General features: G+C 66.7%; 109 protein-coding genes, 2 tRNA genes and 1 pseudogene (2 of these 112 cut by a window edge). 52 read left to right on the top strand and 60 right to left on the bottom strand.

Annotation, left to right across the window (positions count from 1 at the left end):
- Positions 1–574, bottom strand: partial view of a TetR/AcrR family transcriptional regulator gene (locus RZE77_RS09095; RefSeq protein ID WP_319441552.1) — the 5' portion only. The gene continues 128 nt to the left of window position 1, outside the view; 574 of the gene's 702 nt are visible here — the first part of the coding sequence; it begins with the start codon at positions 572–574; the stop codon falls past the left edge of the window.
- 139 nt (positions 575–713) lie between these two features.
- On the opposite strand from RZE77_RS09095, the gene RZE77_RS09090 reads away from it, so the two are divergent.
- From RZE77_RS09090 to RZE77_RS09065, 6 genes are all read left to right on the top strand, one after another.
- On the top strand, positions 714–1,574 hold the full coding sequence (locus RZE77_RS09090; RefSeq protein WP_319441551.1) for an ABC transporter ATP-binding protein: 861 nt from the start codon (positions 714–716) through the stop codon (positions 1,572–1,574).
- On the top strand, positions 1,574–2,452 hold the full coding sequence (locus RZE77_RS09085; protein WP_021006554.1) for a branched-chain amino acid ABC transporter permease: 879 nt from the start codon (positions 1,574–1,576) through the stop codon (positions 2,450–2,452). The genes RZE77_RS09090 and RZE77_RS09085 overlap by 1 nt, the downstream gene beginning before the upstream one ends.
- Before the next feature lie 336 nt (positions 2,453–2,788).
- Positions 2,789–3,826, top strand: coding sequence for a branched-chain amino acid ABC transporter permease (locus RZE77_RS09080; protein ID WP_319441550.1), 1,038 nt, complete (start codon positions 2,789–2,791; stop codon positions 3,824–3,826).
- A gap of 16 nt (positions 3,827–3,842) precedes the next feature.
- Positions 3,843–5,033 carry an ABC transporter substrate-binding protein gene (locus RZE77_RS09075; RefSeq protein WP_319441549.1) on the top strand — a complete coding sequence of 397 codons (1,191 nt, stop codon included), beginning with the start codon at positions 3,843–3,845 and terminating at the stop codon, positions 5,031–5,033.
- The gene (locus RZE77_RS09070) at positions 5,033–5,860 is read left to right on the top strand and encodes an ABC transporter ATP-binding protein (RefSeq protein ID WP_145745896.1); all 828 of its coding nucleotides are present in this window, start codon (positions 5,033–5,035) and stop codon (positions 5,858–5,860) included. The genes RZE77_RS09075 and RZE77_RS09070 overlap by 1 nt, the downstream gene beginning before the upstream one ends.
- Complete coding sequence (locus RZE77_RS09065) at positions 5,857–7,677, top strand: AMP-dependent synthetase/ligase (RefSeq protein ID WP_319441548.1); 1,821 nt, start codon at positions 5,857–5,859, stop codon at positions 7,675–7,677. Before RZE77_RS09070 ends, RZE77_RS09065 begins: the two co-directional genes overlap by 4 nt.
- Before the next feature lie 15 nt (positions 7,678–7,692).
- On the opposite strand, the gene RZE77_RS09060 is transcribed toward RZE77_RS09065, so the two are convergent.
- A complete protein-coding gene (locus tag RZE77_RS09060) occupies positions 7,693–8,031 on the bottom strand; it encodes a hypothetical protein (protein ID WP_319441547.1) in 339 nt (112 codons plus the stop codon).
- Positions 8,032–8,040: 9 nt separating this feature from the next.
- The gene (clpB, locus tag RZE77_RS09055; protein ID WP_319441546.1) at positions 8,041–10,662 is read right to left on the bottom strand and encodes an ATP-dependent chaperone ClpB; all 2,622 of its coding nucleotides are present in this window, start codon (positions 10,660–10,662) and stop codon (positions 8,041–8,043) included.
- 110 nt (positions 10,663–10,772) lie between these two features.
- Between clpB and RZE77_RS09050 the strand changes: the two genes are divergently transcribed.
- Positions 10,773–11,765, top strand: coding sequence for a Bug family tripartite tricarboxylate transporter substrate binding protein (locus tag RZE77_RS09050; protein WP_319441545.1), 993 nt, complete (start codon positions 10,773–10,775; stop codon positions 11,763–11,765).
- On the opposite strand, the gene moaE is transcribed toward RZE77_RS09050, so the two are convergent.
- A complete protein-coding gene (moaE, locus tag RZE77_RS09045) occupies positions 11,762–12,238 on the bottom strand; it encodes a molybdopterin synthase catalytic subunit MoaE (RefSeq protein WP_319431458.1) in 477 nt (158 codons plus the stop codon). The two genes, RZE77_RS09050 and moaE, sit on opposite strands and share 4 nt — an antisense overlap.
- A 153-nt stretch (positions 12,239–12,391) precedes the next feature.
- Here moaE and dapA point away from each other — a divergent pair, with 153 nt between their 5' ends.
- Entirely contained in the window at positions 12,392–13,387 is a 996-nt protein-coding gene (dapA, locus tag RZE77_RS09040) for a 4-hydroxy-tetrahydrodipicolinate synthase (RefSeq protein WP_319431456.1), read from the top strand.
- Here dapA and moaD read toward each other — a convergent pair.
- The 6 genes from moaD to RZE77_RS09010 all read right to left on the bottom strand — a co-directional run bounded on the left by moaD (position 13,374) and on the right by RZE77_RS09010 (position 19,599).
- Positions 13,374–13,625 (bottom strand): molybdopterin converting factor subunit 1, encoded by a 252-nt coding sequence (moaD, locus tag RZE77_RS09035; protein WP_124959293.1) that lies wholly within the window; start codon positions 13,623–13,625, stop codon positions 13,374–13,376. The genes dapA and moaD overlap by 14 nt on opposite strands.
- A 12-nt stretch (positions 13,626–13,637) precedes the next feature.
- Complete coding sequence (locus RZE77_RS09030; protein ID WP_319441544.1) at positions 13,638–14,915, bottom strand: molybdopterin molybdotransferase MoeA; 1,278 nt, start codon at positions 14,913–14,915, stop codon at positions 13,638–13,640.
- Complete coding sequence (gene mobB, locus RZE77_RS09025) at positions 14,908–15,453, bottom strand: molybdopterin-guanine dinucleotide biosynthesis protein B (protein ID WP_124959291.1); 546 nt, start codon at positions 15,451–15,453, stop codon at positions 14,908–14,910. The genes RZE77_RS09030 and mobB overlap by 8 nt, the downstream gene beginning before the upstream one ends.
- Positions 15,454–15,536: 83 nt before the next feature.
- Positions 15,537–16,952, bottom strand: coding sequence for a threonine synthase (gene thrC, locus RZE77_RS09020; RefSeq protein ID WP_319441543.1), 1,416 nt, complete (start codon positions 16,950–16,952; stop codon positions 15,537–15,539).
- 21 nt (positions 16,953–16,973) lie between these two features.
- On the bottom strand, positions 16,974–18,296 hold the full coding sequence (locus tag RZE77_RS09015) for a homoserine dehydrogenase (protein ID WP_012746968.1): 1,323 nt from the start codon (positions 18,294–18,296) through the stop codon (positions 16,974–16,976).
- A gap of 73 nt (positions 18,297–18,369) precedes the next feature.
- Positions 18,370–19,599, bottom strand: coding sequence for a pyridoxal phosphate-dependent aminotransferase (locus RZE77_RS09010; protein ID WP_319441542.1), 1,230 nt, complete (start codon positions 19,597–19,599; stop codon positions 18,370–18,372).
- A gap of 102 nt (positions 19,600–19,701) precedes the next feature.
- Between RZE77_RS09010 and RZE77_RS09005 the strand changes: the two genes are divergently transcribed.
- The 7 genes from RZE77_RS09005 to RZE77_RS08975 all read left to right on the top strand — a co-directional run bounded on the left by RZE77_RS09005 (position 19,702) and on the right by RZE77_RS08975 (position 24,987).
- Positions 19,702–20,082, top strand: a complete 381-nt coding sequence (locus RZE77_RS09005; protein WP_319441541.1) for an Mth938-like domain-containing protein — start codon at positions 19,702–19,704, stop codon at positions 20,080–20,082.
- 133 nt (positions 20,083–20,215) lie between these two features.
- On the top strand, positions 20,216–20,692 hold the full coding sequence (locus RZE77_RS09000; protein WP_007830801.1) for a peroxiredoxin: 477 nt from the start codon (positions 20,216–20,218) through the stop codon (positions 20,690–20,692).
- Positions 20,693–20,903: 211 nt separating this feature from the next.
- Positions 20,904–22,688 (top strand): PhoH family protein, encoded by a 1,785-nt coding sequence (locus RZE77_RS08995; protein ID WP_319441540.1) that lies wholly within the window; start codon positions 20,904–20,906, stop codon positions 22,686–22,688.
- 150 nt (positions 22,689–22,838) lie between these two features.
- Positions 22,839–23,210: a VOC family protein gene (locus tag RZE77_RS08990; protein WP_319431437.1), complete on the top strand. Its 372-nt coding sequence runs from the start codon at positions 22,839–22,841 to the stop codon at positions 23,208–23,210.
- 132 nt (positions 23,211–23,342) lie between these two features.
- A complete protein-coding gene (locus RZE77_RS08985) occupies positions 23,343–23,810 on the top strand; it encodes a GyrI-like domain-containing protein (RefSeq protein ID WP_319441539.1) in 468 nt (155 codons plus the stop codon).
- Entirely contained in the window at positions 23,807–24,274 is a 468-nt protein-coding gene (locus RZE77_RS08980) for an MGMT family protein (RefSeq protein ID WP_319441538.1), read from the top strand. The genes RZE77_RS08985 and RZE77_RS08980 overlap by 4 nt, the downstream gene beginning before the upstream one ends.
- Positions 24,274–24,987: a helix-turn-helix transcriptional regulator gene (locus RZE77_RS08975; protein WP_319431428.1), complete on the top strand. Its 714-nt coding sequence runs from the start codon at positions 24,274–24,276 to the stop codon at positions 24,985–24,987. The genes RZE77_RS08980 and RZE77_RS08975 overlap by 1 nt, the downstream gene beginning before the upstream one ends.
- 13 nt (positions 24,988–25,000) lie before the next feature.
- Here RZE77_RS08975 and dnaB read toward each other — a convergent pair whose 3' ends face one another.
- The 7 genes from dnaB to ppsA form a co-directional block, all read right to left on the bottom strand.
- On the bottom strand, positions 25,001–26,410 hold the full coding sequence (gene dnaB / locus RZE77_RS08970; RefSeq protein WP_018903000.1) for a replicative DNA helicase: 1,410 nt from the start codon (positions 26,408–26,410) through the stop codon (positions 25,001–25,003).
- A 170-nt stretch (positions 26,411–26,580) separates the two neighbouring features.
- Positions 26,581–27,033: a 50S ribosomal protein L9 gene (gene rplI / locus RZE77_RS08965; protein WP_007830783.1), complete on the bottom strand. Its 453-nt coding sequence runs from the start codon at positions 27,031–27,033 to the stop codon at positions 26,581–26,583.
- A gap of 15 nt (positions 27,034–27,048) precedes the next feature.
- Positions 27,049–27,330 carry a 30S ribosomal protein S18 gene (gene rpsR / locus RZE77_RS08960; RefSeq protein ID WP_007830781.1) on the bottom strand — a complete coding sequence of 94 codons (282 nt, stop codon included), beginning with the start codon at positions 27,328–27,330 and terminating at the stop codon, positions 27,049–27,051.
- A 21-nt stretch (positions 27,331–27,351) separates the two neighbouring features.
- A complete protein-coding gene (gene priB, locus RZE77_RS08955) occupies positions 27,352–27,669 on the bottom strand; it encodes a primosomal replication protein N (protein ID WP_319441537.1) in 318 nt (105 codons plus the stop codon).
- Between the two features lie 4 nt (positions 27,670–27,673).
- The gene (gene rpsF, locus RZE77_RS08950) at positions 27,674–28,048 is read right to left on the bottom strand and encodes a 30S ribosomal protein S6 (protein ID WP_012746958.1); all 375 of its coding nucleotides are present in this window, start codon (positions 28,046–28,048) and stop codon (positions 27,674–27,676) included.
- 114 nt (positions 28,049–28,162) lie between these two features.
- Complete coding sequence (locus tag RZE77_RS08945) at positions 28,163–28,678, bottom strand: hypothetical protein (RefSeq protein ID WP_319441536.1); 516 nt, start codon at positions 28,676–28,678, stop codon at positions 28,163–28,165.
- A gap of 215 nt (positions 28,679–28,893) precedes the next feature.
- Positions 28,894–31,287 carry a phosphoenolpyruvate synthase gene (gene ppsA / locus RZE77_RS08940; protein WP_319441535.1) on the bottom strand — a complete coding sequence of 798 codons (2,394 nt, stop codon included), beginning with the start codon at positions 31,285–31,287 and terminating at the stop codon, positions 28,894–28,896.
- Positions 31,288–31,478: 191 nt separating this feature from the next.
- Between ppsA and ppsR the strand changes: the two genes are divergently transcribed.
- Entirely contained in the window at positions 31,479–32,300 is an 822-nt protein-coding gene (gene ppsR / locus RZE77_RS08935) for a posphoenolpyruvate synthetase regulatory kinase/phosphorylase PpsR (protein ID WP_124959280.1), read from the top strand.
- Positions 32,301–32,334: 34 nt separating this feature from the next.
- On the opposite strand, the gene ahpF is transcribed toward ppsR, so the two are convergent.
- Together ahpF and ahpC are read right to left on the bottom strand one after the other, a co-directional pair.
- Positions 32,335–33,906, bottom strand: coding sequence for an alkyl hydroperoxide reductase subunit F (ahpF, locus tag RZE77_RS08930; RefSeq protein ID WP_124959279.1), 1,572 nt, complete (start codon positions 33,904–33,906; stop codon positions 32,335–32,337).
- Positions 33,907–33,997: 91 nt separating this feature from the next.
- Positions 33,998–34,561 carry an alkyl hydroperoxide reductase subunit C gene (ahpC, locus tag RZE77_RS08925; RefSeq protein ID WP_007830764.1) on the bottom strand — a complete coding sequence of 188 codons (564 nt, stop codon included), beginning with the start codon at positions 34,559–34,561 and terminating at the stop codon, positions 33,998–34,000.
- Between the two features lie 262 nt (positions 34,562–34,823).
- Here ahpC and bfr point away from each other — a divergent pair, with 262 nt between their 5' ends.
- The 6 genes from bfr to hemP all read left to right on the top strand — a co-directional run bounded on the left by bfr (position 34,824) and on the right by hemP (position 38,214).
- On the top strand, positions 34,824–35,300 hold the full coding sequence (gene bfr, locus RZE77_RS08920; RefSeq protein ID WP_025569326.1) for a bacterioferritin: 477 nt from the start codon (positions 34,824–34,826) through the stop codon (positions 35,298–35,300).
- Between the two features lie 365 nt (positions 35,301–35,665).
- Positions 35,666–35,938, top strand: a complete 273-nt coding sequence (locus RZE77_RS08915; RefSeq protein ID WP_018903007.1) for a (2Fe-2S)-binding protein — start codon at positions 35,666–35,668, stop codon at positions 35,936–35,938.
- Positions 35,939–36,043: 105 nt separating this feature from the next.
- On the top strand, positions 36,044–36,748 hold the full coding sequence (locus tag RZE77_RS08910; protein ID WP_455685327.1) for an energy transducer TonB: 705 nt from the start codon (positions 36,044–36,046) through the stop codon (positions 36,746–36,748).
- A 22-nt stretch (positions 36,749–36,770) separates the two neighbouring features.
- Positions 36,771–37,487 (top strand): MotA/TolQ/ExbB proton channel family protein, encoded by a 717-nt coding sequence (locus RZE77_RS08905; protein WP_319431397.1) that lies wholly within the window; start codon positions 36,771–36,773, stop codon positions 37,485–37,487.
- A 5-nt stretch (positions 37,488–37,492) separates the two neighbouring features.
- Positions 37,493–37,906 carry an ExbD/TolR family protein gene (locus RZE77_RS08900; RefSeq protein ID WP_319441533.1) on the top strand — a complete coding sequence of 138 codons (414 nt, stop codon included), beginning with the start codon at positions 37,493–37,495 and terminating at the stop codon, positions 37,904–37,906.
- 95 nt (positions 37,907–38,001) lie between these two features.
- A complete protein-coding gene (gene hemP, locus RZE77_RS08895; RefSeq protein ID WP_018903010.1) occupies positions 38,002–38,214 on the top strand; it encodes a hemin uptake protein HemP in 213 nt (70 codons plus the stop codon).
- A 175-nt stretch (positions 38,215–38,389) separates the two neighbouring features.
- Here hemP and RZE77_RS08890 read toward each other — a convergent pair whose 3' ends face one another.
- The gene (locus RZE77_RS08890; RefSeq protein ID WP_012746944.1) at positions 38,390–38,797 is read right to left on the bottom strand and encodes a GlcG/HbpS family heme-binding protein; all 408 of its coding nucleotides are present in this window, start codon (positions 38,795–38,797) and stop codon (positions 38,390–38,392) included.
- Positions 38,798–38,962: 165 nt separating this feature from the next.
- Between RZE77_RS08890 and RZE77_RS08885 the strand changes: the two genes are divergently transcribed.
- Positions 38,963–39,664: a Bax inhibitor-1/YccA family protein gene (locus RZE77_RS08885; RefSeq protein WP_319441532.1), complete on the top strand. Its 702-nt coding sequence runs from the start codon at positions 38,963–38,965 to the stop codon at positions 39,662–39,664.
- A 60-nt stretch (positions 39,665–39,724) separates the two neighbouring features.
- Here RZE77_RS08885 and rlmD read toward each other — a convergent pair whose 3' ends face one another.
- From rlmD to surE, 5 genes are read right to left on the bottom strand one after another with little or no spacing between them, the layout of a single operon-like run.
- Complete coding sequence (gene rlmD, locus RZE77_RS08880; protein ID WP_319441531.1) at positions 39,725–41,173, bottom strand: 23S rRNA (uracil(1939)-C(5))-methyltransferase RlmD; 1,449 nt, start codon at positions 41,171–41,173, stop codon at positions 39,725–39,727.
- 53 nt (positions 41,174–41,226) lie between these two features.
- Entirely contained in the window at positions 41,227–42,231 is a 1,005-nt protein-coding gene (locus RZE77_RS08875) for a sigma-70 family RNA polymerase sigma factor (protein WP_319441530.1), read from the bottom strand.
- A gap of 4 nt (positions 42,232–42,235) precedes the next feature.
- A complete protein-coding gene (locus tag RZE77_RS08870; RefSeq protein ID WP_319441529.1) occupies positions 42,236–43,129 on the bottom strand; it encodes a peptidoglycan DD-metalloendopeptidase family protein in 894 nt (297 codons plus the stop codon).
- Positions 43,130–43,140: 11 nt separating this feature from the next.
- Positions 43,141–43,914, bottom strand: a complete 774-nt coding sequence (locus RZE77_RS08865) for a protein-L-isoaspartate(D-aspartate) O-methyltransferase (RefSeq protein ID WP_028256149.1) — start codon at positions 43,912–43,914, stop codon at positions 43,141–43,143.
- Positions 43,915–43,916: 2 nt separating this feature from the next.
- Positions 43,917–44,675, bottom strand: coding sequence for a 5'/3'-nucleotidase SurE (gene surE, locus RZE77_RS08860; RefSeq protein ID WP_319441528.1), 759 nt, complete (start codon positions 44,673–44,675; stop codon positions 43,917–43,919).
- A 127-nt stretch (positions 44,676–44,802) separates the two neighbouring features.
- Between surE and RZE77_RS08855 the strand changes: the two genes are divergently transcribed.
- Entirely contained in the window at positions 44,803–45,789 is a 987-nt protein-coding gene (locus RZE77_RS08855; RefSeq protein WP_319441527.1) for an NADPH:quinone oxidoreductase family protein, read from the top strand.
- A gap of 85 nt (positions 45,790–45,874) precedes the next feature.
- Here RZE77_RS08855 and RZE77_RS08850 read toward each other — a convergent pair whose 3' ends face one another.
- From RZE77_RS08850 to RZE77_RS08840, 3 genes are all read right to left on the bottom strand, one after another.
- Entirely contained in the window at positions 45,875–46,219 is a 345-nt protein-coding gene (locus RZE77_RS08850) for an H-NS histone family protein (protein WP_012746936.1), read from the bottom strand.
- Positions 46,220–46,483: 264 nt separating this feature from the next.
- Positions 46,484–46,559: transfer RNA gene (locus RZE77_RS08845), tRNA-His, on the bottom strand.
- A gap of 75 nt (positions 46,560–46,634) precedes the next feature.
- On the bottom strand, positions 46,635–47,267 hold the full coding sequence (locus RZE77_RS08840) for a YbhB/YbcL family Raf kinase inhibitor-like protein (protein ID WP_319441526.1): 633 nt from the start codon (positions 47,265–47,267) through the stop codon (positions 46,635–46,637).
- Positions 47,268–47,325: 58 nt separating this feature from the next.
- On the opposite strand from RZE77_RS08840, the gene RZE77_RS08835 reads away from it, so the two are divergent.
- Genes RZE77_RS08835 through RZE77_RS08825 form a run of 3 tightly spaced genes read left to right on the top strand, consistent with a single transcriptional unit; the run spans position 47,326 to position 48,086 of the window.
- Positions 47,326–47,487 (top strand): hypothetical protein, encoded by a 162-nt coding sequence (locus RZE77_RS08835; RefSeq protein ID WP_319441525.1) that lies wholly within the window; start codon positions 47,326–47,328, stop codon positions 47,485–47,487.
- Positions 47,484–47,732, top strand: coding sequence for a GlsB/YeaQ/YmgE family stress response membrane protein (locus RZE77_RS08830; protein WP_012746934.1), 249 nt, complete (start codon positions 47,484–47,486; stop codon positions 47,730–47,732). The genes RZE77_RS08835 and RZE77_RS08830 overlap by 4 nt, the downstream gene beginning before the upstream one ends.
- A 21-nt stretch (positions 47,733–47,753) precedes the next feature.
- Positions 47,754–48,086, top strand: a complete 333-nt coding sequence (locus RZE77_RS08825) for a hypothetical protein (protein ID WP_319441524.1) — start codon at positions 47,754–47,756, stop codon at positions 48,084–48,086.
- Positions 48,087–48,113: 27 nt separating this feature from the next.
- Here the strand turns inward: RZE77_RS08825 and RZE77_RS08820 are convergent, their stop codons facing one another.
- The 6 genes from RZE77_RS08820 to RZE77_RS08795 all read right to left on the bottom strand — a co-directional run bounded on the left by RZE77_RS08820 (position 48,114) and on the right by RZE77_RS08795 (position 53,492).
- The gene (locus tag RZE77_RS08820; protein ID WP_319441523.1) at positions 48,114–48,788 is read right to left on the bottom strand and encodes a histidine phosphatase family protein; all 675 of its coding nucleotides are present in this window, start codon (positions 48,786–48,788) and stop codon (positions 48,114–48,116) included.
- A 126-nt stretch (positions 48,789–48,914) separates the two neighbouring features.
- On the bottom strand, positions 48,915–50,825 hold the full coding sequence (locus RZE77_RS08815) for a SurA N-terminal domain-containing protein (RefSeq protein ID WP_319441522.1): 1,911 nt from the start codon (positions 50,823–50,825) through the stop codon (positions 48,915–48,917).
- Between the two features lie 77 nt (positions 50,826–50,902).
- Positions 50,903–50,978, bottom strand: a tRNA-Val gene (locus tag RZE77_RS08810).
- 29 nt (positions 50,979–51,007) lie between these two features.
- A complete protein-coding gene (locus RZE77_RS08805) occupies positions 51,008–51,280 on the bottom strand; it encodes an HU family DNA-binding protein (protein ID WP_007830705.1) in 273 nt (90 codons plus the stop codon).
- 215 nt (positions 51,281–51,495) lie between these two features.
- Positions 51,496–52,581, bottom strand: a complete 1,086-nt coding sequence (locus tag RZE77_RS08800) for a tartrate dehydrogenase (RefSeq protein WP_319441521.1) — start codon at positions 52,579–52,581, stop codon at positions 51,496–51,498.
- The gene (locus RZE77_RS08795; protein ID WP_319441520.1) at positions 52,578–53,492 is read right to left on the bottom strand and encodes an alpha/beta fold hydrolase; all 915 of its coding nucleotides are present in this window, start codon (positions 53,490–53,492) and stop codon (positions 52,578–52,580) included. Before RZE77_RS08795 ends, RZE77_RS08800 begins: the two co-directional genes overlap by 4 nt.
- A gap of 85 nt (positions 53,493–53,577) precedes the next feature.
- Between RZE77_RS08795 and RZE77_RS08790 the strand changes: the two genes are divergently transcribed.
- Positions 53,578–54,525 carry a LysR substrate-binding domain-containing protein gene (locus RZE77_RS08790; RefSeq protein ID WP_319441519.1) on the top strand — a complete coding sequence of 316 codons (948 nt, stop codon included), beginning with the start codon at positions 53,578–53,580 and terminating at the stop codon, positions 54,523–54,525.
- A gap of 18 nt (positions 54,526–54,543) precedes the next feature.
- On the opposite strand, the gene RZE77_RS08785 is transcribed toward RZE77_RS08790, so the two are convergent.
- Genes RZE77_RS08785 through uvrC form a run of 3 tightly spaced genes read right to left on the bottom strand, consistent with a single transcriptional unit; the run spans position 54,544 to position 58,010 of the window.
- Positions 54,544–55,431: a DMT family transporter gene (locus tag RZE77_RS08785; RefSeq protein ID WP_319441518.1), complete on the bottom strand. Its 888-nt coding sequence runs from the start codon at positions 55,429–55,431 to the stop codon at positions 54,544–54,546.
- Positions 55,428–55,994, bottom strand: coding sequence for a CDP-diacylglycerol--glycerol-3-phosphate 3-phosphatidyltransferase (gene pgsA / locus RZE77_RS08780; RefSeq protein ID WP_319431192.1), 567 nt, complete (start codon positions 55,992–55,994; stop codon positions 55,428–55,430). Before pgsA ends, RZE77_RS08785 begins: the two co-directional genes overlap by 4 nt.
- A gap of 54 nt (positions 55,995–56,048) precedes the next feature.
- Positions 56,049–58,010, bottom strand: coding sequence for an excinuclease ABC subunit UvrC (uvrC, locus tag RZE77_RS08775; RefSeq protein WP_319441517.1), 1,962 nt, complete (start codon positions 58,008–58,010; stop codon positions 56,049–56,051).
- Positions 58,011–58,153: 143 nt separating this feature from the next.
- Between uvrC and earP the strand changes: the two genes are divergently transcribed.
- The 4 genes from earP (at position 58,154) to RZE77_RS08755 (ending at position 61,789) form a co-directional block, all read left to right on the top strand.
- Positions 58,154–59,251, top strand: coding sequence for an elongation factor P maturation arginine rhamnosyltransferase EarP (gene earP, locus RZE77_RS08770; RefSeq protein WP_319441516.1), 1,098 nt, complete (start codon positions 58,154–58,156; stop codon positions 59,249–59,251).
- A 189-nt stretch (positions 59,252–59,440) separates the two neighbouring features.
- Positions 59,441–59,995: an elongation factor P gene (gene efp / locus RZE77_RS08765; protein WP_012746921.1), complete on the top strand. Its 555-nt coding sequence runs from the start codon at positions 59,441–59,443 to the stop codon at positions 59,993–59,995.
- An 87-nt stretch (positions 59,996–60,082) separates the two neighbouring features.
- Positions 60,083–60,862 carry a crotonase/enoyl-CoA hydratase family protein gene (locus tag RZE77_RS08760; RefSeq protein ID WP_319441515.1) on the top strand — a complete coding sequence of 260 codons (780 nt, stop codon included), beginning with the start codon at positions 60,083–60,085 and terminating at the stop codon, positions 60,860–60,862.
- A 63-nt stretch (positions 60,863–60,925) separates the two neighbouring features.
- Positions 60,926–61,789 carry an LOG family protein gene (locus tag RZE77_RS08755; protein ID WP_319431182.1) on the top strand — a complete coding sequence of 288 codons (864 nt, stop codon included), beginning with the start codon at positions 60,926–60,928 and terminating at the stop codon, positions 61,787–61,789.
- 3 nt (positions 61,790–61,792) lie between these two features.
- Here RZE77_RS08755 and RZE77_RS08750 read toward each other — a convergent pair whose 3' ends face one another.
- From RZE77_RS08750 to pncB, 6 genes are read right to left on the bottom strand one after another with little or no spacing between them, the layout of a single operon-like run.
- Entirely contained in the window at positions 61,793–62,797 is a 1,005-nt protein-coding gene (locus tag RZE77_RS08750; protein ID WP_319441514.1) for a hypothetical protein, read from the bottom strand.
- Complete coding sequence (locus RZE77_RS08745) at positions 62,794–63,963, bottom strand: MFS transporter (RefSeq protein WP_319441513.1); 1,170 nt, start codon at positions 63,961–63,963, stop codon at positions 62,794–62,796. Before RZE77_RS08745 ends, RZE77_RS08750 begins: the two co-directional genes overlap by 4 nt.
- Positions 63,960–65,327: a DNA recombination protein RmuC gene (locus tag RZE77_RS08740; protein ID WP_319441512.1), complete on the bottom strand. Its 1,368-nt coding sequence runs from the start codon at positions 65,325–65,327 to the stop codon at positions 63,960–63,962. Before RZE77_RS08740 ends, RZE77_RS08745 begins: the two co-directional genes overlap by 4 nt.
- 33 nt (positions 65,328–65,360) lie before the next feature.
- Positions 65,361–66,347: a 2-hydroxyacid dehydrogenase gene (locus RZE77_RS08735; RefSeq protein ID WP_319441511.1), complete on the bottom strand. Its 987-nt coding sequence runs from the start codon at positions 66,345–66,347 to the stop codon at positions 65,361–65,363.
- 11 nt (positions 66,348–66,358) lie between these two features.
- Entirely contained in the window at positions 66,359–67,771 is a 1,413-nt protein-coding gene (locus RZE77_RS08730) for a sodium:proton antiporter (RefSeq protein WP_319441510.1), read from the bottom strand.
- A 25-nt stretch (positions 67,772–67,796) separates the two neighbouring features.
- The gene (gene pncB, locus RZE77_RS08725) at positions 67,797–69,017 is read right to left on the bottom strand and encodes a nicotinate phosphoribosyltransferase (RefSeq protein WP_319441509.1); all 1,221 of its coding nucleotides are present in this window, start codon (positions 69,015–69,017) and stop codon (positions 67,797–67,799) included.
- Positions 69,018–69,193: 176 nt separating this feature from the next.
- Between pncB and RZE77_RS08720 the strand changes: the two genes are divergently transcribed.
- Positions 69,194–69,427, top strand: a complete 234-nt coding sequence (locus RZE77_RS08720) for a CsbD family protein (RefSeq protein WP_307654477.1) — start codon at positions 69,194–69,196, stop codon at positions 69,425–69,427.
- Positions 69,428–69,489: 62 nt separating this feature from the next.
- Here RZE77_RS08720 and RZE77_RS08715 read toward each other — a convergent pair whose 3' ends face one another.
- Positions 69,490–69,930: an acyl-CoA thioesterase gene (locus tag RZE77_RS08715; RefSeq protein WP_319441508.1), complete on the bottom strand. Its 441-nt coding sequence runs from the start codon at positions 69,928–69,930 to the stop codon at positions 69,490–69,492.
- Complete coding sequence (locus RZE77_RS08710) at positions 69,927–70,853, bottom strand: histone deacetylase family protein (RefSeq protein ID WP_319441507.1); 927 nt, start codon at positions 70,851–70,853, stop codon at positions 69,927–69,929. Before RZE77_RS08710 ends, RZE77_RS08715 begins: the two co-directional genes overlap by 4 nt.
- 189 nt (positions 70,854–71,042) lie before the next feature.
- On the opposite strand from RZE77_RS08710, the gene RZE77_RS08705 reads away from it, so the two are divergent.
- Positions 71,043–71,594: a phasin family protein gene (locus RZE77_RS08705; RefSeq protein ID WP_021006486.1), complete on the top strand. Its 552-nt coding sequence runs from the start codon at positions 71,043–71,045 to the stop codon at positions 71,592–71,594.
- Positions 71,595–71,724: 130 nt separating this feature from the next.
- On the top strand, positions 71,725–72,483 hold the full coding sequence (locus RZE77_RS08700) for a 3-hydroxyacyl-CoA dehydrogenase (protein WP_319441506.1): 759 nt from the start codon (positions 71,725–71,727) through the stop codon (positions 72,481–72,483).
- Here RZE77_RS08700 and RZE77_RS08695 read toward each other — a convergent pair.
- The gene (locus RZE77_RS08695; RefSeq protein ID WP_319441505.1) at positions 72,431–73,372 is read right to left on the bottom strand and encodes a YihY/virulence factor BrkB family protein; all 942 of its coding nucleotides are present in this window, start codon (positions 73,370–73,372) and stop codon (positions 72,431–72,433) included. The two genes, RZE77_RS08700 and RZE77_RS08695, sit on opposite strands and share 53 nt — an antisense overlap.
- A gap of 82 nt (positions 73,373–73,454) precedes the next feature.
- On the opposite strand from RZE77_RS08695, the gene dnaG reads away from it, so the two are divergent.
- From dnaG to sugE, 5 genes are all read left to right on the top strand, one after another.
- Positions 73,455–75,437, top strand: coding sequence for a DNA primase (gene dnaG, locus RZE77_RS08690; RefSeq protein WP_319441504.1), 1,983 nt, complete (start codon positions 73,455–73,457; stop codon positions 75,435–75,437).
- Between the two features lie 296 nt (positions 75,438–75,733).
- The gene (rpoD, locus tag RZE77_RS08685; RefSeq protein ID WP_319441503.1) at positions 75,734–78,085 is read left to right on the top strand and encodes an RNA polymerase sigma factor RpoD; all 2,352 of its coding nucleotides are present in this window, start codon (positions 75,734–75,736) and stop codon (positions 78,083–78,085) included.
- Positions 78,086–78,185: 100 nt separating this feature from the next.
- On the top strand, positions 78,186–79,421 hold the full coding sequence (locus RZE77_RS08680; RefSeq protein ID WP_319441502.1) for a multidrug effflux MFS transporter: 1,236 nt from the start codon (positions 78,186–78,188) through the stop codon (positions 79,419–79,421).
- Positions 79,422–79,425: 4 nt separating this feature from the next.
- Positions 79,426–80,559 (top strand): HPP family protein, encoded by a 1,134-nt coding sequence (locus RZE77_RS08675; protein WP_319441501.1) that lies wholly within the window; start codon positions 79,426–79,428, stop codon positions 80,557–80,559.
- Between the two features lie 19 nt (positions 80,560–80,578).
- On the top strand, positions 80,579–80,899 hold the full coding sequence (gene sugE, locus RZE77_RS08670; RefSeq protein ID WP_319441500.1) for a quaternary ammonium compound efflux SMR transporter SugE: 321 nt from the start codon (positions 80,579–80,581) through the stop codon (positions 80,897–80,899).
- A gap of 10 nt (positions 80,900–80,909) precedes the next feature.
- Here sugE and RZE77_RS08665 read toward each other — a convergent pair whose 3' ends face one another.
- The 3 genes from RZE77_RS08665 to RZE77_RS08655 are packed head-to-tail and all read right to left on the bottom strand — an operon-like array spanning position 80,910 to position 84,083.
- Positions 80,910–81,896, bottom strand: coding sequence for a tripartite tricarboxylate transporter substrate binding protein (locus tag RZE77_RS08665; protein WP_319441499.1), 987 nt, complete (start codon positions 81,894–81,896; stop codon positions 80,910–80,912).
- Positions 81,897–81,933: 37 nt separating this feature from the next.
- Positions 81,934–83,139 (bottom strand): CaiB/BaiF CoA transferase family protein, encoded by a 1,206-nt coding sequence (locus RZE77_RS08660; RefSeq protein ID WP_319441498.1) that lies wholly within the window; start codon positions 83,137–83,139, stop codon positions 81,934–81,936.
- Entirely contained in the window at positions 83,136–84,083 is a 948-nt protein-coding gene (locus RZE77_RS08655) for a hydroxymethylglutaryl-CoA lyase (RefSeq protein ID WP_319441497.1), read from the bottom strand. The genes RZE77_RS08660 and RZE77_RS08655 overlap by 4 nt, the downstream gene beginning before the upstream one ends.
- Before the next feature lie 98 nt (positions 84,084–84,181).
- Between RZE77_RS08655 and RZE77_RS08650 the strand changes: the two genes are divergently transcribed.
- The 3 genes and pseudogenes from RZE77_RS08650 to RZE77_RS08640 all read left to right on the top strand — a co-directional run bounded on the left by RZE77_RS08650 (position 84,182) and on the right by RZE77_RS08640 (position 86,844).
- Positions 84,182–85,099 (top strand): LysR family transcriptional regulator, encoded by a 918-nt coding sequence (locus RZE77_RS08650; protein WP_319441496.1) that lies wholly within the window; start codon positions 84,182–84,184, stop codon positions 85,097–85,099.
- Between the two features lie 120 nt (positions 85,100–85,219).
- Positions 85,220–86,110: pseudogene (locus RZE77_RS08645) on the top strand (MBL fold metallo-hydrolase); the annotation flags it as partial.
- Complete coding sequence (locus RZE77_RS08640) at positions 86,104–86,844, top strand: DsbA family protein (protein WP_319441495.1); 741 nt, start codon at positions 86,104–86,106, stop codon at positions 86,842–86,844. The pseudogene RZE77_RS08645 and the gene RZE77_RS08640, both read left to right, overlap by 7 nt.
- 22 nt (positions 86,845–86,866) lie before the next feature.
- Here the strand turns inward: RZE77_RS08640 and RZE77_RS08635 are convergent, their stop codons facing one another.
- From RZE77_RS08635 to RZE77_RS08605, 7 genes are all read right to left on the bottom strand, one after another.
- The gene (locus RZE77_RS08635; RefSeq protein WP_319441494.1) at positions 86,867–88,567 is read right to left on the bottom strand and encodes a tannase/feruloyl esterase family alpha/beta hydrolase; all 1,701 of its coding nucleotides are present in this window, start codon (positions 88,565–88,567) and stop codon (positions 86,867–86,869) included.
- Positions 88,568–88,597: 30 nt separating this feature from the next.
- Positions 88,598–89,302 (bottom strand): ABC transporter ATP-binding protein, encoded by a 705-nt coding sequence (locus RZE77_RS08630; RefSeq protein ID WP_319441493.1) that lies wholly within the window; start codon positions 89,300–89,302, stop codon positions 88,598–88,600.
- Positions 89,295–90,056 (bottom strand): ABC transporter ATP-binding protein, encoded by a 762-nt coding sequence (locus RZE77_RS08625; RefSeq protein WP_319441492.1) that lies wholly within the window; start codon positions 90,054–90,056, stop codon positions 89,295–89,297. Before RZE77_RS08625 ends, RZE77_RS08630 begins: the two co-directional genes overlap by 8 nt.
- Positions 90,053–91,039, bottom strand: a complete 987-nt coding sequence (locus tag RZE77_RS08620) for a branched-chain amino acid ABC transporter permease (RefSeq protein ID WP_319441491.1) — start codon at positions 91,037–91,039, stop codon at positions 90,053–90,055. Before RZE77_RS08620 ends, RZE77_RS08625 begins: the two co-directional genes overlap by 4 nt.
- Positions 91,040–91,912 carry a branched-chain amino acid ABC transporter permease gene (locus RZE77_RS08615; RefSeq protein WP_319431128.1) on the bottom strand — a complete coding sequence of 291 codons (873 nt, stop codon included), beginning with the start codon at positions 91,910–91,912 and terminating at the stop codon, positions 91,040–91,042.
- A 360-nt stretch (positions 91,913–92,272) separates the two neighbouring features.
- A complete protein-coding gene (locus tag RZE77_RS08610) occupies positions 92,273–93,448 on the bottom strand; it encodes an ABC transporter substrate-binding protein (RefSeq protein WP_319441490.1) in 1,176 nt (391 codons plus the stop codon).
- 176 nt (positions 93,449–93,624) lie between these two features.
- Entirely contained in the window at positions 93,625–94,398 is a 774-nt protein-coding gene (locus tag RZE77_RS08605) for a GntR family transcriptional regulator (RefSeq protein ID WP_319441489.1), read from the bottom strand.
- A 164-nt stretch (positions 94,399–94,562) separates the two neighbouring features.
- On the opposite strand from RZE77_RS08605, the gene RZE77_RS08600 reads away from it, so the two are divergent.
- From RZE77_RS08600 to RZE77_RS08590, 3 genes are read left to right on the top strand one after another with little or no spacing between them, the layout of a single operon-like run.
- On the top strand, positions 94,563–95,684 hold the full coding sequence (locus RZE77_RS08600; RefSeq protein ID WP_319431123.1) for a 5-methyltetrahydropteroyltriglutamate--homocysteine S-methyltransferase: 1,122 nt from the start codon (positions 94,563–94,565) through the stop codon (positions 95,682–95,684).
- A gap of 27 nt (positions 95,685–95,711) precedes the next feature.
- On the top strand, positions 95,712–96,377 hold the full coding sequence (locus RZE77_RS08595; protein WP_319441488.1) for a glutathione S-transferase family protein: 666 nt from the start codon (positions 95,712–95,714) through the stop codon (positions 96,375–96,377).
- A gap of 34 nt (positions 96,378–96,411) precedes the next feature.
- Complete coding sequence (locus RZE77_RS08590) at positions 96,412–97,791, top strand: phospholipase D-like domain-containing protein (protein ID WP_319441487.1); 1,380 nt, start codon at positions 96,412–96,414, stop codon at positions 97,789–97,791.
- Here RZE77_RS08590 and RZE77_RS08585 read toward each other — a convergent pair.
- A complete protein-coding gene (locus RZE77_RS08585) occupies positions 97,769–98,488 on the bottom strand; it encodes a TetR/AcrR family transcriptional regulator (RefSeq protein ID WP_319441486.1) in 720 nt (239 codons plus the stop codon). The genes RZE77_RS08590 and RZE77_RS08585 overlap by 23 nt on opposite strands.
- Before the next feature lie 99 nt (positions 98,489–98,587).
- On the opposite strand from RZE77_RS08585, the gene RZE77_RS08580 reads away from it, so the two are divergent.
- From RZE77_RS08580 to RZE77_RS08560, 5 genes are read left to right on the top strand one after another with little or no spacing between them, the layout of a single operon-like run.
- Entirely contained in the window at positions 98,588–99,607 is a 1,020-nt protein-coding gene (locus RZE77_RS08580) for an HlyD family secretion protein (RefSeq protein WP_319441485.1), read from the top strand.
- Positions 99,607–101,388, top strand: coding sequence for an ATP-binding cassette domain-containing protein (locus RZE77_RS08575; protein WP_319441484.1), 1,782 nt, complete (start codon positions 99,607–99,609; stop codon positions 101,386–101,388). The genes RZE77_RS08580 and RZE77_RS08575 overlap by 1 nt, the downstream gene beginning before the upstream one ends.
- The gene (locus tag RZE77_RS08570; RefSeq protein WP_319441483.1) at positions 101,385–102,518 is read left to right on the top strand and encodes an ABC transporter permease; all 1,134 of its coding nucleotides are present in this window, start codon (positions 101,385–101,387) and stop codon (positions 102,516–102,518) included. Before RZE77_RS08575 ends, RZE77_RS08570 begins: the two co-directional genes overlap by 4 nt.
- Positions 102,519–102,531: 13 nt before the next feature.
- A complete protein-coding gene (locus RZE77_RS08565; protein ID WP_319441482.1) occupies positions 102,532–103,650 on the top strand; it encodes an ABC transporter permease in 1,119 nt (372 codons plus the stop codon).
- Between the two features lie 10 nt (positions 103,651–103,660).
- Entirely contained in the window at positions 103,661–105,190 is a 1,530-nt protein-coding gene (locus RZE77_RS08560; RefSeq protein ID WP_319441481.1) for an efflux transporter outer membrane subunit, read from the top strand.
- On the opposite strand, the gene RZE77_RS08555 is transcribed toward RZE77_RS08560, so the two are convergent.
- Entirely contained in the window at positions 105,187–106,239 is a 1,053-nt protein-coding gene (locus RZE77_RS08555; protein WP_319441480.1) for an ROK family protein, read from the bottom strand. The two genes, RZE77_RS08560 and RZE77_RS08555, sit on opposite strands and share 4 nt — an antisense overlap.
- Before the next feature lie 132 nt (positions 106,240–106,371).
- Here RZE77_RS08555 and RZE77_RS08550 point away from each other — a divergent pair, with 132 nt between their 5' ends.
- Positions 106,372–107,904, top strand: coding sequence for an ABC transporter permease/substrate-binding protein (locus RZE77_RS08550; RefSeq protein ID WP_319442325.1), 1,533 nt, complete (start codon positions 106,372–106,374; stop codon positions 107,902–107,904).
- A 3-nt stretch (positions 107,905–107,907) separates the two neighbouring features.
- On the opposite strand, the gene RZE77_RS08545 is transcribed toward RZE77_RS08550, so the two are convergent.
- Positions 107,908–109,344, bottom strand: coding sequence for an aldehyde dehydrogenase family protein (locus RZE77_RS08545; RefSeq protein WP_319441479.1), 1,437 nt, complete (start codon positions 109,342–109,344; stop codon positions 107,908–107,910).
- Between the two features lie 139 nt (positions 109,345–109,483).
- A protein-coding gene (gene gudD, locus RZE77_RS08540; protein ID WP_319441478.1) for a glucarate dehydratase crosses the window boundary here: on the bottom strand, positions 109,484–109,638 show its final stretch. Its footprint extends 1,201 nt past the window's final position; only the last 155 of its 1,356 coding nucleotides appear in the window; the start codon falls outside the window, past its right edge — the gene reads right to left on this strand; it ends in the stop codon at positions 109,484–109,486.

Genomic DNA, 109,638 nt, shown 5'->3' with positions numbered 1-109,638 from the left:
ACCAGCGCCCGATCCAGCTCAGCGCGCCGGCCAGCATGAAGGCGGCCATCTTGGGATCGCAGGGCGCGATCGAGCCTTCGGCCACGCCATCCTCGATGAGCCGGCGGAACTGCCCGTCGATGCCGGCCTTGAGGCGGCGCAGTTCCTTCCTGAGCGGAGCGGGCAGCGGGTCTTCGCCGATGCGGATCACGCACATGCCGAAGTCCTGCGTGACCACGCCCGAATAGATGCGCATGCAGGCCTTGAGCTGGTCGATGGCGCTGCCGCCCGCGGCACGCACCTCGCCGATGCCGGCCTGCATCAGGTCGAGCGCGGCCTTCACGCACTCGAGCAGGATCTGGTCCTTGCTCTCGACGTAGTAGTAGAGCGTGGGCTTGCTGACATTGAGCCGCTCGGCGATGTCGTCGAGCGAGGTCGCATGGAAGCCGCGCTCGTTGAACAGCTGCGCCGCCGTCTGCAGCACGGCGTTGCGCTTGACCTCGCGCTGCTGCGCGCGCTTGCCGGCGGGTACCCAGGGTGAAAGCGCTGCAGGGGACGCGGAGGGAGAGGATGCGATGGGGGCGGGACGGGCCATGGGGTTTGTGCGGGCGGGGAAAGTCCTGATGCCGCGGCCTGCGGCAAACCCTGATATTACCCGTCAGTAGGAATTTTACGGGCCAGTAGCTTTTCTGGCCCTGGACACAAACCCTGACGCCAGCACCTCCCTCCTAGCCATGCCTGACGATCCTCCACGGGACGACCTCTCCGCCCCTGCCGCATCCGTGCTGCAGGTGGATGCGCTGACGCTCGCGTTCGGCGGCGTCAAGGCGCTGACGAACGTGGGTTTCGGCGTGGCGCCCGGCTCGATCACCGCGGTGATCGGCCCCAACGGCGCGGGCAAGACATCGCTGTTCAACACGATCTCGGGCTTCTACAAGCCCGCGCAGGGCCGCGTGCTGTTCGAGGGCGAGGACATCACGCGCCTGCCCGCGCCGAAGCGCGCCGCGCTGGGCCTGGCGCGCAGCTTCCAGAACATCGCGCTGTTCCGCGGCATGACGGTGCTCGACAACATCAAGCTCGGCCGCCACACGCACCTGAAGACCAACGTGTTCGACGCGCTGTTCTACCTGGGCCGTGCGCGCCGCGAAGAAGCCGAACTGCGGCGCGACGTGGAGGAACGCATCATCGATTTCCTCGAGATCGACCACATCCGCCACGCCTCGGTGGCCGCCCTGCCCTACGGCCTGCAGAAACGCGTGGAAATGGCGCGCGCGCTGGCCATGCAGCCCAAGGTGCTGATGCTCGACGAACCCGTGGCCGGCATGAACCGCGAGGAGACCGAGGACATGGCGCGCTTCATTCTCGACGTGCGGCGCGAATGGGGCATCACGGTGCTGATGGTGGAGCACGACATGGGCATGGTGATGGACCTGTCGGACCACGTCGTGGTGCTCAACTTCGGCCAGGTGATCGCGCAGGGCACGCCGGCGCAGGTGCAGGCCGACCCCGAGGTGATCCGCGCCTACCTCGGCGCGGGCGACGTCGGCGAACTGCGGCGGCGGCTGCGCGGCGAATCCACGGTGGGAGCGGCCTGATGGATTGGGCCTACCTGTTCGAGATCGCGCTCACCGGCATTGCCGGCGGCGGGCTCTATGCATTGGCGGCGCTGGCCTTCGTGCTGGTCTACAAGGCCACGCGCGTGGTCAACATCGCCATCGGCGAGATGCTGATGGTCGGCGCGTACCTGTTCTTCACCTTTGCCGCGAGCTTCTCGCTGCCGATCTGGCTCGCGGTGCTCGGCTCGGTGATCGGCACCGGCCTGCTGGGCGCGGTGATCGAACGCACGATGATCCGGCCATTGCTGGGCGAGCCGCCGATCTCGGTGTTCATGGTGACGGTCGGCCTTGCGTCGATCCTCGTCGGGCTGGTCGAGATCATCTGGACCGCCGACCAGCGCCGGCTGCCCGAATTCCTGCCCAACGCGCCGGTGATGATCGGCGACGCGTTCCTCGCACCCAAGATCGCCTACGGCGCGCTGATTGCCGTGGTGCTGATCGGCATGGTGCTGCTGCTGTTCCGCTTCTGGCGCGGCGGCGTGGCGCTTCGGGCCACCGCGTCCGACCAGGCGGCGGCCTATTCGATGGGCATCAACGTACCGCGCGTGTTCTCTCTCGCCTGGGTGGCCTCGGCCATGATCGCGGCGGTGGCCGGCATCATCGTCGGCGCCATCGGCGGCATCTCGTCGTCGATGGGGGTGTTCGGGCTGTCGGTACTGGTGGTGGTGATCGTCGGCGGGCTCGACAGCGTGCTGGGTGCGCTGGTCGGCGGCCTCTTCATCGGGCTGGTCGAGGCGCTGGCCGGGTCGTATCTCGGCGGCGAATACAAGCTGCTTGCGACCTTCATCGTGCTGGTGCTCGTGCTGATGGTGCGGCCCTACGGGTTGTTCGGCACGCATGAGATCGAGAGGCTTTGAGATGAAGGTCTCTTCGATGCACGTTGTTGATTCAGGGCGCGCTCCCGCCGACGGGGTACCTTGCTCCGCGAATGTCCCCCGGCCTGCGGCCTCCTCCTTTATTTCGCTGCGCAAGGCACCCCATCGACGGGAGCGTTGGACAGAGCGGTCGTTGATTGGCCAGCACAACGACCGCGCTCATCGTGCACAGGGCATCGGGTGCTCCCCGCAGCGAAATAAAGGAGGAGCCGAAGGCGGGGGACATTCGCGGAGGGGAGTACCCGGTGGCCTGTGCACGCGCCCTGAACAACAGCGCCCCGAACAGCAGCGCAAAAAACGCAAGCAGAGGGAAAACCGATGCGCATAGGCACCCTCAAGCAAAGCTACACAGCCGACGCAGCGCTGTTCGACTCGCGCACCCAGAAGGTATGGCTCGCGATCGGCGCCGCGCTGCTGGTGTTGTTCCCATTCATGGCCAGCGACTACTGGCTCTACCTGGCGTGCCTGGTCGCCATCAACGTGGCGAGTGCGACGGGCCTCAACATCCTCACCGGCTACACGGGTCTGGTGAGCCTCGGACAAGCAGCCTTCATGGGACTGGGCGCATACACCGTCGCCATCATGCAGACGCGGCTCGGAACGCCCTTCCTGTTCAATATCGCCGCGGGCGGCATCGTCGCCATGCTCGGCGGGCTGATCGTCGGCATTCCCTCGCTGCGCGTGAAGGGCCTGTACCTCGCCATTGCCACCATCGCGGCGTCGTTCATCGCGCACTTCCTGTTCGCCAACCTGAAGCTCACGGGCGGCACCTCGGGCCTCTCGCTGCCGCCGGCGCAGTTCTTCGGGCTGCCGCTCGATACCTCGTTCCGCCTCTACTGGGTGATCGTGCCCGTCATGCTGCTCATGGTGCTAGGCGCGGCCAACCTGTTTCGCACGCGCGTGGGCCGCGCCTTCATCGCGATCCGCGACCGCGACATCTCGGCCGAGGTGCTGGGCATTCCGCTCCTGCGCTACAAGCTGCTCTCATTCGGCCTCTCATCGTTCTACGCGGGCGTCGCGGGCGGCCTCTGGGCCTACTTCTTCCGCGTGGTCACGCCGGAGAGCTTTCCGCTCCTGATGTCGATCTTCTTCCTGGCCGCGATCATCGTCGGCGGCATGGGCACGATCCTCGGCGGCATCTTCGGCGCGGTGTTCATGACCATGGTGCCCGAGCTGCTCAAGCTGGTGGTCGACCTGCTGCCGGGCGGCGTCGAGATGACCGTATTCCTGTCGCCCGTGCGCACCGTCGTGTTCGGGCTGCTGATCGTCGGATTTCTGGTGTTCGAGCCGCACGGGCTCGCAGAAGTGTGGCGGCGCATCCGCCGCTTCTTCCATCTATGGCCGTTTCGTAACTAGACCGCAGGAGACAAGCATGCCCGACAAGACACCGAAGCTTTCCCAACACCGCCGTGCGCTGCTGATCGCGGCCGGCCTTGCAATCACCGCCGCCGCGCCGTTCGCGAACGCGCAAGGCAACGAGGACATCGTCATCGGCGGCTCCATTCCGATGACCGGCGTGTTCGCCTTCGCAGGCGTCGGCATCAACGCCGGCATTGCCGACTACGTGAAGATCGTCAACGACGCGGGCGGCATCAAGGGGCGCAAGCTGCGCTACGTGCCGGAAGACACGGGCTACAAGGTCGATGTGTCGGTGGCGGCCTTCAAGAAGATCACGAGCCAGAACAAGGTCAACCTCTACTACGGCGACTCGACCGGCTTCTCCAAGACCATCAACCCCGAGCTCGAACGCAACGGGCAGATCCTGATGGCCGGCGCTTCGTTTGCCACCGAACTCAACGACTCGGCCAAGTACCCGAACCAGTTCCTGGTCGGCCCCGACTACACCGAGCAGATCGGCATCCTGCTGCGCCACATCGCCAAGGAAAAGCCGGGCGCGAAGGTGGCCTTCGTGTATTCCGATTCCGAATTCGGCCGCGACCCGATCGAAGCCAGCGAAGCCGCCGCCAAGAAGCTGGGCCTCACGGTGCCGGTCAAGCTCATGACGCCGCCGGGCAGCGTCGACGTGTCGACCGAAGTCATCAAGCTGCGCCGCGCCGCACCCGACTACACCATCTTCCACGGCTACATCCTCGCGCCCATTCCGGAGTTCGTGCAGCAGGGCAAGCAGATGGGCATGACCAGCAAGTGGATGGGCACCTTCTGGACCATGGACAGCTCCACCGTCATGAAGATGGGCGAAGGCGCCGACGGCTTCATGGGCGTGATGCCCTACCGCTACTACTACGACACCTCGGCCAAGGCGCCGATGCTCGACAAGATCCGCGCGCTGCGCCCCGAGTACCAGAGCACGGCCTACACGCAGGGCTTTCTCACGGCGATGCTGTTCACCGAAGCGGCCAAGCGCACGCTGGATGCGGGCAAGCCGCTGGACGGCAAGAACCTGAAGGCCTCGCTCAACACCATCAAGGACTTCGACACCGGCGGGCTCATCGGCATGCCGATCACCGTCAAGGGCAACTCGATTCCCGTGGGCCGCGTCTACAAGGCCGACATGAAGGCGCAGAAGATGGTGCCGGCGTCGGACTGGATCTCGCTGAACTGATGGACGCGCGCGCGGCACCCGACCTCGTGTTGGAGGTCAACAACCTCGAGGTGGTCTACAACAAGGTCGTGCAGGTGCTGCGCGGCCTGTCGCTGGCCGTGCCGCGCGGGCAGATCGTGGCGCTGCTCGGCAGCAACGGCGCGGGCAAGTCGACCACGCTGAAGGCAGTGTCGGGCCTGCTCGCGCTGGAAGACGGCGAGGTGGAGGCGGGCCGCATCGTGTTCGACGGCGCGCCGACCGCACAGCTGGCGCCGCAGCAACTCGTGCGGCGCGGCCTCAGCCATGTGATGGAAGGCCGGCGCGTGTTCGAGGACCTGACGGTCGAGGAGAACCTGATCGCCGCGACCTATGCACTGACGGGACGCGACGGCCCCGCGCCGCCGCGCAATTTCGACGACGTCTACGCGTACTTCCCACGCCTGCACGAACGCCGCAAGGGCCTCGCAGGCTATCTTTCGGGCGGCGAGCAGCAGATGCTGGCGATCGGCCGCGCGCTGGTGGCGCAGCCCAAGCTGATCCTGCTCGACGAGCCCTCCCTGGGCCTCTCGCCCAGGCTGGTGGAAGACATCTTCACGATCATCGCGCGCATCAATGCCGAGCGCGGCACCTCGATGCTGCTGGTGGAGCAGAACGCGAGCGTGGCACTGGCCATTGCCCACACGGGCTACATCATGGAAAGCGGCAAGGTGGTGATCGACGGCAGCGCCGAGCGGCTCGCGGCGGACCCCGACGTGCGCGAGTTCTACCTGGGCGTGGGCGGCAGCGGCGAGTCGCGCAGCTTCCGCGCGCTCAAGCACTACAAGCGCCGCAAGCGCTGGCTCTCATGACCGATGCCGCGCTTCCCTCGCTGACATTGCCGCAGATGCTGCGCGAGCAGGCGCGCTTGCGGCCCCAGCGCATCGCGATCCGCCAGAAGGACTTCGGCATCTGGCATCCGCTGGACTGGGCCGGCTACCTGCGTCGCGCATCCCGCTTCGGCCTCGGCCTGCATGCGATGGGCCTGGCGCCCGGCGGGCACCTTGGGGTGATCTCCGAGAACCGAGTCGAGTGGCTGCTCGCGCAGATGGGTGCCGGCCTGATCGGCGCCGTGACCGTCGGCGTCTACCCGACCAGCCCGAGCAACGAGGTGGCCTATGTGGTCGGCCATGCGGACATCGAGGTGATCGTCTGCGAGGACCAGGAACAGACCGACAAGGTGCTCGACGCCATCGGCCAACTGCCGCGCCTGCGCAAGATCGTCGTGATCGAGACCAAGGGCCTCGCGAGCTATCCGCCCGAAGTGCGCGCGCTCATCGCGACCTTTGCCGAGGTGGAACAGGCCGGCGCCGAGGTGCACGCGCGCGAGGGCGACGCGCTGATCGACGCCGCGCTGGCACGCCAGACGCTCGCCGATGTCGGCCTGATGATCTACACCTCGGGCTCCACCGGCAAGCCCAAGGGCGCGATGATCTCGTACCGAAACATCCGCGGCGTGGTGCCCGGCATCGTCGAGCGGCTGGCGCTCGACGCCGACACCACGCACCTCTCGTACCTGCCGCTGTGCCATGTGGCCGAGCAGATGCTCACGGCCTTCGTGCCGGTCTACCTGGGCTCGCAGGTGAACTTCGGCGAATCGATCCGCACCGTGCAGGAAGACCTGCGCGAAGTGGCGCCCACCATGTTCCTCGGCGTGCCGCGCATCTGGGAGAAGCTGCATGCGGGCATCAGCATCAAGATGCAGGAGGCGGGGCGGCTGCAGCGCGCGCTGTTCCGCCGCGCGCTCGCGGCCTGCGCACCGCTGGCCGAGAAGCCGCGCAGCGATTGGACCTTGGCCGAGCGCGCCCGTTTCGCCCTGCACTACTGGACGGTGCTGCGCGCACTGCAGAACTTCATCGGCCTGCGGCGCGCGCGCATCGCGCTGACCGGTGCGGCGCCGATTCCGGCCGACGTGGTGCGCTTCTTCCGCACGCTGGGCGTGCCGCTGGTCGAGGTGTACGGCCTCACCGAATCGACCGGCATGATCGCCGGCCACCGCAGCGATGCCGTGAGGATCGGCACGGTCGGCGCGCCAACGCTGGGCACCGAGCACCGCATCGGCCAAGCGGGCGAACTGCTGGTGCGCGGCGAGATGGTGTTCGAGGGCTACTACAGGAACCCCGAGGCCACCGCGTCGTCGATCCGCGACGGCTGGCTGCACACGGGCGACGTGGTGCGCGAGGAAGACGGGCAGCTGCGCATCGTCGACCGCCTGAAGGACATCATGATCACGGCCGGCGGCAAGAACCTCACGCCCTCGGAAATCGAGAACACCATGAAGGGCAGCCCCTTCATCAAGGAATGCATCGTGGTGGCGGACGGACGCAAGTTCGTCGGCGCGCTGCTGCAGATCGATTACGAAACGGTGGGCAAATGGGCCGAGGCCGAGCGCATTCCGTTCACGCACTTCCGCTCGCTGGTGGAAGAGCCGCGGGTGCGCGCGCTGATCGAATCGGAAATTTCACGCGGCAACGACAGGCTCGCGCAGGTGTCGCAGATCCGGCGTTTTCACCTGCTCACAAAAGAGTTGGACCACGACGACGGCGAAGTCACCGCAACCATGAAGGTGCGGCGCTCCAGCATCTACAAGGCCTACGCCGAAGAGATCGAGGCGCTGTACCGCGCCTGACCCTCGCTGGCGGGCTTATTCGCCGCGCGCAGGCCGGGCCCGCACGTCGGTCACGTCGCCCGCGGGACGCAGCGACAGCGGGCTGCGCACCGATTCGCCGCGCGCACGCGCATTGGCCACATCGGCGGCGGTAGGTTCGGCTGGCTGTGCCGCATTGCGAAAACGCTCGAAGCCCGAACGCGGGTTGAAGCGCCCGCCCATCGAAGCCATCCAGGGCGTCACGGGCTTGCCCGTGATCCGTCCCCAGGCGTAGCGCACACCCCACACGGCCGCCAGCAACATGACGGCGACCGCCAGGCTGGCCGCGAAGACCAGCCCCAGGAGCAGAAGAATGACGCGAAAAATGAAGTTCATCATCCGACTTTAGGCCGCAACGGCCTCCGATGGTTCCCCGGCCTTGGTGAACGAGAACTGGCCGGGGGTCCGGATCGGGTCGGTATTCACTTCGATGGTGTCCTTCGGCCCGAAGCTGCCGTCGAGCAGCAGCTTCGAGAGCGGATTCTCGATGCGCTGCTGGATCGCGCGCTTGAGCGGACGCGCGCCGAACACCGGGTCGAAGCCGACCTTGGCAATCTCGGCCAGCGCCGCGGGCGACACCTCCAGGCCGAGGTCCATCTTCGCTAGCCGTGCCTGCAGCACCTTGAGCTGGATCGCGGCGATCGATTCGATGTTCTTCGCGTCGAGCGCATGGAACACCACGGTCTCGTCGATGCGGTTCAGGAACTCGGGGCGGAAGTAGTTCTTGAGCTCGTCCCACACCGCTTCCTTGATCTCCTCGGCGGGCCGGCCCACCATCGACTGGATGATCGGCGAGCCGATGTTGCTGGTCATCACGATCACGGTGTTCTTGAAGTCCACGGTACGGCCCTGGCCGTCCGTGAGGCGGCCATCGTCGAGCACCTGAAGCAGCACGTTGAACACGTCGTGGTGGGCCTTCTCGACCTCGTCGAGCAGCACCACGCTGTAGGGCTTGCGGCGCACGGCTTCGGTCAGGTAGCCGCCCTCCTCGTAGCCCACGTAGCCCGGCGGCGCGCCGATCAGGCGGGCGACCGAGTGCTTCTCCATGAACTCGCTCATGTCGATGCGGATCAGGTGGTCTTCGCTGTCGAACATGAAGCCCGCCAGCGCCTTGCACAGCTCGGTCTTGCCCACGCCCGTGGGGCCGAGGAACAGGAACGAGCCGGTCGGGCGGTTCGGGTCACTCAAGCCCGAGCGCGAGCGGCGGATCGCATTGGCGACCGCGCCGATGGCCTCGTCCTGCCCCACCACGCGCTCGTGCAGCTTGTCTTCCATCACGAGCAGCTTGTCGCGTTCGCCCTGCATCAGCTTGGCGACCGGAATGCCGGTGGCGCGCGCCACGACCTCGGCGATTTCTTCGGAGCCCACTTGCGTGCGCAGCAGCGTGGGCGCGCTGGACTTGCCCTTGCTCGCCTCGCTTTCCTCGGCCTCGCGCAAGCGCTTCTCCAGCGCCGGCAGCTGGCCGTATTGGAGTTCGGCGAGCTTGTTGAAGTCGCCCTTGCGCTTCCACTCCTCGATCTCGAACTTGATCTTGTCGATGTCCTCGCGGATCTTCGCGCTGCCCTGCGCCTGCGCCTTCTCGGCCTGCCAGATCTCGTCGTAGTCGGCGATCTCCTTCTGCAGGCGCCCGATCTCGTCCTCGATCAGGCCGAAGCGCTTCTGCGAGGCTTCGTCCTTTTCGCGGCGCACCGCCTCGCGCTCGATCTGCAGCTGGATCAGGCGGCGGTCGAGACGGTCCATGACCTCGGGCTTGGAGTCCATCTCGATCTTGATCTTGGCCGCGGCCTCGTCGATCAGGTCGATGGCCTTGTCGGGCAGGAAGCGGTCGGTGATGTAGCGGTCGCTCAGTTCGGCCGCGGCCACGATGGCCGGGTCGGTGATCTGCACGCCATGGTGCACTTCGTACTTTTCCTGCAGGCCGCGCAGGATGGCGATGGTGGCCTCCACGCTGGGCTCGCCCACGATGATCTTCTGGAAGCGGCGCTCCAGCGCGGCGTCCTTCTCGATGTACTTGCGGTATTCGTCGAGCGTGGTGGCGCCCACGCAGTGCAGCTCGCCGCGCGCAAGCGCGGGCTTGAGCATGTTGCCCGCGTCCATCGCGCCCTCGGCCTTGCCGGCGCCCACCATGGTGTGCAGTTCGTCGATGAAGACGATGGTCTGGCCTTCGTCCTTGGCAAGCTCGTTGAGCACGGTCTTCAGGCGCTCCTCGAACTCGCCGCGGAACTTGGCACCGGCCAGCAGCGCGGCCATGTCGAGCGACAGCACGCGCTTGCCCTTGAGCGACTCCGGCACCTCGCCCGCGACGATGCGCTGGGCCAGGCCTTCGACGATGGCGGTCTTGCCCACGCCGGGTTCGCCGATGAGCACGGGGTTGTTCTTGGTGCGGCGCTGCAGCACCTGGATGGCGCGGCGGATTTCCTCGTCGCGGCCGATCACCGGGTCGAGCTTGCCCAGGCGGGCGCGCTCGGTGAGGTCGAGGCAATATTTCTTGAGGGCTTCGCGCTGGCCTTCGGCATCGGCGCTGTTCACGCCCTGGCCGCCGCGCACCGCATCGATGGCGGATTCGAGCGACTTGCGGCTGAGGCCGTTCTCCTTGGCGATCCGGCCGATGTCGGACTTGCTGTCGGCCACGGCCAGCAAGAAGAGCTCGCCCGCAATGAACTGGTCGTTGCGCTTGATGGCTTCCTTCTCGGTGGCCTGCAGCAGCTTGCCGAGCTCGGGGCCGACCTGCACGATGTCGTGGCCCTGCACCTGCGGCAGTTTCTTGATGGCCGCCTCGGCAGCGTTCGCGAGCCCCTGCACGTTGACGCCGGCGCGCTCCAGCAGGGCGCGCGGGCCGTCTTCCTGGCGCAGCATGGCGACCAGCAGGTGGGCCGGTTCGATGTAGGCGTTGTCGCTGCCGAGCGCCAGCGTCTGGGCATCGCTCAGCGCTTCCTGGAATTTGGTGGTGAGTTTGTCTTGTCGCATGGTGGTATTCCTGCACTCAAAATAGGGCTGTTCGGGCGCGATTCAAGGTGTCCGGCGCTTCGGGCACGGCTATTGCACTGTGCCTCGTCATCTTTCGAATGGAGTCGATCATGGTTTTTTCAATGCAGCGCGCCCATCCGGTTCGCCGGGCGCTCGGCGTCGGTCTCTTTCTAGCGGCCACGGGCCTCGCCGGCCTTGCGCAGGCGCAAGGCACGCCCATCCGCCTGCTGGTCGGCTTTCCGGCCGGTGCCGGCACGGATGCCATTGCACGCACACTGGGCGAAAAACTCAAGGACGTGCTGGGCGTGCCGGTGGTGATCGAGAACCGCGCCGGCGCCGGCGGACAGATCGCGGCGCAGGCGCTCAAGGCGGCTCCGGCCGACGGCCATACGCTGTTTCTCTCGCACGACCACTCGATCTCCATCCTGCCGCAGGTGGTGAAGAACCCGGGCTTCAACCCCGCGACCGACTTCGTGCCGGTGGCCGGTTTCGCGACCTTTGCCAATGTGCTGGCCGTCTCGGGCGGCACGCCGGCCAAGAGCATTGACGAATATGTGAAGTGGGTTCGCACCCAGCGCGGCGGCAAGGAAACCATCGGCATTCCGGCGCCGGCCTCGATCCCCGAGTTCCTGGTGAAGATGATCTCGGAAAAATACAAGATCGACGTTCAGCCCGCGCCCTACCGCGGCAGCGCGCCGATGACGGCGGACATGCTGGGCAACCAGATCACGGCCGGCATCGCCTCGGTGCCCGACTTCATCGAGAACCACAAGGCCGGCAAGGTGCGCATCGTGGCCTCCATCGGCGCCAAGCGCCAGGCCGTGCTGCCGAACGTGCCCACCTTCACCGAACTGGGCTTCTCCAATCTTGAAGACCTGCCCTACTACGGCATCTTCGCGCCGGTGGGCACGCCGCAGGCCGTCATCGACCGCTACGGCGACGCGCTGCAGAAGGTGCTGGCCATGCCCGACGTGAAGCAGAAGCTCACGACCATGGGACTCACGGTCGGCTACGAGCCGCAGGGCCAGTTCGCAGGCCGCGTGCGCAGCTACACGCAGACCTGGGAACGCATCATCCAGTCGAGCGGCTTCAAGCCTCTCTAAGCGTTGGGGGCTGTGATGCCCCAGCGCGCGAGCGCCGCATCGTCGCTGACGCGCGCATCCACCCAGCGGGCGCCTTCGGGCGTCTGTTCCTTTTTCCAGAACGGGGCCTGGGTCTTCAGGTAGTCCATCAGGAACTCGCAGGCCTCGAAGCTCTGGCCGCGGTGGGCCGAGACCACCGCCACCATCATGATCTGGTCGAGCGGCTGCAACAGACCCACGCGATGAATCACGCGCGCACCCAGGATGTCGAAGCGCCTGTGCGCCTCGTCGATCATGGCCTCGATGGCCTTTTCGGTCATGCCGGGGTAGTGCTCGAGTTCCATCGAGGCCACGCTGCTGCCGTCGTTGCGATCTCTCACGGTGCCGACGAAGCTGCAGACCGCGCCCACGCGTTTGTCGCCGGCGCGCAACGCGGCGACCTCCTGCCCCAGGTCGAAATCGGCTGTCTGGATCGAAACGCGTGTGCCACTCATGCCGGGATTGTGGCATCGCGCTAGACTTCGGCAATGCCCCGCCTCGCCATGCTTTCTTCAGTGCCTCCGCACGCCGAAGGCAGCCGTGCGCGCCAGGGCAGCAAAGCCAAAAAACCAAAGCTCGTCTGACCGGAGCTGCGGTTCCGTCGTCGGATGAGCGACGGAACCTGCCAAGGCCTTGGCCCCGATCGGGTTGCGCGCGCATCGAACGACGGTTCCTTTCCATCGGTCGATTCCCTTGAGGAAACCCGCGTGCCGCCATCGTCCATTCCCTCCTCCAGCCCTGACTTCTCGGGCCTCTGGATTCCCCTTGTCACGCCGTTCCAGCACGGCGCGGTCGACCATGCCGCGCTGTCGGCGCTGACCCGCCGCCTTGCCGGCGACGGCGTGGCCGGCTTCGTGGTCTGCGGCTCGACGGGCGAGGCCGCCGCGCTCGATGAAGCGGAACAACTCGCCGCGCTCGACACGGTGCAGGCCGCCGCGGCCGGGCTGCCGATCGTCATGGGCCTGTCGGGCTATCACCTGGGCAAGACCACGGCCTGGGTGCGCCGGCTCGCCGAACGGCCGCTGGCGGGGCTGCTGGTGCCCGCGCCGCACTACATCCGGCCCTCGCAGGCCGGCCTGCTCGAATGGTTCCGCGCCATTGCCGATGCCAGCGCCGCACCGGTGCTGGTCTACGACATTCCCTACCGCACCGGCGCAACCCTCACGCGCGAAACGCTGCTGGCGCTGGCCGAACACCCGCGCATCCGCGGCATCAAGGACTGCGGCGGCGACATGGCCAAGACGCGCGCCCTCATTGCCGATGGCAGGCTCCAGGTGCTGTCGGGCGAAGATCACCAGATCTTCGGCACCGTGGCCGAGGGCGGCGTGGGCGCCATTGCGGCGAGCGGGCATGTGCAGACGCGGCGCTTCGTGCAGGTGCTGCGCCTGCTGGCCGAGAACCGGCTGGCAGAGGCGCGCGCCGAATGGCAGCCGCTGCAGCCGTTGATCGAAATGCTGTTTGCCGAACCGAACCCCGCGCCGCTCAAGGCGCTGCTGGCACACGATGGATCGATGCGCGACGAGCTGCGCTCGCCGATGACCCGCGCCTCCGATGCCTTGCGCGAGCGCCTGGTGGCGCTGGACGCCCGGCTCAGCCGCCCGTAACGGGCGGGAAGAAGGCGACCTCGCAGCCTTCGCGCAGCGCGGCCGCCTCGTCGCTCATGGCCTGGTCGAGCGCCATGCGGACGGCCTTGCCGCGCGCCAGCGCCGTGGCATACGCCCCGCCGCGCGCGATGAGTTCGTCGCGCAGCGCGGCCAGGGTGGCGGCACCGGTGTCGACGGTTTCGCCGCTGGTGTCGAGCGCCTCGCGCACGGAGGCGAAGTAACGGATCTGGACCTTCATGGGCAGCTTCGGTCAGGCCAGCAGCGAGGCCAGGGGGATGAAATTCACCGTGTCGCCGGCCTGGATGGTCCGGCCCGGCGGGTTGTCGACGACGCCGTCGCCCCAAACCATCGAGGTCAGCACACCCGAGCTCTGGTTGGCGAACAGGTCGAGCCCGCCCGCGGCGTTGCGCCGGGCGCGCAGGAACTCGCGGCGGCGGTCGGCGCGCGGCCAGTCGAAGTCGGCGCGCATCTGCACGGGCTCGGGCGCCACGCGCGTGGCACCCTGCAGCGTCAGCAGGAACGGGCGCACGAGCAGCAGGAAGGTCAGGAAGCTGGACACGGGGTTGCCGGGCAGGCCCGTGACGTGGCATCGCCCTTGCGCCTCGCCACCGGCCCTTGCGATCGAACCATAGGCGAAGGGCTTGCCGGGCTTCATCGAGAGCGACCACAGCTGCAACTCGCCGAGCGCCTGCACCGCGGCCTTGATGTGGTCTTCCTCGCCCACCGACACGCCGCCGGTGGTGATGATCAGGTCGCTGATCTCGGCCGCGCCGCGCAGCGCCTCGATGGTGGCCTCGCGCCTGTCGGGCACGATGCCCAGGTCGGTCACATCGCAGCCGAGCCGGTGCAGCAAGGCGCGCATGAAGAAGCGGTTGGAGTTGTAGATCGCGCCGGGCTTCATGGCCTCGGGCGCGACCTCTCCGGGCATCACCAGTTCGTCGCCGGTGGACAGCAGCGCGACGCGCGGCCGCCGCGCCACCTGGAGCCGGTCGAAACCCACGCTGGCGGCAAGCCCGAGCGCGGCGGGCGTCAGGCGCTCGCCCTGGCGCAGCACCACGTCGCCGGCGGCCACGTCTTCTCCGGCCCGGCGAATCCACTGGCCGGCCGCGGGAACGATGTCGATGCGCACCGCGCCGAGCGTGCCCTCCTGCGGCACGGGCTGGGTGTCTTCCTGCATCACGATGGCGTCTGCGCCCTCGGGAATCTGCGCGCCGGTGAAGATGCGCGCCGCGGTGCCGGCCGCCAGCGGCGTGCCCACGGTGCCCGCAGGAATGCGCTGCGCCACCTGCAGCACGGCGCCCGGCGCGGCGCAGTCGGCCACGCGCACCGCATAGCCGTCCATCGAGCTGTTGTCGCGCGGCGGCACGGTGAGCGCGGAGACGATGTCCTGCGCGAGCACGCGGCCGTCCGCATCGAAAGTGGCAATGCTTTCGGCGGGCAGCTTCGGCAGCGCCTTGGCGAGCAGGCTCGCAAGCGCTTCGTCGAGCGCCATCAGCGGCGGGCGCGAGGGAGTGGCGGAATCAGCCATGGTGTTCGGGGTTGTATTCGAAGCGGCTTGCGCTGTCGATCAACCACTGCGCGATGCCCTCGATGTCGTCGAGGTCGAACAGCGGCAGGCTGGTGGGCACCGGCAGGCTCGCGGGCGCATCGGTGGCAATGGCGGTCACGAAGGCGTCCTCGATGTACTGCGAGGGCCGGGGCGGCTTGCCGTCCTCGGGGGCGCGCCAGACCTCGATCTTGAGCAGGTCGCTGTGCTTGAAGCCCTCGACCAGCACCCAGTCGACGCCGTCATGGAGCTCGGCGATGAGGTCGTGCACCGACAGCTGCGCGGGCTGCTCGAATTCGCGGATCAGCGCGAGCCGCTTGTCCGACGCCACGACCACCTCGAAAGCCCCCGCCTCGCGATGGCGGTAGGTGTCCTTGCCGGGATGGTCGATGTCGAACTTGTGGTGCGCATGCTTGACCACCGACACGCGCTGGCCATGGAGCTTGAGCACGGGAATCAGGCGCTCGACCAGCGTGGTCTTGCCCGAACCCGAATACCCGGAAAAGCCGATCACCTTCATGTCGAGTTCCTGTGGCGGCCGTCTACGCGGCCGCCGAATGCATGTGCGGGGCAGCCGCTGCAGGGCGCGGCGTGCGGCAAGGGTCAATCACAGTTCTGTGCGATGTAGGCCTTGACGGCCTCGGCATCGGCCGGCAGCTTGACGACCCGTTTGGGCAGCGCCTCGATGCCTTCGAACCTGGCCGGGCGCGCGGGCTCGTGGCCCAGCGCCTCCACCAGCGTGGCGGCAAACTTGATCGGCAGCGCGGTTTCGAGCACCACCATCGGCACGCCGGGCGCGAGGTGTTCGCGCGCGGCCTTGAGGCCGTCGGCCGTGTGCGGATCGACCAGCGTGGCAAAGCGCTTGTCGGTGTCGCGGATGGTGGCCAGGCGGTCGGCATGCGTGCTGCGGCTGCTCTTGAAGCCGAAGCGTTCCGCGGCCTGCCCGAAGGCGGGGTCGGCGCTCAGGTCGAAACGGCCGTGGCGGCCCAGTTCGTCCACGAACAGCGAGCGCAGCTTGCCGGCATCGCGCCCCACCAGGTCGAACACGAAGCGCTCGAAGTTGCTGGCCTTGCTGATGTCCATCGACGGACTCGAGGTTTCGTGCGTGTCGGCTGCCGCGCGAACGCGGTAGGCGCCGGTACGGAAGAACTCGTCGAGCACGTCATTCTCGTTGGTGGCGACCACCAGCGTCTGGATCGGCAGGCCCATCATGCGCGCCACGTGGCCCGCGCAGACGTTGCCGAAGTTGCCCGAGGGCACGGTGAAGCTCACCGGCTTGTCGTTGCTCGCCGTGGCCTGGAAGTAGCCCGCGAAGTAGTAGACGACCTGCGCGAGCAGCCGCGCCCAGTTGATCGAGTTGACCGTGCCGATGCGGTACTTGCGCTTGAAGCCCAGGTCGTTCGACACGGCCTTGACGATGTCCTGGCAGTCGTCGAACACGCCGCTGATGGCGATGTTGTGGATGTTGGCGTCCTGCAGGCTGAACATCTGCGCCTGCTGGAACGGGCTCATGCGGCCGTCGGGCGAGGTCATGAAGACGCGCACGCCCTTCTTGCCGCGCATGGCGTATTCGGCCGCGCTGCCGGTGTCGCCGCTGGTGGCGCCCAGGATGTTGAGCTCGGCGCCGCGGCGGGCCAGTTCGTACTCGAACAGGTTGCCCAGCAGCTGCATCGCCATGTCCTTGAAGGCCAGCGTGGGGCCGTTGGACAGGGCCTCGAGGTACACGCCGTCTTCCAGCTCGCGCAGCGGCACGATCTCGTCGCTGCCGAACACTTCTGCCGTGTAGGTCTTGGCGCAGATGGCCTTCAGGTCGGCCGGCGGAATGTCGTCGATGTAGAGCGAGAGGATCTCAAACGCCAGTTCCGCATACGGCAGCTCGCGCCATCTGGCGAGCGTGGCGGTGTCGACCTGCGGGTAGTGCTCGGGCAGGTACAGGCCGCCATCGGGCGCGAGGCCTTCAAGCAGGATTTCGCAGAAACGCTTGCGGTCGGGGTGGCCGCGGGTGCTCAGGTAGTTCACGGTATGTCTCTTGCGCCGTCCTCAGGACAGCTCTTCCTTGCGGATGCGCACGATCGGCTGCAGCACGGTGGGCAGTGCCTGCAGTTCGGCGAGCACGTCGTTCACCGTGCCTTCGCGCGCATCGTGCGTGAGGATGATCAGGTCGGTCTGGGTGGAGCCCTCGCCGCCCACTTCGTCGGCTTCGCGCTGCAGCACCGCGTCGATGCTGATGCCCGCGGTGGCCAGCAGGCCCGTGACCTTGGCGAGCACGCCGGCCTGGTCGGCCACGCGCAGGCGCAGGTAGTAGCTGGTGACGACCTCGGCCATCGGCAGCACCTTCAGGTCGCTCATGGCGTCAGGGTGGAAGGCCAGGTGCGGCACGCGGTGCGCAGCGTCGGCCGTGTGCAGTCGCGTGATGTCGACGAGGTCGGCGATCACCGCGCTGGCGGTCGGCTCGCTGCCCGCGCCCTTGCCGTAGTACAGCGTGGTGCCGACGGCGTCGCCATGCACGACCACCGCGTTCATCGCGCCTTCGACGTTCGCAAGCAGCCGCTTCGACGGCACGAGCGAGGGGTGCACGCGCAGTTCGATGCCCTGCGCGGTGCGCTTGGTGATGCCGAGCAGCTTGATGCGGTAGCCGAGCTGTTCGGCGTACTTGATGTCCTGCGCCGCGAGCTTGGTGATGCCTTCGATGTGGGCCTTGTCGAACTGCACCGGAATCCCGAAGGCGATGGCGCTCATCAGCGTGACCTTGTGGCCGGCGTCCACGCCTTCGATGTCGAAGGTGGGGTCGGCTTCGGCGTAGCCCAGGCGCTGGGCCTCCTTGAGCACGGTGGCGAAATCCAGGCCCTTGTCGCGCATCTCGGAGAGGATGAAGTTGGTGGTGCCGTTGATGATGCCGGCCAGCCACTGGATGCTGTTGGCCGTGAGGCCCTCGCGCAGCGCCTTGATGATCGGGATGCCGCCGGCCACGGCTGCTTCGAAAGCCACCATCACGCCCTTGGCATGCGCGGCGGCAAAGATCTCGGTGCCATGCACCGCGAGCAGCGCCTTGTTGGCCGTGACCACGTGCTTGCCGGCCGCAATCGCCTCGAGCACCAGCTGCCTCGCAATGCCGTAGCCGCCGATGAGCTCGATGACGATGTCGATGTCCGGGTTGGCGATGACTTCGCGCGCATCGGCGACCACCTTCACGCCTTCGCCGGCCACTTCGCGCGCACGCGCCGCGTCCAGGTCGGCCACCATCGTGATCTCGATGCCCCGGCCTGCACGTCGCTTGATTTCTTCCTGATTGCGCAGCAGCACCTTGAAGGTGCCGCTGCCGACCGTGCCTGCGCCGAGCAGGCCTACTTGGATGGGTTTCATTGGAGATTCGCGTGGATGGTTCGTAAAGGGGGAAGGAAAGGGGCCGCAGGCCGCCTGGCGCGCGGCCGCGCCGTCAATCCGTCTTGCTGCGCAGGCGGTACAGCTCCAGGAACCTGGCAATGCGGTGGATCGCTTCGCGCAGGTCGTCCTCGTGGGGCAGGAACACGATGCGGAAGTGGTCCGGCGTCGCCCAGTTGAAGCCCGTGCCCTGCACCAGCATCACCTTGGTTTCCCTCAGCAGCTCGAGGAAGAACTGGCGGTCGTCGGTGATCGGGTAGACCTCGGGGTCGAGCTTGGGGAACATGTAGAGCGCGGCGCTCGGCTTGACGCAGCTCACGCCCGGAATGGCCGTGATGAGTTCGTAGGCCAGGTCGCGCTGGCGCCGCAGGCGGCCGCCGTCGCCGACCAGGTCGTTGATGCTCTGGTAGCCGCCAAGTGCGGTCTGGATGGCCCACTGCCCCGGCACGTTGGCGCACAGGCGCATGTTCGAGAGCATGTTCAGGCCCTCGATGTAGTCCTGCGCTCGCGCCTTGTCGCCCGAAACCACCATCCAGCCCGCGCGGTAGCCGCACGAGCGGTAGCTCTTGGACAGCGAGTTGAAGGTCAGCGTGAGCACGTCGGTCGACAGGCTCGCGATCGCGGTGTGCCGGACACCGTCGTACAGCACCTTGTCGTAGACCTCGTCGGCGAAGATCACCAGGTGGTGCTCGCGCGCAATGGCGACGATGCTCTTGAGCAGTTCGTCGGAATAGAGCGCACCGGTCGGATTGTTGGGGTTGATGACCACGATGCCCTTGGTGCGGGGCGTGATCTTGGCGCGGATGTCGTCCAGGTCGGGCATCCAGCCGTTGGCTTCGTCGCAGAGGTAGTGCACCGGCTTGCCGCCCGAGAGGCTCGAGGCGGCAGTCCACAAGGGATAGTCGGGCGCCGGGAGCAGCATTTCGTCGCCGTCGTTCAGCAGCGCGTTGGTGGCCATGGCGATCAGCTCGCTTGCGCCGTTGCCCAGGTAGATGTCCTCGAGCGTGACGCCTGCAACACCCTGCTTCTGGGTTTCGTGCATCACCGCCTTGCGGGCCGCGAAGATGCCCTTGCTGTCCGAATAGCCCGCCGATCCCGGCAGGTTGCGGATCATGTCCTGCTGGACTTCTTCCGGCGCATCGAAGCCGAACACCGCCAGGTTGCCGATGTTGAGCCTGATGATCTTCTGGCCCTCTTCCTCCATCTGCTTCGCGGCGTCCATGATGGGGCCGCGGATGTCGTAGAGCACGTTGGCCAGCTTGGCCGATTTCTTGAACTGCTTCAAAGGGCCCTCCCGGGCGCGGGTTACTACTCGAGATCGAAAGGCCCTGGAAGGCCTCGTGTCACTGGGAAAACCTATAATTTGACCACAGTTCCCAGTGCCCCGATGAAGCTCCAGCCCGACAAATCCGACGCCCAGTCCCTTACCGCGCACGGCCCCGGGTGGGTCGCAATCAACAACGAAAAGGTCGAGGGCAGCGTGGTGGTGGGCTCCCGCGGCGAGCGCTTCGAGTGGGACTGCACCCGTTTCGACCAGCTCGGGCCCGAGCATTTCGCCCAGCTTGCGTCGCTGGGCGCGGAATTGGTCATTTTTGGAAGCGGGTCACGCATCCGGTTCCCGCAGCCTGCCTGGCTCCAGCCCCTGATGGCCAGGCGCACCGGCGTGGAGACCATGGACACCCCGGCAGCCTGCCGCACCTACAACATCCTGGCCGGCGAAGGCCGCCACGTGATAGCCGCCCTCCTCGTGGAACCGCCCGAGCGGTGAGGGAGGGCTTTTCGGGGTAAAATACCGGGTTGCGAACAGGCCTGCTGCTCCAGTTAGCAACGACCAATCCTCCATTCGTCGAGTGTGCTGCAAAGCGCCCGATCAATGGAAACCAACGGAGAAAACAAGTTTCATGGCGATCGTTGTCAACAAACCCATTCCTGAATTCGACGCCAACGCCACGGGCGGACTGAAAGTCTCGAATACCTCTCACCTCGGCCACGTGCTGGTCATGTATTTTTACCCGAAAGATAACACTCCGGGTTGCACGACCGAAGCCATGCAGTTTCGCGACCGCTACAAGGACTTCGAAAAGGCCGGCGCCACGGTGTTCGGCGTGTCCCGCGACAACATGAAGTCGCACGACGAGTTCAAGGCCAAGCTCGAACTCCCGTTCGAACTCATCGCCGATACCGAAGAAAAAATGTGCCACATGTTCGGCGTGGTCAAGAACAAGATCATGTACGGCAAGAAGGTCAAGGGCATCGAGCGCAGCACCTTCCTGATCGGCGCCGACGGCATCCTCAAGGCCGAATGGCGCGGCCTCAAGGTCCCGGGCCACGTCGACGACGTGCTCAAGGCCGTCAAGGCGCTCAAGAAGGCCGCCTGAGCGTTACAAGAAGCGCAGTCTGTGCGCTTTTGCATCATGCCGTGGGAAATGCCCAACGGACTGTGCAAAGAGCGCGAGACGCGTCACCGGCGGTGTGCATAATGGCCTCATGCCGTTGAGCTCCACGACCGCATCCCCCGAACAAAGCCGCCTTGGTCTACAGGCGGCTTTTTCGTTTTCTGGTTTCCACTTCCTGCGAGCGAACTGACACATGCCATTGCCTCCCGCCCCCACGAAACGCGCCGCATTGCTCTCGCCGGATGCGCACGATGCACCCGCCCGCTCCTCGCACCGGGGATCGCGCCGCTCGGGCGAATCGCGCACCGATTCGGCGTCGTCGAGCGGCTCTTCCCAGCCGCTGGAATTGTTCGACCGCCACGCCGCCGACGCGGTAGGCGGCGGTAGCGAGGCCGCGCCGCCGATCCGTGCGAAAGCCAAACCCGCGCCTTCCCGCGGCCAGCGGCAGCAGCCCGTTGCACGCCGGGAGTCCGAGGCGCCGGCGCCCGTAGTGCATGCACCCGCGCCACAGCAGCAGATCGCGGCAACGCAGGCCCCGGCGCGGCCCAAGCGCAGCAAATCCAACGGCCCGGCCAAGCTCTTCGTGCTCGACACCAACGTGCTGCTGCACGACCCGATGTGCCTGTTCCGCTTCGAGGAGCACGACATCTTCCTGCCGATGATCGTGCTCGAGGAACTGGACGGCCACAAGAAGGGCACCACGGAAGTCGCCCGCAACGGCCGCCAGACCAGCCGCACGCTCGACGCGCTGGCCGCCGCCCAGGACGCCGACATTGCCAAGGGCCTGAAGCTCGACACCACCGGCCATCGCGAGGCCGGCGGCAAGCTGTTCTTCCAGACCGCACCGCTCGACTATTCGCTGCCGATCAGCCTGCCCCAGGGCAAGGCCGACAACCAGATCCTCGGCGTGGTGCAGGCCTTGCGCGACCTCTACGCCAACGACCAGCCCGGCCGTCCGAAGCAGGAAGTGGTGCTGGTGTCCAAAGACATCAACATGCGCGTCAAGGCGCGCGCCCTGGGCCTGGCCGCCGACGACTACCAGAACGACAAGACGCTGGAAGACGGCGACCTGCTCTACGCGGGCTCGCTCGCGCTGCCGGCCGACTTCTGGACGCGCCAGAGCAAGACCGTCGAAAGCTGGCAAAGCGGCAGCAACACCTTCTACCGGGTCAGCGGGCCGCTGGTGCCCAACCTGTACATCAACCAGTTCGTCTATTTCGAGGCCCCGGGTGAGCCGAGCATGTACGCGCGCGTCACCGAGATCCGCGACAAGACCGCGGTGTTCAAGACCCTCAAGGACTACAGCTCGGGCAAGAACGCGGTCTGGGGCGTGAACACCCGCAACCGCGAGCAGAACTTCGCGATGAACCTGCTCATGGACCCCGAAGTCGACTTCGTCACGCTCACCGGCACCGCCGGCACCGGCAAGACGCTGATGGCGCTCGCCTCGGGCCTCACGCAGGTGCTCGACGACCGGCGCTACACCGAGATCATCATGACCAGGGCCACGGTCAGCGTGGGCGAGGACATCGGCTTCCTGCCCGGCACCGAGGAAGAAAAAATGGGCCCGTGGATGGGCGCGCTCGACGACAACCTCGAGTTCCTTGCCAAGGGCGACGGCGGCGGCGCCGGCGAATGGGGCCGCGCGGCCACCAACGAGCTGATCCGAAGCCGCATCAAGGTCAAGAGCATGAACTTCATGCGCGGCCGCACCTTCCTCAACAAGTACGTGATCATCGACGAGGCGCAGAACCTGACGCCCAAGCAGATGAAGACGCTGATCACCCGTGCCGGTCCGGGCACCAAGATCATCTGCATGGGCAACCTTGCGCAGATCGATACGCCCTACCTGACGGAAGGCTCCTCGGGCCTCACCTTCGCGGTCGACAAGTTCAAGGGCTGGCCGCACGGCGGACACATCACGCTGGCACGCGGCGAGCGCTCCCGCCTGGCCGACTTCGCGAGCGACGTGCTCTAAGAGCCGTCGGTCCGCGGCCGTCCAAAGGCCCGCAATGCTCCCGGAGCATCGCGGGCTTTTTCGTCCGCGATGACAGGCTCCTGACAAGACGCTGTCAGGAGGCGGCCCGCACCATCAAGGCTCCTTCAACACAACGAAAGCGAGTCCTTCATGCAAAACGCCATCACCTGGTTCGAGATTCCGGTCGCCGACATCGACCGCGCCCAAGCCTTCTACGAAACCGTGCTCGGCCGCACGCTGCGCCGCGAAGACTTCGGCGGCCAGACGCTGGCCATCTTTCCCTACGACAACCCCGCCACCGGCGGCGCCCTGCAGGCCGGCGCGAACGCCAGCGCACGCGCAGGCAGCGGCATCCGCATCTACCTCGACTGCATGCCGGGCATCGACGCCGTGCTTGCGCGCGTCGAAACGGCAGGCGGCCAGATCGTTGCGCCCAAGTCCGCGCTGCCGCCGGGCATGGGCTTCATCGCCCACATGCGCGACACCGAAGGCAACGAAGTCGGCCTGCACGCGCTCGCCTGAATCGCACCATGGCACCGCGCAACTGGGTGGCCGTCGCCAGCGCGGAACACGCCCGGCAAGGGGCGTGACCACAAGCAGCTCGGCCTGAAGGCGCTCGCGCTCTGAGCGCCACAATCCCAAGATCGATCATCCATGCAGAAGAACCCCACGATGGAACCCATCCGCCGGCAGCACGACGCCTTCCAGGTCGCGGGCCTCACGGTCCGCACCACCAACCGCGACGAGAACGACCCCGCAAGCGCCCGCATCGGCGCGCTGTGGAACCGCTTCTTCGGCGAAGAAACCTACCGGTCGACGCCCGGCCGCACCGGCGACGCCCGCATCTTCGGCGCCTACTCCGGCTACGAATCCGACGCGCATGGCGCCTTCGATGTGACCGTGGGCGTGGCCGTCGCGGACACAACGGGCAGCGTGGCCATCGAGGCCGGCGACTACCTCGTCTTCACGGGCCAGGGCGAGATGCCGCAGATGGTGATCGCCGCCTGGCAACGCATCTGGCAGTATTTCGAAGCACACCCGGAAATCGCGCGCCGCTACCGCAGCGATTTCGAAGCCTACGAGGGGCCGGACAAAGTGGCGATCCATATCGGGATTTCATGAGCACCAAGAAAAGCTGGCGCGACAGACTCGCCAGCTACCCTCACCTGCCGGAGGTCAAGGAAATCCCGCCGCCCATGCGCAAGCGGCTTGGCGAGGGCACCATTGCCACGCCGTCGCCGCGCGAGGTCGAGGAATCGATGTGCGACGTTCCCGAGGGCCGGCTCGCCACCGTGTTCGGCATCGGCGAGGACATTGCAGTGCGCCACCGAGCCACCATCGGCTGCACCGTGACGACGGCGATCTTTGCGCACATGGTCGCGCATGCGGCCGAAGAAGCCATCCAGCCGGAGAACAAGGCGCCCTACTGGCGCACGCTCAAGATCGGCGGCGAACTCAACGCCAAATACCCCGGCGGCATCGAGGCGCAGATGACGAAGCTCGAAACCGAAGGTCACACGGTCGTGCAGCGCGGCAAGCGCTACTTCGTCGAAGACTTCGCGAAGAAGCTCGTCCGGGCACGCTGATGCGCCGCGCCGACCGCCTGTTCCAGCTCGTGCAGATCATCCGCGGGCGCCGGCTCACCACCGCGGCCTTCCTGGCGCTGCGCCTCGAGGTGTCGGAGCGAACGGTCTACCGCGACGTGGCCGACCTGCAGCACCAGGGCGTGCCGATCGAGGGCGAGGCCGGCGTGGGCTACAGGCTGGGTGCGGGCTTCGAACTGCCGCCGCTGATGTTCACGCAGGACGAGGCTTCGGCGCTCGTGGCCGCGGCCCGCCTGGCGCAGAGCTGGGTCGATCCGGCGCTCGCGCGCGACATCGAAACCGGGCTAGGAAAGATCCTCTCGGTGCTGCCGCCGGCGGCACGCGTCTCGGCCGAAGCGCTGGCGCTCTACGCGCCTGCACTGGGCTTGGGCGACGCCCTGCGCGCGCGGCTGCAGGTCCTGCGCGAAGCTGTGCAGGCGCGCCAGAAACTGCGCCTTCACTATCGCGACGTGTCGGGCGATGCCAGCGAACGCACGGTGCGTCCGCTCGGCTGCTTCTACTGGGGCAGGGTCTGGACGCTTTCGACCTGGTGCGAGCTGCGCAACGACTTCCGTGGTTTTCGCATCGACCGCATGGACGCAGTCGACCTGCTGCCCGAACGCTTTCGCGACGAAGCGGGCAAGACATTGGCCGACATGCTGCGCCAGGTGAAGGCGCGGGCGGCCGAAGCGAAGCTGCCGGAGCAGCAGAAATGAAGATGCGGCGGCGTCAGTAGTCGTCGCTGCTGCCGTAGCTGGCCAGGTTCTCGAACTTGGTGAGCGGCTTGAGGAAAGTCAGCTTGACGGTGCCCGTAGGCCCGTTGCGGTGCTTGCTGATGATCACCTCGGCCACGCCCGGCTCCTTGCTGTTCTTGTCGTAGTAGTCGTCGCGGTAGATGAACATGATGATGTCCGCGTCCTGCTCGATGGCGCCGGATTCACGCAGGTCGCTCATCATGGGACGCTTGTCGGTGCGGCTCTCGACGCCGCGGCTCAACTGCGACAGCGCGATCACCGGGCACTTGAGCTCCTTGGCGAGCATCTTCAGGCCGCGCGAGATTTCGCCCACGGCCGTGGCGCGGTTCTCGTCGTTCATGCTGGTCGACACGCTCATGAGCTGGAGGTAGTCGACCACGATCAGGCCGAGGCGCCCGTACTGGCGCGCCAGGCGGCGCGCGTTGGCACGCAGCTCGCTGGTGGTCAGGCCAGGGGTCTCGTCGATGTGCAGCGACACGTTGCGCAGCTTCTCGATCGCCTCCGTGAGGCGCGGCCACTCTTCGTCGCTGAGCTTGCCGGTACGCAGGTGTCCCTGGTCGATGCGCCCGATCGAGCCGACGATACGCACCGCCAGCTGCGACGCACCCATTTCCATCGAGAAGACCGCGACCGGCAGCCCTTCGTTGAGCGCCACGTGCTCGGCGATGTTGATGGCCAGCGAGGTCTTGCCCATCGAAGGACGCGCGGCCAGCACGATCATGTCGCCCGGCTGCAGGCCCGAGGTCATCTTGTCGAACTCGTAGAAGCCGGTTCGCACGCCGGTGATGTCGTTCGGGTTCTCCGCCATCTCGGTCACGCGGTCGAGCAGTTCGACCACCAGGGCATCCATGCTCTGGAAGCCCTGCTTCATCCGCGTGCCTTCTTCGCCGATGTTGAAGATCTTCTGCTCGGCCTCGTCCAGGATCTTGTCGACCGACTTGCCTTGCGTGTTGAAGGCGTTGGTCGCGATCTCGTCGCTCGCGGAGACGAGTTTTCGCAGGATCGAGCGTTCGCGCACGATCTCCGCGTAGCGGCGGATGTTGCTCGCGCTCGGCACATACTGCGCGAGCGAATTGAGGTAGACCAGGCCGCCGATTTCATCGGCCTTGCCCAGGCCCTGCAGCTGCTCGTAGACCGTGATGACGTCGGCCGGCTTGCTGGCGTTGATCAGTCCGCCGATCGCGGCATAGATCAGCTTGTGTTCGTGGCGGTAGAAGTCGCCATCCACCAGCAGGTCGCCCATGCGGTCCCAGGCTCCGTTGTCGAGCAGCAGGCCGCCGAGCACGCTCGACTCGGCCTCAATCGAATGAGGCGGAATGCGAAGCTGGGCAACTTGACGATCGGCCGACGGGTCATTGTCGGCATAGGAAAAAACGGCGGACATGGACTTCCCTTGCAACCCTGCATGCTAAGCCGCGCACGCGCTGGCGTGTGTGGACAAGGTTGTGAATAAACGGTGATCTTTCAGTGCATCGCGCTGGAAAACCGGTGCGCAGAAAGACAAAAGCCGCCCGGAGGCGGCTTTTGCGGCAGCGCACAAGGCGCTGTGGACGATCAGGCGGTTTCGCCGTAGACCGTGACGGTGATGTCGACCACCACGTCGGTGTGCAGCGCAACGCTCACGGTGCTGTCGCCGACGACCTTGATCGGGCCGTTGGGCAGGCGCACCTGCGACTTGGCAACCTTGTAGCCTTGCTTGCCCAGTTCTTCGGCGATGTCGCCGTTGGTGACCGAGCCGAACAGGCGGCCGTCGACGCCGGCCTTTTGGGTCAGCTTGACGGTCGTGCCGCCGAGCTTTTCGCCCTGCGCTTGCGACTCGGCCAGCTTGGCGGCCGCAGCCTTTTCGAGTTCGACGCGCTTGGCTTCGAATTCAGCCTTGTTGGCAGCGGTGGCGCGGCGGGCGCGGCCCGTCGGGATCAGGAAGTTGCGCGCGTAGCCGTCCTTGACCTTGACGATGTCGCCGAGGCCGCCGACGTTCAGAACCTTGTCCAGAAGAATGATTTGCATGGTGTGTGCTCCTTCTTAGACGCGGTGCTGGTCGCTGTACGGCACCATGGCCAGGAAGCGCGCGCGCTTGATGGCGGTGTTCAGCTGGCGCTGGTAGATCGCGCGCGTGCCGGTCAGGCGGGCGGGAATGATCTTGCCGTTTTCGCTGATGAAGTCACGCAGCGTGTCGATGTCCTTGTAGTCGATTTCCTCGACGCCAGCGACGGTGAAGCGGCAGAAGCGCTTGCGCTTGAACAGCAGCGACTGGGTGTTGCGCTTCGGGCGCTTGTCTTTGTTGAATTTCTTGAACGTGGCCATTTGGGGACCTCTTGTCGAAAATTAATCTTGCTGAAAATCCTGGATGTGCAGGACCGGATGCTTGCCATTGCCCGGTGTCGCGAGAAAGCCCTGAAAACGCCAGAGGCTTCCCATCGATTGCTTTGCGAGCCGTTCGGCGATGGCGCCGAAGGCAACGGCCCTGAGGGCCGCTTTCACCTGCCTGGCTTTTCCAGCCTCCTGGAGCGTCGACTCGTGTTCGAGCTTCAGATCGATGGCGGGAAGGCCGGCGGGCGTGTATCGCAAGGCTCCGAGTTCGGCAACCGAGGCGGTCAGCACAAGCTGATTGACTCCGGTTGCCGCAGCAGCGGCAGCGGTCACGCCATCAGCTGTTGTTGGCGGCGTACTCGGCCTGCTGAGCCTTGCGGGCTTCTTCGCGCTCGACCGTCTTCATCATCGACGAAGGACCGGTTTCGGCCTTCTTCTTCTGGACGGTGAGGTGGCGCAGCACGGCGTCATTGAACTTGAACGCGTGTTCCAGTTCGCCCATCACGGTTTGCTCGGCTTCGATGTTGACGCATAGGTAGTGCGCCTTGCTGAGCTTGTTGATCTGGTAGGCCAGCTGGCGGCGGCCCCAGTCTTCAACGCGGTGGACCTTGCCGCCGCCGGCCGTGATGAGGCCCTTGTAGCGCTCCAGCATGGCCGGAACTTGTTCGCTCTGATCCGGGTGGATCAGCAAAATGATTTCGTAGTGACGCATGGCACTCCTTGTGGATTCTTCCGTGGAAGAGGAAAAGCCACCTGCAGCGTCGGGCGCAGTGTGGCAAGGCAAAGCCGGCTATTGTAGCACTGCTTGCGCCACGCGTGTCTAGCCTCAGTCGTTCAGGGCCCGGTCCAGCGCCGCGGCCTTCTCCGCGCCCACCGCGGCGCGTATCTTGGGTGCCAGGGCGACCAGGTCTTCGTAGCTGCTGGTGCCTTCGACCTGCAGGTTGAGCCTGAAGCCCATCAGGCCGAGCGCACCGGTCAATTGGGTCGCAATGGGATAGGCATCCTTGTAGCGCTGCTGCCTGCTGCGCCCGGTAGGCGGCGCGGGTTCGGCCGGTTTGGGCGTCGCGGGCGCCTTGCTTACAGCAACCGGCGCAGGCGCCTCCGGCACGGTCGCCCTGGCTGGCGCCGGTGCCGCCGGCTTGCTTCCCGCCGCCGGCCCGAGCAGCCCCAGCTCGACCATCTGGTCGATTTCTTCTCGCCCGATGCCCGTTCCGGAGGCAAGCACCTCGTCGACCGAGCGCTTGCCGTCGAACAGGATGAACGCGGTGCGCTGGCGCGGCGAAAGCGGCACCGAGCGATCCTTGAGAACCTGCTGTCCGGCGTCTGTCTTGACAAGAATCATGATGGTTTCTTCCGCGAAAAACCGGCGGGTGCGGCGACGAGCGGCTTCGCCATGCCATCCGCAAGCCACCCGCCAGCTTGCGATTGTCGCAAGTCTGACACAAGTAACACATTCTGATTCAATTAAGCGACGTGCCGAAGCGGGAATTCCCCGGTGAGGGATTCCCCGCAAGGCCTACCGCGCGGCGGGGGCGCACCCCCGCCGCTCTTCGGTTGTCAGCGCTTGGCGAGTTGCTGCCAGGTGTCGATGACGCTGTCAGGGTTGAGCGAAATCGACTCGATGCCCTGCTCCGCCAGCCAGAGCGCAAAGTCCGGGTGGTCGCTGGGGCCCTGGCCGCAGATGCCGACGTACTTGCCCTCGGCCTTGCAGGCCTTGATGACACGGCTCAGCAGCGCCTTGATGGCCGGGTCGCGCTCGTCGAAGTCGGCGGCGAGCAGCTCCAGCCCCGAGTCGCGGTCCAGGCCGAGCGTCAGCTGGGTCAGGTCGTTCGAGCCGATCGAGAAGCCGTCGAAGAACTTCAGGAACTCTTCGGGCAGCACGGCATTACTCGGCACCTCGCACATCATGATCAGCTTGAGCTCGTTCTCGCCGCGCTTCAGGCCATGTTCGCCGAGCAGCGTGGTCACGCGTTCGGCCTGGCCCAGGGTGCGCACGAAGGGCACCATGATCTGCACATTGGTCAGGCCCATGTCGTTGCGCACGCGCTTGAGCGCCTCGCATTCCATGGCAAAGGCCTCGCCGAAATCCTTGCTCAGGTAGCGCGCGGCGCCGCGGAAGCCGAGCATCGGGTTTTCTTCTTCCGGCTCGTAGCGGCTGCCGCCGATCAGCTTGCGGTATTCGTTCGACTTGAAGTCAGACAGGCGAACGATCACTTTCTTGGGCCAGAAGGCCGCAGCGATGGTCGCAATGCCTTCGGCGACCTTGTCGACATAGAAGGCGCGCGGCGAGGCATGGCCGCGGGCCACCGACTCGACGGCCTTCTTCAGGTCGTTGTCGACGTTTGGATAGTCGAGGATCGCCTTCGGATGCACGCCGATGTTGTTGTTGATGATGAACTCGAGGCGGGCCAGACCCACGCCGTGGTTCGGCAGCTGGGCGAAGTCGAAGGCCAGCTGCGGGTTGCCGACGTTCATCATCAGCTGGATGTCGATTTCAGGCATCACGCCACGCTGCACTTCGGTCACTTCGGTTTCGAGCAGGCCGTCGTAGATGAAGCCGGTGTCGCCCTCGGCGCAGCTCACGGTCACGAGCGTGCCGTCCTTCAGCAGGTCGGTCGCATCGCCGCAGCCGACCACGGCCGGAATGCCGAGTTCGCGCGCAATGATGGCCGCGTGGCAGGTACGCCCGCCGCGGTTGGTGACGATGGCGGCGGCGCGCTTCATCACCGGTTCCCAGTTGGGGTCGGTCATGTCGGTGACGAGCACGTCGCCGGCCTGGACCTTGTCCATTTCGCTGATGTTGTGCACGAGCCGCACGGGGCCGGTGCCGATCTTCTGGCCGATGGCGCGGCCTTCGGCGAGCACCGCCCCCTTGCCCAGCAGCTTGTAGCGCTGCTCGGCCTTGCCCTGCTGCTGGCTCTTCACGGTTTCAGGGCGCGCCTGCAGGATGTAGAGTTGGCTGTCGGTGCCGTCCTTGCCCCACTCGATGTCCATCGGGCGGCCATAGTGTTCTTCGATGACGAGCGCGTACCTGGCGAGCTGCTCGACGTCGGCGTCGCTCAGCGAATAGCGGTTGCGCTGCTCGGCCTTGACGTCGGTGGTCTTCACCAGCTTGCCGGTGGCCTTTTTCTCCTCGGGCGACGCGAACTCCATCTGGATCAGCTTGGAGCCCAGGTTGCGGCGGATCACGGCCTTCTTGCCGGCGCGCAGCGTAGGCTTGTGAACATAGAACTCGTCGGGGTTCACGGCGCCCTGCACCACCGTTTCACCGAGGCCATAGCTGGAGGTGATGAACACCACGTCCTCGAAACCCGACTCGGTGTCGATGGTGAACATCACGCCGGCCGCGCCGAGGTCGGAACGGACCATGCGCTGCACGCCCGCCGAGAGCGCCACCACGTCGTGCGCAAAGCCCTTGTGCACGCGGTAGCTGATGGCGCGGTCGTTGTAGAGGGAGGCAAAGACTTCCTTCATCTTGTGCAGCACGTCGTCGATGCCGACCACGTTCAAGAAGGTTTCCTGCTGGCCCGCGAACGAGGCGTCCGGCAGGTCTTCGGCCGTGGCCGAGGAGCGCACGGCGAACGAGGCCGCGGGGTTGCCGGCGCTCAGTTCCGCAAACGCATCGGCAATGGCTTTCTGCAGGTCGGCCGGAAAGGGCTGGGCCTCGACCATGGCGCGGATCTCGGCGCCGGCCACGGCCAGCGCCCGCACGTCTTCGGTGTCCAGTGCGGCGAGCCGCTTGCTGATCTTGTCGGCCAGGCCGTCGTGGGCCAGGAACTGGCGGAACGCATGCGCCGTGGTCGCAAAGCCCGTGGGCACCCGCACGCCCTGCGGCAGCTGCGAGATCATTTCGCCGAGGCTGGCGTTCTTGCCGCCGACCGACTCGACGTCGGTCATCCTCAGGTTTTCAAACGGTACGACCAGGGCGGTCGCGTCGAAAAGTGCAGACATGGGAAAGCTCCAGAAGTTGAAACCGGTGCTGCATGCAGACGGCGCGGCACGATCGTTGTCGTTGCTCTGGGTGCGGGCGCGGTGTGCATGGAAAGAATTGGGGGGTGGGAAAGCGGATTCCCGATAATGGCCCGGATTGTAGGCGTGGCGAGATTGCACGCGCCGCAGGACAAGGCCGCAAGAGCAACACCATGCATACACGCACCGTTTTCTTCATTTCCGATGGCACCGGGATCACCGCCGAAACATTCGGTAACGCCGTGCTGGCCCAGTTCGAGATGAAGCCGCGCCACGTGCGGCTGCCTTTCACCGACACGGTCGACAAGGCGCACCAGGCGGTGCGGCAGATCAATCACACGGCCGAACTGGAAGGCGTGCGCCCCATCGTCTTCACGACGCTGGCGAACATGGAGGTGCTGGAGGTGATCGAAACCGGCTGCAAGGGCATGCTGCTCGACATGTTCGGCACCTTCGTGCGGCCGCTGGAGATCGAACTGGCGGTGAAGTCGAACCACCGCATCGGCCGCTTCAGCGACGTCAGCAAGAGCAAGGAATACGACGCCCGCATTGCGGCCATCGACTTCAGCCTGGCCCACGACGACGGCCAGAGCAACCGGGACCTCGAAGGCGCCGACGTGATCCTGGTGGGCGTGAGCCGCAGCGGCAAGACGCCAACCTCGCTCTACCTAGCGATGCAGCATGGCCTGAAGGCGGCCAACTACCCGCTGATTCCGGAAGACTTCGAGCGCCGCCAGCTGCCGCCGGCGCTGATGCCGCACCGCAAGAAGATCTTCGGCCTCACGATCCAGCCCGAGCGCCTGAGCCAGATCCGCAACGAACGCCGGCCGGATTCGCGCTACGCCAGCCTCGAGAACTGCCGCAACGAGGTGAGCGAAGCCGAGGCGATGATGCGCCGTGCCGGCATCCGGTGGCTTTCGACGACCACCAAGTCGATCGAGGAAATTGCCACCACCATCCTGCAGGAACTGAAGCCCGAGCGGCTGGTTTACTGAGCCAGCCGCTCGGCCAGGCTGCCGCAGGCGCCGTTCAGGCGGCCGCCTGCTCGGCCGGGGCCGAGGTCCGGATCAGGTGATCGAAAGCACCGAGCGCCGCCTTCGCCCCGTCGCCGGCCGCGATGATGATCTGCTTGAACGGCACGGTCGTCACGTCGCCCGCGGCGAACACGCCTGGCACCGAGGTCTGCCCCCTGGCGTCGACCACGATCTCGCCGTGCTTGGTCAGCTCGACCACGCCCTTGAGCCAGTCGGTGTTGGGCACCAGGCCGATCTGGATGAACACGCCTTCGAGTTCGACCTTCTTCAGCTCGCCCGTCGCGCGGTCCTTGTAGACCAGGCCGTTGACCTTCTGGTCGCCGGTGATCTCGGTGGTTTGCGCGTTGGTGAACACGTCGACGTTCTTCAGGCTCTTGAGCTTGCGCTGCAGCACGGCGTCGGCGCGCAGCTGCGTGTCGAACTCGATCAGCGTGACGTGGCCGACGATGCCGGCCAGGTCGATGGCCGCCTCGACACCCGAATTGCCGCCACCGATCACGGCCACGCGCTTGCCCTTGAACAGCGGGCCGTCGCAATGCGGGCAGTAGGCCACGCCCTTGTTCTTGAACTCGTGCTCGCCGGGCACGTTGATGTTGCGCCAGCGCGCGCCGGTCGAGATGATGATCGATTTGCTCTTGAGTGAAGCGCCGCTCTCGAGCTGCACTTCGATCAGGTCCTTGCCCGGAACCAGCGCCTTGGCGCGCTGCAGGTTCATGATGTCGACGTCGTAGTCGCGCACATGCTCTTCAAGGGCGTGGGCGAATTTCGGCCCTTCGGTTTCCTTGATCGAGATGAAATTCTCGATGCCCAGCGTATCGAGCACCTGGCCACCGAAGCGCTCCGAGGCCACGCCCGTGCGGATGCCCTTGCGCGCCGCATACACGGCCGCCGCCGCGCCGGCCGGACCACCGCCGACGATCAGCACGTCGAACGGGTCCTTGGCGGCGATCTTCTTGGCCTCGCGCTCGACACCGCTGGTGTCGATCTTCGCGAGGATCTCTTCCAGGCTCATGCGCCCCTGGCCGAACTCGGTGCCGTTCAGGAACACGGTGGGCACCGCCATCACCTGGCGCTCCTTGACTTCTTCCTGGAAGGTGCCGCCCTCGATCATCGTGGTGCGGATGCGCGGGTTCTGGATGGCCATCAGGTTCAGGGCCTGGACCACGTCGGGGCAGTTGTGGCAGGTGAGCGAGACATAGATCTCGAACTCGAAGTCGCCGTCGAGCGCGCGGATCTGGTCGAGCACCGCCTGCTCGACCTTCGGGGGATAGCCGCCGATCTGCAGCAGTGCAAGGATCAGCGAGGTGAATTCATGGCCCATCGGCAGGCCGGCGAAACGCGGGCCATGGTTCTCGCTCGGGCGGTTGACCGAGAAAGAAGGCTTGCGATGGTTGTCGTCGCGGCTTTCGGTCAGCTTGACCAGCGGCGACGCTTCGGCGACGTCCTTCAGCAGCGACAGCATCTCGCCCGAGGCCTTGCTGTCGTCGAGCGAGGCGACGATCTCGATCGGCTGCGTGGCGCGTTCGAGGTAACTCTTCAATTGGGCTTTGGTGCTGGCGTCGAGCATGAGGGACTCTCTTTCGATAACTGAAAACTATCAACTGGGGACAAAAAAGCCCGGGGGCCTTGTGAGCGCCCGGGCTTTCGCGCGGGGACGCTCAGATCTTGCCGACGAGGTCGAACGACGGAGCGATGGTCTTGTCGCCCTCGTTCCACTTGGCCGGGCAGACTTCGTTCGGGTGGGCGGCGGTGTAGACCGCGGCCTTCAGCTTGCGCAGGGTTTCCTTGACGTCGCGGGCGATTTCGTTGGAGTGCACTTCGGCGGTCTTGATGATGCCTTCAGGGTTGATCACGAAGGTGCCGCGCAGTGCCAGGCCTTCTTCGGGGATGTGCACGCCGAAAGCATTGGTCAGCGTGTGGGTCGGGTCGCCCACCAGGGGGAACTTGGCCTTGCCCACGGCGGGCGAGGTGTCGTGCCAGACCTTGTGCGAGAAGTGCGTATCGGTGGTCACGATGTAGACCTCGGCACCCAGCTTCTGGAATTCGGGGTAGTTGTCGGCTGCGTCTTCGACTTCGGTCGGGCAGTTGAAGGTGAAGGCCGCCGGCATGAAGATCAGCACGGACCATTTGCCCTTGAGCGTCTCGTCGGACACATCGATGAACTTGCCGTTGAGGTAGGCCTGGGTCTTGAAGGGTTGGACTTGGGTGTTGATCAGGGACATGGTGATTCCTTGGATGCTGCGGGTGGACAAAAATAAGTGCGAGCCATGAGTATAGCTACCGAATAGGACAAATTCATAGTAATCAGCTATCGGCCGCATCGCTGAGGCCTATGAAAGACAAAGGGGCAGCCGCCCTCGCCTTCCGCTCGAATACGAACGTGTATCACCATCAAACGCATGCAGACCGGTGCAGCATGGGATTGCTTGCAAGAGCTCGCTCGCCCCTCTCACAATCCCTACTTTCAGAACAAGGAAAACAATCATGAAGGGCGACCCCAAGGTCATCGAACATCTGCAGGCGCAGCTCAAGAACGAGCTCACCGCCATCAACCAGTACTTCCTCCACTACCGCATGCTCAAGCACTGGGGCCTGGACAAGCTGGCCAAGAAGGAATACGAGGAATCGATCGGCGAAATGAAGCACGCCGACAAGCTGATGGACCGCATCTTCATGCTCGACGGCCTGCCGAACCTGCAGGACCTGGGCAAGCTGAACATCGGCGAAGACGTGCCCGAACTGCTGAGCTGCGACCTGGGCGCCGAAACCGGCGCGCAAGCCACCATCAAGGACGGCATCGCCTACTGCGAGACGGTGCGCGACTACGTTTCGCGCGACCTGCTGCAGGAAATCCTGGACGACACGGAAGAGCACATCGACTTCCTCGAAACCCAGATCGACCTGATCGACAAGGTCGGCGTACAGAACTACCTGCAGTCGCAGATGGGCGAAGTCAGCTGATTTCGACCGGTCGGGGCGACGTCTCGGTCGACGTCACCCGGCTCCCGCGGGCGCTTGTGCCCGCCGGGCATTGGCGGCAACCAGGTTTTTCTGATGCCGCCAGCTCGTGAAAGCAAACACCGGCCAGATGCAGGGCGACCATCGCCACCAGCGTCCAGGCTCCGACCGAACGCACCCCAGGTTTGCGCCCCGCAAATGCCCCGAAACCGTACGCCGGTTTCTCGGGATGGCTGCTTCATCCGCCCGAGCCTTCCGAAAAATCAGTACGGAAGACCTCCTGCGGGGATAGTTATTGAAAATGCGAGAGATTCGTATTTATAATCGGCTCGTACCCAACCAGCCAGCCAACTGCCGCTTTCACCGCCATGATCGTTTGCGTCTGCCGCCGAGTCTCCGACCGTGAAATCGCACGTCACGTGCGGGCCGGCATGACTTTCGACGAAGTCCAGTTCGAGCTTGGCGTGGCCACCCAATGTGGCCAGTGTGAAGGCTGTGCGCGCGATATCGTCGCGCAGTGCAGCGCCTCCCATCCGGTCGCCGCGTTGAACCGCGAATCGGGAACGAGTGCGATCCAGCTTGCCACCTCCATCTCGGAAAGCAAGGCATGGAACTCTTCGCGGCACTCGGCGGCAGCCTGATACTCGTTGCAGGCTCGGTCTGGTGGATCTTTCGTAAGTAATCAGTAGTCGTAGCGGTTTTGCTGCAATCGAGGCACGCTCCGTGGGTGCCCGCATTCGAATTGGTTGATCGTGTCTGACCGCTTTGCCCCCCCTCCCTCCGTTCTGGGCCTCTCGCGCAATGCACTCATTGCCGGAGGCGTGATCCTGTTTCATGCAGCCGCGCTGTGGGCGCTGCAAAGCGGCCTGCTGCGCCGCGCTGCCGAAGTGGTGATTCCCGTCGAAATCCTGAGCCAGTTCGTCGAGCCGCCCAAGCCGGCCGAACCGCCTCCTCCCCCGCCGCCGCCGCCTCCGCAGCGCAAGCCCGAGGCCGTCAAGCCCCCGCCTCGCCCCGTGGCCATCCGCGAGCCGAAGCCGACACCCGCGCCTCGTGCGCCGGTCGGCGTGCCAGAGCCTCCGCCTCCCACGCCCGTTGCGGAGGCGCCCGCTCCCACGCCGCCCGCTCCTCCGCCCCCGCCGCCGGCACCGCCCGCACCACGGACGATCGAAATCTCGGAAGGCCAGACGCGCTACGTCAGGGAGCCCAGGCTCGTGTATCCCAGCATGAGCAGGCGCCTGGGCGAATCGGGCACCACCGTCGTCTCGATCTATTTCGACAGCGAAGGCTTCGCCAAGCGCGTCGAACTCTTCAAGTCCAGCGGATTCGAACGCCTGGACGAAGCGGCGCTCAGCGCCGCCCGCACCGCCCAGGTCACGCCCTTCAGGCAAACGGGAGGCAACGCACAGACGACCTACCTGCTGCGGGCCCCCTTCTCATTCAAACTGAACTAATCTTTCTCTGGAGCAACTTCGTATGGATTCCCAATTCGGCTTGATGAACGTCTGGAACCAGGGCGATTTCGTCACCAAGGCCGTCGCGCTGCTGTTGATCGGCATGTCGCTTGCGTCGTGGATCGTGATCATCGTCAAGGCGCTCGACGTCATCAAATACAAGCGCCTTGCCAGGCATTCGCAGGACTTCTGGCACAGCGAAGACTTCGCAACCGCGCTCAACAAGCTCGGCAAGGACGACAGCAACCCGTTCCGCGCGCTGGCGCTCGAAGGCCGCGAAGCGGCTGCGCACCATCGCAACACGAAGGCCCATCTGCACGACGCACTGGACGTGAGCGATTGGATCACGCGTTCGCTGCGCAACGGCATCGATGCGTTCACCGCGCGCCTTCAGACCGGCCTCGCCATCCTGGCATCGGTCGGTTCGACGGCGCCGTTCATCGGTCTGTTCGGCACCGTCTGGGGCATCTACCACGCGCTCATGAGCATCGGCTCGGCCGGCCAGGCCACCATCGACAAGGTCGCCGGCCCGATCGGCGAAGCACTGATCATGACGGCGCTGGGCCTTGCGGTGGCCATTCCGGCGGTGCTGGGCTACAACGCACTGGTGCGTGGCAACAAGTTTGTTCTGACCAAGCTCAACAGCTTTGCCCATGACCTGCACGCCTACTTCGTGACGGGCGCGCGCGTGCAAAGCGGCGGCGGCGACGCCATCGTGGTTCCGCTCAAGAAGGGCTGAGCATCATGGCTTTCGGAACCCAGGACGAACCCGATGAGGTGATGAACGAGATCAACATGACGCCGCTGGTAGACGTCATGCTGGTGCTCCTGATCATCTTCATCATCACCGTGCCGGTGATGAAGCACGCAGTCAACATCGACCTGCCGCGCGCCACCAGCGAACCCGAGCAGGCCAAGCCGGAGAACATCCTGTTCAGCATTGCTGCCCAGGGCGACTACTACTGGAACGAACAGAAGATCGAAGATGCCGATCTGCCCGCCCGCCTTGCCGCCGAAGCCGCCAAGAACCCGCAGCCCGAGCTGCACATCCGCGGCGACAAGGAAGTCCGCTACGAGCGCGTGGCCAAGGCAATGTCGGCCGCCCGCGAGGCTGGCGTGCGCAAGATCGGCTTCATTACCGAGCCCGACGCGAAGTAAGTCACTGAATGAGCCTAAAAAAAGTTGATCGCGGCGATTGACTTTTTATTGCGAATCATTATCATTCACTCATCGCTTCGATAAGGGGAATTTAGATGCAAGCCAAGCCGAACGCCTTTTCTGTTCTGAGCCATCCTTCGCTCGACCAATCGGGCGGCGGACATGCGTCCATCCAGGCACCGCGTCCGGCGCCGATGGTCGAAAGCACGGAGCTTCTCAAGGGAAGCAAGACCGTGGGCATCATGCACAACGGCTCCCTCTATCGGCTCCAGGCCACCAAACTCGGCAAGCTGATCCTTACCAAGTAAGCCGTCAGCCCGCCCTTCGCGCAAGTTTCATCGTGGGGCGACTTGAGGAGATTCATCTCCGAGGGTCGTTTTTTGCTAGCCAACGGTTCGCCGACTAGCCAAGCTTTTTTTCACGCTGGACATCCAAAAAAAACGCCGACTCGAAGTCGGCGTTTTGCTTTGGTGCGTCGAATGCTCAAAGACCGAGGGCTGCAATGCCCGCCTTGGCAATCTGGGCATCCTCGTTCGACTTCACGCCGCTCACGCCGACGGCGCCGATCACCTGGCCGTCCTTCACGATGGGCACGCCGCCCTCCAGCAGGCCCTGCACGGCGGGCGCCGTGAGAAACGCGCTGCGGCCGCCGTTGATGATGTCCTCGTAGACCTTGCTCTCGCGGCGCCCCATGGCTGCGGTGTGCGCCTTGGCGGGTGCGATGTGGGACGACAGTGCCGCGGCGCCATCGAGGCGCTGGAGCCACAGCAGGTTGCCGGCATCGTCGGAGATGGCGATGGTCACGGCCCAGTTGTTCTTGAGGGCCTCGGCTTCGGCAGCCGCGGCAATGGCCTTGACATCGGCGAGTTCGAGGAAGGACTTGGTCTTCATGGTGAGAATCAGGTTGCGTAAAACCCGACAGCATAACGGCCAACCGGCCCGGGAGCGCCGCGGCGCTTAGGACCATCGTCCATACGGTCTTTGTGCCGCCCCCCTCTTGCAGACCCCTAGAATGCGCCCAACTGCGTCATTGCAGCAACCAAAGGAGCTACGGCCATGAACGACCGCGTTACCACCCTCGACACTTCCGCCGGCTACGGCCAGGCGCTGCCGCAGGCTGAGCGCCAACGCGTCCTGCGCAACACCTACTGGCTGCTCGCGCTGAGCCTGCTGCCTACCGTGCTGGGCGCCTGGCTCGGCGTCGCCACCGGCATTACCAGTTCGCTCACGGGCGGGCTGGGCCTCATCGTCTTTCTCGGCGGCGCCTTCGGCTTCATGTTCGCCATCGAGAAAACCAAGAACTCGGCCGCCGGCGTGCCGGTGCTGCTGGCCTTCACCTTCTTCATGGGCCTGATGCTGTCGCGGCTGATCGCGATGGTGCTGGGCTTCAAGAACGGCTCCGAGCTCATCATGACCGCGTTCGGCGGCACTGCCGGCGTTTTCTTCGTGATGGCTTCGCTGGCCACCGTGATCAAGCGCGATCTGTCCGGCATGGGCAAGTGGCTCTTCGTCGGCGCCCTGGTGCTGATGGTGGGTGCCATCATCAACGTCTTCGTCGGCTCGAGCGCCGGCATGATGGCCATCTCGGTGGCGGCCATCGGCATCTTCTCGGCCTTCATGCTGTATGACCTGAAGCAGATCATGGATGGCGGCGAGACCAACTACATCAGCGCCACGCTCGCGCTCTACCTGGACCTGTTCAACGTGTTCCAGAGCCTGCTGGCCCTGCTGGGCCTCGCGGGCGGCGAACGCGACTGAGCGAACAACGAACGAGGCGCCGCATGCGCCAATGAAAAAGGGCCCCGAGGGGCCCTTTTTTCATGCCAGGTCGAACACCGCAATCGACTCGACGTGCGCCGTGTGCGGAAACATGTTGATCACCCCCGCGAACGTGCAGCGGTAGCCGGCCTGGTGCACCAGCAGGCCGGCGTCCCGCGCCAGGGTGGACGGATTGCAGCTCACGTAGACGATGCGCCTGGGCGGCGTCCAGCCATCGGTTCGCAGCTCGGGCTGCAGGTGCAGGTCGGCCATGGCCTTGGCCAGCGCGAAGGCGCCCTCGCGCGGCGGGTCGACCAGCCATTTGTCGGCGCTGCCGTCGGCCACCAGCATGGCGGGAGTCATTTCGAAGAGGTTGCGGGCCACGAACCGGGTTGCCGACAGCGCCCGCCTGGCGGAGGTGGCGGGCTGGTTCTTCCTGAAGTTGTCGCTCGCGCGCGCGACCAGGGTGTCGCTGCCCTCGATGCCCAGGACCTCGCGCGCACGGCTGGCCAGCGGCAGGGTGAAGTTGCCGAGGCCGCAGAACCAGTCGATCACGCGCTCGTGCGCCTGCACGTCGAGAAGGCGCAGCGCCTTCCCCACCAGGGCGCGGTTGATGTGCGGGTTGACCTGTGTGAAATCGGTGGGCTTGAACGGCATCATCACACCGAACTGGGGCAGCTCGTAGGACAGCGGCATGCCGCCCTCCTCCAGCAGCTTCACCGTGTCCGGCCCCTTGGCCTGCAGCCACCACTGGACGCCGGCGTTCTGCGCCGCAAAAGCCTTCAGGCGGCCGATGTCCGCATTGGAGAGCGGCTCCAGGTGCCTCAGCACCAATGCGATCGTGCCGAGCGAGGTGGTGCCGGGCGCATCGCCGCAGGCGAGTTCGATCTGCGGGCAGGTTTCGCGGGCGTCCATCGAACCGATCAAGGCGCGCAGCGGCATCAGCATGTCGCTGACCTGCTTCGGCAGCACCGGGCAGACCTGCATGTCGGCGAGATACCGGCTCTTGCGCTCGTGAAAGCCGATCAGCACGGTGCCTTTCTTGACCACATGGCGCACCGAGAGCCGCGCGCGGTAGCGGTAGTGCCAGGCCGGCCCTTCCAGCGGCCGCAGCACGCTCTCGGGCCGCACCTTGCCGAGGTGCCACAGGTTGTCCTCGAGCGCGCGCTGCTTCACCGCAACCTGCGCCGCCTCGTCCAGGTGCTGCATCTTGCAGCCACCGCACGCACCGGTGTGCAAACCGAAATGCGGGCAGCCGGGACGAACCCGCTGCGACGATTCGCGCCGGATCGCCGTGACCGTGCCCTGCTCCCAGTTGTTCTTGCGGCGATGAACGTTGAACTGCACTTCCTCGAAAGGCAGGGCGCCCTCGATGAACACGACCATGCCCTCGGCGTTGTGCGCCACGCCTTGCGCGTCGAGGTCGAGCGACTCGACCTTGAGCCATTCGCCCGCCGCGGTGGCCGGGGTTTTCGCGGGGACTTTCTTTTCTTCGATGGATTCCGTCATCCCCCGATTGTCTCAGCGCCGGCCCGGCCCTCGGCGGCCACGGCAAAGCCCTGCTAGAACAAGGCGTCGCGCCCCACGCCGGAACGGATCAGCTGGCGCCGCATCTTGGCCAGCGCCTCGTTCTGGATCTGCCTCACGCGCTCGCGCGTCAGCCCGAGGCGCACGCTCAGCACCTCGAGCGTCTCTGGCTCGCGGTCGTGCAGGCCGTAGCGGCCCTCCAGCACCTCGCGCTCGCGCGCATCGAGGGCGTGGACCCATTGATCGAGCAAGCGCGCGACCTCGTGGGTGTGCGTGACGTCGGTCGGATCGCCCTGGCCATCCTCGGACGCCACGGTGTCGGCCAGGGTGAAGCCTTCGTCTCCGTGCGCGTCGCCGGCATCGAGCGAGCGCGGCGCCTCGGCCAGCGCCAGCAGTTCCGCGACCGCCTGCACCTCCAGCCCCAGAAATGAGGCGACATCCTCCACGCGCACGCCATCGGGCCGATGCGCCAGGAACTCGGCATCGCTTTCGAGCGTGCGGCGGGCCCGCAGCACCTGCTGCAGTTCACGCACCACATGCACCGGCAGGCGGATCGCACGGGCCTGGGTCATCACTGCGCGCTCGACCGACTGGCGGATCCACCAGGTCGCATAAGTGGAAAAGCGAAAGCCCCGTTCGGGTTCGAACTTGGTGATGGCGTGCATCAGGCCGAGGTTGCCTTCCTCGACGAGATCGGAAAGCGGTACGCCGCGGCCCAGATAGGCCTTGGCGATGTTCACAACCAGCCTCAGGTTGTGCTCGATCATCGATTGCCGCGCTGCAAAGTCGCCGGCGCGTGCGGCGCATGCGGCCTGGTATTCCTCTTCGGGCGTGAAGAGTTCGGTGCGCCGCACCTGGCGCAGGTAGATCGTCAGGGCATCGGCGCCCTCGCCGCCGGGCGATTCGGTTGCGGCAATCAGGTCTGCAGCAAGTGCAGCAGGCTTCGCAGGCGAGGCCTGCCGGCCGTTCTTCTCTACTGCCCGGCCCCGGCCCACCGGCCGACGCACGGGCAGTGCGCGACGGGGGCTGGAAGCGGCCATGGCATCACCGGCTCGGCAAGTAGCGCGCCGGGTCGACGGGCTTGCCCTGGCGGCGGATTTCGAAATGCAGCTTGACGCGGTCGGCGTCGCTGTTGCCCATCTCGGCGATCTTCTGGCCCTTTTGCACCGACTGGTCTTCCTTCACGAGCAGCGTCTGGTTGTGCGCGTAGGCCGTGAGATAGGTGTTGTTGTGCTTCAGGATGATCAGGTTGCCATAGCCGCGCAAACCTGCACCGGCATAGACCACCCGGCCGTCGGCGGCCGCGACGACAGCATCGCCCGCCTTGCCGCCGATGTCGAAGCCCTTGTTCTTGGCGTCGTCGAACCCCGCGAGCAGCGTGCCGTGCGCAGGCCAGATCCAGCCGAGGTCTTCGTCGCCCGAGCTTGCTGCGGGCGCCGACGGCGACGCCGTGACCGGCGGCTTGCCGACCGCGGCACTGGCGGGCGCCGCAGGCACCACCGCCGACGGCGGCGCGACAGGCCTGGTCACCACGCCCTCGGAAGAAGGCGCAGGTGCGGTTGCGACAGAGGTGGCCGGTCCCACCGGCGGCACCACGCGCAGCACCTGTCCGACTTCGATCAGGTCGGGATTTTCAAGATTGTTCCAGCGAACGATGTTCTGCCAGCTCTGGCCGGTTTCGTTTCCGATGCGGCGAATCGTGTCGCCGGGCCGCACTGCGTAATAGCCCGGCTTGCCGTAGTTCTCGATGCCTGGAAGCGGCTTGCCCGAGGCATCGGTGGTGATGAGCGGGCCACCGGGTGCCGCATTGGGCGCACGCGTCATCGTGCCGCGGTCTTCGACCGGTGCCGGCCCTCGCGGTGCGGCGCAGCCCGCGATCACGAGCACAACGGCCAACGTGATACCAGCGCACCAACTCCGATTGCCAAAACCCTGCATTTGTTGTTCCTTCAAGCGATGCCCGATTTTAGGGGGACAAAGTGAACCGCCTCAAGAATGCGGCGCTCGAGTCCACGGGCGGTTTTATCGATGACGACGAGCGCCTGCCCGCCGCCTGCCGAATGCGTGGGCGCCACGATGCGCCCGCCGACGGCGAGTTGTTCGATCCAGGCCTGCGGCACCGCTTCGCCGCCTGCCGCGGCGATGATGCCGGCATAGGGCGCACCCTTCGCATAGCCGACCATGCCGTCGCCCAGCATCAGATGGACCGTGGCCAGCCGGAAGTGCCGCAGGTTGGCGCGCGCGCGCTCGTGCAGTCCGCGCAGGCGCTCGATGCTGTAGACCTCCGTGGCCACGTGGTTCAGCACCGCGGCCTGGTAGCCGCAGCCGGTGCCGATTTCCAGCACGCGGCCGAGACGGTCCTGCGGCTTGCCGGCGAGTGCGGGCGCGCCCAGCAGGAGTTCGATCATGCGGGCCACCACGCTCGGCTTGGAGATGGTCTGGCCCAGCCCGATGGGCAGGCTCGTGTCTTCATACGCCTGGTTGACGAGCGCGCTGTCGACGAAGCGATGGCGCTCGACAGCGCTCAGCGCGCGCAGCACGCGCGCATCGGCAATACCCTGGGCGGCGAGCTTCTGCACCATGCGCGCGCGCACGGCGTCGGAGGCCATCGATGGCGTGGCCGGCACCATCGGCTTGGCAGGCACGGCTGGCAGGCGCCCGCGCGTGGCGGCCGAGGCGGTGGGTGTCAGGCGAACCGGGAATCCAGGCCGTTGCGTGGCCATGCTCAATTACCGAGACGGGCAACCGTCTCGCGCCATTGGCCCAGGTCGGCATGGTCGGTCAGGTCGACCTGCAGCGGCGTCAATGCAATGTGGCCGGCGGCGGTGGCATGGAAGTCGGTGCCTTCGCCGCTGTCCTTGGCGCCTCCGGCACCTGCAATCCAGTACATCGTCTCGCCCCGCGGGCTTTCCTGCGTGATGACCTTCTCCGCGGCATGGCGGCGGCCCAGCCGGCAAACCTGGATCGGCTTGAGCTCTTCGAGCGGCCGGTTCGGAACGTTCACGTTGAGCAGGAAGGCGCCGCCGTCCAGCATGCGCTCGCGCTCGATCTGCTGCACCAGCCTCCGGGCCACCTGCGCGGCCGCATCGACGTGCGCCCAGCCCTTCTCGATCTGCGAGAACGCGATGGCCGGGATGCCGAACAGATAGGCCTCCATGGCGGCACCCACGGTGCCGGAATAGATGGTGTCGTCGCCCATGTTGGCGCCGTTGTTGATGCCGGAAACCACCAGGTCGGGCCGGTAGTCGAGCAGCCCCTTGAGCGCGATGTGGACGCAATCGGCCGGCGTGCCCGTCACGTAGCGAAACCCGTTGTGCGCCTTGTGCACATAGAGCGGCGCCGCCAGCGTGAGGGCATTCGACTTGGCGCTGTTGTTGTGCTCGGGTGCAACCACCTCGACGTCCGCGATGTCTTTCAATGCGTCGTGCAATGCGACGATGCCCGGCGCCTGAAAGCCATCGTCGTTGGAAATAAGTATCTTCATGGTGCTTTTCAGTGCCCGGATTGTAGGCGCCGCGTGCGTCGCAGCAGGGACAACGGCGCCCTGCCGCGGCCCCTATCATCGCCTCGCATTCTTGCCCATACACGACTGATTCAAAGGAGACCCGAGCATGCACGCATGGCTTTGCGAAAACCCCACCGGCGTCGATGCGCTGACCTGGAAGGAACTGCCGACGCCGGCGCCGGGTCCGGGCCAGGTGCTGATCGAGATCAGGGCGGCCAGCCTCAACTTCCCCGACCTGCTGATCGTGCAGAACAAATACCAGATCAAGCCGCCGCTGCCGTTCGTGCCCGGATCGGAATACGCCGGCGTCGTCCAGGCGGTGGGCGAAGGCGTCACCCACCTGAAGGTCGGCCAGAACGTGGCCTGCCTGTCGGGCACTGGCGGCTTCGCAACCCACACGCTGGCGCCGGCGGCGCTGTGCATGCCGCTGCCCGAAGGCTTTGGCCATGTCGACGCGGCGGCGTTCATCATGATCTACGCCACCTCGTGGCATGCGCTGATGGACCGCGCACAGCTCAAGGCCGGTGAAACCGTGCTCGTGCTCGGTGCAGCGGGCGGCGTGGGCACCGCCGCCATACAAATCGCAAAGGCAGCGGGCGCAAAAGTGATTGCAGCAGCTTCTACGGACGAGAAATGCGAACTCTGCCGCTCCATTGGTGCCGACGCCACCATCAACTACACCACGCATGCGCTTCCAGGCGGCTTTCGCGATGCCATCAAGGCCGTGACCGACGGCAAAGGCCCCGATGTCATTTACGACCCGGTGGGCGGTGATTTCGCCGAGCCTGCATTTCGCTCGATTGCGTGGCGCGGACGCTATTTGGTGGTCGGCTTTGCCTCTGGGCCGATTCCATCGCTGCCATTGAACCTCACGCTGTTGAAAGGCGCTTCCCTGGTCGGCGTGTTCTGGGGCGATTTCGCCAAGCGCGAGCCCAAGGCCAATGCACAAATGATGGCCGAATTGGCGCACTGGTACGGACAGGGAAAGATCAAGCCCGTGATCGACAGCACGATGCAGATGTCACAATTGAAAGCTGCCTATGCCCACATGGGATCGCGCGGCGTCAAAGGAAAACTCGTGATGGTGAACTGAGCGCTGCGGGTTTGCCCGGATTCGCACCCAATAAAAAAGCCCGCAGATGCGGGCTTTTTTATTGGCCTGTGGCCTTCTCGGGCGCCTACTTGATCTCGAACTCGGAAAGCGACTTGCCCGCGGCCAGTGCTTCAGTCACCCAACGCGGCTTGCGGCCGCGGCCGCCAGACCAGGTTTCGCCGGTCGGCCCACGGTATTTGGCTGCTGCCTTGACCGCGGGAACCCCTGCGCTGCGCTTGACCGAGCCACCGCGTGCACTGAGTTTCAGGTCCGACGCGGTCAGGCCGTATTCAGCAATCTTCCGGCGCACATCTTCAATCACGCCCGCGCGCTCTTGGTTGCGAAGGTCTTCGGCCTGCTTGCGCAATTGCGCAATCTGCTCGTCGTACTTCTTGATCTGGGAATTGATATCGGCAAGGGTCGAAGCCATTGTTGGACTCCTGAAAATTGGAAACGGGGCGGATTTTAATTCAATTCCAATTTATTACAAGCGGGCGGTTGCGGGAAATTTGAAGGCCCTGCGCCAGGTTTGCCGCAGCGCACAATGGAGCGCGCACCGGTTTGGACGCTTTTTATCAAGCCAAAGGAAGAGGGGCTGCGCCGGCCGCGGGAGCCGGAAATGACAACGCCGGGGCTGGCCCGGCGCTGTGTTCCCGTGGACGCTATTGCGCAATAGCAGTCGGGAAAGGTATTTTGGGGTGGCTGATGGGACTCGAACCCACGACGACCAGAATCACAATCTGGGACTCTACCAGCTGAGCTACAGCCACCGCAGAGCCTTCAATTGTAGCGGCAAAAACCCCGGTTTTCGCCACAGGGGCATGCGAACCAGCCTGAAATTCTTCTCAGCCGGTGGCAAGGGGGCCGGCCGGGGCCGTCTTCTTGATCTTGATCGAGGCGTCCGGCCTTTCGCAGGTGCCGATCAGCAGGCCGCTCGCGAGCGCGTGCTCCCGCAGCGCATCGAACACCTCGTCCCGCCCCGGCGCCGCGGAAAACGCGGGCGTGTCGTCGAGCGCAAACAGCTGAAAGGCGTAACGGTGCGCGCCGTGTCCCGGCGGCGGATCGGGAGGCAGCCAGGCGGCCTGCAGCCCGGAGTTGCGCCCCACGCGCAAACCGGCAGCGCCGGCGTTGTCCCGGCTCGGGATGGCGGCCTCGTCGAGCTTGCCTTCGTTCGGCTGCAGCCCGACGACGATGGCATGCACGAGCGGGTTCGGCGTGGGTGAATCGGCATCCTCGACCACCAGCACCAGCGATTCGGTGCCCGCCGGAAGTCCGGCCCACTGCAGCGGCGGCGACAGGCCCTCCCCATCGGCCGTATAGCGCGGCGGCAAGGGCGCGTGGTCCGCGAAAGCAACGCTGCTCAAAGCGATCGACGCCATGCCCTGCCGCATGCCCAGCGTATTGAAGACGATCTTGTCCAGGCCCGCGCGCATCCCGTGCAGCGCGTGGCCGATGACTTCAGGCAGTTTTTCCAGCATGGTCCCGGTATAGCGCTGCGCCGCAACGCACCCTGTAGGACGCAGCAGCAACCGCGACATGGCCGTCTGCGCCAAAGTTCTCGGACTCGAGCCCGATGTGATTCGGCCGGCTTCGGCGATGGCCTTGCTCCGCTATCATGAGCGCCGCTTGCTTCGACGGTTCGCGCTTTTTGCCGCGACCTTCACTTTCCACTTCACCGCCAAAGGAATTTCTTCATGAGCATCGTCTGGACCATCCTGATCGGGTTCATCGTGGGTCTCGTGGCGCGGGCCGTCAAGCCGGGCGACGATTCCGCCGGCTTCATCGTGACCACGCTGATCGGCGTGGCAGGTTCCTTGATCGTGACCTATGTCGGCCAGGCACTCGGCTGGTACACCGCGGGCCAGGGTGCGGGCTTCATTGCGTCGGTACTCGGCGCGATCGTGCTGCTGATCCTGTACGGCCTGATCAAGCGCAAGAGCTGATTCGGCCGGCAGTGCGGATCGATGCCGCGCAAGCCACGGGCGAGGCACCACGTCTATGTGGTCGAACTCGATGACCGCGTCTGGAACCATGGCCGGTTCAGGCGCGCCAATCCAAACTACCAGTTCGGCAAGCCCTTCGTCTACGTCGGAATGACTGGGCTCGACCCGGACATCCGCTTCGACAAGCACAAGGCCGGCATACAGGCCAACAGCTTCGTCCAGGCCTTCGGCCTCAGGCTGCTGCCCGCCCTCTACGAACGCTACAACCCGATGAGCTACGAGGATGCGTGCTCGATGGAGGTCGAGCTCGGCATCGCGCTGCGCAAGAGCGGCTACGGCGTCTGGCAGGCCTGAGGCCGATCGCTCTCCTGCGCCGGGACCTCAGGCGTAGGTGATCCAGTTCTCGAAAGCCGCAGCGTCCAGGTGCGGCAGCGTGTTGTAGGTGACGAGCATGTGCCGTTTGGGCGTGAAGGCAAACTCCGTCACCGCAGTGTTCCGGATGCGCAAGTTCAGTTCGATCGTCGTTTCAGGGCTCGTACCCAGCACATGGCCGACCGCCGTGCTGATCGGTCCGCCGCTCGACACCACCAGCACCTTGGCGCCGTGGTGGCGGTCGCGCACATGGTCGAGGGCCGTCGTCACGCCCGCCAGGAAGTCGACATAGCTCGGCATGCCGACCGGCTGGGTCCGGCCCTGCATCCAGGCGCCGAGGCCATCGCGCAAGAGGCGGAAGTGGTGCCGGTACATCTCGGGCGAATCGGGCTTCTCGAGCTTGCCTTCGTGAATGGTGGCAATGACCGCTTCGCTGTCGTACTCGTTGAGCCCGGGCCACGGAAGCACATCGTCGCGCTTCAGCGCGAGCCCCTCGGCAATGCCTTCCCAGGTCTGGCGATGGCGCTTCAGGGTGCCGGTGATCACGGCATCGAAATGCATGCCGCGCTCCCGCCAGTACTCGCCGAGGCGCACGGACTGCCTGTGCCCGAGTTCGCTCAGGTTGTCATAGTCGGCAGCGCCGAAACTGGCTTGGCCGTGGCGCACGAGATAGAGGGTTCCCATGCACGGGATTCTGGCGACAAGCGCACCTTGCGCTTGTCCCACGTGCGACGAAATGCGCGGTCGCGCCCCGGCTGCTGACCCGGACGCGACACGGCGTGCATCATGCCGCGGTTCAGCGGGCCCAGGTCAGCGGGCCACCGGCAGCGTCTCCGCCGGCTTCGGCACGATGATCTCGGCCTTGAAGCGTTCCTTCAGCAGGTTGTAGTACGCGAGTTCTTCCGCCGCGGTCACCGACTGGCCGACCTGTGCGTTCTCCTGCTGCGTTTGCTCGGGCGCCGACGGCGTGCGCGGAACCACCTTGGTCACGCGAACCACCGCATAGCCTTGCGTGCCCAGGTCCACGCCCACCAGCGCGGGCAGCTTGGATGCGTCGGCGCGCAGCGCGGCATCGATGACGGCGATGGGCTGGGCTTGCACTTCGCGGCGCGAAACCGTGACCGGTGCGCCAAAGGTGGCGCCGTCGGCCTTCGCGGTCCAGGCGGCGAGCTTGGCTTCGCCCTCGGCCTTGGCCATGACCGCAGCGCGCTCGGTGATCAGCTGCGCGCGGATCTTGTCCTTGACTTCGGCCAGGGGCATCGGATGCGCAGGCGTGTACTGCGTCACGCGGCCCGCCGCGAGTTGGTTGGAGCCGGCGTCGATGGCTTCGGTGTTCTGCTTGCGGTCCAGCGAATCGGCCGCGAACAGCGCGCTCAGGAAATTGCGGTTCGCCAGCACGCCGGTGGCACCCGGTGCCGGGGTGCGCGCGACGTTGCTTGCCGTCTGGATCGTGAGCTTCAGCTTTTCTGCCGCGGGCTTGAGGCTGTCGGACTGCTGGTAGACCGCATCGGTGAAGGTTTCCGCGGCCTTCGCGAATTCCTGCGTGGCCTGCTGCGCGCGGACTTCGTTCTCGATGGTGGCGCGCACCTGCTCGAAAGGCGGCACCACGGCCGGCTTGATGTCGGCGAGGCGAATGATGTGATAGCCGAACTCGGTTTCGACCACGTCGCTGATGTCGCCCTTCTTGAGCGCGAAGAGCGCGTCTTCGAAAGGCTTGACCATCGCGCCGCGGGTCACGAAGTCGAGATCGCCGCCCTTCTCCGCCGATCCGGGATCCTGCGAATTCTTGCGCGCGACGTCGGCGAAGGTGGCGGGCGCCTTCTTCACTTCGGCGAGCAGCTGCTCCGCCTTGGCCTTGGCCTTGGCGCGGTCGGCTGCCGATGCGCTGGCCGGCGCAGTGATCAGGATGTGGCTCGCGCGGCGCTCTTCCTTGGTGCCGAAGCGTGCCGTGTTCTGCTCGTAGTAGGTCTTGAGGTCGGCCTCGTTGACCGAGATGTTCTTCTTCGCGGCTTCCAGGTCGAGCACGAGGTATTCGATGCTGGCCTGCTCGGGCGCCTGGAACTGGGCCGCATGGTCCTTGTAGTAGGTCTCGACGTCGGCATCGCTCACGGTCACCTTCGACGCGAAGCTCTCGGGGCTGAAGCGCGCGACCTGGATCTCGCGGCGGTCGTAGAAGGCGCTGATGGTTGCCGCAGCCAGCGCGGGCGGCGTGAAGGCCGTGCCCGAGATGCCCAGCAGCATCTGCTGCGTGGCCAGCTCGGCGCGCATCGACGCCTCGTACTGCTCCGGCGTGCGGCCCGTGACGCGCTGGAAGCTCTCGCGGTCGAACTTGCCGTCCGGCGTGCGGAATGCCGCAAGACCCGCGTCCTGCGCAAAGATCCGCGACAGCCGCTCTTCGGAGATCGTCACGTTCGACTTGGCCGCCGCCGCGGCCAGCACGCGATCGCGCACCATCCGCTCCAGCGTGGCATAGCGCATCACGTCGGATTCGAGCAGCGTCGGATCGACGTTGGGCGATTGCTGGCGGATGCGGTCGGTCTCGATGCGATGCTGTGCATCCCACTCGGGCCGGGTGATGGCCTGGCCATCGACCCGCGCAACCTTCTCTTCGCCGCCGGAGCCCTGATAGCGCTCCACGCCAAAGAGGACGAACGAGGGAATGATCAGCAAGAACAAGAAAATCATGACGATCTTGTTGTACTTGCGGAAGAAATCAAACATGCTTGAACACTCTTTTGCGACGGATGTCGGGACGGCAATAAAAAAGGCGAACCTGTGTTCGCCTTTGCATCGGGTGGTGGTGGGTGCTGAGGGGCTCGAACCCCCGACCTACGCCTTGTAAGGGCGCCGCTCTACCAGCTGAGCTAAGCACCCCACCGGGAATACTCTCCGTAGTCTACGTCTTAGTTCAGCGCGTCTTTCAACGCCTTGCCCGGACGGAACTTCGGAATCTTGGCGGCCTTGATTTTAATCGCGTCGCCGGTGCGTGGATTGCGACCGGTGCGAGCGGCCCTTTTACCGACTGCGAAAGTGCCGAAACCGACCAGCGACACCGAGCCGCCTTTTTTGAGCGTGGTACGAATGGCGCCGATGGTGGATTCCAGCGCGCGGGTAGCGGCTGCCTTGGAAATATCGGCGTTCTTTGCGATGTGCTCAATCAGTTCGGTCTTGTTCACAAGGGCCCCTTGTAGAAGAAATAAAGTTGGTCGGCTTTCGTCAGCTGCGAGCTGGCCGCGAAATGACGCGGCTCGACAAGCCTGGCAGGACTGACGCCTCGGCAGCGCGCTGCCAGCGAGGATTACAACCACTGGTCTGCAGGGTGTCAATACGACACGAGGCCGTGCAGAACAGCGGAGCGCGCGATTTTAGGGGCGTTTCGTGAAGTCGAATTTCAAAGGGCCTCGGCAATGGCCTTGCCAAGGTCGCTGGTCTTCGCCTTGCCGCCGATGTCGGGCGTGCGCGGCGCTCCGCTTTGGGGCGCGAGCACCTTTTCGATGGTGGCGAGGATCGCGTCGTGCGCCTTCTTGTGGCCCAGGAACTCGAGCATCATCGCGCCGCACCAGATCTGTCCGATGGGGTTGGCAATGCCCTTGCCCGCGATGTCAGGTGCCGAGCCGTGTACCGGCTCGAACAGCGAGGGCGTGGTGCGCTCGGGGTTGAGATTGGCGCTGGGCGCAATGCCGATGGTGCCGGTGCACGCAGGGCCCAGGTCGGACAGGATGTCGCCGAACAGGTTGCTGGCCACGACCACGTCGAAGAAGTCGGGCCGCTGCACGAAGTGGGCCGTGAGGATGTCGATGTGGAACTTGTCGAGCTTCACGCCCGCATAGTTCTTTGCCATTTCGGCCACGCGCTCGTCCCAGTACGGCATGGTGATGGAGATGCCGTTCGACTTGGTCGCGCTGGTCAGGTGCTTCTTGGGACGCGATTGCGCAAGCTCGAAGGCGAACTTGAGCACGCGGTCGACGCCCACGCGCGACATCACGGTTTCCTGCACCACGATCTCGCGCGGCGTGCCTTCGTACATGCGACCGCCGATGCTCGAGTACTCGCCTTCGGTGTTCTCGCGCACGATGTACATGTCGATCTCGCCGGGCTCGCGCGGCGTGCCGTCGCGACGCACCACGGGGGCCGTGATGCCGGGCATCAGGCGTGCGGGGCGCAGGTTGATGTACTGGTCGAACTCGCGGCGGAACAGGAGCAGCGAGCCCCAGAGCGACACATGGTCGGCAATCTTCTCGGGCCAGCCGACCGCACCGAAGTAGATAGCGTCATGGCCGCCGATCTGGTCCTTCCAGTTGTCGGGCAGCATCTTGCCGTGCTTCTCGCAGTAGTCCCAGCTCGAAAAGTCGAAGTGGTCGAACTTCAGGTCGATGCCGAACTTGCGCGCCGCGGCATCGACCACGCGCAGGCCTTCGGGCATGGTTTCCTTGCCGATGCCGTCGCCGGCGATGACTGCGATTCTGTGGGTGGTCATGGTCTGGTTCCTTCTTGCTGGAGAGGGGAAGTGAAGAACTGGAGCGCCTCGGCGAGCAGTTCGCCCGGGGCTTCCTCCGGTACGTAGTGGCCGCAGGGCAAGGCGCGGCCCGAAACCTGGGCGGCGCATTCGCGCCAGAGCGAGAGCACGTCGAAGCAGCGGCCCACCGCGCCGTGCTCGCCCCAGAGCACGCGCAGCGGCTGCGCAAGCTTGCGGCCGGCGGCGATGTCGGCGCGGTCGTGCACCAGATCGATGGTGGCGGACGCGCGGTAGTCGCCGCAGATGGATTCGGCCGTGCCCGGAACGGCCGCGCAGCGCTCGTATTCGGCCAGCACCTCGGGCGCGAAGGGCGCGAGTCCCGCATGGCGGCCACCCATCACGCTGCGCACGTAGCGCACCGGATCGGAGGCGATCAGCGCCTCAGGGAGCGGCGGCGGCTGGATCAGGAAGAACCAGTGCCAGTAGGCACGCGCAAAGGCCTCGGTGGTGTTCTCGTACATCGAGAACGTGGGCGCGATGTCCAGCAGCAGCATGCGGTCGACGGCCGCCGCATGGTCGGCGGCCAGCCGGTGCGCGACGCGCGCGCCGCGATCGTGCGCGAGCACGCCGAAGCGCTCGAAGCCGTGATGGCGCATGGCGGCGAGTGCATCGAGCGCCATTTCGCGCTTGCTGTAGACCATGTGGTCGGCATCGTCCGCAGGGCGGCCTGAATCGCCATAGCCGCGCAGGTCCACCGCCACCACCGTGAATTGCTCGGCGAGCGCGGGCGCCACGCGATGCCAGATCAGGTGCGTCTGCGGATGCCCGTGCAGCAGCAGCAGGGGCGCGCCGCGCCCGCCGATGCGGCCATGCACGCGCACGCCGTCGCGCTCGATGTCGAATGTCGGAAAGTCGAAGAGAGAAGCAGTCACGCGGCGATTGTGCGTTGCGCTCCATCGATCATCAAGCAACAATCGACCAATTCATACTTTCCAATATGGCATGAATCCATTGTCGATGGACCGAGGCGATCTCGAACTGGTGCTGGCCATCCGCGACCAGGGAAGCCTGGCGGGCGCTTCCGCCACGCTCGACGTGGTGCCCTCGGTCGTGACCAAGCGGCTCGGTGCGCTCGAGGCAAGGCTGGGCCAGCGGCTGTTCGAACGCACCACGCGCCGGCTCAGCGTGACGGCCGAGGGCGAAGCCGTCTGCCTGCATGCCAGGGCGCTGCTCGAAGGTTTTGCGGCGCTCGAAAGCGAGCTCGGCGAGCGGCAGAACGAACTGGTCGGCACCATCCGGCTGGCTGCGACCTTCGGCTTCGGGCGGCGCTGGCTCGGCCCTGCCCTGGCCAGCTTTCAGGCGCGCCATCCCGGGCTGCAGGTCGAGTTGCTGCTGACCGAGCGGCTGCCCGACCTTGGCGCCGAAGGCTATGACGGCGCGCTCTGGCTCTGGGCCGTGCAGCAGCGCCGCGCGGCCGATTGGGTCACGCGCCGCATTGCGCGCAACCAGCGTGTGCTCGCCGCGTCTCCTGCATATATAAAGCAGCGCGGCATGCCGGCCACGGTCGATGCGCTGGCGGCGCACGACTGCCTGGTGGCGCGCGAGAACGGCGAGGTCAACCAGCACCAGTTCGCGCTGTGGACCCTGCGCCATGCGCGCGACGGCAGCACGGCGCGCGTGCGCGTCCAGGGTCCGCTGACGAGCAATTCGGGCGAGATGGTGCGCGACTGGTGCCTGGCCGGCCACGGCATCATGCTGCGCAGCCTGTGGGACATCGCGCCGCAGCTGGCTTCCGGCGAGCTGGTGCGCGTGCTGCCCCACTACGCCATGCCCGATGCCGACATCCACTGGATCGCGCCCTGGCGCCCCAAGACGCCGCGCCGCGTGCGGCTGCTGCTCGACCACCTGGCGGAACAGTTCCGCGGCGAGCCCTGGAAACCCGGCAAGGCCGGGTCGCCGCGCTGAAGAAAAGGCAAAGGCGGCTCAGCGCTCGCTGCGCACCACCAGGCTCACACCCGCGGCGGTGAGCCCGATGCCCAGCAAGGTCACCAGGGTGATCGGCTCGGCGAACAGCAGCCAGGCCATCACCGCCGTGCACGGCGGCACCAGGTAGAGCAGGCTCGTGACGGCGGTGGCCGTGCCGCGCTGGATCAGCATGTAGAGCAGCGAGCTGCCGCCGAGCGACAACACCAGCACCGACCAGGCCATGGCGCCGGTCGAGTACGCATTCCATTCGATGCCCTGCGATTCCATCGCCGCAAAGGGCAGACACACGACGAGCGCCGCCGCCATCTGCACGGCGCTCGCGCTGCGCACGTCGCAGGGCGCGACGAAGCGCTTCTGGTACAGCGTGCCCGCCGTGATCGAAAGGAGCGCCATCACGGCAAGCCCCATCGTCAACGCGCTGACCTCGCTGCCCTGGCCGAACTTGCGCGATACCACGAGCACCAGGCCCGCAAAGCCGAGCACCAGCCCGGCCCATTGGCGCTGCGAAATGCGCCCGCCATTGAACGACAGCCAGACAGCGGTCAGCACCGGCTGGATGCCGACCAGCAGTGCCACCAGCCCCGCACCCATGCCCGCATGCACCGCCGCCCAGACGCCGCCCAGGTAGCCCGCCTGCATCAGGACGCCGGTGACCGCCAGGTGCCCCCACTGCGCGCGCTCCTTCGGCCAGGCGACCCGCGCGAGCGCGACCCAGATGCCGAAGCACACGAGAGAGAGCGCAAAACGCACGGCCAGGAACTTGAGCGGCGGCGCATAGGGCATGCCATAGCGCGCAACGATGAAGCCCGTGCTCCAGATCAGCACGAAGACCGCCGGCATGGCCCGCAGCCACCCCGAGCCGCGTGCCGTGGCCGCCATCGTCATTTGCTGTGGGCCCGGATCTCGGGAATGGCCTTCTGCAGGTAATAGACCATCGACCACACGGTGAGCACCGCCGAGATCCAGATCAGCCACTGGCCCCAGAGGCCCGTGTCGATGACCTTGAACAGAAGCCCGTCATAGAGCAGGAAGGGAATCGCGATCATCTGCACGGTCGTCTTGACCTTGCCGATCATGTGGACCGCCACGCTCTTGCCGGCGCCGATTCGCGCCATCCATTCGCGCAGCGCCGAGATGGCGATCTCGCGGCCGATGATGATCAGCGCCACGAACACGTCGGCCCGCTGCAGGTGCACCAGCACCAGCAGCGCGGCGCACACGAGGAACTTGTCGGCCACCGGATCGAGGAAGGCACCGAAGGCCGAGGTCTGGTTCAGCTTGCGCGCCAGGTAGCCGTCGAGCCAGTCTGTGGCCGCGAAGACGATGAACATGACCGTGGCAATCAGGTTGCGCATCGGCTCGGCCATCGGCAGGTAGAACACACCAACGATCAATGGAATCGCGACGATGCGCGTCCAGGTCATGATGGTCGGGAGGGTCCAGAACATGCGGGCGATTGTGTCATGCGCGAGAGGCGGAAGCGAAAGCCGGGGCAATCGGCCTCAATGCAATGCGCGATAGATTTCCTCGGCCAGGTCGGTGGCAATGCCTTCGACCGATGCGATGTCTTCGACGCTGGCCGCCGCCACGCCGCGGATTCCGCCAAAGCGCTGCAGCAGGCGCGCGCGGCGCTTCGGTCCGATGCCCGGAATGTCCTCGAGCTGGCTGCCGCCCACGCGCACCTTCGCGCGCTTGGCGCGCATGCCGGTGATGGCGAAGCGGTGGGCCTCGTCGCGGATCTGCGCCACCAGCATCAGCGCCGCGGAGTCCTTGCCCAGGTAGACCTTCTCGCGGCCATCGGCGAACACCAGCTCCTCCAGGCCGACCTTGCGCCCCTCGCCTTTTTCGACACCCACGATGAGCGACAGCGCCAGGCCCAGTTCGCTGAACACCTCGCGCGCCATCGACACCTGGCCCTTGCCGCCGTCGACCAGCACCAGGTCGGGCATGCGTGCGGCTTTCGTCCTGGCGGGCGCATCGCTGCCGGCGCCGCCGGCATCGCCCATGGGCGGCGCATCGGTCTCGGCCGCCATGGCCTCGGCCAGCTTGCCGTAGCGGCGGTGCAGCACTTGGCGCATCGCGGCGTAGTCGTCGCCGGGCGTGATGCCCTCGATGTTGTAGCGGCGGTATTCGCGGTTCTGCATCGTGTGGTGCTCGAACACCACGCACGAAGCCTGCGTGGCCTCGCCCGCGGTGTGCGAGATGTCGAAGCATTCGATGCGGAAGTTGTCGAGGTCGTCGGGCGCGAGCTCGAGCGCATCGGCCAGCGCTCGGGTGCGCGCCTGCTGCGAACCTTCTTCCGCCAGCAGCCGGGCCAGTTGCAGGCCGGCGTTGGTCTCGGCCATCTCGAGCCAGTGCCGGCGCTGCTCGCGCGGCTGGAACACCGCCGTCACGCGCACGCCGGCCTGCTGCGAGATCGCCTCGATCAGCTCGCGGCTCACCAGGTGGCTCAGCACCAGCGTGGCGGGCACGGGCACGTCGATGTAGTGCTGGGCAATGAAGGCCTCGAGCACCTGCACCTCGATCGGATCGGCCGCGGCGGGCACTGCGCCCTCTTCCGCATCGAGTTCGCCATGGTGGATTTGCGCGGCGTCTTCCACATGCACCGGGAAATAGGCGCGGTCGCCCAGGTGCCGGCCGCCGCGCACCATCGCCAGGTTCACGCAGGCCTTGCCGCCCTGCACCTTGACGGCGAGGATGTCGACGTCCTTGTCCGAGGCGATCTCGATCGACTGCTGGTGCAGCACCCGCGAGATCGCCGACATCTGGTTGCGCAGCTCGGCCGCCTGTTCGAACTCGAGCTTCTCGGCGTGCTCGGTCATGCGCGCCTCGAGCTTCGAGAGCACAAGCTGGGTGTCGCCCATCAAAAAGGCTTCGGCGCTGGCCACGTCCTGCGCATAGGCCTCGGGCGAGATGTAGCCCACGCAGGGGCCGGTGCAGCGCTTGATCTGGTACAGCAGGCAGGGCCGCGTGCGGTTGGCGTACACCGTGTCTTCGCAGGTGCGCAGCTTGAAGACCTTCTGCAGCAGCTGGATCGACTCCTTCACCGCCCAGGCGCTCGGGTAGGGCCCGAAGTAGCGGTGCTTCTTGTCGACCGCGCCGCGGTAATAGGCCAGGCGCGGAAACTCGTGCGAGGCGATCTTCAGGTAGGGGTAGCTCTTGTCGTCGCGGAACAGGATGTTGTAGCGCGGCTTGAGCGTCTTGATGAGATTGTTCTCGAGCAGCAGCGCCTCGGCCTCGGAGCGCACCACGGTGGTCTCCATGCGCGCGATCTTGCTGATCATGTGGCCGATGCGCGTGCCGCCATGGCTCTTCTGGAAATAGTTGGCAACCCGCTTCTTGAGGTTGCGCGCCTTGCCCACGTAGAGCACCGCGCCGGCCGCGTCGAAATAGCGGTAGACACCCGGCAGCTGCGGCAGGGCCGCGACTTCGCTGAGCAATTGATCGGAATGCACGTCTGACATGGCGGCTATTGTGGCGCGCACGGAGGGTGCGGCTGCGCACCATGGTCTTGCCGTTGCCGAGCGCGCATTCCCTGCATGGCTGGCCCTGCCTTCCAGGCAGGCACCACTGCCTCACCCCGCCGAAGACGGGCACACTGGCGCCCATGCAATGGGACATTTTCTGCAGGGTCATCGACAACCACGGCGACCTCGGCGTGTGCTGGCGGCTGGCCACCCAACTGGCGGCGCTCGGCGAGCGCGTGCGCCTGTGGATCGACGACGCCACGGCGCTGCACTGGATGGCCCCCACAGGCTGCGAAGGCGTGAGCGTGATCGACTGGCTCGAGCCCGCCGCCATCCGGCAAGCCGTGGCAGCCCCTCCGCCCGATGTGCTGGTCGAGGCCTTCGGCTGCGAGCCGGCGCCCGAACTGATCGCGCGTTTTGCCGAGCCGCAGACCCCGGGCGGGCCGGGCCGGGCGTGGATCAATCTCGAATACCTGTCGGCCGAGCCGTATGTCGAACGCCTGCACGGCCTGCCCTCGCCCGTGTTCAAGGGGCCCGGCACGGGATTGACGAAGCGCTTTTTCTATCCGGGCTTCACCCCCGCCACGGGGGGGCTGCTGCGGGAGCCCGGCCTGCTGGAGCGAAGAGCATGCTTCGACCGCGCGCAGTGGCTGGCGGCGCAGGAAATTCCCTGGCGCGATGGCGAACGCCTGGTGTCGCTGTTCTGCTACGAGCCCCCGGCGCTGGCGACCCTGCTCGAGCAACTGGCAGCAGGTTCGCAGCCCACGCGGCTCCTGGTCACCTCGGGCCGCGCCGCGCATGCGGTCAGGGCATTCTTTGCCGACAGGAAACAGCCGGACCAGGGGCTCTCGGGATTCGGCGCGCTATCAATTTCATACCTGCCCTATCTCACCCAGACTGATTTCGACCATCTCCTGTGGGCCTGCGACCTGAATTTCGTGCGCGGCGAGGATTCGCTCGTGCGGGGCCTGTGGGCTGGCGCCCCGCTGGTCTGGCAGATCTACCCGCAGGACGACGACGCGCACCACGTCAAGCTCGGCGCCTGGCTCGACTGGCTGGGCGCCCCGCCGTCGCTGCGGCAGTGCCACCATGCCTGGAACGGGTTCGACAGCAACCCGCTGCCCCCTCTCGAAACACACGGCCCATGGCGTGAAACCGTGCGGGCCGCCCGCGATAGGCTGTGCGCGCAAGAGGACTTGGTCACTCAATTACGGCATCTGGTCGCCGGAAAAAGCTAAAATAGCGGGCTTTGCGGATTTCGGCCCGGATTTACACAGATCCGAGATGCTCTCCGCCAAACCTGCCGCGGGACATGTACCGTGGGGCCAATGAGGCCGGCAAGACACGCCGGCAAGACCTTGCAAACCACATTGCAAACGTCGCCGATGGCTCCGCGCACCGAGCGGCCAACATCCAGAGAACCTGATATGAAAATCGCTCAAGAAATCCGCGCCGGCAACGTCATCATGCACGGCAAGGACCCGATGGTCGTCCTCAAGACCGAATACAGCCGCGGCGGCCGCAACTCCGCCACCGTGCGCATGAAGCTCAAGAGCCTGATCGCCAACTTCAACACCGAAGTGGTCTTCAAGGCCGACGACAAGATCGACCAGATCGTGCTCGACAAGAAGGAGTGCACCTACTCCTACTTCGCCGACCCGATGTACGTCTGCATGGACACCGAGTACAACCAGTACGAAGTCGAAGCCGAGAACATGGGCGACGCGCTCAACTACCTCGAAGACGGCATGCCGGTCGAAGTGGTGTTCTACGACGGCAAGGCCATCTCGGTCGAACTGCCGACCAGCGTCGAGCGCGAAATCACCTGGACCGAGCCGGCCGTCAAGGGCGACACCTCGGGCAAGGTGCTCAAGCCCGCCAAGATCGCCACCGGCTTCGAAGTGCCGGTGCCGCTGTTCGTCTCGCAAGGCGACAAGATCGAAATCGACACCCGCACCGGCGAATACCGCAAGCGCGTCTAAGCCCTGCATCCTGCTGGCTGGCCAGCACCAAAACGACAAAGGCTCCGCAAGGAGCCTTTTTCCGTTGATGGGTTTACCCTTTTGCCCATGAACACGTCCGCCAGCGTCCGCACCGACATCGATGGGCCGGTCAGCACCATCGTCATGAGCCGCCCGAAGCAGCGCAACGCAGTCGACCGGCCCATGGCCGAGGCGCTGTGCGCCGCCTTCGAAAGCTTCGAAGCCGATGAAAGCCAGCGCGTTGCCGTGCTCTGGGGCGAGCACGGCACCTTTTGCGCCGGCGCCGACCTGGGCGCGGTCGGCGACCCCGCGCGCCGCAACGAACTCGACCCCGAAAGCGGCGGCACGGGCCCGATGGGCGCGACCCGCATGGCGCTCGCCAAACCCCTGGTCGCCGCCATCAGCGGCCATGCGGTGGCCGGCGGCCTGGAGCTCGCGCTGCTGGCCGACCTGCGCGTGGCCGAGGAAGATGCCGTGCTCGGCGTGTTCTGCCGTCGCTGGGGCGTGCCGCTGATTGACGGCGGCACGGTGCGGCTGCCGCGCATCGTCGGCATGGGCCGCGCGCTCGACCTGATCCTGACCGGGCGCGCCGTGAGCGCCCAGGAGGCGCACGCAATGGGCCTGGTCAACCGCGTGGTGCCGCCAGGCGGCGCCCGCCAAGCGGCCGAAGCGCTCGCGCGCGAGATCGCGTCGTTCCCGCAGAATTGCATGCTGGCGGACCGGCATTCCGCCTACGCCCAGTGGAACCTGCCGCTGGCCGATGCGCTGCGGCAGGAAGGCCGGCTCGGCGTGCCGATCGTCGCGGCCGAGGGCGCAGCCGGCGCCGAGCGCTTCGTTCGAGGCGCGGGGCGGCACGGCGCTTTCTGAGCCGCGGGGCACCGCGTCCCCGACGCTGCACAATGCTGCAAGTCTTCCTGCCCGATTTCCCCCATGAACAACACGCACGACCTTCACGACAAGCGCCTCGCGGACGCCTGGGCCACCCTCAAGGCACACTCCGAAAAAGGCCTTCCGCTCGATCTCGATCCCTCGCGCCTCGCCTTTGCCGATCCGGAATTCCTGCTGCGCCGCGAAACCCGCGGCATCCGCATGCAGCTCGAGCTGATGAAACCCGACCTGGAGCAGCGCGCCCACGGCATCGAGAACACCGTGGTGGTGTTCGGCAGCGCGCGCTTTCGCAGCGAGGAAGAAGCAGCCGCGCTGGTCGCGCAGGCCGAAGCCGCCGGCGATGCCGTGGCGGCCGAGCGCTGGCGCCGCCTGGCGCGCAGTTCGCACTACTACGAGAAGGCGCGCGCCTTCGGCAAGCTGGTGGCGGAGTACAGCAACGGCAAGGAACCCGAGGACAAGCTTTTTGTCTGCACCGGCGGCGGCCCCGGCATCATGCAGGCGGCCAACCGCGGCGCGCACGAAGGCGGCGGCCTCTCGGTCGGCCTGGCCATCGCGCTGCCGATGGAAGAAGAAGCCAACCCCTACGTCACGCCGGCGCTGAGCTTCAAGTTCCACTACTTCGCGATCCGCAAGATGCACTTCATGATGCGTGCGAAGGCGCTGGTGGCGTTTCCGGGCGGCTTCGGCACGCTGGACGAGCTGTTCGAGGTGATCACGCTGGTGCAGACCCGCAAGTCGAAGCCGGTGCCGATCGTGCTGTTCGGTTCGGCCTACTGGAAGAAGCTGATCGACTTCGACTTCCTGGTCGAGGAAGGCGTGATCTCGCCAGCCGACGTGAAGCTCTTCGAGTACGTCGACGCGCCCGAAGATGCTTGGGATGCGATCAAGCGCTTCTACAAGCTGTGATGCTCAGAATGCACAGCTGAGGTGGACCCAGCCAGCGATCAGCGTGAGGAAAACGGCGCCCATCGGCATTGCGAAGTGAATCCACATGCCGGCCGGCAGTTCGGCCTTTGGCCATGGCTGAGCAGTCCCGGGCTCGAGTTCACCGACGAGCCAGTGACTGGCGCGGCGATGGTCGTAGCTTGTGAAACGCGTCTCGATGGAACTGAATTGTCTCAAGCTCTTTTGCGACACCGGCTGGAGAGGGAATTCCATGGCCTCGCTGATGGAAACAAACGGCACCCAAAGCAGCGCCAGCGCGAACGGCAGTCCCAGGACACAGAGTAGCGCGAGGTCCACGCGCCACAGGCCACCGCAACTGCTCGAGGCGGCGAGGAACACCCCCATCCCGACGCAGCAGATCGCAAAGCCGAGCGCAAACCATCCCGCTGTCAGTGCGAAACCCGCTGTGCGCAGGGCAAGCGCCTCATTCAGCGAGCGCGCCCTGGGAAGAGGACGCTCGACGGCGTAGATCGTGCAGCCGCCCTTTCGGAGGGTGCTGCAGTGAAGACCCCAGGCGGAGAACACGCCTCTGGCCTCATAGCCGGCGGCCTTGACTTCATGGCCCTTCAAAGCCTGCACGTCCGGCGCCCAATCCTGGCATGGATCGCGGGCTTGGTCGATCTTGCAGAAGAGGATGGGGTCCGCTTCGTTGTCGAGACGGATTTCAAACAGCTGCGCACGGTGAAAGACCGTCAGGTGTTTCGTGGCGCTGCTTGCCGCGTCGTCGTAGGTGTACTTCTCCACGTGCTCGATCGCGTCGAAGACCTTGACGCCGGAAACCTTTCCCGAAGCGACGCGCCGGACGGTCCGGTGCGACACCCCTATCGCTCGCGCAATTGCCCTCAGGCCATAGGTCCAGCGAACCCAGGCTTGCCACGCCCATTCGATCAACAACGGGTAGTCCGAAACGAGGTCACCGGCAGGGACTGGAGGGCGCGGCGCCTGCGCCGCCTTGCCGTCCTTCCTCATTGCGAAACCTTCAGCCCCCAGGTCGCCCGCGCCCCCAGCGCAACCACGCCGCCCACCACCCAGAAGACACCCGCGATCCCGATCAGCGCGCCGATCGAGCCGAACAGCATCGGCATGGCCACGCTCGATGCGTTGATGGTCATGAGCCGCAGGCCCAGCGCCTCGCCGTGCCGCGCATGCGGCGTGATCTGGTGCAGCATGCTCATCACCATCGGCTGTACCGCGCCGAGCGCAAAGCCCAGGATCACCGAGCACAGGCCCATGCCCAAGGCCGAGTCGAGCAGCGGGTAGACCGCGAACACCAGCGCCGTGACGAGGGTGGAGCTCAGGATCACGCTGCGCTCCGAAGCGCGCGAGGCCACCAGCGGCAGCACCACCCGGATGGCCGCCGCCGCAATGGCGAAGGCGCCGAGAATGGAGCCGATCACCGACGCGCCGATGCCGCGGTCATGTCCCAGCACCGGCAGCACGAAGGCATGCACGTCCCAGCTCGACGACTGCAACCAGTTCACGAACAGCAGGCGGCGGAACATCGGCTCGCGCAGCAGGTCCCAGGCCCGCGTGGGCACGGCGCCGGCGGCGGGTGCGACAGGCGGCGGCTCGTGCGCGCCGCGCGCAAGCAGCCAGCAGACGATGGGAAAAGCCGCCATCACCGCGAAGCAGACCCGGTACGCCAGCATGTCCGCGGGTGCGCGTCCCGCATGGTCGATGAGCAGGCCGGCGACGAACGGGCCGACGAAGTTGGCGACCGCGGGCGCAATCGCAAGCCAGCTGAACACCCGCTTGAGCTGCGTGGCGTTGGTCGCGGAGCGGCCCACGTGGCGCTGCAGCGCGATGACGGTCGCGCCGGTGGCACCGCCGGTCAGCAGCGCCGCGATGCACATCATCGGAAAGTTCGGGAAGACGAGCACGAGTCCCGCACCGACCGAGGCCGCAACGACCGAAAGCCACAGCGGCCGCTTGAATCCGTACCGGTCGGCAAAGCGCCCGGCCGGCAGCGCCAGGAACACCTGCGTGAGCGCGAACAGCGCGATCAGCACACCGACGGCCGCTGCGCTGTAGCCTTGCTGCAGCGCCAGCAGCGGGGTCGCGAGCCGCATGCCGGCCATGGTGGCGTGCAGGCAGACCTGGGCGCCGATCACGCGCAGCAGTTCGGAGCCTTTCACGGGGTGTCGTCGCCCTCGCTGTCGGCCGTGGGAGGCAGCAGCACCTGCGACTGGGCCTCGGGCAGCGCCTCGACCTTGCGCAGTGCCAGGCGCATCTGCTTGGCACGCGTGTCGGCCTTGTCGAGCGTGTCGGAGGCCTTGGCCACCTGCTCCTTGATGCGCGAGACCCATTCGCCATAGCGCTCGAACTCGGTCTTGACCGCGCCCAGCACCTTCCAGACCTCGGAGGCCTGCTGCTCGAGCGCCAGCGTGCGAAAGCCCATGTGCAGGCTGTTGAGCATGGCAAGCAGAGTGGTGGGGCCGGCCAGCGTCACGCGGTGCTGGCGCTGGATGGCATCCATCAGGCCCGGACGGCGCAGCACCTCGGCATAGAGGCTCTCGACCGGCAGGAAAAGAATGGCGAAGTCAGTGGTGTGCGGCGCCGCCAGGTAGTTCTCGGCGATCGAGCGCGCCTCGACGCGGATGCGCGCTTCGAGCGCCTTGGCCGCCAACTCGGCGCCGGGCGCATCGGCGCGCTCGTGCGCGTCGATCAGGCGCTCGTAGTCGTCGCGCGGAAACTTGGCGTCGATCGGCAGCCACACCGGAGCGCCGTCGTCGCCGCGGCCCGGGAAACGGATCGCGAAGTCCACGCGCTGTCCGCTGCGTGGCTTGGTCTCGATCTGCTTGGCGTACTGCTCGGGCGTGAGCACCTGCTCGAGCAGCGCCTCGAGCTGCACCTCGCCGAACACGCCGCGCGTCTTCACGTTGGTCAGCACGCGCTGCAGGCTGCCGACGCCGACCGCCAGCGTCTGCATCTCGCCCAGGCCCTTGTGCACCTGCTCGAGCCGGTCGGCCACCTGCTTGAAGCTCTCGCCCAGGCGGGCTTCGAGCGTGCTCTGCAGCTTCTCGTCGACGGTCTTGCGCATCTCGTCGAGCTTGGCGGTGTTGCTCTGCTGCAGCTGCGCGAGCTGCGCTTCCATGGTCGCGCGCACTTCCGACAACCGGCGCGCATTGGATTCGCTCAGGCCCTGGAGCTGGGTGTTGAGCGTGTCGGCCAGCGTCTTCTGCAACGAGGCGAGCTGCAGCGAGAAGGCATCGAGCTGCGCGTTCTGCGTGCGGGTGGCTTCGGCGCCCTGCTGCACCAGGGCCTGCTGGAAGGTGGCGAAGGCCTGCGCGGTTTCCTGCCGCGCGCCGCGCGAGCTTTCGCCGATTTCGTGGCGCAGCTCGCGCTCGGTGCGTTCGTTGGCGGCGCCCATGGCGGACAGCACGGAGAGCAGTTCACTGTGGTCGGGTGCTGGCTGGCGGCGTGCCAGCAGCCAGACCGCGAGCACCAGCTGGACCACCGCAAGGGCGGCCAGCAGAAGAAGAATCAGGGAAGTGTCCAAGGTGGCGATGAGGGTCCGTGTTTGTCTGTCGATTTACTTGGCGGCGGGCGGAACGGGCGTGACAGGCGTCAGCGCTCCCTTGCCGCCGAACCAGGCGATGAGGTTGTCGGCCGCGAGATCGGCCATGGCGCGGCGCGTGGGCACCGTGGCGCTCGCGATGTGCGGCGTCAGCACCACGTTGGGCACGGTCAGCAGGTCGGGGTGGACCTTGGGCTCGCCTTCGAACACATCGAGCCCCGCAGCAGCGATGCGCTTCTCGCGCAGCGCCACGGCCAGCGCCGCGTCGTCGACAATGCCGCCACGCGCGATGTTCACCAGCGTGGCGGTCGGCTTCATCAGCGCGATCTCGGCCGCGCCGATGGTGTGGTGCGACGCCGGCGAATACGGCACCACCAGCACCACGTGGTCTGCGGTCCTGAGCAGCTCTTCCTTGCCCAGGTAGCTGGCCTTGCATTCGGCTTCGAGCGCGGCATCGAGCCGCGAACGGTTGTGATAGACCACCTTCATGCCGAAGCCGTGCGCGCCGCGCTTGGCAATGCCCTGCCCGATGCGGCCCATGCCGATGATGCCGATCGTGGAGCCGTGGATGTCGGAGCCCGCGAACATGTCGAAGCTCCACTTCTGCCACTTGCCCGCGCGCAGGAAGTGTTCGCTCTCGGTGATGCGGCGTGCCGTGGCCATGAGCAGCGCAAAGCCGAAGTCGGCCGTGGTCTCGGTGAGCACGTCGGGTGCGTTGGTGCCGAGCACGCCGTGCGCGGCCATGGCATCGACGTCGAAGTTGTTGTAGCCCACGGCCATGTTGGCGCAGATCTTCAGGTCGGGGCAGGCGTGGAGCAGCGCGGCATCGATGCGCTCGCTGCCGGTGGTGAAGGCGCCCTGCTTGCCTTGCAGTTTGGCGATCAGCTGCTCCTTGCTCCAGCTTTCGTCGGCCTGGTTCGATTCGACCTCGAAATGCTGCGAGAGGCGCTCGATGGTTTCGGGAAAGATCGCGCGTGCGACCAGGATCTTGGGCTTGCTCATGATGTCTGCTCTCAACGGAAGAAGATGAAGGTGGAAAGAACGAACAGCGGAATCAGGACGGCCACGGACCAGCCCATGTACCCGAAGAAGCTCGGCATGCGCACGCCGCGGCTCTCGGCAATGGCCTTGACCATGAGGTTGGGCGCGTTGCCGATGTAGCTGTTGGCGCCCATGAACACGGAACCGGCCGAAATTGCGGCCAGCGTGGCGGCGTAGGTGGTCATGAGCGCGGCCGGGTCGCCGCCCGCGGTGTTGAAGAACACGAGGTAGGTCGGCGCGTTGTCCAGGAACGAGCTCAGGATGCCGGAAGCCCAGAAATACATGGCCGGATCAGGCTGGCCGTCGGGCCTCGTCACGGCCGCGATCACTGCCGCGAACGGCCCGTGCGCGCCGGCCTTGAGCATGGCGATCACCGGGATGATGGTCAGGAAGATGCCCGCGAACAGCTTGGCCACCTCGGCCATCGGCCCCCATTCGAACTGGTTGTCGGCATGCACCTTGGCCGCGGTGGTCTTGAACGAGAGCAGCGTGATGGCGATGAGCCCGGCGTCGCGCACCAGCCCCGGCAGCCCGACGTGCGTGCCGAACACCTCGAACCCGGCGGGCGATTTCCAGACGCCGGAGAGCAGCACGAAGAAGATGATTCCGCCCAGCAGCCAGAAGTTGGCGGCGCCATCGAAGCCGATGCGCGGGGTGTCCGGCGTCGGGTCGAACGGCAGCACGCCCTCCTTGCGGTAGTGATGGCGGTCGATGACGTAGAACAGCGCGAGCAACGTACCGACCAGGAACAGCGTTTCGGGCAGGATGTTGCGCGCCGTCCAGAAGAAATCGACGCCCTTCAAAAAGCCGAGGAACAGCGGCGGATCGCCGAGCGGCGTGAGCGAGCCGCCCGCATTCGAGACGATGAAGATGAAGAACACCACAACGTGCGCCTTGCTCACGCGGTTGTCGTTGGCACGGATCAGCGGGCGGATCAGCAGCATCGAAGCGCCCGTGGTTCCCATGAGGCTCGCGAGCACCGCGCCGATGGCAAGGATGGCCGTGTTGAGGCCGGGCGCGCCGTGCAGATTGCCGCGGATGTGGATGCCGCCCGCCACCGTGAACAGCGCCGTGAGCAGGATGATGAAGGGAATGTATTCCTCCACCAGGGCGTGCACGAACTGGGCGCTGGCCATCGGTGCGCCGTGGATCGCGGCAAAGGGAAGCAGGAACGCCAGCGCCCAGGCGGCGGAGATCTTGCCGTAATGGTGGTGCCAGACCGAAGGGGCCAGCAGCGGCATCAGCGCGATCGACAGCAGGAGGCCCGCGAACGGAACGCCCCAGAGCGCCGACAGCTTGCTGCCGTCGAGCTCGGCCGCCATGGCCAGCGCGGGGAACATCATCGGCAGCACTGCGGCTGCCGCAAGGCGGACTGTTTTTTTCATGGAGCGGTACCGTACCAGACGGGCGTCAGGCCGGCGGCTGCTCGATCTCGAACACCTGGCGCAGGTAGGCCAGGTATTTTTCGTCCTCGCACATGTTCTTGGAAGGGGTGTCCGACAGCTTGGCCACCGGCTGGCCGTTGCAGTTGATCATCTTGATGACGATCTGCAGCGGCTCGTAGCCGAGGTCGTTGGTGAGGTTGGTGCCGATGCCGAACGCCAGCTGGCATCGGCCGCGGAACTGCTGGTAGAGCTCGACGGTGCGCGGCACCGTGAGGCTGTCGCTGAAGATCAGCGTCTTGGTGCGTGGATCGACCCGGTTGGCGATGTAGTGGGCCAGCATGCGTTCGCCCCACTGGAACGGATCGCCGCTGTCATGGCGCGCACCGTCGAACAGCTTGCAGAAATAGAGGTCGAAGTCGCGCAGGAAGGCGCTCATGCCGTAGACATCGGACAGCGCAATGCCGAGGTCGCCGCGGTATTCGCGGGCCCAGCTCTCGAAGCCGAAGATCTGGCTGTCGCGCAGCCGCGGGCCGAGCCCCTGGCAGGCCTGCAGGTATTCATGCGCCATGGTGCCGAGCGGAATCAGGCCGAGCTTCATGGCATAGAGCACGTTGCTGGTGCCCGCGAGCTGGGGCAGCCGCGCGCCGGGCTCGGCGTGCGCCGGCGGCGAGGTGACGGCGCCGAGCCTTGCGTTCAGCGTGCGCAGCACCTCTTCATGCCAGTCCTTGGAAAAGCGGCGGCGCGTGCCGTAGTCGGCAATCTTGAGGTCCGACAGGCCGGCATCCTGCAGCTGCCCGATCTTGGTCTCCAGTCGCCGCCGGCCTTCCTCGAAGTCGGGCTTCTTCTGCGTGTTGCGGAAATAGACCTCGTTCACGATGGCCAGCACCGGAATCTCGAACAGGATGGTGTGCAGCCACGGGCCCTTGATGCGGATCTCGAGCTCGCCCGAGGGCTGGGGCGTGATGCTGATGTACTTCTCGTTGAGCCGGAACAGGCCCAGGAAGTCGACGAAGTCGCTCTTGATGAAGCGCATCGAGCGCAGGTACGCCAGCTCGGCGTCCCGGAACTGCAGCGAGCAGAGGCTTCGCACCTCTTCGCGGATCTGCCCCGCGAATTGCGCCAGGTCGATGCCGGGATTGCGGCACTTGAACCGGTACTCGACCCGGGCGCCCGGGAAGTGATGCAGCACGACCTGCATCATGGTGAACTTGTAGAGGTCGGTGTCGAGCAGGCTGTGAATGATCATGGTGCGGCGCGCGTTGTCCCAAGCTTTTCGGCGTGCGTTCGATTATCACGGGCGCCGTCGGCTTGTGCCTACGGCGCCAGCCCAGGGCGTCCTACCGCCAGGGTGAATGGCCCCCGCGACAGTCCGTTCACGGCAGCCGGGGAGCTTGCCGAATCCATCTTTTCAAGGAGATTCGCATGAACAAGGACACCATCGAAGGCAACTGGAAACAGCTCAAGGGCAAGGTCAAGGAGCAATGGGGCAAGTTGACCGACGATGACTTCGACGTGATTGCCGGCAAGCGCGACCAATTGCTCGGCCGCATCCAGGAACGCCACGGCATCAGCCGCGACGAGGCCGAAAAACAGGTCCGGGACTGGGAAACGCGCGACGGCCGCACGCCGGAAGCGCTCTGGTACGAAAAGTACTGAACGAAGCCTGCGGCAAGAAAAACGGCGCCCTCGCGAGGGCGCCGTTTTTCTTGCCCGGCCCTTCAGCGCAGTGAATCGACCACGCGCTGCAGCGCCTCGGGAAGCGGCACCGGCCGCTGCGTCGCCCGGTCCACATACACATGCACGAAGTGGCCCTGTGCGGCTGCGGTGTCCGCGCCTTGCGCAAAGAGCGCGATCTCGTAGCGCACGCTCGAGCGCCCGGCCTGGGCCACCCGGATGCCGGCCTCCACGGTCTGGGGAAACGCAATCGGGGCGAAATAGTTGCATTGCGTCTCGACCACGAAGCCGATGGTCTGCCCCTGGTGGATGTCGAGCGCGCCGCGTTCGATCAGCAGCGCATTCACCGCCGTGTCGAACCAGCTGTAGTAGACGACGTTGTTGACATGGCCGTACATGTCGTTGTCGGCCCAGCGCGTGGGAATGCTGCGGAACGCGCGGTAGCTGCTTCGGGAATGCGGCGTGGGTTTGGGGGCAGAGCTCATCGCGCGGCATTTTGCCAGCGGCGCCAGTAGTCGAAGGCTACCCTGAAGGTGCCCAGTTGCACCTGCACCGTCTCTGCAATGTCGCTGGCGTAGCCTCCGGCCATCGCGAAGGCCAGCGGAATGCGGCGCTGCCAGGCCCAGTCGAACACCCGCCGGTCACGCGCCTCCAGGCCATCGAAGCTCAGCTTGAGCCGGCCGAGCCGGTCGCGCTCGAAGGGGTCGGCGCCCGCCAGGTAGATCACCAGGCCCGGCGAGAAGCGCCGGTCCAGTTCGTCGAGCGCGTGCTCGAGCGCGGTGAGGTAGTCGGCATCGCCGCAGCCGTCGGGCAGCTCGACGTCGAGGTCGCTCGCCTCCTTGCGGAACGGAAAGTTCTTCTGCCCGTGCAGCGACAGCGTGAAGACGCTCGCATCACCGCGGAAGATGCTGGCCGTGCCGTTGCCCTGGTGCACGTCCAGGTCGATCACCGCGACCTTGAGCTGCCGGCCTGCGCGGCCGTGCTCCGCCTGCATCAGCCGCGCGGCCACCGCGGCGTCGTTGAAGACGCAGAATCCGCCGCCCTTGTCGGCATAGGCGTGGTGCGTGCCGCCGGCCATGTTGGCCGCCACGCCGCCGGCAAATGCCGCGCGGCAGGCCGCGATGGTCGCCCCGGTGGAACGGCGCGAGCGCTCGACCATCGCCTCGCTCCAGGGGAAGCCGATCTCCCGCATGGCCTGCGGGCTCACGCTGCCGTCGCTGATGGCGGCGATCCACTGCGGGGTGTGGGCCAGCGCCAGTTCGCCGTCGGTGGCACGCGGGGCCTGGTCCATGTCCACCGCCGGCAGGTGCTCCAGCAGGCGGTCGCGCAGCAAGGCATAGCGGGACATCGGGAAGCGGTGGCCCGGGGGCAAGGGCAGGACGAACTGGCCGGAGTAGAACGCGCGCATGGCCCGCATTCTGGATGCCGGAGCGAATTTAGAAAGTGCGTTCTAAATTGCTGCAAAGCAGCAAAACCCCCTTGATCGAAAAGCCGTGCTGCCTATACTTGAGGCTATGCTGCACCGCAACATAGAAAATGGACGACGAGGCAGCGCAACGTGAACCGACCACCTTTCATCCTTACCGGAGATTCCAAAATGGCCCTGACCGCTGACCAAATCCTCGCCGCCCAAAAAGCAAACCTCGAAACCCTGTTCGGCCTGACCACCAAGGCCTTCGAAGGCGTCGAGAAGCTCGTCGAACTCAACGTGACCGCTTCCAAGGCTGCCCTGACCGAAGCACAGAGCACCGCCCAAGCCGCCCTGAACGTCAAGGACGCACAGGAACTGCTGACGCTGCAAGCCAGCCTGTTCCAGCCCCTGGCCGAAAAGACCGCTGCCTACAGCCGTCACCTCTATGACATCGCCCAGGGCACCGGCGCCGAGTTCACCAAGGCTTTCGAAGCCAAGGCCGCTGAAGCCCAGCAAACCTTTGTCGGCCTGGTCGACAGCGCTTCCAAGAATGCACCCGCCGGCTCGGAAACCGCCGTTGCCGTGCTGAAGAGCGCCGTGGCTGCCGCCAACAACGCTTTCGAATCGGTCCAGAAGGCCGTCAAGCAAGCGTCGGACGTTGCCGAAGCCAACTTCAACGCCGTGTCGACGCAAGCCGTTGCCGCCGCGAAGACCGCGACCACCTCGCGCAAGCGCTAAGCTGCCGACCACCACCAGTTGTCTCCTTGGGTCCTCACGGATCCAATTCAGGGCCTCATCTTCGGATGAGGCCTTTTTTTTCGGCCCCGCCCGTCTTCGATAATGCAGGTCTCATTTCAGGAGACTCTCAATGCAGATCGACGGCAAGGTTTTTATCGTGACCGGTGGCGCTTCGGGCCTCGGCGAAGGCACGGCGCGCATGCTGGCTGCCAACGGCGGCAAGGTGGTGATCGCCGACATGCAGGCCGACAAGGGTGAAGCCGTCGCCAAGGACATCGGCGGCGTGTTCGTCAAGTGCGACGTGAGCCAGGAGGCCGACGGCCAGGCGGCGGTTGCCGCGGCGCAGAAGCTCGGCAAGCTGGTGGGCCTGGTCAACTGCGCGGGCATCGCGCCGGCCGAGAAGACCGTGGGCAAGAACGGCCCGCACGCGCTGGCGGTGTTCAGCAAGACCGTCACGGTCAACCTGATCGGCAGCTTCAACATGATCCGCCTCGCGGCCGATGCCATGAGCAGGAACGAGCCCGAAGCCACGGGCGAGCGCGGCGTGCTGATTTCGACCGCCTCGGTCGCGGCCTACGACGGCCAGATCGGCCAGGCCGCCTACAGCGCCTCCAAGGGCGGCGTGGTCGGCATGACCCTGCCCATCGCGCGCGACCTGGCGCGCAACGGCATCCGCAACATGACCATCGCGCCCGGCATCTTCGGCACGCCCATGCTCTTCGGCATGCCGCAAGAAGTGCAGGACGCGCTCGCCGCCAGCGTGCCCTTCCCTTCCCGCCTGGGCACGCCGGAGGACTACGCCAAGCTCGCCAAGCACATCATCGAGAACGACATGCTCAACGGCGAGGTGATTCGTCTCGACGGAGCGATTCGGCTTCCGCCCCGGTAAGCGGCGGCACCGCCGTGCTGCCGGTGCGGTCCAGCCGCTCGTACTGGGCGATCACCTGGGCGCCCAGCAGCACGAACGTGGCGGCGATCTCCAGGCTCAGCAGCACCACGATGGCCGTGGTGAGCGAGCCGTAGACCACGTTGACCTGCGACAGCGTCGAAAAGTACCAGATCAGCACGCGCCGCGTGGCCTCCCACAGCAGCGCGGCCGTCACGCCGCCCAGCAGCGCATGGCGCAGCGACATGCGGCCGGCCGGCATCACGAGGTAGAGCGAGGTCAGCATGAAGATCTCGCCGCCCAGCCCCAGCAGGTAGAGCAGCAGCCCCGATACCCCCGACAGCGACCAACTGCGGCCCAGCAGGTCGACGCTTTCCTGTCCCACCAGCTGCAGCGCGCCCGACACCAGCGTGACCAGCAGCAGGCCCACGCAGAGGCACAGGATGTAGATATAGGGCATGACCGCCGAGACCAGGAAATGGCGCCGGTGGTCGGCCTTGCGGTGATGGAAGATCACCGCCATCGCGCTCTCGAGCACGCTGAAGGCCAGCGAGCTGAAGAAGATCATGGTCACGAGCAGCACCGGCCCCATCACGTCGCGGTGCTGGAGAAAGTTCGACAGCTCCGTCACGATCGCCTTCGACTGCCCAGGCAGCAGCCATTCGAGATACCGGCCGATGGTGCGCAGCAGCTCGGCCTGCTCGATCAGGTGGGACATCGCGATCACGCTCACGATCAGGAGCGGCACGATGGAAAGCAGGGCGTAGTAGGCCACGGCGCCCGCGAGCAGCAGCCCCTGGTTGGCGCGGAAAGCCTTGAGTGCATCCCAGACGAATCGGAGGGGATGGCGCAACAGCGGCGCGGCATGGTGCAATGGGTTGGGCGTCGTCATCCGTGGGTTCCAGCTGCGGCGAGTATGGCGTCCGCGCACGGGCGTTCGAACGCTTGCGTATGATTTGCCGCTCTTCGCCTACATGACCATCCCCGCTTCATTCATCCAGGAACTCATCGCGCGCGCCGATGTGGTGGAAATCGTCGGGCGCTACGTGCAGCTCAAGAAGGCCGGCGCCAACTTCATGGGCCTGTGCCCGTTCCACGGCGAGAAGTCGCCCTCCTTCTCGGTCAGTCCCACCAAGCAGTTCTATCACTGCTTCGGCTGCGGGGTCCACGGCAACGCCATCGGCTTTCTCATGGAGCACGCGGGCATGGGCTTCGTCGAGGCGGTGCACGACCTCGCCGGCCAGTACGGCCTGCAGGTGCCCGAGGACGACGCCTCTCCCGCCGAACGCGCCCGCGCCGCCAGCCAGCGCCAGAAGCAGGCCACGCTGACCGACGTGCTCGAAAAAGCCGGCGAGGCCTACCGCAAGGCCCTGCGGCAGGCGCCGGGCGCCATCGAATACCTCAAGGGCCGCGGCGTCTCGGGCGAAGTGGCCCGGCAGTTCGGCATCGGCTATGCGCCCGCCGGCTGGCGCGCGCTTGCCAGCGTGTTTCCCGACTACGACGACCCGCTGCTGGCCGAAAGCGGCCTGGTGATCGTCAACACCGAAGACGGCGCCGAGGACGCCAAGCGCTACGACCGCTTCCGCGACCGCGTGATGTTCCCCATCCGCAACGTGAAGGGCGAATGCATCGGCTTCGGCGGCCGGGTGCTCGGCGACGAAAAGCCCAAGTACCTCAACTCGCCCGAAACCCCCGTGTTCAGCAAGGGGCGCGAGCTCTACGGCCTGTACGAGGCCCGCGCCGCCTTCCGCGAGCGCGGCTTTGCGCTGGTGACCGAGGGCTACATGGACGTGGTCGCCCTGGCGCAGCTCGGCTTTCCCAATGCCGTGGCCACGCTCGGCACGGCCTGCACCACCGAGCACGTGCAGAAGCTCTTCCGCTTCACCGAATCGGTGGTGTTCAGCTTCGACGGCGACGCCGCCGGCCGCCGCGCCGCGCGCAAGGCGCTCGACGGCGCCCTGCCCTATGCCACCGACGTGCGCAGCATCAAGTTCCTGTTTCTGCCGGCCGAGCACGACCCCGACAGCTTCATCCGCGAATTCGGCGCCGATGCGTTTGCGCGCTTCATCCAGGAAGCCACGCCGCTGTCGCGCTTCATGCTCGAGGCCGCGCGCGAAGGCTGCGACCTGACCACCGCGGAAGGCCGCGCGCACATGACAAGCAATGTGCGCCCGCTCTGGAGCGCCATGCCCGACGGCGCGCTCAAGCGCCAGCTGCTGAGCGAGATCGCCGCGCTGGTCCAGCTCGACGCCGCGGCGCTCTCCGAACTCTGGGCTTCCACGCCGGGCCCGCGCAGGGCGGCGGCTGCGGCGCCGAGCCAGCGTCAGGGCGAGCCGGGCCACGAGAGCGACTACCCCGACATGCCGCCGCCGGCCGAATACGAGCCGCCGCGCTATGAAAGCGATAGCAAACCGCGCAAATTCACCAAGGGCAAGCGCTGGGGCGGCAAATTCGAGGCGCCGATCGAGCCGCTGCGCGGCCGGGGCAAACCGCCGAGCCGGCCGGATGTGGCGGCGCGGCTGCTGCTGTCCAACATGGCGCAGTGGGACGCGCTGTCGCACGAGCTTCACGTGATGCTGTGCGACCTGCCGGGCCCGCACGGTGCGCTTTTCACCTGGCTCGACAGCCAGCTGCACGAGCACGGCGTGCAGCCGTGGGCGGCGCTTCGCGAAGGCATGCGCGGGCTCGATTTCGAGACGCTGGCCGAGCGCCTCATGAACGTTTCAGAGAGCGCCCCGATTCCCGAGGGCGAGGAAGAGCAGCACCTGGCCGATGCCGCCAAGGAGCTCGCGAGCGTGCTCGACTTCATGCTCGACGATCGGCTGAAGGCCCAGCAGAGCGAGGCCATTGCCGCGGTCGGAAAAGACCCGAAGGCGCTCGAACGCTACAAGGCGCTGGAGGCCAGGCGACTCGAACTGCGCAACCGATTGAACCCGCGCGGTGCAGAAACTGCTTGAAATTTGCGCAATAGGCTATAATGTAAGGCTTCGCAACTGGCGAAATTAGGCAAGAGCGACAGCAGCACCTCCGGGCCGACCCCTAGCGCAACGCACTCCAACGGAAAGAATCCGTCGGAAAGGGTCAATAACCGCAAGGACTGCACACCAAATGTTCGCCCGACATCTTGCCTGACGAGGAATTTCTTCCTCTTTCCCAATTGTTCCGTCTGTGCCTGTGCACGGACCGTGGTGGCGCTGCCGTGTGGCGGTGCGCCTGTGATTCCGCTTGGTCCATCTTGCTGTAACGAGGTCGTATGCCCAGTTCAAAGAAGCCTGCTCCTTCACTCGCCAAAAGCGTCGCCGCGAAGTCTGTCGCAGAAAAACCGTTGAAAGCTGGCGTTATGCCGGCAACTAAGTCGGGTGCCGCCGCTTCCAAATCGGCAGCCGCAACGAAAGTGAAAACCGTGCCCACGAAATCGACCTCCATCGACGATCCGAAAAAAGCTGCCGCCAAGGCAGTTGCCGCCCCTGCCGCCAAGAAAGTAGGCCGCCCGCCCAAGGCCGCCGGCGCTGCTGCGCCCGCCACCGGCGCCAAGCGCGGCCGCAAGCCCAAGGCCGGCAACGAAGCGCCCGAAAGCGACGTCGACCTGTCGGACATCGAGGAAGACCTGGCCGGCGACGAACCGGCAACCGCCACGACCACCGAGGAAAAGGTCAAGCCGCTGCGCATGAAGATCAGCAAGGCGAAGGAACGCGCCTTGATGAAGGAGTTCGGCCTCGACGAGACCGTGCTCTCCGAGGAAGACCTGGCCAAGCGCCGCTCGCGCCTGAAGACGCTGATCACGCTCGGCAAGACCCGCGGCTACCTCACGCACGGCGAAATCTCCGACCACCTGCCCGACAAGCTGGTCGACGCCGAGACCATGGAAGTCGTGGTCACCATGCTCAACGACATGGGCGTGGCGGTGTACGAGCAAACGCCCGACGCCGAGACCCTGCTGCTGAACAACACCGCCCCCACCGCCACCACGGTGGAAGAAGCCGAGGAAGAAGCCGAAGCGGCCCTGTCCACGGTGGACAGCGAATTCGGCCGCACGACCGACCCGGTGCGCATGTACATGCGCGAAATGGGCACGGTCGAGCTGCTCACGCGCGAAGGCGAAATCGAAATCGCCAAGCGCATCGAAGGCGGCCTGATGGCCATGATGGAAGCCATCTCGGCTTCCCCCGCCACCATCGCCGAGATCCTGCGCCTGGCCGCCGACATCCGTGAAGGCAAGGTCGTCATCTCCACCGTTGTGGATGGCTTCTCGAACCCCAACGAGGCCGACGACTACGTGGCCGAGGAAGACTTCGACGAGTTCGACGAGGAAGACGACGACGACGGCAAGGGCGGCTCCAAGGCCCTCACCAAGAAGCTCGAGGAACTCAAGCGCGATGCGCTCGAGCGCTTCGACCGCATCGCCTCCATGTTCGAGAAGGTCCACAAGATCTACGACAAGGAAGGCTACGGCACGCCTGCGTACGAGAAGGCCCAGCAGGCCCTGTCGGACGAGCTCATGACCATCCGCTTCACGGCCAAGACCATCGAGAAGCTGTGCGACCTGGTTCGCACGCAGGTGGACGACGTGCGCAAGAAGGAGCGCGAGCTGCGCCGCATCATCGTGGACAAGTGCGGCTTCCCGCAGGACGAGTTCATCCGCGATTTCTCGGGCTACGACAAGAACGGCAACCGCGTGGCGTCGAACCTGCTGAACCAGAAGTGGGTCGAGAAGCAGGCCGCTGCCGGCAAGCCCTGGAGCGCCGTGCTCGCGCGCAATATTCCGCCGGTGCAGGAACTGCAGCAGAAGCTCGCCGACATCCAGTCGCGCGTGGTGGTGCCGCTGACCCAGCTCAAGGACATCAACAAGCGCATGAACGAGGGCGAATCGTCCTCGCGCGATGCCAAGAAGGAAATGATCGAGGCCAACCTGCGCCTCGTGATCTCCATCGCCAAGAAGTACACCAACCGCGGCCTGCAGTTCCTGGACCTGATTCAGGAAGGCAACATCGGCCTGATGAAGGCGGTCGACAAGTTCGAATACCGCCGCGGCTACAAGTTCTCGACCTACGCCACGTGGTGGATCCGCCAGGCGATCACGCGCTCGATCGCCGACCAGGCGCGCACCATCCGCATCCCGGTGCACATGATCGAGACGATCAACAAGATGAACCGCATCTCGCGCCAGCATCTGCAGGAGTTCGGCTTCGAGCCCGACGCCGGCATCCTGGCCGCGAAGATGGAGATCCCGGAAGACAAGATCCGCAAGATCATGAAGATCGCGAAAGAGCCGATCTCGATGGAAACCCCCATCGGCGACGACGACGATTCGCACCTGGGCGACTTCATCGAGGACAGCAGCAACACGGCGCCCATCGAGGCCGCGATGCAGGCCGGCCTGCGCGACGTGGTCAAGGACATCCTCGACAGCCTCACGCCGCGCGAAGCCAAGGTGCTGCGCATGCGCTTCGGCATCGAGATGTCGACGGACCACACGCTGGAAGAAGTCGGCAAGCAGTTCGACGTGACCCGCGAGCGCATCCGCCAGATCGAGGCGAAGGCCCTGCGCAAGCTCAAGCATCCGTCGCGCTCGGACAAACTGCGCAGCTTCATCGATACTCTGTAATCCGGGTCCCCTGAAGCCACAAGCGCCCGCAGCGCCCCGTCATACGGGCGGCGGGCGCTCTCTTTTGTGCAACGCAAACAAGAAGAATGGAGCAATTGCCATGAATCCCGATGCAGACAAACTCTGGCAGGCCCCGCGCTGGGCACTGGCCGTGCTGCTCGCGGTGCTGGGCATGCTGGGCCCCTTCTCCATCGACACCTACATTCCGGCCTTCTCGGGCATTGCGCGCTCCATCGGCGCCACGCCGGCCGAAATGCAGCAGACGCTTTCGGCCTACCTGTTCGGCTTTGCGTTCATGAACCTGTTCCATGGCGCCCTGTCAGACAGCTTCGGCCGCCGGCCCGTGGTGCTCTGGGGACTTGCCGTGTTCACCATCGCCTCGCTGGGCTGCGCGCTGTCGCAGAACATCGCGCAGCTGGTGCTGTTCCGCGGGCTGCAGGGCCTTTCGACCGGCGCAGGCATCGTGGTGTCGCGCGCCGTGATCCGCGACATGTTCCCGCCGGCCGACGCGCAGCGCGTGATGAGCCAGGTGACCATCTACTTCGGCGTGGCACCGGCCATCGCGCCGATCGTCGGCGGCTTTCTCTTCGTGCATGCCGGCTGGCACGCCATCTTCTGGTTCCTGGTGGCGGTCGGCGTGATCCTGTTCGCGGCCAACTACAAGCTGCTGCCCGAAACCCTGCACCAGAGCCAGCGCCAGCCGTTCCAGGTGCGCCACCTGATGCGCGGCTATTGGGACCTGTGCTCGGATCCGCGCTTCCTGCTGCTCGCGTTCGCGAGCGGCGTTCCGTTCAACGGCATGTTCCTCTACGTGCTGGCCGCGCCGGCCTTTCTCGGCGACCACCTGGCGCTGGCGCCGACGCAGTTCTTCTGGTTCTTCCTGCTGACCATCGGCGGCATCATGTCGGGCGCATGGGCCAGCGGCCGCATGGCGGGCAAGGTGGCGCCCAAGCGGCAGATCCGCGACGGCTTCCTGATCATGCTGGTGACCTCGGTGGTCAACGTCGCGGCCAACGCGCTGTTCACCGCGCACGCGGCCTGGGCCCTTTGGCCGCTGGCGGTGTTCGCGTTCGGCTGGGCGCTGATGGTGCCGGTCGTCACCCTGCTGGTGCTCGACCTCCATCCGGAGCGGCGCGGCATGGCCTCGTCGCTGCAGGCCGTGATCGGTTCCACCGCCAACGGCATCGTGGCCGGCGTGGTGGCGCCGCTGGTCATGCATTCCACGCTCGCATTGGCGCTGACCTCGACGCTGATGCTGGGCATCGGCCTTGTCGCGTGGGTGTGGCTGCACGGGCGGTGGCCCGAGATCGGCCGCCGGGTGGCTGCGGAGGCCTGACGCAATGACCCAGTTTTCCGCCTTGCTGACGCATGCGCGCGCCTGGCTGCCGGGCCGCAACACCGTCGACGCGCGCGAGCGCATGCGCGCCGTGGCCGGCGCTGCAATCGGCCTCGTGATCACGGCGCTGCTGTGCCGCTGGATGGCGCAGGCGGCAGGCATCAGCGTCTGGCTGATCGCACCGATGGGCGCGAGCGCGGTGCTGGTGTTTGCCGTGCCCGCGAGCCCGCTGGCGCAGCCCTGGTCGGTCATTGTCGGCAACACGCTGTCCACGCTCGTTGGCATCGCCTGCGTCCACTGGATACCGGATGCGGCCTGGGCCGCGGCGCTGGCCGTTGGCGCCGCCATCGGGCTGATGTTCGCCACGCGCAGCCTGCATCCGCCAGGCGGCGCCGCGGCGCTGCTGGCCGTGCTGACGCACACCACGGATTTCTCGGCGGCCCTGTTCCCCACCCTGGTGAATTCGCTGCTGCTGGTGCTGGCAGGCGTGGCCTACAACACGCTCACGGGCAGGCGCTATCCGCATGTGCAGGTGGTGCGGCCGCCCTCGGCGGACGCCCGCTTCAGCCAGGCCGACATCGATGCGGTGCTGGCGCGCTACAACCAGGTGCTGGACATCAGCCGCGACGACCTCGAATCGCTGATCCAGCAGACCGAGCTCGAGTCGTACAAGCGGCGGCTCGGCACCCTGCACTGCGCCGACATCATGTCGCGCGACCCGGTGTCGGTGGAGTTCGGCACGCCGCTGCAAGAGGCCTGGATGCTGATGAACCAGCGCCGCATCAAGGCGCTGCCGGTCACCGACCGCACGCGCCGCGTGGTCGGCATCGTCACGCAGGCCGACTTCTTCCGCCAGCTCGACCTGGAGCACCACGAAGGCATTGCCGGCCGGCTGCGCGACCTGATCCGCGCCACGCGCACCGTGGTGTCGAACAAGCCGGAGGTGGTGGGCCAGATCATGACGCGCCAGGTGCGCGTGGCCAGCGCGGACCGCCCGGTGGTCGACCTGGTGCCGCTGTTCTCCGAGGGCGGCCACCACCATATCCCCATCATCGACCATGAAAAGCGGCTCACCGGCATGATCACGCAGTCGGATTTCGTGCGCGCCCTCTACCGTGCCGTGCGGCCGGAGAACTGAAACCTTTCAAGGAGCGTGCATGGCGTGGATCGTTTTGCTGGTGGCGGGGCTGCTCGAAATGGGCTGGGCGATCGGGCTCAAGTACACCGAAGGATTCACCAGGTTCTGGCCGTCCGTCGGCACTGCGATCTCGATGGTGCTCAGCGTGGTGCTGCTGGGCTGGGCGATGCGCTCGCTGCCCGTGGGCACGGCCTATGCGGTGTGGACCGGCATCGGCGCCGTGGGCACGGTGATCCTGGGCATCGTGCTGTTCCATGAGCCCGCCAACGCGGCGCGGCTCATCTGCGTGGGCCTGATCGTCGCGGGCATCCTCGGCCTCAAATTCACGAGCCCGGCCTGAATCGGGTGCTTCATTCCAGCACGACGTTCGCCTTCTTCACCAGCGCCGCATAGCGCGCGGCCTCGCTGCGGAAGTAGCTCGCGGCCTGCTCGGGCGAGGTGGGCTTGATGATGTTGCCCTGCTTGTCCATGGCCTCACGCACCTCGGCGCTCGTGAAGGCCGCGGCCACGGCATCGTGCACGCGCTGGACGTCGGCGGCCTGCATCTTCGGCGGCCCGATCACCGCGAACCAGCCTTCCACGACGTAGTTGGGCAGGCCCTGCTCCGCGATGGTCGGGATGTCGGGCACAGCCAGCGAACGCGCGGGGCCGCACAGGCCGATGGCGCGCAGCGCGCCGCTCTTGAGGTGCGGCTGAACCGCGGGCAGCGCCACCACGCCCATCTCGACCTGGCCCGCGATCATGTCGGTGACCATCGGGCCGGTGCCCTTGTAGGGAATGTGGCGCGCCTTCACCCCGGCCTCTTCCATGAACATCTCGCCGGCCAGGTGGATGATGGTGCCGTTGCCCGACGAGGCGTAGTTGTAGCTCTCGGGCCTGGCACGCAGCAGTGCGACCAGCTCCTTCACGTTCTTGGCGGGCAGCTTGGGGTTCACCACCAGCAGCAGCGGCGTTGCGCCGACCACGCTGATCGGCGTCACGTCGCCGAGCGCGTCGAAGGGCATCTTCTTGTACACGGCCGGATTGATGACGTGGTTGTTCGACACCAGGCCCAGCGTGAGCCCGTCGGGCGCAGCCTTGACGACGACCGAGGTGCCGGTGATGCCGCCCGCGCCCGGCAGGTTCTCGATCACCACCGGCTGGCCGAAGGCCTTGCCGAGCGCGACCGACGCCGCGCGCGCGATGGCGTCCACGCCCGAGCCGGCGCTGATCGGCAGGATGAAGCGGACGGGCTTGTCGGAGCCCTGCGCGAGCGCGGGGCATGCCGCCAGCGCGGCGGCGCAGGTGCCGAAGCCCAGGACGGCGCGGCGGGTCATCGGAGGAAGGATCGTGTGCATGGTCTTTGTCTCTCTTTATGGTTCTTGGAAAAGGCGCTCAGGCGACGGCCGATTCGGCCTGCATCGCGGCCACCTGCGCGTCGCCGTAGCCGAGTTCGGCGAGCAGTTCGCGCGTGTGCTCGCCGAGCGTCGGCGGGTCGAGGCGCACGCCCAGGCGCTCGCCGGCGAGCGTGATCGGGAACAGCGTGGTCTGCGCGGTCTGGCCGGCGCGCTCGCCGTCGGGCAGGCGGATGTCGGCGAGGCCACCGGTCGCCTTCAGGTGCGGATCCTCGTAGAGGTCTTCGGGCCGCACGATGGGCGCGAAAGGCAGACCGCACGCCTCGAAGATCGCCGACAGTTCGGCCGCCGGGCGGTCGGCCAGGCGCTGGCGCAGGTCCGCCAGCAACGTGGGGCGCAGGCGGACCCTGTCGTTGTTGGTGCGCAGGGCCGGGTCGGCCTTCAGGTCGTCGAAGCCCAGCGCGTCGCAGAACACGGTCCATTGCGCGTCGCTCACCGCGGCCAGGAAGATCTGCTCGCCGTCCTTCACGGTGAACACGTCGTACAGCCCCCAGGCCGAGATGCGCTGGGGCATCGGCGCCGCGGCCTGGCCGGTGATCGCGTACTGCAGCATGTGCTGGCCGACCAGGAACACGTTGTTCTCGAACAGCGCCGACTGCACCTCCTGCCCCTTGCCGGTCTGCGCGCGCTGCATCAGCGCGGCCATGGCGCCGATGGCGCCGAACATGCCGCCCATGATGTCGTTCACGCTGGTGCCCGCGCGCAGCGGGTCGCCGGGACGGCCCGTCATGTAGGCCAGGCCGCCCATCATCTGCACCACCTCGTCCAGGGCCGTGCGGTGCTCATAGGGACCGGGCAGGAAGCCCGTGTGGTTGACGTACACCAGGCGCGGGTTGAGCTTGCCAAGCGCGGCATGGCCGAGGCCGTACTTGTCCATGGTGCCGGGCCTGAAGTTCTGCGCCACCACGTCGGCGGTGGCGCACAGGCGCAGCGCCGCTTCGAGCCCCTGCGGGTGGCGCAGGTCGAGCGCGATGCTCTTCTTGTTGCGGTTGAACATCGGAAAGAAACCGGCGCCCGCGCCCAGCAGGTGCCGCGTGCGGTCGCCCTCGATCGGTTCGACCTTGATGACCTCGGCACCGAGGTCGGCCAGCACCATGCCGCAGGTCGGGCCCATGACCATGTGCGTGAACTCGACCACGCGGATGCCCGAGAGCGGCAGGCGTTTTTCTTCGGCCGCCTCGCTCATGCCGCCACTCCGGCAGTCGCCGCGAAAGTTTTCGGGAAGCCCGCGCGCCATACCGTGCCCTGCAGCGTTTCGCCTTCGAGCCAGCCGGCCACGCGCTGTCGCAGGCCAAGCAGCTTCGGCAAGTCGACGCCGGTTGCAATGCCCATGCTCTCGAGCATGAAGACGAGGTCTTCGGTGTCGACGTTGCCGCTCGCGCCCGGCGCGTGCGGGCAGCCGCCGATGCCGGCCAGGCAGGCATCGAAGCGCGCGATGCCGACTTCCAGCGCGGCATACACGTTCGCGAGCCCGAGGCCGCGCGTGTCGTGGAAATGGCCGCACCACAGGCGCTCGCCCGCGATGCGCCGCGCGCGCTCGAACAGGCTGCGGACCATCGCGGGATCGGCATAGCCGACGGTGTCCGCCAGGCCCACGCGGTCGGCGCCCGCGTCGAGCAGCGCCTGCATCAGGCGCAGCACCTCGTCGGGCGCCACATGACCCTGGATCGTGCAGCCGAACGCGGTGCCCACGCCGCCCTCGATCAAGGTCCTGGAGCCCGCGGCGTCGCGCGCGGCACGGATGCGGGCGACCTCGGCCACCACCTCGTCGGGCGTCTTGCGCAAGTTGGCAAGGCTGTGGGCATGGCTGGCCGACAGCGGCACCATCATGAGATCGGCCTCGCCGGCAATGGCCAGTTCCGCGCCGCGCAGGTTGGGCACCAGCACCGAGGCGACGAGCCCCGGCAGCGTCTTTGCAAAGGCCAGCAGTTCGGCCGTGTCGGCCAGCTGCGGCAGCAGGCGCGCGGGCACGAAGGAGCCGACTTCGATCTCGCGCTGGCCGGCGGCATGCGCAGCGCGGATCCATTCGAGCTTCTGGGCGGTGGGCAGGGTTCTGGCGATGCTCTGCAGGCCGTCGCGCAGCCCCACTTCGCGAACGGCCGCGCTGGGCGGCAGGAAGGCGTGAATCAAAACTGGTCTCCGTCGTGAGGGTCGGCGTCGATCTTAGAAGTTCCGATTCACTCCAGAAGGTATATTTTGGAAGCCATTCGATTCCAGAACGGAACATCATGAGAGACCTCGACCTCACTACCCTCCGCCTCTTCGTCGCCGTCTGCGAAACCCGCAGCATTGCGCGTGCGGGCGAGCAGGCCAGCATCGTCGGCTCGGCCATCAGCAAGCGCCTGGCCCAGCTCGAGGACGCCGTCGGCACGCCGCTGCTGCTGCGCAAGCGCCGCGGCGTGGTGCCCACGCCCGCCGGCGAAACGCTGCTCGAGCATGCGCGCGCGATGCTCGGCAGCGCCCACCGCATCGAGCGCGACATGGCCGCCTATGCGGGCGGCGCGCGCGGGCATGTGCGCATCCTGGCCTCGGCCTCGGCGCTGGCCGAATCGCTGGCCGAGGACGTGGCGAACTTCCTGCAGAACCCCGCGCACCGCAACATCCGCGTCGACATGGAAGAGCGCGTCAGCCCCGAGATCGTGCGCGGCATCCGCGAGGGCAGCGCCTCGATCGGCCTGTGCTGGGATGCCGCCGACCTCGAGGGCCTGCAGCGGCGCGACTACCGCACCGACCACCTCGCCATCGTCGCGCACCCCTCGCATCCGGCGGCGCGCCGCGGCCAGGTGCGCTTCGAGGACGTGCTCGGCCATGAGTTCGTCGGCATGCCCGCGCTGAGCGCCGTGCAGCTGATGCTCGCGCGCGAGGCGGCGGTGGCGGGCAAGCCGCTGGTGTACCGCGTGCTGGTGTCCAACTTCGATGCCGCGCTGCGCGTGGTGCGGGCCGGGCTCGCGATCAGCGTGGTGCCGGCCGAAGTGGCGCAGCCCTTCACCGACACCTACGGCCTTCGGCTGATGCCGCTCGCCGATGCCTGGGCGCGCCGCCGCTTCGCGATCTGCTTTCGCGACGAAGCGACGCTGTCGCCCTCGGCGCAATTGCTGGTGGCGCATCTCGAACGGTGCGCGACGGAGCGAGCGACTGCCGGCTAATTCGCTCGAAAATAGAAACTATTCATTGGTGAATACGGGGTTTTTGTTTCCATTCGTGGAACCTAACATTCGGTCTGTCCGCGCTGCCATCCCGCCAACGCCACTCCACCGAAAGACCGAATGTTCCGCAGAACCCTTCTCTCCGCCGCGCTCGGCGCCGCCCTGTCGTTCGCCGCCCTGGCGGCCCACGCCGCCGAGCCGCTCAAGCTCGACGTGTACAACCCCGGTGCCAAGTCGATGTTCCCGGTGTCTTCCGAACTGGTCACGGGCCAGACCGATGCCGTGCTGATCGACGCGCAGTTCCAGCGCAACGACGCCGAAGCGCTGGTGCAGAAGATCAAGGCCAGCGGCAAGAAGCTGACCACGGTCTACATCAGCCACAGCGACCCCGACTACTACTTCGGCCTCGACGTGATCCAGGCCGCATTCCCCGACGCAAAGATCGTCGCCACGCCGCAGACCGTGGCCGCGATCCAGGCCTCCAAGGACGGCAAGCTCGCGCACTGGGGCCCGATCCTGAAGGACAACGCGCCCAAGGCGCTGGTCGTGCCCGAGCCGCTGGCCGGCGACAGCATCACGATCGAAGGCCGCAAGATCCAGGTCGTCGGCCTCGACGGCCCCACGCCCGAACGCAGCTTTGCATGGATCCCCTCGCTCAAGGCGGTGGTCGGCGGCATTCCGGTTTCGGCCAACATCCATGTGTGGGTGGCCGACACGCAGACGCCCGCCTCGCGCCGCGACTGGATCAAGACGCTCGGCCGCATCGAGGCGCTGCGCCCGAAGACCGTGGTGCCCGGCCACTACGAGCCGAATGCCGACGGCAGCGCGCCCTATTCGGTGGCCGCGGTGAAGTTCACGCGCGCCTACCTGCAGGCCTTCGAGACCGAAGCCGCCAAGGCCAAGGGCTCGGCCGCGCTCATCGCCGCCATGCAGAAGCGCTACCCGAAGCTGACGCACGCCTCGTCGCTCGAGCTGAGCGCCAAGGTCATCAAGGGAGAAATGAAATGGCCGCAGTGAACGACAACCCATCGGCAGCAGGCACGACGCTGCACTACATCTTCGATCCGATGTGCGGCTGGTGCTATGCGGCCGCGCCGCTGGTCGAGGCGGCGCGCGGCGTGCCGGGCCTCAAGGTCGCGTTCCACGGCGGCGGCATGATGACCGGCGCCAACCGGCGCGCGATCACGCCGCAATGGCGCAACTACGTGATGCCGCACGACCGCCGCATTGCCGAGCTCACGGGCCAGCCCTTCGGCGAAGCGTACTTCGACGGCCTTCTGCGCGACACCGGCGCGGTGATGGACTCCGAGCCGCCGACCACCGCGGTGCTCGCGGCCGAGGCGCTGCGCGAGGGTGGCGGCCTCGACATGATCCATCGACTGCAGCGCGCGCACTATGTCGAAGGCCGGCGCGTTGCCGATGCGGATGTGCTCGCGACGTTGGCAGCGGAGCTCGGTTTCGATCGAGGCGACTTCGCATCGGCTTTCTCGCGCCTCGCCGGCGAAGCGACCTCCCGGCACATCGCCGCAAGCCGCCAGTTGCTGCAGCGCGCGGGCGGCCAGGGCTTTCCGACCTTCGTGCTGGTGCAGGCCGATGGCGGCGCGAGCCGCGTCGACGTCGGCCCCTGGCTCGGGCGCGCGGATGAGTGGAAGGCGCAGCTCGCCACGCTCGTGGTGCCCTCGCCTGCCACGGCGGCGGCGGGCGCCGGCCCGGCGTCATGCGGACCCGACAGCTGCGCAATCTGAGAAGCCGTTCAGCCCCGCCGCGCTACCTGCTGCACTGGAAGCTCGCCGCCTGCGACACATCGCCACTCGTGTAGCGCGGCCACAGCGGCCATTCGCACAGCGGTCGCGCACGCACGACCTTGAACGGCGGCTGCACTTCCTGTTCGACGAGCTGCAGCCCACTCGGTGCGCGGCCTCGCTCGACCCAGTCGGCCAGTGCGTCGAGCATGTCGACGTTGGCCGGCGCACCGCTGCCCACATGGTCGACGCCGGGCGCGGTGTACAGGCGCAGGAAGCGGTCCGCGTTGTCGCGGCCCATGCGGGCGACGACCGACTCGTAGTAGCGGATGCCTGCGAACGGGCTCTGCGCATAGTCGGCCATGTGCTCGAGCATCAGCAGCTTGCCGCCGCGCGCGTGGAAGGCGCCCAGGTCGGGGTTCGTCGAATCCATCAGCTGCGACACGGTGGCAATGCGCGCGGCAAAGTCTTCCGCGCGGTAGCTGCGCACGTCGAGCGATGGATTGCGCGCATAGAAATACTGCAGCGCCCCGCTGCCGTAGAACCATGCGATGCCGTTGCTCGGCTGCGGCGGCACGGTCGGCGCGCTGGTGCCGGTCCACCACGCGTTCCATCCGCCCATCGACGCGAACGCCGGCGTCGCCTCGCCACCGATGCCCCAGCCCGGGTACTCGGCGACGCCATGGGCCAGCGGCACGGGCGAGCGCCACGGCGAACGCAAGGTGCGCACCGCCTGCACCTGCGCATCGTTCAGGCAGTTGTCGCCGCTGGTGCCGGCCGCACAGCGCAGGCTCGCCGGATCGAAGCGCTGCAGGCAGGCCACCGGGTTCGACACGATGCGATCCGGCGCGCCGTCCGCCGCGTCGCACGATGCGAGCACCGCGTTGTGCACCAGCTGCACCTGCGCGGGCCGCAGCCACCCTTCGCCGAAGGTGGCGATGCCGTTGCGCGTGCCGGCATGCTGAAGCCCGGTCCAGTTGATGACCGGCACACGGCTGAAGATGCCGTCGAAGTCCTGCGGATAGCGCTGCGCCATCGTCAGCGCCTCGCGCCCACCTTCGGAGCTGCCCATGAAGTACAGCTTCTGCGGCGCCTGCCCATAGGCGCGCTGCATCAGCGCCACCGCCACGTCGCGCACCTTCTTGTACGAGGCGTGGGCGAAATTCACCAGCGCCTCGTCGTTGAGCGCAAAGGCCTGCGGCGGTTGGCCAGCCACGTTCTGGTGGCCGGAGTCGGTGCCGTAGGTCACGTAGCCTTGTGCGAGCGGTGTCGGCAGGTCGAAGCGCGCGGCCGGCACCAGCGCAAGGCCGGTGATCAGCGTGCCGTTGAAACCGCCGCCGCCGTACTGCACGCTGCGCCCGTTCCATGCGAGCGGCAGGTTGATTCGGAACAGGATCGGCGGGGCCGCGGCATCGAGCGGGGCAATGCGGCCCAGCAGGCGGCAGTGCGCAGGCGTTGCCGGCGTGATGCGCGCAGCCGGGCTGGGGCCGCGCCCGGCGACGGCAACGGCCGTGGCGGGAACGAGCGTGGCCGAATCGACCGTTGCCGCGCCGCTCGGCAGGCCGATGGCTGCGGGCGCGATTGCAGCGGCGGCAAGCGCCGCACAGGCCGCCGCCGGATCGGCGCCAAGGCCGAGGCTCTTCGGGCCGGTGGTGCCGCAAGCGGAGAGCAACGCGGCGGCCGCCAGCATGGCGCCCCCGCTGAACACTGTCTTCGGGATCGCCATTTGTCTGTCTCCTAGTTGTTCGTCGGGCCGCTAGCGCGCCACGCCCAGCAGTCGTTCGAGCACTTGCGGCTGGCTGCGCAATGCCGCGGCGCTGTCGGTGTGCACGATGGTGCCGTGGTCGAGCACCACCGCGTGGTCGGAAATCGCGAGGATCGCCTGCGGATGCTGCTCCACGATGATCGCGGCCAGCCCCTCGTCCTGCGTGATGCGGCGGATGGCGCGCAGCAGTTCCTCCACGATGATCGGCGCCAGCCCTTCGAGCGGTTCGTCGAGCAGCAGCAGCTTCGGATTGAGCACCAGCGCGCGGCCCACGGCCAGCATCTGCTGCTCGCCGCCCGAGAGCTGCGTGCCCAGGTTGGTCTTGCGCTCGGCCAGGCGCGGGAACATCTCGTAGACGCGCTGCGGGTTCCACTTTCCGGGCCGCTCCACCGCCGTGAGGTTCTCGTGCACCGTGAGCGACTTGAAGATGTTGCGCTCCTGCGGCACCCAGCCGATGCCGGCCGCCGCGCGCTGGTGCGGCGCGAGCTTGTGCAGCGCCAGGCCGCCCAGCGAAATGCTGCCGCCATGTTGCCGCGTCGCGCCCGCCAGCGTGTTGATCAGCGTGGTCTTGCCCGTGCCGTTGCGGCCCAGCAGCGCCAGCGTCTGCCCTTCGCCGAGCGCGAAGGCCACGTCGTGCAGCACCACGGCCTCGCCGTAGCCCGCGCTCAGGTTTTCGATGCGCAATAGCTCAGACATGGGCGTGCTCTCCATGGCCCAGGTAGACCTCTTTCACCTTCGGATCGTTGGCGATGGTTTCGGGATCGCCCTCGGTCAGCAGCGTGCCGTTGACCAGCACCGTCATGCGGTCGGCAAAGCTGAACACCAGGTCCATGTCGTGCTCGATCAAGAGCACCGACACATCGGCCGGCAATGCGGCCACCGTCTGCAGCAGCTCCTCGCGCTCGCCGGCGGGCACGCCCGCCACGGGTTCGTCGAGCAGCAGCACGCGCGGCTCGCAGGCCAGTGCAATCGCAATCTCCAGCAGGCGGCGCTTGCCGTAGGCCATGAATTTCGTCTGCTGCTGCGCCACGTCGCCGAGGTGGAACTGCTCCAGCAGCTGCGCCGCGCGCTCCGTCACGGCCTTGCCGGACCCCAGCGGGCGCCACCATTGCGAGGCGATGCCCTGGTGCTGCGACACGACGAGCGCCAGCGTTTCGAGCGGCGTCATCGAGTCGAACAGCTGGTTGATCTGGAAGGTGCGCACCAGCCCGCGCGCCACGCGCTTGTGCGGCGCGAGCGTGGTGATGTCTTCGCCGAGCAGCGAGATGCGGCCTTCGGTGGGTACGAGCACGCCCGTCAGCAGGTTGATGAGCGTGGTCTTGCCGGCACCGTTGGGGCCGATCAGCGCATGGCGCGCGCCGCGCTTGAGCTCCATCGTGACGTTGTTGGTGGCCGTGATGCCGCCGAAGCGCATCACCAGGCCCTGCGTCGAAAGCACGGTCTCGGTCATGCGGCACCGCCCCTCTTCTTGTTGCCCAGCCAGGTCCATGGCTTGAGCACGCGATCGCGCCCCACGAGCACCAGCAGCACCAGCAGGAGGCCGATCCAGAACATCCAGTACTGCGGCGTCACGGCCGAGAGCCAGTTCTGCAGCAGCTTGAAGACGATGGCGCCCGCCACGCCGCCATAGAGCCAGCCCACGCCGCCGATCACCAGCATCAGCAGCACGTCGGCCGAACGGTCGAAGGCCAGCACGTCGAGCGAGGCAAAGCCCGTGGTCTGCGCCAGCAGCGCGCCCGCGGCGCCGGCAATGCCGGCCGCCACGGTGTAGATGACCACGAGCCGCGACACCACCGGAATGCCGATGGCCATGGCGCGCAGCCGGTTGTCGCGGATGGCCTTGAGCGTGGCGCCGAAGGGCGAATGCACGATGCGCCGCATCACCAGGAACAGCAGCAGCATCACGGCCAGCGAATACCAGGCCGCCGTGCGGCCGTAGAGGTCGAACTCGAACAGGCCGAGCACCGGCCCCATCACCACGCCCTGCAGCCCGTCGGCGCCGCCGGTGAGCCAGTCGAGCTTGTTGGCGAGTTCGAGCAAGAGCAGCGCGGTGCCCAGCGTGACCATCAGCCGCGTGAGGTCGCTGCCGCGCAGGATCGTGACGCTGGCCACCAGGCCGAGCACGGCCGAGAGCACGGTGGCCACGATCAGCCCCACGGTCGGGTCCGGCATCACGAGCTTGGCGAACAGCGCCGCGGTGTAGGCGCCGAAGCCGAAGAAGGCCGCATGGCCGAGCGAGACGATGCCGGTGTAGCCGAGGATCAGGTCGAGCGACATCGCGAACAGCGCGACGATGGCGATCTCGTTGACCAACAGCGAATGCGAAGGCATGAGGAACGGCAGCGCAAAGGCCACGGTCCACACCACGAATTCGAGCGGGCGCCAGCGCGCCTTGTGCAGCAGGGCCGATTGGTACGTTGAAGGCTCGTTCATTCAGCGGCCTCCCTTGCGGGTGAACAAGCCTTGGGGCCGCCACATCAATATCAAGATCATGAGCAGGTAGACGGTGAAAGCGCCCATCTTCGGAATGAAGTACTTGCCTGCCACGTCGGCAATGCCGAGCAGCAGCGCGGCCGCGAGCGGCCCGGTGATCGACGAGGTGCCGCCGACCGACACCACGATCAGGAAATAGATCATGTACTTGAGCGGAAAGGTCGGATCGAGTCCTAGGATCTCGGCGCCCAGCGCGCCGCCCAGCCCCGCGAGCCCGGAGCCGACCGCGAAGGTCAGCAGGAACACGATGTTGACGTTGATGCCCAGCCCTGCGGCCACGCGCGGATCGTCGACCGCGGCGCGCAGCCGGCTGCCAAAGCGCGTCTTCGACAAAATGAGCTGAAGCACCACCGTGAGCACGGCGCACACGGCGATGATGAAGAGCCGGTAGTGCCCCATGCCAAGCAGCAGTGCGCCGTCGCCGACTTCGGTGCGCCCGCGCAGCCATTCGGGCAGTTGCACGTTCTGCTGCGAAGAGCCGACGAAGTAGTCGACCGCCGCCACCGCCATGAATGCGAGGCCGATGGAAAACAGCACCTGGTCGAGGTGCGGCTTGCCGTACATCGGCCGGTAGAGCGTGCGCTCCAGCAGCGCCCCGGCCAGCGCCACCACGATGAACGCGAGCGGCAGGCAGGCCAGGAATGGCACGCCGAGCTTCTGCATCGCAAACACGGTGAGATAGCCGCCCGCCATGGCAAAGGCGCCGTGCGCGAGGTTGATGAAGTTCATCAGCCCGAGCGTCACGGCCAGCCCCACGGCGAGCACGAAGAGCAGCATGCCGTAGGCGATGCCGTCGAAAAGGATGGTCAGCATGTCATTGTTCCGCTACGGCGTTTTGCTTTGGCTCGCGAGTTATTTCGGTTCTTGTTCGAGGCGCGCTTGTTCGGGGCGCGTGCACAGGCCACCGGGTACTCCCCTCCGCGAATGTCCCCCGCCTTCGGCTCCTCCTTTATTTCGCTGCGGGGAGCACCCGATGCCCTGTGCACCTGGGCACGCTGCTGGTGTACCGCTGATCAACGACTGCTCTGAATCACGCTCCCGCTGATGGGGTGCCTTGCGCAGCGAAATAAAGGAGGAGGCCGCAGGCCGGGGGACATTCGCGGAGCAAGGTACCCCGTCGGCGGGAGCGCCCCCCTGAACAGCAGCGCCCGAACAAAACACCTGGGCCCCAAATTACTTCGCCTTGCCCGGATCCTTCACACCCTTGATCACATCGAACTCGACGTTGTACAACTGGCCGTCCTTCTTCTCGACCTTGCGCAGATACACGTCCTGCACGATGTCGCGCGTCTGCGCATCGATGTAGACCGGGCCGCGCGGGCTCTCGAAGATCTGGCCCTTCATGGCGGCCAGCAGCGCATCGCCGCCGCCCTGCCCCTTGGTGGCCTTGAGCGCTTCGTAGATCACGCGCATGCCGTCATAGCCGCCCACGGCCATGAAGTTGGGGCGCATCTTCGGGTTGGCCTTCTGGAAGGCCTCGACGAACTTCTTGTTGGCCGGTGACGGGTGCGCGGCCGAGTAGTGGTGCGAGGTGACCACGCCCAGCGCGCCGTCGCCCATGTCGTTGAGTTGGTCGTCGTCGGTCACGTCGCCGGTCGCGATCATGCGGATGCCGGCCTTGTCCATGCCGCGCTCGAGGAACTGCTTCATCACGGCCGCGCCGGCGCCCGAGGGCACGAAGACGAACAGCGCGTCAGGCTTGGCGTCGCGCACCTTCTGCAGGAACGGCGCGAAGTCGGGGTTGCGCAGCGGCACGCGCAGCTTCTCGATCACCTTGCCGCCGTTGAGCTGGAAGCGCTCGCTGAAAAACTTCTCGGCGTCGTTGCCCGGGCCGTAGTCGGCCACCAGCGTGACCACTGTCTTCACGCCGTTCTTCGGTGCCCAGTCGCCCATCGCCACCGACACCTGCGGCAGCGTGAAGCTCGAACGCACGATGTAGGGCGAGGCCTCGGTGATGCTCGACGTGGCCGCGGCCATCACCACCTGCGGCGTCTTCGACTGCGTGGCCAGCGGCGCAGCGGCCAGCGCGGCCGGCGTGACGCCGAAGCCCGCGATCACGTTCACCTTGTCGTTGACGATGAGTTCCTGCGCGAGGCGCTTGGTCACGTCGGGCGTGGCCACGTCGTCCTTGACGATCAGCTCGATCTTCTTGCCCGCCACGGTGTCGCCGTTCTGCGCCATGTACAGCCGGGCCGCCGCCTCGATCTGCCGGCCGGTGGAGGCCTGCTGCCCCGTCATCGGCAGGATCAGGCCGATCTTGAACTTGTTGCTGTCCTGCGCAGTGGCAAGCGACATGGAAAGCGCAAGCGCCGTGAGGCCTGCGGTCTGGATGAGATGGCGTCTTTGCATGAAGTTTTCCTTGGAGGGGCGGATGCGAACGGGGAGCTATTTTTCAATACTTTGCAACATGCGGCGGAGCAGGCAATCACCTACTCCACCGGCGAGGCGCGCCTTTGTTGCGCGATGAACAAATGAACTGCGCGATGATCGCGCAGCGCAACGGGCTGCGTGCATGCATCCATTGCTCAGCCGCGGCGGCGGATCAGCTGCACGCCGGGCAGCGGGCGCTGTTCGGCGGTGGGCGCGCCATGCAGGGCCTCGCGCAGGTTGCGCCGCGCGATGCGGCTGTGCTCGCGCATCAGCGCCTCGGCGCGCGAGCCTTCGCCGGCCTCGATGGCGTCGAGCACCTGCAGGTGCTGGTCCTGCGCGATCACGAGCATGTCGCGCGCCGCAGGCGAATTGGCCTGCACGATGACAAAGCCCGAGGGCGACGCGAACGGCAGGTTGACCACGCGCTCGAGCTGCTGCGCAATGACCGGGCTGGCCGCCATTTCGCACAGCAGCGAATGGAACTTCTCGTTGTGCGTGACGTAGCGCGAGAAGGCCGCGTCGTCGAGCGCGGGCTCGCGCAGCAGTTCGTCGATGCGCGCCAGGCAGGCGCGCGCCTCGCGCAGCACCACCGGCGCCGCGCCGCGTTCGGCTGCGAGCCGCGCCACCAGGCCTTCGAGCGTGCCGCGCAGCTCGATGGCATCGGCCACGTCGCGCTCGGAGAAAGTGCGCACCGCATAGCCGCCGTTGGGCAGCGCCTCGAGCAGGCCTTCCTGCTCGAGGCGCATGAGCGCGCTGCGCACCGGCGTGCGCGAGACGCCGAGTTGCTCGGAGATGGCCACCTCGGCAATGCGCGCGCCGCCGGGCAGTTCGCCGGCCAGGATCATCTCGCGCAGCCGCAGCTGTGCCTTCACGGCCTGCGAGCCACCGCCGTCCGCGGGCTCGACGGGTGATGCAGCTGCGGCTTTCATGCGGTTGCGGGCGTTCTCATGAATACTGAATGTATACAAATCTCGTGAGACTTTCGCTGAAGAAGCATCAATTTGAGGGTAAACACCAAGCCCGTTGTACACACCAATGTCCGTTCCTGAGGCGATACGATGTCCATCGTTTTTCAGCCACGACGGAGATCACCATGTCCCAGCACGCCGCCCTGCCCGCCCGCTACGACCACGTCGGCAGTTTCCTGCGCCCCAAATACCTGCTCGAAGCACGCGAGCAAAAGGCCAAGGGCGAGATCACGCCCGAGCAGCTGCGCAAGGTCGAAGACAAGGCCATCACCGAGATCGTCCGGTTCCAGGAAGACATCGGCCTCAAGAGCATCACCGACGGCGAATTCCGCCGCACCTATTTCCACATCGATTTCCTCGACCAGCTCGGCGGCGTGAAGACCGACATTCCGGTCACCATCCGCAAGCCCGACGGCACCGAGGAACTCGCGCCGCCCGCGATGCGCGTGCTCGACAAGGTGCGCCACATCAAGGACATCCAGCTCGCCGATTTCCAGTACCTCAAGAGCCAGGTCTCGGCCGGCCGCACGCCCAAGGTGACGATTCCCTCGCCGACCATGCTGCACTTCCGCGGCGGCCGCGCCGGCATCAGCAAGGAGGCCTACCCCGAGCTCGACCCGGTGTTCTACGACGACGTGGCCAAGGCCTACGGCGACGAGCTGCGCTCGCTCGCCGCCGCAGGCTGCACCTACGTGCAGATGGACGACACCAACCTCGCCTACCTGTGCGACGAGCACATGCGCGAAGCCGCCCGCAAACGCGGCGACGACCCCAACGAGCTGCCGCACCGCTACGCCGCCTTCATCAACAAGGTGGTGGCGCAGAAGCCGCCGGGCATGCTGCTGGCCATGCACCTGTGCCGCGGCAACTTCAAGAGCACCCACGCCGCGGCCGGCAACTACGAGCCGGTGGCCGAGGCGCTCTTGAAGGAAATGGACCTCGACGCCTACTTCATGGAATACGACGACGCGCGCTCGGGCGACTTCAAGCCGCTGCGCTACCTGCCCAAGGGCAAGACGGTGGTGCTGGGCCTCGTGACCACCAAGTTCGGCGAGATGGAAGACAAGGACGAGCTCAAGCGCCGCATCGAGGACGCCGCCAAGTACGCACCGATCGAGCAGCTCGCGCTGTCGCCGCAGTGCGGCTTCTCGAGCACGGTGCACGGCAACAACATCGCGGTGGAAGCGCAGCGCGCCAAGCTGCGCCTCGTGGTCGAGACCGCGCAGGAGGTCTGGGGCTCGACCTGAGGCGCCTTTCATGGTGAAGTCGGGGGCATGAAGACCCAGATCTATTCCGCCCCTCTCAGCATGTTCGGCGCCAAGGTGCAGATCGCCGCGCTCGAAAAAGGCGTCGATTTCGAACTGGTGATGGTGCCGTTCACCAAGGACGACACCTACGAGCCCAAGCACCCCGAGGTGCTGCGCGTCAACCCCGTGAAGCAGCAGGTGCCGATCCTGATCGACGGCGATGTCGAGCTGTTCGACTCGACGCAGATCTTCGAGTACCTCGAAGACCGGTATCCGAATCCTGCGCTCTGGCCCCAGAGCATTGCCGAGCGGGCCCGCGCGCGGCAGCTCGAGCAGAAGTCGGACGAAGTGTTCTTCCCCAACGTGATCCGGCTCTTCGGCCTGCAGCACGACATGCAGAGCGCGCCCGCCGTGGCGGCCTGCGCCGCCTGCGCGCGCTACTACGAGGAAATGGAAGGCCTGCTGGCCACGCGCGAGTACCTGGCGGGGCCCTACTCCTTCGCCGACATCGCCTTCTACATGGCGCATGTGTTCGCCGACCGCAAGGGCGCCGGCATGACCGATGCCACGCCGCGGCTCGTGGCCTGGCGCGGCCGCGTGGGCGAGCGGCCCGCGGTGCGCGCGGCGGTCGATCCGATGATGCGCTTCCTGGCCTCCGAGGGGCGCGGCGTGCCCGCCTTCCTGCAACGCTGAGCGGCGCGAACCAAGCCTCGGGCATCATCGCCACATGCCGAATTCCGCATTCGACTGGCTCCCCTCTCCGTCCCAGCATTTCCTCGTCGTCACCTTTGCACTGCTGGTCTATGTGCTGACCACGCGCGCGCGCCGCGAGCAGCGCGCCCCCACCACGGCCATTGCCTGGGTCATGGGGCTGGTGCTGATGCCCTACCTGATCCTGCCGATGTACCTGCTGTTCGGCCAGCGCAAGCTGCGGCCGGCCGGCTCGCCGCGCCCGGCGCGCACGGCTGCGCGCGCGCACTGGGCCGCCGACCTCATCGAGAGCTTCGGCCTTGCGCCGCCCGGGCGCTGCGACATCCGGCTGCATGCCGACGGCGACGCCGCGCGCGAGGCACTGTGGCAGGTGATCGACGGCGCGCGCGAGCGCATCGACGTGTGCACCTTCATCATCGGCGACGACGCGCTGGGCCATGCCGTGATCGAACGGCTGGCGCTGCGCGCGCGCGAAGGCATCAAGGTGCGCGTGCTGCTCGACGGCTTCGGCGCGCTGACCCTGCCGCGGCGCCACATGCGCCTGCTGCGCGCGGCCGGCGGCGAGATCGCCGTGTTCCGCCCCTTCTTCAGCCTGCGCCGCATCGGGCCGCGCAACCTGCGCAACCACCGCAAGTTCACCATTGCCGACGACGGCTGGCTGTGGTCGGGCGGACGCAATCTCGCGGGCGAATACTTCACCGGCAGCGACAGGTATCCCGACGCCTGGCGCGACCTTTCGTTCGACCTGCGCGGCAGCGTGGCCGCCGCGGCGGCGCGCCAGTTCGACCACGACTGGAGCTCGGTGCGCGGGCGCAAGGCGCGCGCCATCACGGCCGACGACGTGGCAGAAGGCGCGGGCAGCGCCATGGCGCAGTTCCTGCCGAGCGGCCCCGACCAGACCGAGGACACCGCCCATGCGCTGCTGATCGATGCCTGCTTTCGCGCCGAGCACCGCGTGCTCGCCGTCACGCCCTACTTCGTGCCCGGCGACGGGCTGCGCGATGCACTGCGGCTGGCCGCGCGGCGCGGCGTGCAGGTGACCATCGCCATGCCTGCGCAGTCGAACCACCGCCTGGCCGACTTCGTGCGCGCACGCGCCATGCGCGACCTGGCGCGTGCCGGCGTGAGCTTTCGCATGCTGCCCTTCATGGCCCATGCCAAGGCCGTGGTGGTCGACGACGAACTGGCCATGTGCGGTTCGATCAACCTCGACCTGCGCAGCCTGCTGCTCAACCACGAGGCGGCCGTGGTGTTCTACGGCCCGCGCGAGATCGACTGGCTGGCCGAATGGATCGACACCATCGCCTCGGCCGGAGAGCCCTACCGCGCGCGGCGGCCGGGCCTGGTGCGCGACGTGGCCGAGGGGCTGCTGCTCACCGTCGCCTTCCAGCTCTAGGGGGCGCCGCGGCCCTGGCCGCCTCCTTCGCGATGGCATCGAGCCCGGCGAATACGTAGCGCATCAGGTCGTCCGCGAGGCCTTCGGTGTCCTTGAGCGCCGGCAGCACTTCGTTGCGCAGGTTCTTGGGAGCCACCGTCATCACGATGCAGGGCAGCACCGCGAACAGCAGGCCACGCTGCACCGAGGGATGGTCCTCGGGCAGGCCCATGATGCCGCCGATCAACCCGCGGATCAGCCGGGCCTTGGGCAGCACCGCCTGGCGGATCAGCGTGGGCAGCGCCGGCGATGGCGACAGCGCCTCGCGCAGCACCACGCGGAACCCCCAGGGCGCCTTGGGCTGGCTGCCCATCTCGACCAGGTGCGTGAGGAAGGCCCGCAACTTGAGCCGCGGATCGCCGGCCTCGCTGGCCAGGCTGATCAGCTCGTCCATGCTCACGAGCTGGCGGTGCGCCTCGATCAGCACGGTCTCGTAGAGCCCGTCCCGGCTGCCGAAGTGGTAGTTGACGGCCGCCATGTTGGTGCCGGCGCGGGTGCAGATCTCCTTGCTGGTGCTCTCGGCGAAGCCGCGCTCGGCGAACAGTTGGCCAGCGGTTTCGAGGATGTGCAGCCGCGTGGTGCTGCCGTCGGTGCGCTGGACGCGCGCCGCGCCCTCGCGCGCGGCGGGGGAACGGGTGGTGGAAGAGCGTGTCGCCATGCGCCAAGGTTAATCGAATTGAAAAAATACTTCAAATTCAAATTTCAATTTGATAACATGCGGCCGTCATCCGATCTGGAAACCGGCAGGAGCCCACGCATGAACAAGAAACCCCTCATTGCCGCTGCCGCCGTGGTGCTGGCCGCAGCAGCCGGCGGCTGGTGGTACTTCAGCCGCTCGGCCGCGCCGTCCGACCAGCTCGTGCTGTACGGCAACGTCGACGTGCGCCAGGTTTCGCTCGCCTTCAATGCCAACGAGCGCGTGGCCGAACTCGCGGTGCGCGAAGGCGACCACGTGCGGGCCGGGCAGGTGCTGGGCCGGCTCGACACGCGCTCGCTCGTGCTGCGCGTGGCGCAGGCTCAGGCGCGCATCGGCGTGCAGGAACAGGCGCTGCTGCGCCTGAAGACCGGCAGCCGCCCCGAGGAGCTGGCACAGGCCGGCGCCCAGGTGGCGGCGGCGCGGGCCGATGCCGACCTTGCGCAGCAGCAGCTCGCGCGCCTGCAGGCCATCGGCCAGACCACCGCCGGACGCGCCGTGAGCCAGCAGGACCTCGACAGCGCGCAGGCCCGCCGCAAGGTGGCGCTTGCGCAGCTGGACAACGTGCGCAAGGCGCAGCAGCTGGCGGTGGCCGGCCCGCGCAAGGAAGACATCGCGCAGGCGCAGGCCCAGCTCGAATCCGCGCGCGCCGATCTCGCGCTCATGAACCACCAGCTGGCCGAAGCCGAACTCAGGTCGCCCATCGATGCCGTGGTGCGCGCCCGCCTGCTCGAGCCCGGCGACATGGCTTCGCCGCAGCGCGCGGCCTTCACGCTGGCCATCACCGATCCCAAGTGGGTGCGCGCCTATGTCGCCGAACCCGACCTCGGCCGCGTGCGGCCCGGCCAGCCGGCCAGCGTGACGACCGACAGCCAGCCCGGCCAGCCGATCGCGGGCAAGGTGGGCTATATCTCGTCGGTGGCCGAGTTCACGCCCAAGACGGTGCAGACCGAGGAACTGCGCAGCAGCCTGGTCTACGAGATCCGCGTGATGGTCGACGACAAGGAAGACCGGCTGCGGCTCGGCATGCCGGCCACCGTGCGGCTGCAGCTCGCCTCCTCGACCGCCAGCGGCAAATCCTGATGCACGACACCGGGCCCGCCGTGGCCGCACGCTCCCTGCACAAGCGCTTCGTGGCCAAGGGCTCGAAGCAGGTGGTGCGCGCACTCGACGACGTGTCGCTCGAAGTACCCACCGGCACGCTCACGGCACTGGTCGGTCCCGATGGCGCCGGCAAGACCACGCTGCTGCGGCTCATGGCGGGCCTGATGCGCGCCGACGAGGGCGAACTGCGCGTGCTCGGCATCGACGTGTCGGCCGATCCGCAGGCGGTGCAGGACCGCATCAGCTACATGCCCCAGCGCTTCGGCCTCTATGACGACCTGAGCGTGCAGGAGAACCTCGACCTCTACGCCGACCTGCACGGCGTTTCCGCCGGGCAGCGCCGCGCGCGCTATGCGCGGCTGATGGAAATGACCGATCTCGGCCGCTTCACCAACCGCCCCGCGGGCAAGCTCTCGGGCGGCATGAAGCAGAAGCTGGGCCTGGCCTGCACGCTGGTGCGCTCGCCCGACCTGCTGCTGCTCGACGAGCCCACCGTGGGCGTCGATCCGCTCTCGCGGCGCGAGCTCTGGCAGATCGTGCAGCAGCTGGTCGACGAGGAGAAGCTCTCGGTGATCGTGAGCACCGCGTACCTCGACGAGGCCGAGCGCTGCAGCCACGTGTTTGTGCTGCAGGAGGGCCGGCTGATCGCGGAGGGCACGCCGGACGAGATCCGCGGCCATGCCGAGGGCACCTGCTTCGTCGCCGTGCCGCCCGAAGGCGAGGCACCGCGTCTGATGCAGGCGCGCCTGCTCGATGCGCGGCAGCAGATCGTCGATGCCGTGCCGCAGGGCGGCGAGGTGCACTTCATCCGCCACCGGGATGCTGACGACGCGGCGCTCGAAAAGCTGCTGGCCGGCGCGCGCGCCGAGCCCGTGCCGCCGCGGCTCGAAGACGGCTTCATGACGCTGCTGCGCACGCGGCAGGCCGCCGATACGGACATCGCCCGATCGGCGGCGAGCGAAGGCCTTGCGCCGGCCGAGGGCGAACCGGGCGAAGTGGTCATCGAGGTGAAGGACCTGGTGCGCCGCTTCGGCGACTTCGTGGCCGTGGCCAGCACCAGCTTCTCGGTGCGGCGCGGAGAGATCTTCGGCCTGCTCGGGCCCAACGGCGCGGGCAAGACCACCACCTTCCGCATGCTCTGCGGCCTCCTGCCCGCGAGCGGCGGGCAGCTGCGCGTGGCCGGCGTCGACCTGCGCCATGCGCGCGCGCAGGCCCGCCAGCGCATCGGCTATGTCTCGCAGAAGTTCGCGCTCTACGGCAATCTCACGGTGCGCGAGAACCTTTCGTTCTTCGGCGGCGCCTACGGCCTGCGCGGGCAGAAGCTGCAGGGGCGCATGGACACGGTGCTGCGGCAGTTCGACCTCGAGCGCGAGCTCGACGCGCCCAGCGGGCAGCTGCCCGGCGGCTATCGGCAGCGCCTGGCCATGGCCACGGGCCTGCTGCACGAGCCCGAGATCCTGTTCCTCGACGAGCCCACCAGCGGTGCCGATCCGCTCGCGCGGCGCGAGTTCTGGCGCCGCATCACGGCGCTGGCCGAAGGCGGCACCACCGTCGTCATCACCACCCACTTCATGGAAGAGGCCGAGTACTGCGACCGCATCGTGATCCAGGACGCCGGCAAGGTGCTGGCCATCGGCACGCCGCGCGAGGTGCGCGCGCAGGCGCAGGATGGTGCAGGCGGCGAAAGGCGCATCGACATGGAGCAGGCCTTCATCGGCATCGTCGAAAAGGCGCGGCAGGAAGAAAGGAGGCAGCAATGAGCGGCTTCGTCACCCGGCTCGTCTCGCTCACGCGCAAGGAGTTTCGCCAGCTGCTGCGCGACCGCAGCAACCTGGCCATCGGCATCCTGCTGCCGATGGTGCTGATCCTGATCTTCGGCTACGGCATGTCGCTGGACGTGAAGAACGCGCCGGTGGCTGTGGTGCTCGAAGATTCTTCGCCCACCGCGCACGAGGCGATTGCGGGCCTGCAGCTCTCGCCCACCATCGCGCCCGTGCTGCTGGGCTCGATGCACGACGCCGAGGCCCTGATGCGCGAGCGCAAGGTCGACGGCATCGTGCGCGTGCCCGCCGATTTCTCGCGCGCGCTGGCCGCGGGCAATGCGCGCGTGCAGCTCATCGTGCATGGCGCCGACGCCGGGCGCGCGACCATCATCCAGGCCTATGTGAGCGGCGCGCTCGGGCAAGCGGCCCTGCGCCAGGCCGACCGCGGCGGCGGCGCCGGTGGGGCCGCACCTTCGCCGGGCCGCGTGACGGTGGAGCAGCGCATGTGGTTCAACGCCGCGAACACCAGCACCTGGTACCTGGTGCCCGGGCTCATCGTGCTCATCATGACGCTGATCGGCGCGTTCCTCACCGCGCTGGTGATGGCCCGCGAATGGGAGCGCGGCACGCTCGAAGCGCTGTTCGTCACGCCGGTGCGGCCGGTGGAAATCCTGCTGGCCAAGATCATTCCGTATTTCGCGGTCGGCATGCTGGGCCTTGCGCTGTGCCTGCTGGCCGCGCGCTTCCTGTTTGCGGTGCCGATGGTCGGCTCGCTGTTCGCGGTGGTGCTCAGCTCGATGCTCTACCTGATCGTGGCGGTGAGCCTGGGGCTGGTGATCTCGTCGGTCACGCGCAACCAGTTTCTCGCGAGCCAGGTGGCGCTGATCGCCACGTTCATGCCCTCGATGATGCTGTCGGGCTTCCTGTTCGACCTGCGCAACGTGCCCACTGCCGTGCGCGTGATCGGCCACGTGCTGCCGGCCACCTATTTCATGGACCTGATCAAGACGCTGTTCCTCGCGGGCGACGTCTGGCCGCTGATCTGGCGCAACTGCGCGGTCCTCGTGGCCTATGCCGTGGGCCTGCTGCTGCTGGCCCGCGTGGTCACGCGCAAGAGCCTGGACTGAAGGACCGCATTCCATGATCGACTTCCTGCTGCGCATCGCCAACCTCTGCAAGAAGGAGCTGCTCGCCATCTTCAAGGACCCGGCCAGCCGCGTGATCCTGTTCGTTCCCGCCATCATGCAGAGCCTCATCTTCGGCTACGCCGCCACCTACGATCTCTCGAACGTGCCCTATGCGCTGCTCGACCAGAGCCGCACGGGCGCATCGACCGAGCTCATTGCGCACCTGGACAGCACCGGCGTCTTCCATCGCGTGGCCACGCTGCGCACGCAGGCCGAGATCCGCGAGGTGATCGACACCGAGAAGGCGCTGCTGGTGATCCAGATCGCGCCCGACTTCGAACAGCAGCTCAGCGCGGGCCAGCCCGCGGCCATCCAGCTGATCCTGGACGCGCGCAATTCCAACACCGCGGGCTCCGCAGCCGGCTATGTGGGCGCGGTGGTCGAGCGCTACAACGCCGAGCTGCGCACGCGCGCCGGCGCGCCGCCGGTTCCGCTCACCATCGAATCGCGCGCCTGGTTCAACCCGAACCTCGAAACGCGGTGGAACCTGCTGCCCGGCCTGGTCGCCGCGCTCAGCATGCTGCAGACGCTGCTGCTCACCGCGCTCTCGGTGGCGCGGGAGCGCGAACAAGGCACCTTCGACCAGCTGCTGGTCACGCCGATGTCGCCGCTCGAGATCATGATCGGCAAGGCGCTGCCACCGGTGCTGGTGGGCCTTGCGCAGTCGACGCTGATCCTGCTGGTCGCCCTGTTCTGGTTCGGCATTCCGATGGCGGGCTCGCTCATCACGCTCTACACCGGGCTGGTCTTCTTCACGGTGGCCAGCGTGGGCATCGGCCTGTCGATCTCGGCGGTGTCGGCCAACATGCAGCAGGCCATGCTCTACACCTTCGTGCTGCTGATGCCGATGATGCTGCTCTCCGGCCTGACCACACCCGTGCGCAACATGCCGCACGTGCTGCAGCTGATCACCATGGCCAACCCGCTGCGCTTCGCGATCGACCTGGTGCAGCGCGTCTACCTGGAAGGCGTGGGCCTGGCCACGGTGTGGCACAACCTGATTCCGCTGTCGATCATCGCCGTCGTCACGCTGCCGCTGGCGGCCTGGCTGTTTCGCCATCGTCTGGTCTAGGGAGCACTCCATGTCCGCATCGCGCACCCTCTTCTCCTGTTCCGCACTCGCACTTCTTCTTGCAGGATGCGCCGTGGGGCCCGACCACCGGGCCGCGCAGGTGCAGGCGCCCGTCGACTGGGCCGCATGGCACGGCGGCTCGGCGGCGCTGCTCGGCGCCGAGCGCAAGGCCGCGCCCACAGCCGGCTCTTCCGGTGACTGGAAGGCCTTCGGCGATCCGCTGCTGGACCGCTTGCAGGCGCTCGCGCTGGCCGCCAACCACGACCTGCAGACCGCCGCGCTGCGCTTTGCCCAGAGCCGCGTGCAGCGCACCGCGGCCGCGGCGCAGCAGGCACCGCAGCTCAATGCCAGCGGCAGCGTCAATCGGCAGCGCCAGAGCGAGAGCGGCGCCGCCACGCGGATGATCGATGCGCTGGGTTCGTCAGTCGCCAACCGCGACCAATTGATCCGCACGCTCAGCGAGCCCTACAACCTCTACCAGGCCGGTTTCGATGCCTCGTGGGAAATCGACCTCTGGGGCCGCGTGCGGCGCAGCATCGAGGCCGCCGATGCGGATGCCGGCGCATCGGCCGCGCTGCTGCAACAGGCGCAGCTCAGCGTGCAGGCCGAGGTGGCGCGCAGCTACTTCGAACTGCGCGGCGCGCAGCGCGAACTGCGCGTGGCGCACGCCGACATCGCGGCCGCGGCCGAATCGCTCGAACTGGTGCAGGCACGCGCCGACGGCGGCCTGGTCACCGACCTGGACCCGACGCGCCAGCGCACGCAGCTGGCCGAACTCAAGGCGCGCATTCCGATGCTGCTGCAGCAGGAGGCGCAGGCCATGAACCAGATCACGCTGCTGACCGGCGCATCGCCCGGTGCGCTGAACGCCGAGCTCGCGCCAGCTTCCGAGGGCGCAAGCAATCCGCTCGAAGCGCTGCAGGCACCGCCGCTGCCCGAGCTTGCGCTGGGCCTGCCCGGCGACGTGGTGCGCCGGCGCCCCGACATTGCCGCGGCCGAAGCCCAACTGCATGCCGCCACCGCGCGCATCGGCGTGGCCGTGGCCGACCTCTATCCGCGCGTCACGCTCGGTGCGGGCTTCGGCTACGAGTCAGCCGGCAGCGAGCGTTTTGGCGAATGGGGCAGCCGGCAATGGCATGTCGGCCCTTCCATCAGCCTGCCGATCTTCGACAACGGCCGGCGCCGCAGCACGGTGAACCTGCGCGAGCTGCAGCAGCAGGAAGCCGCGGTAGCCTTCCAGCAGGCCGTGCTCAAGGCATGGCACGAGATCGATTCGGCGCTGAGCGCCTACGCCGCCGAGCGCCAGCGCCATGCCGAGCTGGCCGAGCGCGAGCGCAGCAGCCGCGATGCGCTCACGCTCGCGCATGCGCGCTATGCGAACGGACTCACGGATTTCGGCGTCGAACTCGATGCACGCCGCGCACTGCTGCAGGCGCGGCGCGACCAGGTGCAGAGCACGAGCCGCATGGCGGTGGGCATGGTGGCGGTCTACAAGGCGCTCGGCGGCGTGCCGCCCGCCGTCGCGGCGACACCGGGTTAGAAGGTATTGGTGAAGCTCGCATTGCCGAGCCCCGTGCCGATCGTCAGCACCCCCCAGTGGGACACGTCGCGCATGAAGGGCAGTTCGCTCAGCCCCTGCACCACCGCATCGTTGTGCATCAGGATCAGCGTGGGGCCGGAGCCGATCATCGGCATGCGCCGCCACAGCGCGCTCGGCAGGTGGAACGCGCGGCTTTCCCAATCGCCGGGCAGGTTCTGCGTGCCGCGCTCGATCGAGCCGTCCTTGCGGATCAGCCCGGGGCAGGCAATGCCGATGAAGGGCGCCAGGCGGATGTGCTTTCGCTCGCAGTAGAGCACCATGTCCTCGAGCATGGCCGCGATGCGCTCGACCATGTCGGTGCGGTTCGGGTCGTCGTCGGCATGCCGCCATTTTTCGCGCCGTACCACCTTGGCAAGCGACAGGTCGCGCGCCTTGTGCCGCCGTGTCTTCACGATGCCGCAGCGCACGTTGGTGCCGCCGATGTCCACCGCCAGGATGGCGTCGTGCTTCTTGAGCATGGCGGGCGGCGCCAGGTGCACCCAGCCGATCAGGCCGCCATCGTCGACCTCATGCGACAGGCGTCCGAGCTGGACGTGAACGCCCAGTTCCTCGAGGATGGCGGCCGCCTGCAGGATGGCGCGCTCGCCCACGTCGCTTTCGGTGAAGCCGCCGCCCACCACGATGCGCTCCACCTTCTTCCATGAGGGCTGGCGCGTGAAGCGCTGGATCACGAAGGCCAGCTCTTCGGCGAATTCCTCGATGGCGCCGTGCATCAGGTCACCGGCCGCCGAGGTCTTCAGCAGCACGCGGTCGAGCTGCTTCTTGCTGAGGTCGCGCGAGTGCTCCTTGCCCAGTGGATCGGTGCCGGCCTTGCGGCGGCGCTTGCGCCAGCGCTCGAGCAGTTCCCTGAAGGCCGTCTGGCTGGCCTGGTCGCCGACGAAGCCGTCCTTGTCGCGCAGCTGCAGGCTGTAGCCCTCGACCCTGAGGCCCGGGAGCTCACGCAGGCCGTGAACGTCGGGGCCGGGCAGGAGATGGGTTTTCTTCTTCATGGCGGCCACTATGGATGCGCTTGCATCTACGAAGCATCGGTAGCCCGCACCAGGGTTTGTAGGAGATTGGCGGGTACGCCGGCCGTTTCGATATCTATACACTGGCCTGCGATGCAACTGCTCCACCACCGCATGCTGCGTGCCGCCTTGTTGTTCTTAGCCATGGCCTGGCTCGGTGCCGCTGCATCGGCGCAGCCCGGCGAGGGCACGCTGCGCGTCGGTTCCAAGCGCTTCACCGAGTCGTACATCCTGGCCGAACTGCTGGCGCAGACCGCGGCGCCGCACACCGCATCGCCGCCGGTGGTGCGCCAGGGGCTGGGCAACACGGCCATCGTGTACGAGGCGCTGCGCTCGGGCGCCATCGATCTCTATGCCGAATACACCGGCACCATCGCGCTCGAAATTCTCAAGGGCTCGCCGGCCGATACGCGCGAGGCCATGAACGCGGCGCTGGCGCCGATGGGCCTGGGCGTGGCGATTCCGCTGGGCTTCAACGACGGCTATGCACTGGCCGTGCGGGCCGCCGATGCCGAACGGCTCGGGCTGCGCACGCTGAGCGACCTTGCGAAGCACCCCGAGCTCAAGCTCGGCCTGTCGAACGAGTTCCTCGGCCGCGCCGACGGCTGGAAAGGCCTGGCCGCGCGCTACGGCTTCACGCAGGTGCCCACCGGCCTCGACCATGGCCTGGCCTACGAAGCCGTGGCCGCAAAGCAGATCGACGCGATCGACATCTACACCACCGATGCCAAGATCGAGCACCTCGGCCTGCGCGTGCTCGAAGACGACAAGAAATACTTTCCGCGCTACGACGCCGTGGTGCTCTACAGGCTCGACCTGCCGGCGCGGCTGCCCAAGGCCTGGGCCGCGCTGCAGGCGCTCGAAGGCCGCATCGACGAGCACGCGATGATCGCGATGAATGCGCGCGCCGAACTCCAGAGCGTGCCTTTCGATGCCATTGCGCGCGACTTCCTGGCCGGCACCGGCAAGGGCGCAAAGACCCCGGAGACCCGGCGCGGCTTCACCGCCAAGCTGTTCGGCCCCGATCTCTGGCAGCTCGCGCGGCAGCACCTCGTGCTGGTGGCGGTATCGGTGGGCGTGGCGATCCTGATCGGCGTGCCGCTCGCAATTTTGGTGTTTCCGCATGTGCGGCTGCGTGCACTGGTGCTCGGCTTCGCGAGCCTGCTGCAGACCGTGCCTTCACTCGCGCTGCTGGCCGTGCTGATCTCCATGCTCGGTGCGATCGGCGCGCTGCCCGCGCTGATCGCGCTCACGCTCTATTCGCTGCTGCCGATCATGCGCAACACCGTGGCCGGCCTCGCCGAAGTGCCGAACGGCCTGCGCCTGGCCGGCACCGCCCTGGGCATGACGCCGCCGCAAAGCCTGCGGCTGGTGCTGCTGCCGCTCGCACTGCCCACGCTGCTGGCGGGTGTGCGAACGGCCACCGCGATTGCCATTGGCACCGCGACCATCGCGGCCTTCATCGGCGCGGGCGGATTCGGCGAGCGCATCGTCACGGGACTGGCGCTCAACGACCGCGAGCTGCTGCTGGCCGGCGCGCTGCCGGCCGCGGCGCTGGCGCTGCTGAGCGAGGGGATCTTCGAGCTGATCGAACTCGCGATGCGCCGTCGCCGAGGCACACCGCCAAGCTCGCTACCGCTCGCCTGAACCTCAAGCCAGCGTGTACGCCGTCTTCACCGTGGTGAAGAACTCCTGCGCATACTTGCCCTGCTCGCGCGGGCCGTAGCTCGAGCCCTTGCGCCCGCCGAACGGCACGTGGTAGTCCACCCCTGCGGTCGGCAGGTTCACCATCACCATGCCGGCCTGGCTGTGGCGCTTGAAGTGCGTGGCGTACTTCAGGCTGGTGGTCGCAATGCCGGCCGAGAGGCCAAACTCCGTGTCGTTGGCCGTGGCCAGCGCTTCTTCGTAGTTCTTCACCCGGATCACGCTCGCCACCGGGCCGAAGATCTCTTCCTTGTTGATGCGCATCGCCGCCGCCGATTCGCTGAACAGCGCCGGCGACATGTAGTAGCCGTCGGTCTCCAGCTTCAGCAGTTCGCCGCCGGCCGCCAGCGTGGCGCCTTCGCCCTTGCCGATGGCGATGTATTCCATGTCCTGGTCGAGTTGCGACTTCGACGAGACCGGGCCCACGTCGGTGCCCTGCGCCAGTGCATCGCCGACCTTGATCTTCGCCATGCGCGCCTTCATCGCCTCGATGAACTTCGGGTAGATGCCTTCGGTCACGATCAGGCGGCTCGACGCCGTGCAGCGCTGGCCGGTGGAGTAGAAGGCGCTCTGCACGCTGAGCTCCACGGCCTGGGCCAGGTCGGCGTCGTCCAGCACCACCTGCGGGTTCTTGCCGCCCATCTCGAGCTGCACCTTCTTGTGGTTCGTGACGCACTGGATGGCGATGTTGCGGCCCACGCCGACCGAGCCGGTGAAGCTGATGGCATGGATGCCCGGGTGGCTGACCAGCGCCTCGCCGATCACGCTGCCGCGGCCCATCACGAGGTTGAACACGCCCGCCGGAATGCCGGAACGGCTGATGATCTCGGACAGCGCCCAGGCGCAGCCGGGCACGAGGTCGGCGGGCTTCAGGACCACGCAGTTGCCGAAGGCGAGCGCCGGCGCGATCTTCCAGGCCGGGATGGCAATGGGGAAGTTCCAGGGCGTGATGAGGCCGACCACGCCGACCGGCTCACGGGTGATTTCGACGCCGATGTTGGGGCGCACCGAGGGCAGCAGCTCGCCCGACAGGCGCAGGCATTCGCCGGCGAAGAACTTGAAGATCTGGCCGGCGCGGGTGGCTTCGCCGATGCCTTCGGCCTTGGTCTTGCCTTCTTCGCGGGCGAGCAGGGTGCCGAGCTCTTCGCGGCGCGCGAGGATCTCGGTGCCGATCTTGTCCAGGGCGTCGGAGCGCGCCTGGATGCTGCCGGTGGCCCAGGCCGGGAAGGCGGCGGTGGCGGCGGCCACGGCGGCCTCGACATCGGCAGCGCTGCCCTGCGCGTACTGGCCCAGCACGTCGGACAGGTTGCTGGGGTTGAGGTTGGGGCTGTAGCTTGCGCCGGCACGCCATTCGCCGCCGATCAGGTTGTCGAAGTTTTGCATGGTGTATTCCTTAACTGCTGTAGTGAGAAGCGCCGTCCATTATGGGAATACCGCGGAACCGGCTTTGCCGGGCCGCTGGTATTGCCCCCTGCAAGGGGGTGGGAGGCCACACGAAGTGGGCAAGCCTGGGGGTCAGCGATTACCTAACCATGCAGGGTTTTTTGTTGTCGAAAATCCACCCCGGGATCAGGTATTGCATCGCCTGCGCATCGTTGCGCGCGCCCAGGCCGTGCTTCAGGTACAGCTGGTGCGCCTTCTCGACCTCGTCCATGTCGAGCTCCACGCCCAGGCCGC

This window comes from Variovorax sp. SPNA7 (assembly GCF_033807855.1).
GTDB classification, from domain to species: Bacteria; Pseudomonadota; Gammaproteobacteria; order Burkholderiales; family Burkholderiaceae_C; genus Variovorax; species Variovorax beijingensis.
Note: the sequence above shows the minus strand (reverse complement) of the source record. Positions and strands in the feature narration are given on the sequence as shown.

Coding starts and splice junctions, on each gene's coding strand:
- RZE77_RS09090 (WP_319441551.1), top strand. CDS start 714: ATGCCTGACGATCCTCCACGGGACGACCTCTCCGCCCCTGCCGCATCC.
- RZE77_RS09085 (WP_021006554.1), top strand. CDS start 1,574: ATGGATTGGGCCTACCTGTTCGAGATCGCGCTCACCGGCATTGCCGGC.
- RZE77_RS09080 (WP_319441550.1), top strand. CDS start 2,789: ATGCGCATAGGCACCCTCAAGCAAAGCTACACAGCCGACGCAGCGCTG.
- RZE77_RS09075 (WP_319441549.1), top strand. CDS start 3,843: ATGCCCGACAAGACACCGAAGCTTTCCCAACACCGCCGTGCGCTGCTG.
- RZE77_RS09070 (WP_145745896.1), top strand. CDS start 5,033: ATGGACGCGCGCGCGGCACCCGACCTCGTGTTGGAGGTCAACAACCTC.
- RZE77_RS09065 (WP_319441548.1), top strand. CDS start 5,857: ATGACCGATGCCGCGCTTCCCTCGCTGACATTGCCGCAGATGCTGCGC.
- RZE77_RS09060 (WP_319441547.1), bottom strand. CDS start 8,031: ATGAACTTCATTTTTCGCGTCATTCTTCTGCTCCTGGGGCTGGTCTTC.
- clpB (WP_319441546.1), bottom strand. CDS start 10,662: ATGCGACAAGACAAACTCACCACCAAATTCCAGGAAGCGCTGAGCGAT.
- RZE77_RS09050 (WP_319441545.1), top strand. CDS start 10,773: ATGGTTTTTTCAATGCAGCGCGCCCATCCGGTTCGCCGGGCGCTCGGC.
- moaE (WP_319431458.1), bottom strand. CDS start 12,238: ATGAGTGGCACACGCGTTTCGATCCAGACAGCCGATTTCGACCTGGGG.
- dapA (WP_319431456.1), top strand. CDS start 12,392: ATGAGCGACGGAACCTGCCAAGGCCTTGGCCCCGATCGGGTTGCGCGC.
- moaD (WP_124959293.1), bottom strand. CDS start 13,625: ATGAAGGTCCAGATCCGTTACTTCGCCTCCGTGCGCGAGGCGCTCGAC.
- RZE77_RS09030 (WP_319441544.1), bottom strand. CDS start 14,915: ATGGCTGATTCCGCCACTCCCTCGCGCCCGCCGCTGATGGCGCTCGAC.
- mobB (WP_124959291.1), bottom strand. CDS start 15,453: ATGAAGGTGATCGGCTTTTCCGGGTATTCGGGTTCGGGCAAGACCACG.
- RZE77_RS09015 (WP_012746968.1), bottom strand. CDS start 18,296: ATGAAACCCATCCAAGTAGGCCTGCTCGGCGCAGGCACGGTCGGCAGC.
- RZE77_RS09005 (WP_319441541.1), top strand. CDS start 19,702: ATGAAGCTCCAGCCCGACAAATCCGACGCCCAGTCCCTTACCGCGCAC.
- RZE77_RS09000 (WP_007830801.1), top strand. CDS start 20,216: ATGGCGATCGTTGTCAACAAACCCATTCCTGAATTCGACGCCAACGCC.
- RZE77_RS08995 (WP_319441540.1), top strand. CDS start 20,904: ATGCCATTGCCTCCCGCCCCCACGAAACGCGCCGCATTGCTCTCGCCG.
- RZE77_RS08990 (WP_319431437.1), top strand. CDS start 22,839: ATGCAAAACGCCATCACCTGGTTCGAGATTCCGGTCGCCGACATCGAC.
- RZE77_RS08985 (WP_319441539.1), top strand. CDS start 23,343: ATGCAGAAGAACCCCACGATGGAACCCATCCGCCGGCAGCACGACGCC.
- RZE77_RS08980 (WP_319441538.1), top strand. CDS start 23,807: ATGAGCACCAAGAAAAGCTGGCGCGACAGACTCGCCAGCTACCCTCAC.
- RZE77_RS08975 (WP_319431428.1), top strand. CDS start 24,274: ATGCGCCGCGCCGACCGCCTGTTCCAGCTCGTGCAGATCATCCGCGGG.
- dnaB (WP_018903000.1), bottom strand. CDS start 26,410: ATGTCCGCCGTTTTTTCCTATGCCGACAATGACCCGTCGGCCGATCGT.
- rplI (WP_007830783.1), bottom strand. CDS start 27,033: ATGCAAATCATTCTTCTGGACAAGGTTCTGAACGTCGGCGGCCTCGGC.
- rpsR (WP_007830781.1), bottom strand. CDS start 27,330: ATGGCCACGTTCAAGAAATTCAACAAAGACAAGCGCCCGAAGCGCAAC.
- rpsF (WP_012746958.1), bottom strand. CDS start 28,048: ATGCGTCACTACGAAATCATTTTGCTGATCCACCCGGATCAGAGCGAA.
- RZE77_RS08945 (WP_319441536.1), bottom strand. CDS start 28,678: ATGATTCTTGTCAAGACAGACGCCGGACAGCAGGTTCTCAAGGATCGC.
- ppsA (WP_319441535.1), bottom strand. CDS start 31,287: ATGTCTGCACTTTTCGACGCGACCGCCCTGGTCGTACCGTTTGAAAAC.
- ppsR (WP_124959280.1), top strand. CDS start 31,479: ATGCATACACGCACCGTTTTCTTCATTTCCGATGGCACCGGGATCACC.
- ahpF (WP_124959279.1), bottom strand. CDS start 33,906: ATGCTCGACGCCAGCACCAAAGCCCAATTGAAGAGTTACCTCGAACGC.
- ahpC (WP_007830764.1), bottom strand. CDS start 34,561: ATGTCCCTGATCAACACCCAAGTCCAACCCTTCAAGACCCAGGCCTAC.
- bfr (WP_025569326.1), top strand. CDS start 34,824: ATGAAGGGCGACCCCAAGGTCATCGAACATCTGCAGGCGCAGCTCAAG.
- RZE77_RS08915 (WP_018903007.1), top strand. CDS start 35,666: ATGATCGTTTGCGTCTGCCGCCGAGTCTCCGACCGTGAAATCGCACGT.
- RZE77_RS08905 (WP_319431397.1), top strand. CDS start 36,771: ATGGATTCCCAATTCGGCTTGATGAACGTCTGGAACCAGGGCGATTTC.
- RZE77_RS08900 (WP_319441533.1), top strand. CDS start 37,493: ATGGCTTTCGGAACCCAGGACGAACCCGATGAGGTGATGAACGAGATC.
- hemP (WP_018903010.1), top strand. CDS start 38,002: ATGCAAGCCAAGCCGAACGCCTTTTCTGTTCTGAGCCATCCTTCGCTC.
- RZE77_RS08890 (WP_012746944.1), bottom strand. CDS start 38,797: ATGAAGACCAAGTCCTTCCTCGAACTCGCCGATGTCAAGGCCATTGCC.
- RZE77_RS08885 (WP_319441532.1), top strand. CDS start 38,963: ATGAACGACCGCGTTACCACCCTCGACACTTCCGCCGGCTACGGCCAG.
- rlmD (WP_319441531.1), bottom strand. CDS start 41,173: ATGACGGAATCCATCGAAGAAAAGAAAGTCCCCGCGAAAACCCCGGCC.
- RZE77_RS08875 (WP_319441530.1), bottom strand. CDS start 42,231: ATGGCCGCTTCCAGCCCCCGTCGCGCACTGCCCGTGCGTCGGCCGGTG.
- RZE77_RS08870 (WP_319441529.1), bottom strand. CDS start 43,129: ATGCAGGGTTTTGGCAATCGGAGTTGGTGCGCTGGTATCACGTTGGCC.
- RZE77_RS08865 (WP_028256149.1), bottom strand. CDS start 43,914: ATGGCCACGCAACGGCCTGGATTCCCGGTTCGCCTGACACCCACCGCC.
- surE (WP_319441528.1), bottom strand. CDS start 44,675: ATGAAGATACTTATTTCCAACGACGATGGCTTTCAGGCGCCGGGCATC.
- RZE77_RS08855 (WP_319441527.1), top strand. CDS start 44,803: ATGCACGCATGGCTTTGCGAAAACCCCACCGGCGTCGATGCGCTGACC.
- RZE77_RS08850 (WP_012746936.1), bottom strand. CDS start 46,219: ATGGCTTCGACCCTTGCCGATATCAATTCCCAGATCAAGAAGTACGAC.
- RZE77_RS08840 (WP_319441526.1), bottom strand. CDS start 47,267: ATGCTGGAAAAACTGCCTGAAGTCATCGGCCACGCGCTGCACGGGATG.
- RZE77_RS08835 (WP_319441525.1), top strand. CDS start 47,326: ATGGCCGTCTGCGCCAAAGTTCTCGGACTCGAGCCCGATGTGATTCGG.
- RZE77_RS08830 (WP_012746934.1), top strand. CDS start 47,484: ATGAGCATCGTCTGGACCATCCTGATCGGGTTCATCGTGGGTCTCGTG.
- RZE77_RS08825 (WP_319441524.1), top strand. CDS start 47,754: ATGCCGCGCAAGCCACGGGCGAGGCACCACGTCTATGTGGTCGAACTC.
- RZE77_RS08820 (WP_319441523.1), bottom strand. CDS start 48,788: ATGGGAACCCTCTATCTCGTGCGCCACGGCCAAGCCAGTTTCGGCGCT.
- RZE77_RS08815 (WP_319441522.1), bottom strand. CDS start 50,825: ATGTTTGATTTCTTCCGCAAGTACAACAAGATCGTCATGATTTTCTTG.
- RZE77_RS08800 (WP_319441521.1), bottom strand. CDS start 52,581: ATGACCACCCACAGAATCGCAGTCATCGCCGGCGACGGCATCGGCAAG.
- RZE77_RS08790 (WP_319441519.1), top strand. CDS start 53,578: ATGGACCGAGGCGATCTCGAACTGGTGCTGGCCATCCGCGACCAGGGA.
- RZE77_RS08785 (WP_319441518.1), bottom strand. CDS start 55,431: ATGACGATGGCGGCCACGGCACGCGGCTCGGGGTGGCTGCGGGCCATG.
- pgsA (WP_319431192.1), bottom strand. CDS start 55,994: ATGTTCTGGACCCTCCCGACCATCATGACCTGGACGCGCATCGTCGCG.
- uvrC (WP_319441517.1), bottom strand. CDS start 58,010: ATGTCAGACGTGCATTCCGATCAATTGCTCAGCGAAGTCGCGGCCCTG.
- earP (WP_319441516.1), top strand. CDS start 58,154: ATGCAATGGGACATTTTCTGCAGGGTCATCGACAACCACGGCGACCTC.
- efp (WP_012746921.1), top strand. CDS start 59,441: ATGAAAATCGCTCAAGAAATCCGCGCCGGCAACGTCATCATGCACGGC.
- RZE77_RS08760 (WP_319441515.1), top strand. CDS start 60,083: ATGAACACGTCCGCCAGCGTCCGCACCGACATCGATGGGCCGGTCAGC.
- RZE77_RS08755 (WP_319431182.1), top strand. CDS start 60,926: ATGAACAACACGCACGACCTTCACGACAAGCGCCTCGCGGACGCCTGG.
- RZE77_RS08750 (WP_319441514.1), bottom strand. CDS start 62,797: ATGAGGAAGGACGGCAAGGCGGCGCAGGCGCCGCGCCCTCCAGTCCCT.
- RZE77_RS08735 (WP_319441511.1), bottom strand. CDS start 66,347: ATGAGCAAGCCCAAGATCCTGGTCGCACGCGCGATCTTTCCCGAAACC.
- RZE77_RS08730 (WP_319441510.1), bottom strand. CDS start 67,771: ATGAAAAAAACAGTCCGCCTTGCGGCAGCCGCAGTGCTGCCGATGATG.
- pncB (WP_319441509.1), bottom strand. CDS start 69,017: ATGATCATTCACAGCCTGCTCGACACCGACCTCTACAAGTTCACCATG.
- RZE77_RS08720 (WP_307654477.1), top strand. CDS start 69,194: ATGAACAAGGACACCATCGAAGGCAACTGGAAACAGCTCAAGGGCAAG.
- RZE77_RS08715 (WP_319441508.1), bottom strand. CDS start 69,930: ATGAGCTCTGCCCCCAAACCCACGCCGCATTCCCGAAGCAGCTACCGC.
- RZE77_RS08710 (WP_319441507.1), bottom strand. CDS start 70,853: ATGCGCGCGTTCTACTCCGGCCAGTTCGTCCTGCCCTTGCCCCCGGGC.
- RZE77_RS08705 (WP_021006486.1), top strand. CDS start 71,043: ATGGCCCTGACCGCTGACCAAATCCTCGCCGCCCAAAAAGCAAACCTC.
- RZE77_RS08700 (WP_319441506.1), top strand. CDS start 71,725: ATGCAGATCGACGGCAAGGTTTTTATCGTGACCGGTGGCGCTTCGGGC.
- RZE77_RS08695 (WP_319441505.1), bottom strand. CDS start 73,372: ATGACGACGCCCAACCCATTGCACCATGCCGCGCCGCTGTTGCGCCAT.
- dnaG (WP_319441504.1), top strand. CDS start 73,455: ATGACCATCCCCGCTTCATTCATCCAGGAACTCATCGCGCGCGCCGAT.
- rpoD (WP_319441503.1), top strand. CDS start 75,734: ATGCCCAGTTCAAAGAAGCCTGCTCCTTCACTCGCCAAAAGCGTCGCC.
- RZE77_RS08680 (WP_319441502.1), top strand. CDS start 78,186: ATGAATCCCGATGCAGACAAACTCTGGCAGGCCCCGCGCTGGGCACTG.
- RZE77_RS08675 (WP_319441501.1), top strand. CDS start 79,426: ATGACCCAGTTTTCCGCCTTGCTGACGCATGCGCGCGCCTGGCTGCCG.
- sugE (WP_319441500.1), top strand. CDS start 80,579: ATGGCGTGGATCGTTTTGCTGGTGGCGGGGCTGCTCGAAATGGGCTGG.
- RZE77_RS08665 (WP_319441499.1), bottom strand. CDS start 81,896: ATGCACACGATCCTTCCTCCGATGACCCGCCGCGCCGTCCTGGGCTTC.
- RZE77_RS08660 (WP_319441498.1), bottom strand. CDS start 83,139: ATGAGCGAGGCGGCCGAAGAAAAACGCCTGCCGCTCTCGGGCATCCGC.
- RZE77_RS08650 (WP_319441496.1), top strand. CDS start 84,182: ATGAGAGACCTCGACCTCACTACCCTCCGCCTCTTCGTCGCCGTCTGC.
- RZE77_RS08640 (WP_319441495.1), top strand. CDS start 86,104: ATGGCCGCAGTGAACGACAACCCATCGGCAGCAGGCACGACGCTGCAC.
- RZE77_RS08635 (WP_319441494.1), bottom strand. CDS start 88,567: ATGGCGATCCCGAAGACAGTGTTCAGCGGGGGCGCCATGCTGGCGGCC.
- RZE77_RS08630 (WP_319441493.1), bottom strand. CDS start 89,302: ATGTCTGAGCTATTGCGCATCGAAAACCTGAGCGCGGGCTACGGCGAG.
- RZE77_RS08625 (WP_319441492.1), bottom strand. CDS start 90,056: ATGACCGAGACCGTGCTTTCGACGCAGGGCCTGGTGATGCGCTTCGGC.
- RZE77_RS08620 (WP_319441491.1), bottom strand. CDS start 91,039: ATGAACGAGCCTTCAACGTACCAATCGGCCCTGCTGCACAAGGCGCGC.
- RZE77_RS08615 (WP_319431128.1), bottom strand. CDS start 91,912: ATGCTGACCATCCTTTTCGACGGCATCGCCTACGGCATGCTGCTCTTC.
- RZE77_RS08610 (WP_319441490.1), bottom strand. CDS start 93,448: ATGCAAAGACGCCATCTCATCCAGACCGCAGGCCTCACGGCGCTTGCG.
- RZE77_RS08605 (WP_319441489.1), bottom strand. CDS start 94,398: ATGAAAGCCGCAGCTGCATCACCCGTCGAGCCCGCGGACGGCGGTGGC.
- RZE77_RS08600 (WP_319431123.1), top strand. CDS start 94,563: ATGTCCCAGCACGCCGCCCTGCCCGCCCGCTACGACCACGTCGGCAGT.
- RZE77_RS08595 (WP_319441488.1), top strand. CDS start 95,712: ATGAAGACCCAGATCTATTCCGCCCCTCTCAGCATGTTCGGCGCCAAG.
- RZE77_RS08590 (WP_319441487.1), top strand. CDS start 96,412: ATGCCGAATTCCGCATTCGACTGGCTCCCCTCTCCGTCCCAGCATTTC.
- RZE77_RS08585 (WP_319441486.1), bottom strand. CDS start 98,488: ATGGCGACACGCTCTTCCACCACCCGTTCCCCCGCCGCGCGCGAGGGC.
- RZE77_RS08580 (WP_319441485.1), top strand. CDS start 98,588: ATGAACAAGAAACCCCTCATTGCCGCTGCCGCCGTGGTGCTGGCCGCA.
- RZE77_RS08575 (WP_319441484.1), top strand. CDS start 99,607: ATGCACGACACCGGGCCCGCCGTGGCCGCACGCTCCCTGCACAAGCGC.
- RZE77_RS08570 (WP_319441483.1), top strand. CDS start 101,385: ATGAGCGGCTTCGTCACCCGGCTCGTCTCGCTCACGCGCAAGGAGTTT.
- RZE77_RS08565 (WP_319441482.1), top strand. CDS start 102,532: ATGATCGACTTCCTGCTGCGCATCGCCAACCTCTGCAAGAAGGAGCTG.
- RZE77_RS08560 (WP_319441481.1), top strand. CDS start 103,661: ATGTCCGCATCGCGCACCCTCTTCTCCTGTTCCGCACTCGCACTTCTT.
- RZE77_RS08555 (WP_319441480.1), bottom strand. CDS start 106,239: ATGAAGAAGAAAACCCATCTCCTGCCCGGCCCCGACGTTCACGGCCTG.
- RZE77_RS08550 (WP_319442325.1), top strand. CDS start 106,372: ATGCTGCGTGCCGCCTTGTTGTTCTTAGCCATGGCCTGGCTCGGTGCC.
- RZE77_RS08545 (WP_319441479.1), bottom strand. CDS start 109,344: ATGCAAAACTTCGACAACCTGATCGGCGGCGAATGGCGTGCCGGCGCA.